This window comes from Wolbachia endosymbiont of Rhagoletis indifferens, assembly GCF_048537595.1.
Lineage (GTDB): Bacteria > Pseudomonadota > Alphaproteobacteria > Rickettsiales > Anaplasmataceae > Wolbachia.
The window spans coordinates 115,344-230,686 of sequence record NZ_CP175923.1; the positions used below are offsets into that span (position 1 = coordinate 115,344).

Below are 115,343 nucleotides of genomic sequence, written 5' to 3' on the forward strand. Positions count from 1 at the left end.
TAGAGGCGCTTTCATACAATAATCTATAGACCGCTTCACATATAGGCATTTTTATCTTTAGCTTTCCTGCTAAATTAAATATGGGCTCAGCAGTGCTAAAACCTTCAATCACTGACTTGTCTTCTGACAAAATCTGCTGAACATTAAAGCCATTGTCACTATTACCTATTTTAAACCCAAAAGATAGGTTTCTTGAATTCAAGGATGTGCATGTCATAATTAGATCACCCAGACATGCCGGCCCAAGTAGTGTATTTATATCCACATTACCGTTACCAACTTTTGCTGAGTATAAAGCCTTAATTTCGCTCATACTTTTCGTAATCAATGCTGCATGAGCATTAAACCCAAGTTTACTACCTAGAACAATCCCACACGCTATAGCAAAAACGTTCTTTAACGCTGCACAAACCTGTATCCCTATAACATCACTACTAAGGCGTAATTTAACATTTTCTTGCTGTAGTTCTGATATTAGCTTTGAACCCAATATGTTATTTTGGCACGCAAGAACCATTGAATAGGGCAATTTTTTTGCAACTTCTATAGCAAAACTAGGGCCTGAAAAAATAGCAATAGGATTGTTAGGTAAAACTTCATTTACTATTTCACTAGGTAATTTTAATGTAGACTTTTCTATTCCCTTACAAGCTAAAATTATTGCTACATCTTTTTTCAGATTACAATTATGCAATTGCTGACATACCTCCCTCAGAGACTGAGTGGGAACAGCGAGGATTGTTACTGAAGCATTAATTGTGTCTTCAATAGCCAGTTTTACTGACACATTATCAGAAATTCGACAACCGGGTAGCTTGTCACTTTCTCTTTTCCCGTTGATTGATTCAAATGTAGTTTCATTGCGAGTCCACAAAATCACATCTTTCTTACTACCTAATGAAATTGCGATTGCTGTACCCCATGCACCAGCACCTAAAATTGATATTGCCACACAATATTCCTGAAAGTATTACTTATACTTTAAAATAGTAGGATAAGTAAATTAAAAATATAACACAGGCATATAGAATAGTTAAATATTTATTAACCGAAGTATTCTTTTAATAATAGTAACTTTAATTCAATATTTACTAAAAATACTATTACTATCATGGTATGTCTATTATATTTTAGATCTATTTATATAACTTTGGAACAATATATTTACTATTAATTAATAAGTGTAATTTTGATCATTTGTTAATAAAAATTTGATTTATTACTTTCCTTAGTTATATATATTACTAAAATTATAAATTATTTATGGGGTGTAAAATATGCGTATATTATTAATTGAAGATGATCAAGTAAGTGCAAAGACTGTGGTTAACGCCTTAACTTCTGATGGACACTTCTGTGACGTTGTTACTTCTGCACAAGATTATAACAATAACATGGTTTCCTCAAACGGAGATTACTATGACCTAGTTATTTTAGATATACACTTGCCTGGTGATATTGACGGATATGATATATTGTTAAGACTAAGAAGTGCAAAAATCAAAGTTCCTGTCTTAATACTTTCATGTATATCCGCTGTCAATCACAAAGCTAAAGGACTCGGGTATGGTGCCGATGATTACTTAACCAAGCCATTTCATAAAAGCGAGTTATTAGCTCGAATTAAGGCCATAGTGCGTCGTACTAAAGGCCATCCTGAATCGGTGATAAAGATTGGTAATATAAATATCAATTTTGATCACAGGATTGTTGAGGTGAAAGGTAAAACGGTTCACCTTACTAATAAAGAGTATTCTATGATAGAATTGCTAGCACTGCGTAAAGGAACAGTACTAACAAAAGAAATGTTCTTAAATCATCTTTACAATGGCTTGGATGAACCTTCAGATAACAAGATAGTTGATGTTTTTATGTGCAAATTACGTAAGAAACTTGAAAGTGCAAATGATGGAAAAAGCCACATAGAAACCGTTTGGGGCAGAGGGTATGTTCTGAAAGAGTATATTGATGATGAAGAATATTCTAATGTTAATGTAGGCGAAAGTAGTGATGGCTATCAAGCAGAACAAGTGAAGGACAACGCATGAAATGCCTACACATTTAAATATAGCATGGCTTATATCGCACGTATCATGTGACGCCTAGGTGAAATATAAGCCGAGTTCTGTTTATGTAGCTATTTATCTGGAGTAAATGTTACCATTTACCTCATGCGATTTACCCGAGTAGATATGAGGAAAACATAAAATCTACTTCTATTTAATCTTGCTCCTAGTGTTGGTTACTCGACTACCAATGTTACCATTGCCATGGTGTGCTCTTACCACACCTTTTCACCCTTACCTAAGAATATTTTAGGCGGTAATTTTCTGTAGCCCTATAACTGGAGTTACCTCCGGCGGGCATTACCCGTCACTATTTTTCCTTGGAGCCCGGACTTTCCTCTGCTATGTTTATCACATAACAGCAGCTACTTATTTCACCCAGGAATTATACTTTAACATGAAAATCACAAAAGCAAAAGACAATTTCCTAACAGTTTACATATTAAAAACATTCAGACAAATAGCTAAAGGTGATATTCCGGCACATCATCGCTATCCCAAGATAAGCTTCTTTCACTCTTAGACTCCGCTTCAGTCAGTCAAGAGCTTGCTGAAGACGATGAGCTACTTCTTGATCGACTACTATTTTCTACTGATATACTGTCTAGCACTGTTTCAGATCGATCCATAGTTCGCATTCTGTCACCAGTGGTAAAAATTTCTTCATCGCTACTTGAAGATGATCGCCTTCTATAACCCAAATCAGTTAGTTCTAACACAGGAGCAGCATTACGACCCTTAACATATCTATATGCTATGAATCCTATAATTCCAACAATACCTATTGCTCCAACCAAAGATCCCCCTATCATTCCTGCCCTATTAGACCCTATAGCAAGTTGAGTAGGCTGTGGTGAAGAAGTAGTTTGAGAAAATAAAGTTGTAGTGAACATAGGAGTTGTCAACTCCCTTGTTCTAGTACTCGGCATAGTAGACACTGTTTGTGTAGTTCTCTCTGAGTTTGTTGTTGGCGCATTAGTTGGCATTGTAGTAATCACAGTCACTTGTGAGGTGGCAATAGTTTCAGCTACTGTTGTTGGCTCTGATGACGTAGATGCCGTGCTTATTTTAGTTGTTAACTCTGTTAAAGGCTTACTCATCGTAGTACTGCTTGCTGTAGAAGTCGACGCAACAGTCGCTGCTGTAGGTTTTACAGTACTTGTCCCAGTTTCCGAAGTTACTATCGGCGCACTAGTTGACGTTGTAGCAACCATGGTCGTTTGTGAAGTAGTAGTTGTTTTTGCTACTGTTGTTGGCTTCACTGTTACTGTACTTGTTTGAGTCGTTGACTCCGCTGAAGGTTTATTCATTGTAGAAGTAGGTGCAACGGCTTCTGTTGTTGGCTCCACTGTTACTGTACTTGTTTGAGTTGTTGACTCCGTTGAAGGTTTATTCGTTGTAGAAGTAGGTGCAACGGCTTCTGTTGTTGGCTCCACTGTTACTGTACTTGTTTGAGTTGTTGACTCTGTTGAAGGTTTACTTATTGTAGAAGTAGGTGCAACGGTAGTTGATGCTTCTGTTGTTAATTTGGTAGTCTTTACAGTGTCGGTTTCTGTTGTGCTAGTAATTGCAGCAGTCGGCGTTTTCTTAGAAGTCACAACCGTCTCTGTAACAGTTATAGGAGCCACGGTACTACTAGAAATGATATCAGGTGTTAATCGACCGTTAATGATATTAACAAAATCGCTGAGAGTTTTGATGCTACTTGCCGGTATTATTGTTACCTTAGAAGGTTTTTCAAATCTTTGATGATTGAAAATTGCGATGTTTTCTCCACTTACTGCAGTTACAATAAAACTGTCTTGACCATTGTCTTTAACGTACAATTGCTCTATAGAATCTGCAAATTCGCAAACAGTAAAGTTCGATTTTGATCCATTCTTAACAAGACTTATTAAATGTAACGTTTGTTTATCAGACAACCGGTCTTCTGCAAGAAAGGCAACTAGATCATTGCCTTTGATTCGCTTCACATACTGTAGAAAATTTATTTCACCTGCATTAGAAGTAATAGATGACACTGTATCTATTTGACATTTTTTCTTACCAAGCAAACATTCGTCGATTCCCTTTCTATTCTTCAGATCCTCAACCACTTTAGCCATATCGAACTTAAAAATATTTGTTCTTACTTCTTGATTCCCAACAATGTTTTTCCTCACTTGCGAATAAAGCATCGTGTTTCCATCTAATGCCAGTTGCCCTGGGTTACCAAATTCCAATAATTTTCTTTCTGTGATACGGTTTTTTCCAGCTAATGCTTTAAATTTTCCACTTCCATCTGATTTTAAATACCAAGAAACTAAAGTTTGATCCTTTAAGTTATGAGCGATTACAATTACATCACCATTACCAACTTTCACTGCTTTTGGTTGAAAGTAACTATTGCCTTCATTTGCAGGATTATCATTATTAATATTCTTTTGTAATTTCCTTTTATCTAAATGTTCAACTGAAGGTACGTTGATTGATTGCTTGATTCCGTAAGTGTTAAAAGACAAACCTTTAACGTATTTTTCTCCTTCTTCGCCAATTCCCTCTTCAGGAAAGATAACTCCAACTTTATCTATTTCAGCTGAATCTTCTATTAATGTGAGAGATAATTGATCTTTGAATTCATTTGCTACACTGATACCAGTATCCCATTCGTATGTTTTTGATTGATATGATGGACTAATAAGTAATTTTACTTTACTGCTCCCATTACCATTATCTTGATAGCTGAGTCCATAAGCGATTCCATCTCCTTCAATTAACCCTACGTTTGCTGGGTTAAAACCTATCGCTTCTTTAACTTCCGGTGTATTTGAGTTGATCCCGAGTAATCTTCTTAATATAGACATAATTTTATTTAAAATATTAATAAAATGCTATTATGATTACCCCTGTGTGTTAATGTCAATGAAAATTTTAACTAAAATTAAAAAATTAACGTCTTTATAATCCGCAGAGCGAAATATGAAAAATGAGTAGCAGTAAAGAATTCGCAAACTGGGTGGATAAGCAATACCACTCTATAGATAGCATGATACTGTAGAACGCTATCTCTTAAAAAACCAACAATTGCAATTATTAGCCCTTCAGATATAATCTGTTGAAATTCACATGAGTCTCACGAATGACAGAAAAAGAAAAGCAGTTTAGTTTTACATCAGAAAACCTTAAGAAAGCGGAAAAGTTTATAGAGATGTATCCCAAAGGTAGAGAAGGTAGTGCTGTTATGCCTTTACTATATCTGGTTCAAGAGCAATGTGGATGGGTTCCTGAATCTGCTATGCGTTATGTTGCTGATATGCTCCATATGCCACATATTCGTGTATATGAAGTGGCAAATTTCTACACCATGTATAATTTAAAACCAGTAGGTAAATATCTAATACAAATTTGTAGAACAACCCCTTGCTGGTTATGCAGTAGCGAAAAAGTTTTAAATACCTTTAAAGAGAAACTTGGAATCAATATCGGTGAGACTACTAAAGATAATTTGTTCACTTTAAAAGAGGTTGAATGTCTTGGTGCATGCGTTAATGCTCCTGTTATGCAGATCAATAATGACTTCTATGAAAATCTTACTCCTGAGAAAGTAGAAAACATCATAACAGAACTTTCAGGCAAATAGATGAAAGAAGAATTTGCATTTAAGATAATCAAGCAATCAGGTTCTGCAAGAGTTGGAACAATTAAAACTCCAAATGGAAGCGTAGAAACCCCCGCTTTTATATTCTGTGCAACAAAAGCTGCAATTAAAGCTGCAGATATTGAAAGAATTAGTGAAGCAGGTACTCAGATAATACTTTCCAACACCTATCACCTAATGCTTCAACCAGGAGAGAATACTGTTGCAAAACTTGGTGGTTTGCACAAGATGATGGGATGGAATGGGCCAATGCTAACTGACTCAGGTGGATATCAGATATTTAGCTTAGGCCACGGATCAGTTTCGGAAGAGATAAAAGGAATAAGAAAAAAACAAAAAACTTTGATCAAAATTAATGAGGATGGGGCAATTTTCCGTTCTTACATTAATGGTAAAACTTATTGCTTAACTCCTGAAAAATCTATACAAATTCAACAGAAATTAGGTGCAGATTTAATCCTAGTTTTAGATGAATGCACTCCATTCCACGTCAGCAAAGAATACACAGCAAAATCAATGCTCATGAGTCACAGATGGGCTGAACGTTCTTTAAATGAATTTGAAAAAAACAATAATGGCAAGCAGGCACTGTATGGAATTAGTCAAGGCGGAGTGTATCAAGATTTACGTAGAGAAAGTTGTGATTTTATCAACGATTTGCCATTTTTTGGTCAAGCAATAGGTGGATCACTTGGTCAAAGTAAAGAGCAGATGTACGATGTAGTTTCTTTCACTATGGACCACCTAAAAAAAGACAGGCCTACTCATTTGCTTGGTATTGGTGGAATTGTGGACATCTTTCATGGAGTAAGTCTTGGAATTGACACGTTTGATTGTGTGCATCCAACTCGTTTGGCAAGGCATGGTGGTGCGCTTATTAAAGTAAAAAATAGAGATTCTATTTCTTCAAAGTGCAAAGAGCATATTAATTTGCGGAATCAACAATTTGAGCTGGACAATAACCCAATTGAAAGTGACTGTTTATGTTTTACCTGCAGAAAACATTCAAGAGCTTATATACACCATTTACTGAAAGCTAAAGAGCTCCTGGCTTACACGCTCGTTACCATTCATAACGTTTTCTTCATGAATAAGTTAATGGAATCAATAAGACAGGCAATATTAGATGATAGGCTAGATCAAGAGAAAAATAATTGGATTAGTGAAATACCATTGCACTTTGATTTGGCCTCTCTTTAAGTCTTTTCTTTATGCTGTTGATTTTTACTTCTTGTTATATTTACTTTATTTATCACACTATTAATTAGAAAGGTTATAATAAATAATTAATCTATTAATGTTAACCTTTATCCATTATTTGTAAAAATTTGGAGGCAAAGGTATGGTTATAAAAAATAATACCCTATTAATATTTGATTTTGATAACACTATCACTAATGGACACATGCATGCTGTTTTCTCTGGTAGACACTCCGGAATTGAAAAAAGTGATTATAATTCTGCTGCGAAAAATGCAGTGACTGATCACAATATAAAAGATTTTCTAAAAAATACAGGTGGAATGAAAAATGAAGAGAGGTTGAAATCTACATTACAATCTGCACTTTCAGGTGGAATAGAAGTTAATATTGCATCATATACAAAATATCCGGATGCTGTAAAAAGGGTTGTAGAAAATCATTTGGGCTTATCTAAAGAACAAGCAGACAGTATTTCTGTATTTGGTAGATTTCCAGAAAATTATGATAATGAGTTAAAAGGTGATAAAGAACAACAAAGTAAAGTTGGAAAGAATTTGCATATCTGTAAGGCAATTGTGGAGTACAAGGATAAACATGGTGAGTTGCCAAAAAATGTAATGTTAGTTGATGATGATGTAAAAAATATTCAGAAGATTAATGAGTTTGTTGCATCAATGAGTAAAAGAGGGGGATGGCTTAAAGAAAATGGGCTGAGTATTGAAGAGATACAAAAAATCAAATTTGAAGGTGCGCGAGTGCCTAAAGAGGACAAAAATGTTGGTTATCTAGAAAGAGTACAAGAGTTTATCAGTCCTAGGAAAGAAGAGTCACCACAATTACCTCCTAAACTTAAGAATTTAAATGCAGTATCCCAGAATAATGAGGAGCCACCACAATTACTTCCTAAAAAAAGGAAATCAAGTGATGGTATGGTTGCTGATGGTGAGAATAAAAAACAAGATATTAAGGGCATGTTGTCATCTGAAACACAAGCAAACCCAACACGCTCAAAACGTCATGCAATGATGCTTGACCCTCAGCAAATAGAATCTATACACCAGAATGCTGAAGAGCCACCACTAGGTAAAAAATACGCACATACTGAAACCATCTCCTTATTAAAGGCATTTGAGACAATCAGAGATTTTTTTCAAGATTGTGGTCAAAAAATAATAAATACTATTCATAGATTATTAAAGAAGGAAGTAATAACAGGGGTTAAAGAGCAAGGCTATGATGTGAATAGTGAAAAAGGTAAAAGTGAAATTACGATTTATGGTAATAAATCGATAGATATTGACAAAATAAAAACGGATTTTATTGATACCTCTCTAATTCGAATAATGGAATTGGGTGAGGAGAAAATCAAAGATCTTAACAATAATTATAAAGGTGATCAGCTAGGGCGAGAGATATCGAAATTATTGAACGCTGGTTCGCAAAAGGAAAATATAAACTCAAACTATAATGATGGAGAGCCTATATTCCAGACTCGTGAAGAGGCATTGAACTATCCTCCGCAAAAGAAAGACATAAACTCAAACTCTGTGAGAGGAAACTATAATGGTGGAGAGTCTATATTTCAGACCGTTCAAGAAGCACAGAACTATCATCGGCAAAAGAAAGGTATAGACTCAAACCCTGTAAGCAAAAAACCACTTGCACCACCAGTACCTCCTAAAAATTATACGGAAAAAGTTACGCAAAATAGAAATAATAATATTATTGAAAGAGGAGGTTGAAGATTCGTATAATTTCTTGTATATCCGGTTCATGGCACATTGTTTCAACTTTACGCTTCTTTAATCACTGTGCTATAGCTAACCCAAGAAAGGTTTTCCTACGTCATACCGCCGCGGCGCTAACAAGTAGCGGAATGACGAATTTTTGTTTTTCAAATTATCGGTAAACTTAAGTCACTTTAGCTATAAATTATGAAGATCTATTGTAAAGCAGCCAAATCAATATAACAGAATACACTAAGCTTTAAGCATAGAAACCACTTTATCGTAACTTGGCAGTGACTTAATTTCTCCAATTGCAGCTAGAGTGGCTTTTTCATGCTGAGATAATAATTCTTCTGCTGCTTTTTTTACGTTAGCAGTGGTAACTGCACTAATTTTTTCTATTAATTCATTTTTACTGATGTACCTATTATAGTTACCGTAGTAGTGCCCCAATGTTTCAGCACGTGAGCTAACACCTTCGCGCGACATTAAAATTTGGGATTTTACTCGCTCTTTCACTCTATTTACTTCTTCTTCCTTCAGATCATCTGTAGACAACTTCTTCAACTCTGTCATTATAGATTTTAAAAGCTTATCTAAGTTACTACTGTCTGTACCAGCAAAAATGGAAAACATCCCTGTATCAGTGTAGCTGGAATTAAATGAATAAACAGAGTAAGCTAATCCCTGCTTTTCCCTTACTTCCTGGAACAGACGTGATGACATTCCGCTCCCTAATATAGAATCGAGCACTTGAAACGTGTGATATTTATCGTCATAACGAGAAACGCTAGGTAGACCAATTAGCAAGTGCACCTGATCTAATTTACGATGTTCTAAATACTCACCACCAGTGTAGCTCGTCGCATTTTGGCTTTTTTTCAGCTTTTTAGAATGAATCTTTGAGAGAAAATCTTTGGTTAATGCAACAACTTCTTCATGTTCAACATTTCCTGCAACGGCAAATAGCATATTCTCGCCAAAGTAATGTTCGTTTATGTAGTTATTTAGATTTTCCCTAGTAAATGACTTTACCGTATCTTGCGTACCTAAGATTGACTTACCAAATGGTTGATCTTTATAAGCTGCCTCAAAATATTTATCGAAAACAATGTCACTTGGTGAATCATTAGTTTGAAAAATCTCTTGTATTACAACACCCTTCTCACGTTCCAATTCATCTTCTGGAAACGTAGAATTCATCAATATATCTATTAATATATCAATACCAGTTTTTATGTCTTTCTTGAGGACTTTTGCATAATAGGTGGTGCTTTCCCTACCAGTGCTGGCGTTGAAAACCCCACCTATGTCGTCAAAAGCTTTTGCAATTTCAAACGCAGTTCTTGTCTTCGTTCCTTTGAAAGCCATGTGTTCTAGAAAATGGGATATTCCATTTTGATTTGCACTTTCCGCTCTACTGCCAACACCAACTCGTATACTTAAAGCTACAGAGTCAACATCACGCACCTGCTCAGTTATTATGCGCAGACCATTATCTAATTTCGTTACCTGAGGTGTATTCATCTTATGTATTCTTTTTTAAATTTTCTTCTGCAAAATCCCAATTAATCAAATGGTCAAGGAAAACTTTTATGTAGTCAATTCTACGATTTTGACAATCTAAATAGTATGCGTGCTCCCACACATCCATAGTGAGTAATGGCACTTGACCATAAGTTAATGGCAAATCTGCATTTGGAGTTTTGGTGATTTTGAGCTTTCCTTTTTCAAGCACTAACCACACCCATCCACTACCAAACTGGCTTACTCCATAATTGGAGAATTCTTCATAAAATTTATCAAAGCCACCGATATCGTCCTGAATTTTTTTTGCTAAAAGACTACTATCTTTAGGCTTACCACCACCATTTTTTTTCATTGAGTTCCAATAAAAAGTGTGGTTCCAAACTTGTGCTGCGTTATTAAATATAGGCAAGTTGTCGCTATTACCATGCACTTTTGTTATTAATTCCTCAATTTTCACATGTTGATAATCCGTATTTTCAACCAGCTCGTTGAGTTTATTTAAATATCCTTTATGGTGCTTATCATAATGAAAATCTAAGGTTTTTGCAGATATGTAAGGCTCCAAAGCTGTTTTACCGTATGGTAATTCAGGTAAAGTAAAATTCATTCAACCTCCTCAATTTCTAACCTACTGCGATGTTAGAGCAATATATGCTTTTGTGCAACATATAATTTGGTTAAAATATTCATATTATTGCAATTGTTCTAAAATAAGTTATACTAGTACAGTAATGTTAATAATAATTACATTTTTTATTATATAGTTCTTTTAGGAGGCTAATATGTCAAGTTTATGTGAAAACCTTAAGTATTCATATGAGAATTTTAAGCAATATGCTCAACACGGAACTGTTCCTGCTGTAGAAAAAAATAACAGTCAAGTTCCACAAAACTGTTTCTATAAGTCTGTTCATCATATCGATAGTGTTGTGGGACCAGTGAAGGATATGCTCGTAGGGGTAAATAAAGATGCCGATACTTCAACAACAACTTTGGGAAAAAGAGAGAAAAAAGTCTGCGGTACGAAACATAATGGACTTTATCATGGCTTTGCAAATTTATTACTTGTACTCTATACAGGGGTTGCATATTTAACGTATTTGCCAGTAAAATTAATTTCACATTTAAAGGGAACAGATGGTCCAAAATCTCTTTTAGGGTATACCAATAATTTGCAGAACAAAGCAGAACAACATGGTGAAACCTGCGCTAAGTTCTTAAGTTTAGTCTTGTCTTACATTATTTCAGCCGTCATCTGGGCTGCAGCACTCATTATTACACCACTGACTTGGGCTGTTGATAAAGTGGCAAGTAAGTTTAGTGACGCAAAGTCTGAAGCTGCTGACTCTAATGGGAAAGCTCCTCTACTAAGCTAATCTGCACAACATGGCTTTAACACTTAGCCACCGGAAAGGGTGTCATCCCAGTGCTTCGATACTGGGATCCAGCCTTCCATGCAATCCCATCAAAAACGTTTATTTGAGCATAAGATTAGCTATTTTCTATGCTCACCAACCCAGCGTACAGTAGGAATTTCTGGATTCCAGCGGGCTTTGTTGCATCGCTAGCTATGATGGATTAAAGATAAAAAAGATGGAGAATATCAGTAGCTTATTATTCTGGTATTTATAACAAGAACGGTCAGTGAATACCTAAATTTGAGTAAAAGAAATTTCACTACCACTCACTAATCCGGCTAAAATTCAAGAATTTCAATGCTTTAGCTATTTTCAATAGAATTAAGTTTATTAATATAAATAATAAATTACTATTCTTAAATTTGATCAGATTGATTGCAAAAAAACAAGATTTTCAATAGGTTGCTTATAATCCTAACTATAGTTAGCCTTTCATAAGTAGCGATGCAACAAAGCCATTCCAGCGTCACGCGCTGGAATGACACCATTCGTTTCGTTAAAAACAAATGTTCATGCAGTTATGTGATCTTCATTAGTTATATCTGCAATCAAACTTCCTAAAAACACTTTATAGCTCTTGAGTATAAAAAAAAATTCCTTTAAATAATAGAGTATGCTAATCAGGAATTTAATAAAACAAGCGACTAAAGTAGGAAGCAGTGAAAATGCAATACGGTATGTCGAATATCTCTATCAATTTGAAAAGTTTAGAAACACATTAAACCTCACTTTATCACTAATAAAGCAAAATAGGCTCTCATTTGAAATATACCAAGAGGGATTAGTGGATATGGAAGAGGGAGTGTGTAAGACAATCAGGTCTTCCAGTGTAAATAAATATGTTATTGTACTGAGGAAGTCAAACCCATACATTATAGTGCATGAACTTTCACATATGGTTGAAAATGAACTGAACTTAAGTTTGGAACAGGAATTTCTCCATAAAGTTTATCAAGATGTCGAGCAGAACCTAAAGCAAGCAAATATTCTTGTGCAGAAAATTATCGGCCAAATTATATTTAAGGAGATACAGGCTTATCAAACTGCAAAATCACGTGCATCTGAATTATTTGCACGCTATTTTGAGCTATTTGCTTGGGCGCAGGAGGTTTACCCTAAAGACAAAGAATACTTAATCCGCACTCAAGACCTAAATAAAGTGTTCCTTGCTACTGACCAATGGAAAAAGAGCTACCTGGATCCACAAATAATGGAGAGAATAGATAAGGAAATCAAGGAATACAGCAATAAAACTGCCACTAAAGACGTAACCAAAGTGCAAAGCAGTTGGACTAACAAATTTTCTCCTGGAGGCAAAAAAATTAGCTCTATATTTGGAGATGATGATTAGCTTAGTATAGCTAGTGCAGGCCAGACGTCATACCGCCGCGGCGCTAACAAGCAGCGGGATGACGAGATGCCACCACGAACCGTCATACCGTCACGGTATCTCTAGATCCCGCTAACACGTAGCGGGATGACGATTGTCAGGCTAGCTGTCATCCCAGTGCCCAGACACTGGGATGGCTTTGTTGCATAGCACCTTAAGCAGTGATGGTTTACGACAAATTTATGTAATGATTTCAAATTTAGCCATACCAATATCAGTGAATTTGTTGAGCAAATAGCACTTAATTAGTAATTCTTTTTCACGATTTACTTCAGATTTATTCCTAAAGCTAAATCCAAATACTTGCTTCAACCTTGAGAAAAATCCTTCTATGTAAGATCTCTTTCCATAAATTGCTTCCTTTTTCCACTCTTTTACACCATCTTGTCCATATAATTTTATTAACCTAATAGCAGCATTTCTGTCAGACATATAATCTATTTTTGAATGTTCTGCTGCATCCTTTTTTGGTAGAACTTTTGTCTTTATATCGTATTTCTTACACAATTTATAAAGTTTGTGCCTATCGTATGCCCTATCTGCATATAATGCTTTTATTTTGTGCTGAAAATTAACTTCTTCAAGCAAATCGCAAGCTCCATAGTGGTCAGAGTAGACGCCATTACTGTATCTTGCAGCTATAGCTTTTTTACTATTCACACTTAACATAACATGTAACTTTCTTACTTGCTCGTAGCTTCGGTACTTTCTATCTGCACTGTTTTCCTTACTGTGGCCAGGAGTGTTACTGTAAATGCTGATACTTGTGCTATCTATGATAATTTCAATATTTTCCATGTTGCTTTTATCAACCCTGCAATCATTTATCTTAATATTAAGTTTTTTAAACCTTCTTGATGCTTGTGAATAGCTGATAACTGCCAAATTTTTTCCTATTTGTTGCAGATATCCTTTTATAAACCCCACCGTTTGTCTTAAACCAATTCTAAAAAGATTGACAATTATATGCACCAAAATTACGACTTTATCACTGTAAATATAGTTGCCGCCCTGCATTTTTGGACTATTTTCATACCAATTTTCGATAGCTTCATCGATGTAACGAAAAATATTTCCCCTTTTTTCAAGGAATTTGTTATATTCGTTTTGGTTACTGACTTTCATTTTCTGTGGCATATTTTTTCTTCAACAGTTAAATGGTTATTTATAATGAATTTTGTCAGTAGCCACCAGATTTTTTCGGTTGCTATGCAACAAAGCCCACTGGGATCCAGGAAAGTTTGCTTGTTTACAAGCAAACTAGCATAGAAAGTGGTTACAACGTTTTCGATGAGATTATATGGAAAACTGGATTCCAGTGTCAAGCACTGGAATGACATCACAGGGGCACTGGAATGACACCTCTCTTGGGCTCTTTTAGCTATAAACATTAAGAAATTTACCAAATAAAAAAAAGGCAAAAGAAGCCCTAGTCATTGTCTACTTTCAGTATTGGCGTTTTTTAAGTCTTAAACACTGCAATTTAGCTGCTTTTAAGTGCAACTAACCTTAGCTAAAATGTTTAAGAAATTTACTAAGCAGAAAAAAAGGCAAAAGAAACCCCGTGGTAATTAGTGTTCACTCTCTAATCCTTCAAATTGGCGTACTATACTGTCTTAAACGACTTATAAGCGCGTTTCAGCTTATATGGGTAAAAACCCAGAAATATTGTGAAGACATAAGGTGCACATAGTGCAAAAAATTAAAAATAAGACGCCAACTACGTTGTTTTTTTACTGTTTAATCTGCACAGATGAAGATAACTGAATACCTTCAGTTTCATGATAAGGGAGCTGGCGGAGTTCGTCAAGTAAGTTTTTTGTATTTTAACCTTAGATTTGAGAAATCTTATAGGCTTTTGTTCTCATGAAAATTATGTTCTCATGGGTAAATTAATGTTATCCTTTTTTGTTGATCTAAAGTTTTTTATGTTCATACACTTACGTGTTCATAGTGTTTATTCGCTGCTTGAAAGCTCGGTTAAAATTGAGGAGCTGATCGGCCTTTGTTTGCGAAATAAAATGCCAGCGGTTGCAATTACTGATTCAGGCAACTTGTTTGGCTCGCTTGAGTTTTCAGAATATGCAGCAAGTAGGGGAATACAGCTAATAATAGGATGCAATATTATAGTTAAACATTCAGAACAAAATTTACCTATATTATTGCTTGCAAAAAATGAGCAAGGGTACACTAATTTAGTCACTTTGGTGAGTGAGTCTTTTAAAAAGCGCAAGAATAACAGCGATATTCCTTACGTTGATTTTGATGAGCTATTGAATTTAAGTACGGGTCTGATCGCTTTAACCGGTGGATGTTTGGCTCAATTATTGTTGGGGCAAGATAAAGAAACGGTTGAAAAACTGCTTTCAGCATTCAATGGTCATTTATATGTTGAATTGCAGCGTCATGGATTGAATAAAGAGCTAGAGCTTGAAGAAGCTTTGATAGACTTTGCTTATCAGCGCAATATACCACTGGTTGCAACGAACGATGTGTTTTTTCCAAATAGGTCTGACTATGAAGCTTATGACATATTAACGTGCATATCGGAGGGGAGTTATGCCCTGGAGAATAACAGAAAGAAGTTAACTACCGAGCATTACTTCAAATCTGTGGCAGAAATGGAGGAGCTGTTTAGCGACATTCCCGAAGCAATTCATAACACTTTAGTGATAGCTAAGCGGTGCTCTTACATGCCAAGAAGCAGGCAGCCTATCTTGCCTAAATTTCCTTGTCGAGAAAATAAAACTGAGAATGAAGAACTGAGGGAGCAGGCAGTTGCAGGATTGAAGCTGCGTATTGCAAAATCCTCTTCTGTCACCAGAACACCCTCCACTGTCATCCCAGTACTTGATACTGGGATCCAGAGAGATTCCAGCGTCACGCGCTGGAATGACACCAAACCAGATGATGACACACAACATGATATCGATTTCAAGCAATACTACGACAGGTTAGATTATGAACTAAGTGTAATCACTTCAATGAACTATGCTGGTTACTTTCTAATAGTTTCTGACTTTATCCGCTGGAGCAAAGCAAATGGCATTCCAGTTGGTCCAGGAAGAGGCTCTGGTGCTGGATCAATTGTTGCTTGGAGCTTACAGATTACAGACCTTGATCCAATAAAGTTTGGCCTAATATTTGAAAGATTTTTAAATCCCGATCGTGTATCAATGCCTGACTTTGATATCGATTTCTGCCAAGAGAAAAGAGACCTGGTTATTGATTATGTTCAGAAAAAATACGGTTATGTTGCTCAAATAATCACTTTTGGTAAATTGCAGGCAAGGGCAGTATTACGTGATGTTGGTAGAGTATTACAAATGCCTTACTCTCAAGTGGATAAAATATCTAAAATGGTTCCATTTAATCCAGTAAATCCTGTAACTTTATCACAAGCGATAGAGTTTGATCAAAACCTGCAGAAAGAACGGGATAGTGATGAGGTAATTGCAAAGCTTCTTGATATATCTCTTAAGCTTGAAGGAATATATCGTCACGTTTCAACTCATGCTGCTGGAATTGTAATATGCGATCAAAAATTAGAAAATTTTGTTCCCGTGTATTATGATCCAAATTCGGCTCTGCCAATCACTCAATACAGCATGAAATATGTGGAGAAAGCTGGGCTAATAAAATTTGATTTTCTTGGACTTGGTACGCTAACGCTAATAGATCATGTGTGTCGTTTAATTAATCGTGATGAAAAAAAGATCGATATTTCTTCAGTTTCTTTGAATGATCAAGAAACCTATGAGATGCTCTCTAGCGGTGATTCAATTGGAGTGTTCCAGCTTGAAAGTTCGGGAATGAGAGAAGCTTTAATCAAGTTAAAACCAGACTGCATCGAGGACATCATCGCTTTAATCTCTCTTTATCGTCCAGGACCTATGGATAACATTCCAACTTATGTTGCAAGAAAACATGGACTTGAAAAGCCAGATTATATTCATCCGTTACTTGAGGAAGTATTAAAAGAGACATTTGGGGTAATAATTTACCAAGAACAAGTGATGGAAATAGCCCGTATTCTTTCCGGGTATAGCTTAGCGGAAGCAGATTTGCTGAGACGTGCTATGGGTAAGAAAATCAAGGAAGAGATGGATAAACAACGTGAACTTTTCATCCAAGGAGCAACGAAGAATGGCGTTGATTACGACAGGGCAAGTTATATCTTTGACCTTGTTGCAAAATTTGCTGGTTATGGGTTCAATAAATCTCATGCTGCAGCATATGCGGTGATATCTTATCAAACGGCTTACCTTAAAGCTAATTATCCATTAGAATTTTTTACAGCACTAATGAATCTGAATATTGATGATAGAGATAAACTGAATTTATTTTATCATGCAGCAAAGTTTAGTGGCGTTACCGTTCTTCCACCTGATATAAACAAATCTAAAGCTGAATTCTCAATAGAGAACGAACGCATACGTTATGGTATTGCTGCCTTGAGGAATGTTGGTTTTTCTATAGCGGAGGGAATAGTGAACGTACGTTCAAGCGCTTGTAAGGACATATGGGAATTCATTCAAAATTCAGGTCATATAATAAATAAGAGAGCGCTAGAAAGCCTGATTAAATCCGGAGCATTCGATAGCGTGCATAAGAACAGAAAGCAGCTATATGAGTCAATGGACACACTGATTTACTTTGCAAATAAAAACAAACAGGATAGAGAATCAAGTCAAGCTGCTTTGTTTGGTAGTCTTGATGTCCTCAAACCGAAATTTGAGAATGTGGAAGATTTTGATGAAGAGGAAAAATTAGAGCATGAGTTATTTTCACTAGGATTTTATTTAACTAATCATCCACTTGAAAAATTTAGAACTCTTCTGGAAAAGTTAAATATTGGGTTTATCGGAGAAAATAGAACAGCAAAAACTGCTGGGGTAATATTAAATGCACGTATGAGAACCTCAGAGCGTGGAAGGTTTGTTATACTCACACTTTCTGATCCCCATAACGTTTCTGAAATAGCATTCTATAATAATGAAATAATAGAAGAAAAAAGAGATTTATTTTCACCAGGAACATTTGTGATAATTGATCTTGAAGCTTCGGAAAATACGACAAGATTAGCAGGCAAGGATATATCTGAGTTTACAAAAAGAATCACTTCTACAATAAAAGAATTAGTTCTCACCACTGAGTGCACGGATTCGCAAAAAGCCGCTATGGAATTAAACACAATATTAAAAGATGAAGGCAGAACCAAAATAATGCTAAAACTTCTTCTCGAAAAACATAAAGTGAGCATCTTATTACCAGGTGCATACTCAATTGCTCCTCAAGTTGTTTATGAAATATCTAACTTAAGCTGGATTAAAGGCGTAGAAATTAATACAAATAACTTGCTTATATAAAAAAGCTTTATATAATGAAATATTTAATCGGTATTAAAGGAAGATATAGTGAATCTTTATGAATTTATTTTTATAGCACAACAAGGATTATTACAGCAAGAAGTAGAGGAGATGGTCCAAGAGCTAGCTGTTTCATTGAAGAATATTAAAGCAGATGTTATTTTCCAGAAGATTAAGAGTCTTATGGAAAGGCAAAATAGCACGCTTACAAAACAAGAGTTAGAAACGCGTGCTGAAAACATTAAAGAAGGTCTAGTTGCTTACTCTGATTTCTTGGAAGATCTTACAAAAATTTTATGGGTTGAATTGGAAAAAGATCTTTCAAATTTGAAAGAAGTGAAGTCAAAAATCGATAAAGAGTTGAAAGATGACCTAAAAGATTTAGGAATAACGCAAGATTTTATAAAATTTCTAGGAGGCAGTGAGCAAATTACTAAAAGTGCGTTTATCCATAATGCAGTAAATGCTTTGAAGAGAAATATTTCAGAACATCTAATAAAGATTTTTCAAGATATTTTGAAAGATTTTAGAATAAACGGTCCAACTCAATCGAGCAAAGCATTGGAAATGCTTTTGGAAAACATTGAAGCATCAGGATTAATCAAGTATGAACATTGGGGTCTTTTGGATTTTGCATATCCAATAAATAAGATGAAGAGCGGTCATTATTGTATAATGTGTATAAGTTCTACTGCAAGCATTCTGGATGAATTTGTGCGTAGAATGAAACTTAATGAGAACGTTATTCGCCACTTGTCTGTGCAGGTTGATAAATTTTTTGAAGGTAAATCTTATATGATGAATAAACAAATTGAGGAGCAAAACGCATAATGATGAAAAGACGAAATAGTTTTAATAATTCTTACGTATCTGTAAATAATAGGACTGGCTTTAGGCGTTCTAAAGTTTGCCCTCTTGCTGCGTCTAAAGATGAAGACATAGATTATAAGAATACAGATTTATTATCCAAGTTTACCTCTGACTATGGTAGGATATTACCTAGAAGATTAACAGGCGTATGTGCAAAAAAACAAAGGAAGTTACGCTTAGCGGTCATAAGGGCACGTTTTTTGGCTCTTGTTCCTTACTGTACTAAAAAAGTTTAGGTAATTTATGTTGATAATTTTAAAGGAAAATATAAGGACTTTAGGTAAGCTTGGTGAAGTTGTAAAAGTTAAACCAGGTTATGCACGTAATTTTCTTTTTCCACAAAGAAAAGCGGTGAAAGCTACCAAGGAAAATTTAACAAAGCTAGAGGAGCAACGTTTATTACTGGAAGAAGAGAATATAAAAAGATTAAATGTAGCAAAAGAGCTTGTATTGTCACTACATGATAAGTTTGTGGTATTGACAAAGCAAGCTTCAGAGGATGGTAAAATTTTTGGTTCTGTAACAACACGTGAAATTGCGAAAGTTTTACTACAAGAAGGACGTGCGATAGATCATCGTAGTTTATCTTTTGGTGGAATAAGCATCAAAAACTTGGGTGAATACCAAGTAAACGTAGAATTACATAGTGAAGTAGTAGTACCAATTACTATATACGTCGTGAAATCCGAAACAGATGCAAATGAGCTAAGGCAAGTAAAATTGCAAAATCAGAAGTCTGAGCAACAAGAAGATGAAGCAGTTGAGCAAGAAGATACAAATAACGAATAGCAGTGAATAAAATATGTCAACTATCCCACTGTTTCCCTCGTGTCATCCAAGTAGCTGACACTGGACACCATTTGCTATGTAAACTGCTTTCAGAATTACAGTGATTATACAATGATTGGAAGAAATCAAAAATGATCCTACACTATAGCCGTAAAGAAATGTCTGCCATGGCTAAGCTGGTGTCACCCCAGTGCGTGACACTGGGATCTAGCATGTTCAAAGATAAGACGGGGGTCATTTAATGATCCCTCGTTATAGTCATAAAGAGATGTCTGCGATTTGGGAAGAAAATAACAAATTTAATATATGGCTCAAAATAGAAAAATTAGCGTGCGAAGCTCAAGCAAAGCTAGGAATTGTCCCTAAGGATATTGCTCAGAAGCTCTCTGATGCTATTGAATTTGATATTGAACGTATCAACGAAATTGAATCCATTGTAAAACACGATGTTATAGCTTTTCTGACGTATGTTGCTGAAAAAGCGGGAATTGATGTTCGTTATCTTCATTATGGAATGACAAGTTCTGATGTTTTGGATACATGCCTTGCGGTGCAGTTGAAAGAGTCATGTGATATTTTACTCGAGAATTTAAAAAATATACTTGCAGTATTGAAAAAAAAAGCTGAGGACTATAAAGATATTGTTTGTGTTGGGCGTAGTCATGGAATGCATGCAGAACCAACAACTCTTGGATTAAAATTTGCTAGATTTTATGCTGAATTTAAACGCAATTATCAGAGATTAATTAGCGCGCAAAAAGAGATCTCAATTTGTAAAATATCAGGTGCAGTAGGTAATTTTGCAAATGTTGATCCGTTTGTTGAAGAGTATGTAGCGAAAGAAATGGGACTCATACCTGAAACCATATCGTCTCAAGTCATTCCTCGTGATAGACATGCCATGTTCTTTTCAGTTTTGGGAGTGATTGCAAGCTCAATAGAAAATATTGCAATTGAAATTCGTCATTTGCAAAGAACTGAAATCGGCGAAATTTCTGAGCATTTTTCCATTGGGCAGAAGGGAAGCTCTGCTATGCCACACAAATGTAATCCTATTTTAAGTGAAAATCTGACTGGACTCTCACGTTTAATACGCAGTTATGTTTTTCCTGCGTTAGAAAATGTTGCATTGTGGCACGAACGTGATATATCACACTCGTCTGTGGAAAGATGCATTGCTCCTGATGCTTGTATAACAATGGATTTTGCTTTAGTGCGATTAACAGATTTGATAGATAAATTGGTGATCAATAAGGAAAACATTGAGAAGAACTTAAATTCTTCAAAAGGTTTAGTTTTCTCACAGCATGTATTGCTTGAGTTAGTAAATAGTGGTTTGGCGAGGGAAGAGGCGTATAAAATTGTTCAGAGCAATGCAATGAAAGTGAAACAAAACAACAGTGATTTTCTGGCCGAATTGAAACAAGATAAATCCTTACTTGAAGTTATTAACTCTGAAAAACTTGAATCTTTGTTTGATTTGAAATATTATACAAAGCATGTAGGTCACATATATAGCAAGGTTTTCAATTAGGCTGAGTAGCTCAGTTGGTAGAGCAGGAGGATCATAATCTCTTGGTCGGGGGTTCGAGTCCCTCCTCAGCCACTCGAACTAGACTGTGTTTAAAAAGCAGTGCACTGAGTGGAATAGTGTGACTCAGTGTCAGCTACTTGGAGTGAGTTGTGTATCCACTCAGGTGAGGAAACAATGGATAGGAGATTGTGAAAAGGTTTAGCTTTTGGCCTATGATCCCTTTAAATGACAGAATTTCACTACAAAACTTAACTTTCTTCTATGCAGTTAGCCAAGTCAAGAAAGGTGAATCTATCTCTTGTTACAAACGCAAGATCGACCACTTTACAATATTGTTCTTTATTCCAACTGAGGTGCTCTGGTAAGTGTGGAATCGATAGATCTTCAAATATTTTCTGTAGGTGTTTTGCAGGTAGTAAATTTTGCTTAATTAAGCTGGAAATATTATGCCATTCTTTGCGAATAATCTCTTGGATTTTTTGCTGCAGAATTTGCTTCTGTTCAAAAGTTCTTACAAATTCGATATTATCAAAGCACTGAGTTATATGTTTTACATCTAAAGTGGTCGGTTTGATAATCGGGTTTTGTATTGATAATATCTTTTCCTGCAAATTAGCCATGGTAATCGTCGTAACAGCAATTTTTTCGCCATGTAGTGAGGAATGATCTCTTGTTACCATTTCCATTGCGTGAGCTATCATATGCTCTCCTTGGCTTGCAGAATAGCTGCCTTTTGATATTACCATTCCAAGTCCTGAAATTAATAGAACTTCCATAAGTAATAGGACCACTTTTCTACTTCTTTTAGTAAGCGCCGTATACTCTCTTAGCAAAATTTGCTCCAAATCGCGAACAAGTGTAAAAGGTAATTCATTGTATTCTGTGCCAAGCAACAAATGAGATAGTAGCCAGTCAGCCTGAACTGTTGAACGGCAAATGAAATCTGCAAATCCGCTTAATGTGAGGCGCAGTGGTGCATTGGTAAGTATGTCTATATCTATATATATCGCTCTTGGAAGATGTGCTTTGAACGATTTTTTATATCCATTTACTAATATTGAAGCATTTGCGGATGTATATCCATTCATGGAAGCGGCTGTTGGGAACGATATATAATCTTTTTTCTCGAGGTAGCTTGCATATTTGCAGATATCGTTAACGGTGCCGCTACCAAATGCAACTATTAAGTCATTATCTTTTGCTTTGTTTCTAACTAGATTTACGGTTTCAAGAGAGGCAGCTCTGCTTGGTGTCATCCGAGTAGCTGACATTGGGATGACAGGTGGAGTGGAGTTACCCGGAATAATTAAGTTAGGAATTTTATTAAATACGTTTTTGTTTAAAAGTTTTGCTGTATTTTCATCTGCAACTAGAAAGATGTCATTTCCGTGTCGTGTGCATATTTCATAGATATCATCAGCAAGGTGGTAATCTGTTATTACTTCTCTTAGAAAAGTTTGTTCGGTTTGATGTAATATTTGTTTTAAATAGTGCATAGAGTGTTTACAATATAGCAATATAATTATTTTAAGGTTGACATGAAAATTGACCCTGTAGAGCTAACTAAGAAATTGATCTCTTTTGAGAGTATAACACCAAGGGACGGCGGGGCAATAGAGCATATAGCAACAATCTTCAAGAAAAGTGGCTTTGACTGTGAAATTTTAGAGTTTGGTGATAAAGTTAAAAATCTTTATGCGAAATATATAAATGGAGTACCAAATTTGTGCTTTGCTGGGCATGTTGATGTTGTGCCACCAGGTCAATTAAAAGATTGGGCATTTGGTCCATTTAATCCAGAAGTTAGAGATGGAATGTTATATGGAAGAGGGGCTGCTGATATGAAAAGCGGAGTAGCTGCATTTATTGCTGCTATGGTAAATTTGATTGCAGAGAAGTTTCAATTTAATGGTTCGATAAGTGCATTGATTACCAGTGCTGAAGAAAGCACGGAAGAATATGGAACAAAGGCAGTTTTGGAATGGATGAAAAGTAAGCAGAAAAAGATAGATTTTTGTGTGGTTGGCGAACCAACCAGTAGTGAGAAATTAGGTGATACCATAAAAATAGGCAGAAGAGGTTCTGTAACATTTGAATTAATTTGCCATGGAAAACAAGGGCACGTTGCCTACCCAGACCTAGCAGATAATCCAATATATAAGGTAATATCGATATTGAGTAAGGTAAAAAATACTACTTTTGATCATGGTAATAAATATTTTCAGCCTTCACATTGCGAAGTTACTACTATCGATGTTGGAAATAATACTAGCAATCTAATACCTGGTTCAGCAACTACACGTTTTAACATTCGATATAACAATACACAAACACCTGACAGCTTATATAAGCTGATTGATGAAATATGCTCCAGTGTAACTAACGATTATAAACTTTCTATGCATAGCAGCAGGGATGTTTTCCTCTCTACTCCCGATAGAAATACTGATATTATGCTTGATGCGATAAATAAAGTTACCAGTATTGATGCTGTGCTGAGCACAAGTGGTGGCACATCTGATGCTGCGTTTATCAAAGATGTTTGTCCAGTGATTGAATTTGGTATAATCAACAAAACCGCACATCAGACAAATGAATGCGTATTAGTAGACGATATACACAAGTTAACAGCTATATATAAGGAATTTATAGAAAATTATTTCAATCCCACTAATAAAATATTGAATCAGGTCAACGTAGTTAGTAATATATCTAGTGGTCCATTGTTAGCTTAGATCTCTTGCATAACTGTTGTTTGAGTAACAACTAGTATCATTCCAGCAAAAACCATGAGAGCTATAAAAACTTGCTTGACACCCTTCGCCAGCCCCCTTATCATGAAACTGAAGCTATTGTATTTGCTTTCGCCAATCTGCAGATTAAAAGGTAAGGATTACTTAATGTATCGGCGTCTTATGTTCAATTTTTTGCAGTATATAGATACTGTATGTCTTTACAAAACTTCATCTACATCTAGATTTTTATCTAAATAAGCTGAACGCGCTTATAAAGCGTTACAAGACATCAAAAAATGCCAATACTTGACAGAGATAGTGAAAGACTAGCTAACTCGGGGATTCTTTGTCTTTTTTTCTGCTTGGTAAATTTCTTAAACATTTGCAGCGTAAGTTAGTTGCAATTAAAAGCAGCTAAATCTTGCTTGTCAAGCGTTTGAAACATAAAAAACGCCAATATTTTAAAGCGGATAATAACCACGGGGCTTCTTTTGCCTTTTTTTTTGTTTGGTAAATTTCTTAAACATTTATAGCTAAACGACAACCGTCATCCCGCTGCTTGTTAGCGGCTAAGAGATACCGCGAATGAATCGAGGTATGACGTAGGACTGCTGTCATTTCAGTGCTCCTTTTTTTGTCATCCCAGTCTGGGATCTATTTTGCATGTAACTCCAATTGTGTTTTGGCATAAAACGCGACGCGTATTAGACTTGTTTGCAAGCAAAGCTTGCTAGATCCCAGTGGGCTTTGTTGCATCGCTAGCTATGATGGATTAAAGATAAAAAAGATGGAGAATATCAGTAGCTTATTATTCTGGTATTTATAACAAGAACGGTCAGTGAATACCTAAATTTGAGTAAAAGAAATTTCACTACCACTCACTAATCCGGCTAAAATTCAAGAATTTCAATGCTTTAGCTATTTTCAATAGAATTAAGTTTATTAATATAAATAATAAATTACTATTCTTAAATTTGATCAGATTGATTGCAAAAAAACAAGATTTTCAATAGGTTGCTTATAATCCTAACTATAGTTAGCCTTTCATAAGTAGCGATGCAACAAAGCCATCCCAGTGTCAAGCACTGGGATGACATCATAGGGACACTGGGATGACAGGGGAGGGAGGCTACTTGGATGACACCATTCTTTTTCCTGGATCCAAGTAGTCAGGGCACTGGGATGACAGGCTAGCCTGACAACCGTCATCCCGCTACTTGTTAGCGGCTAAGAGATACCGCGAATGAATCGAGGTATGACGTAGGACTGCTGTCATTCCAGTGCTCCTTTTTTTGTCATCCCAGTGCCCTGACACTGGGATCTAGCCTTTATTATGCAGTCACTTGGTTGAAATTAAGTCTTCTGGATCCCAGTGGGCTTTGTTGCATAGCACCTTAAGCAGTGATGGTTTACGACAAATTTATGTAATGATTTCAAATTTAGCCATACCAATATCAGTGAATTTGTTGAGCAAATAGCACTTAATTAGTAATTCTTTTTCACGATTTACTTCAGATTTATTCCTAAAGCTAAATCCAAATACTTGCTTCAACCTTGAGAAAAATCCTTCTATGTAAGATCTCTTTCCATAAATTGCTTCCTTTTTCCACTCTTTTACACCATCTTGTCCATATAATTTTATTAACCTAATAGCAGCATTTCTGTCAGACATATAATCTATTTTTGAATGTTCTGCTGCATCCTTTTTTGGTAGAACTTTTGTCTTTATATCGTATTTCTTACACAATTTATAAAGTTTGTGCCTATCGTATGCCCTATCTGCATATAATGCTTTTATTTTGTGCTGAAAATTAACTTCTTCAAGCAAATCGCAAGCTCCATAGTGGTCAGAGTAGACGCCATTACTGTATCTTGCAGCTATAGCTTTTTTACTATTCACACTTAACATAACATGTAACTTTCTTACTTGCTCGTAGCTTCGGTACTTTCTATCTGCACTGTTTTCCTTACTGTGGCCAGGAGTGTTACTGTAAATGCTGATACTTGTGCTATCTATGATAATTTCAATATTTTCCATGTTGCTTTTATCAACCCTGCAATCATTTATCTTAATATTAAGTTTTTTAAACCTTCTTGATGCTTGTGAATAGCTGATAACTGCCAAATTTTTTCCTATTTGTTGCAGATATCCTTTTATAAACCCCACCGTTTGTCTTAAACCAATTCTAAAAAGATTGACAATTATATGCACCAAAATTACGACTTTATCACTGTAAATATAGTTGCCGCCCTGCATTTTTGGACTATTTTCATACCAATTTTCGATAGCTTCATCGATGTAACGAAAAATATTTCCCCTTTTTTCAAGGAATTTGTTATATTCGTTTTGGTTACTGACTTTCATTTTCTGTGGCATATTTTTTCTTCAACAGTTAAATGGTTATTTATAATGAATTTTGTCAGTAGCCACCAGATTTTTTCGGTTGCTATGCAACAAAGCCATCCCAGTGTCAAGCACTGGGATGACAGGGGGGGAGGCTACTTGGATGACACCATTCTTTTTCCTGGATCCAAGTAGTCTGGGCACTGGGATGACAAAAAAAGGAGGGCACTTGGATGATGGGAGAAGGAGCTACTTGGATGACATCGTTTACTATTACAATGTTTGTACAGTTCTGGATAAAAAAATTAGCTAACAAATTTATAAACATCAGTATACAACTCATCAACGCTTGGTTCTTTACTATTTTTGGCAAAATCTTCCGACTTTTTTACTAAATCACGTACTTCCTTATCAATTACTTTACATTCTTCTTCTGAAGCAATTTTATTATCTATCATGTATTTCTTTAAAGTGCCTATAGGGTCATGATTTTGCTTCATATCTTCAACTTCTTCTTTTAAGCGATAAGTAGCAGGATCTGACATCGAATGGCCGCGATATCGATATGTCTTCATTTCAAGCAGGATAGGCCCTTTTCCGCTGCGTGTGTGTTCCGCTGCTTCGCTTGTAGCCGCATAAACAGAGAAAAAATCCATTCCATCAACTTGTTTTCCAGAAATACCAAAACTTTCTCCTCTTTTATATAACTCTGTTACTAAAGTTGATCTTTGCACAGAAGTTCCCATTGCGTATTCGTTATTTTCTATGATGTAAACCACAGGCAACTTCCACAAAGCTGCCATATTAAATGATTCATATACTTGTCCTTGATTTGCAGCACCGTCACCAAAATACGTGAATACCACGTTATCTTTTTTCTTATATTTATTAGCAAATGCTATTCCTGTGCCAATTGGAACTTGTGCTCCCACTATTCCATGTCCACCGAAGAATTTTTTTTCAACGTCAAATACGTGCATCGAACCACCTTTACCTTTCGAGCATCCTGTTTCTTTGCCAGTGAGTTCTGCCATTACAACATTTGGATCAGAATCACATGCGAGCATTAAGCCATGGTCTCTATAACTTGTGATAAAAGCGTCACCTAATTTTGATGCAGCTTGAGTTCCAACTGCAACTGCTTCCTGTCCTATTGATAGGTGACAGAACCCGCCTATTAATCCCATCCCATATAATTGTCCTGCTTTTTCCTCAAATCTGCGTATGAGTAGCATTTTCCTGTAGAATCCAATTATCTGTTCTTTAGTGAAATTTTCTGCTTTCATATCGATTTCTTTTTCATTAAACTAAAATAATATCAGAAATTTTTAACATTTTATAATAAATCTCAATGGATTACTACCACTGGCTTGAAGCTTTTCACATTATCTCCGTCATTATGTGGATGGCAGGTATGCTTTATTTACCCAGGCTTTATGTCTACCACGCAACTGTAAAACCGGGATCGGAAAATGATAGCTTGCTTCAAACAATGGAAAAGAGGCTACTTAGATATATCATAAACCCTGCAATGCTTTTCTCACTTGGTTTGGGAATGACATTAATGATTATAAGAGAAGCATATCGTGAAGGGTGGTTTCATGTGAAAGCACTAGCATTATTTTTTATGTTTGCTATTCATGGACTGCTTGCAAAATACAGAAAAGATTTTGCAATGGGTTCAAATGAAAAAAAACACGTTTATTTTCGTGTTTTAAATGAAGCAGTTACAGTATTGATAATAGTTATAGTTATTATGGTTGTTGTAAAACCTTTTTGACTGACCTTACCCAAAAAAAGCAGAAAGCTCGTATCTGTTCAGATGCATGGCTAATGTACAATACTGAAATAAAAATTCCAGTGCTCCCTTTCTTGTCATCCCAGTGCTTGACACTGGGATGGCTTTGTTGCATAGCAACCGAAAAAATCTGGTGGCTACTGACAAAATTCATTATAAATAACCATTTAACTGTTGAAGAAAAAATATGCCACAGAAAATGAAAGTCAGTAACCAAAACGAATATAACAAATTCCTTGAAAAAAGGGGAAATATTTTTCGTTACATCGATGAAGCTATCGAAAATTGGTATGAAAATAGTCCAAAAATGCAGGGCGGCAACTATATTTACAGTGATAAAGTCGTAATTTTGGTGCATATAATTGTCAATCTTTTTAGAATTGGTTTAAGACAAACGGTGGGGTTTATAAAAGGATATCTGCAACAAATAGGAAAAAATTTGGCAGTTATCAGCTATTCACAAGCATCAAGAAGGTTTAAAAAACTTAATATTAAGATAAATGATTGCAGGGTTGATAAAAGCAACATGGAAAATATTGAAATTATCATAGATAGCACAAGTATCAGCATTTACAGTAACACTCCTGGCCACAGTAAGGAAAACAGTGCAGATAGAAAGTACCGAAGCTACGAGCAAGTAAGAAAGTTACATGTTATGTTAAGTGTGAATAGTAAAAAAGCTATAGCTGCAAGATACAGTAATGGCGTCTACTCTGACCACTATGGAGCTTGCGATTTGCTTGAAGAAGTTAATTTTCAGCACAAAATAAAAGCATTATATGCAGATAGGGCATACGATAGGCACAAACTTTATAAATTGTGTAAGAAATACGATATAAAGACAAAAGTTCTACCAAAAAAGGATGCAGCAGAACATTCAAAAATAGATTATATGTCTGACAGAAATGCTGCTATTAGGTTAATAAAATTATATGGACAAGATGGTGTAAAAGAGTGGAAAAAGGAAGCAATTTATGGAAAGAGATCTTACATAGAAGGATTTTTCTCAAGGTTGAAGCAAGTATTTGGATTTAGCTTTAGGAATAAATCTGAAGTAAATCGTGAAAAAGAATTACTAATTAAGTGCTATTTGCTCAACAAATTCACTGATATTGGTATGGCTAAATTTGAAATCATTACATAAATTTGTCGTAAACCATCACTGCTTAAGGTGCTATGCAACAAAGCCCACTGGAATCCAGTTTTTCGTATAATTTTGTCAAAATCTATTGTGCTAGCAAGTTTACTAGCGTCACGCGCTGGGGTGTGCGTGTTTATTCTGTTAGACATTTAATGTGATTGTATGTAGGGTTTTGAAAAAGATATACCAAATATGAAAGGCCTATACATCAAAACTTACGGCTGTCAGATGAACGTTTATGACTCCGTTTTAATGGAGAATATAGTTAAGCCTCTAGGGTTCAACGTTGTTAGTGATGCAGAACAAGCTGATTTGGTGATATTGAATACTTGCCATATTAGAGAGAAGGCAGCAGAAAAGCTTTACTCAGAGCTTGGAAGGATTCATTCATCAAGAAAAGAAATGACTATAGTGGTGGCTGGATGTGTAGCGCAAGCAGAGGGAGAAGAAGTGTTCAGAAGAGCCCCATTTGTGGATATTGTTGTTGGTCCGCAAAGCATTGCCGCTTTACCAGAACTGATAGTCAAAGCAAGCAGAAGTAAAGGTCATGTAATAAATACTGATTTTCCGGAAGTTGCAAAGTTTGATAAATTGCCAGATGAATGTTACGGCAATAGCCAAGGATCTTCTGCGTTTCTTTCCATACAAGAAGGTTGTGATAAGTTTTGTACATTTTGTGTAGTGCCCTACACTCGTGGAGCTGAGTACTCACGACCAGTAAATGAAATATTTCGCGAAGTATTGAAATTAGTTGCAAATGGGGCAAATGAGATCAATTTGCTTGGTCAGAACGTCAATGCTTACCATGGGGAATGCGAAGGGGAAGTGTGGGATTTAGGAAAATTAATTAGTCATATTGCTAAAATTGAAAAGCTAGAGAGGATTCGTTATACAACTTCTCATCCAAGAGATATGCATGAATCTCTCTACTTGGCACATGCGGAAGAGTCAAAACTCATGCCGTTTGTTCACCTGCCTGTGCAGTCAGGTTCGAATAAAATATTGCGCGTGATGAACAGGAAACACACTGCAGAGGAGTATTTGGAAATAATAGACAGATTTCGCAAATTGAAACCTGAAATCGAATTTTCTTCTGATTTTATCGTTGGTTTTCCTGGAGAAACCGAAAAAGATTTTGAAGAAACTATGAAATTAGTAGAAAAAGTTAGATATGCTCAGGCTTATAGTTTTAAATACAGCCCAAGACCAGGCACACCAGGAGCAGAAAGAAAAGATCAAGTGCCAGAAGAGGTTAAAACAGAGCGCCTTCTTCGTTTACAGAAATTAATTAGTGAACAGCAACTTGAGTTTAACCAGAGTATGGTAGGCAAAACTATACCTGTTCTATTTAGCGATAAAAAAGGCAAACACCAAAACCAAATTATTGGTAAAAGCCCATATATGCAATCAGTATGCATTGATGATCCTGAAGGGAAGTATAGAGATAAAATAGTAAATGTGAAGGTATTGGAAGCTCGGCAGAATAGTTTGTTGGGGTGTGGTGCAGGATAGCTCTGTTGGACATCCATCAGAGAATTATTTTGATTGAGAGAAAGTACCCCTATAGAACAAGATAGAAGTACTTCACGTAGTTTATTTCAAGTTTATCAACTATAGCTAAAGTAATTTAGGCTTACCGACAACCGTCATCCCGCTACTTGTTAGCGGGATCTAGAGATACCGTGACGATATGACGGTTAAGCTGAGATACCGCGAATGAATCGCGGTATGACGTGGGATTGTGTTAGCTATAGGGTGTGGGGTGCAGGAATAAGTTTGTTTCTTTTTGCATTTGTAATTTTCTAGAAAGCCCTATATTCTTTGGCTTTATCCGGTCAAAATGAACATGAAGCATTATCCTGATACAGTAAGTAGTCCTGATTTTTCGTCGTTAGAAAAAGAAATCATAAAATTTTGGCAGGAAAACAAAGTTTTTGAGCGGTCAGTTGAGAAACGTTCTAAGGATAATTGTTTTGTCTTTTATGATGGCCCTCCATTTGCAAATGGCCTTCCGCATTATGGGCATTTACTCACTGGTTTCATCAAAGACGCATTTGCAAGATATCAAACTATGCTGCAAAAAAGGGTCGAACGTAGATTTGGCTGGGATTGCCATGGATTGCCGGCTGAGATGGGTGCGGAAAAGGAACTTGGAATATCTGGTAGAACTGAAATAGAAAAATTCGGCATTGAAAAATTCAATAACCATTGCCGTACTTCTGTAATGAAATTTTCATCAGAATGGGAAAAGTATGTAAATAGGCAAGCAAGGTGGGTAGACTTTCACAATGACTATAAGACTATGGATAAATCATTTATGGAGTCGGTCATGTGGGCATTTAAACAGCTTTATGATAAGGGTCTGGTGTATGAATCAGTGCGCGTTGTTCCATATAGCTGGGCGTGCGAAACTCCATTATCCAATTTTGAAACAAGGCTTGATAACGCATATAGAGAAAAGACTAGCAAAGCTGTAACTGTTGCATTTGAGCTTTTAGAAAACCCACAGCAGTTTAAAAATGTATGTAAATTACTTGCTTGGACTACAACTCCTTGGACGTTGCCGAGCAACTTGGCTTTGGCGATAGGGAAAGATATTGAGTATTGTGCAGTATTAGTCAATGGTGAAATCCACATCTTCGCTGAAAGCTACCTAGAGAAATTTATCAGCCACTCTGAACAAAACAATATTCCATATGAAAACTGCAATATAAAACTTGAAGCAAATGATCTTGTAGGTCTTTCTTATAAACCACTATTTGATTACTTTAAAGATACGAAAAATGCATTCCGCGTTTTCATCGCTGATTATGTTACAGGAGAAGATGGTACTGGCGTTGTGCATACTGCTCCTGGATTTGGTGAGGAAGATTTTTACCTTTGCCAAAGCCATGATATTCCAGTTATTTGTCCAATTGATAACAGTGGAAAATTTACTGCTGAAGTTTCAGATTTGGCAGGGGTTCATGTTTTTGATACCAATGATACAGTAATAAAAAAATTAAAAGGGCAGGGGAGTTGGTTTAAGACTGAGCAATATATTCACAATTATCCACACTGCTGGAGAACTGACACTCCTTTGATCTATCGCACTATGCCTTCTTGGTACGTTGCCGTTACAAAATTCAAAAGCAGAATGGTAGAGCTAAATAAGAGAGTTAATTGGATACCAAACCACATTAGAGATGGTCAATTTGGAAAATGGCTTGAAGGGGCACACGATTGGTCAATTTCACGCAATCGATTCTGGGGTACGCCAATCCCTGTATGGAAATCAGATGATACAAAATATCCAAGGGTAGATGTATATGGTTCAATAGAAGAACTGGAGAGAGATTTTAATGTTAAAATAGACGACTTGCACAGACCATTTATCGATACTTTAACAAGACCAAATCCTGATGACCCAACAGGAAAATCGATTATGCGTCGTGTGCCTGACGTATTTGACTGTTGGTTTGAATCTGGCTCGATGCCATTTGCGCAAGTCCACTATCCGTTTGAAAATAAGGAATGGTTTGAGAATAACTTTCCTGCGGATTTTATTACCGAGTACATAGCACAAACCAGAGGTTGGTTCTATACACTTTTTGTATTGTCTACTGCTTTGTTTGACAGTGAACCGTTTAAGAATTGCATATGCCATGGTGTTGTTTTGGATGTAAAAGGGCAAAAATTGTCCAAACGTTTGAATAACTATGCAGATCCAATGGAGGTTTTTGATAGATACGGTTCTGATGCACTGCGTTTTCTTATGCTTTCTGGATCTGTTGTTTGTGGTGGTAATTTGCTACTCGATAAAGAAGGAAACTCAATACGAGATGTTCTGAAAAACGTAATAAAACCTATTTGGAACAGTTATCACTTTTTTACTATGTATGCAAATGCAGATGGAATTAAAGCTGAAGTTTGTAAGGATTATCACAGTACTATTGATTGCTACATGATTTCCAAATGTTTTGAAGCTGTAGAAAGTATCCAAGCTTCTATGAACAGCTATAACTCCCAAGAGGCTTGCAAAATTTTGATGAACTTTTTTGAAGTGCTGAATAATTGGTATATTCGTCGCAGTCGCGAGCGTTTTTGGAAAAGTGATTTGGATCAGGATAAAACTGATGCTTATAATGTTCTATATACGGTTTTTTATTACATACTAAGAGCTGCAGCTCCTTTATTGCCACTTATAACAGAGACTATATGGCAAGGGCTTAAGTATAAAGAAACATCTGTTCATTTGGCTGATTTTCCACAATTAGAGAAGTTTGATAATGAGCTCATTGCTAAAATGGATTTGGTAAGAGAAATATGCAACTCTGCGCTCTCTATTAGAAACACTTTTAACATACGTATCAGACAACCACTTAGTAGTATGACGATTTATCATCAGTCTTCCTGCGGTTTTCTTGACGATACACAACCCTCTGTCATTCCAGAGCTCTCTCCAGTCATCCCAGAGCTCTCTCCAGTCATCCAAGTAGCTGACACTGGGATCCAGAAAGAAAAGAAATGGTTAAGTGCTGGAATGACACCAAGCATGAATGAATATCAAGAGATGATAAAAGACGAGGTAAATGTAAAAGAATTAGAAATAGTAGGTGAGTTGAAAGAAGTTGCATCACTAGAACTGAAACTAAATTTTCCTATGCTTGGAAAGAGAGTTCCAGGCAAAATTAAGAAACTAGTTCAATATGTCAAAGAGGGAAAATGGAAGCAAGTTGAAAATGAGCAAGTTTTTTTAGGTAATGAGTCAGAAAATTACATCATAGAAAAAGGCGAATATGAACTATTGTTAAAAGCAAATAGTGGATATTCTGCTGTGTTTGATAACAACAAAGGAGTTGTCATTCTAAATACTGAACTAAATGATGAATTAATTCTAGAAGGGTTAGCGAGAGATGTCGTGAGGCTCATTCAAGAAACCAGAAAACAAGCTGATTTTCATATATCAGATAGAATCAGAGTAATAATCAAAACAGAGGATGAGGAAATTAAGAAAGCAATAAATACATGGGGTGAATACATAAAAGAGCAGACTCTTTCCTTATCTTTAGAAATTAATACAGAAATTGGAACTAACTTTTATTCTAAGGAATATCAGGATTTAAGTGTTGATATTAAGTTAGATTGTCAGTAGTTGAAAATCGTCAGTGTTTGTGCTATACTTAAAGTACTTGGATAAGGTTATGGTATGAATGCTGTTGCAGATGATTATGAAGAAGTTGTTAACAATAGTGGTGATTTAGGTAAAGTAGAATCTACTTCCAATGTTACTTTGGAAGAGGAAGAAGAGTTTTTTGATGCTTTAGAGGAACAAGATTGGTCAACTAATATTAATATTCTGCGAGAATCTGCTCGCATTCCGAAAGAACAAGAAGAATTTTTTGATAGTGTAGCTGCTGGTTTTGACGTTCCACTCAGTATATTTCATTATAAAGATTATAACTCTGATTTTTTTACTTCTTGGTATAATATATCAAGTAGGATATTTAAAGAGATAAACCAAGCTTGTCCGGAAAAACAAGCGTTGAATTTAGCACTATCGGTTTTAATGTTTCCTTATATAGTTTTTACTGCGTTAGGATTAGCCGTATATAATAAATTAAAAACAAATGATAAGACACAAATCAGTTCAGGAGAGAATAAAACAAAAAAAAGTGAAGTAAGTGAAAGTACAGCAAAAAGATTGGCATATGGTGTTCTTGCTTCAATCGCGGTTCTTGTTAGTATACCTATACTTCTACTCTTGCTTATTCCTGCAACACCTGCCTTAGATACTTTTTATCTTTTAAATAGAAAATTATCTCATTCTTTGATTGCTGTTCTGAAAGTGAGTAGTGGGTTATGTCAAAATGAACACCAAAATATTGAGGTATCTTTTCGTGAAATAGATGCTGGTAAGTCAGACATTCAGTGGGATATGGAAGTTAAGTTTCCACCGCAATTTGAACAATTACTTAGAGATTTATACGAAGATAAAGATGGTAGTTGGTTTAATGTTGCACGTGATTCAGAACATAATACCATACTGAAATTGTCAGCTAATATCCACTTAAAAAATGGTCTTAAGCCTTTGCGTAATGAAATCAAGAATGTGCTTGCAACTTCGATTCAAGAGTTTGCGAAGACTATGGAAGAGCTGATGAAGCTAGAAAAGAAAGATATTACATATGATAAGCTGAAGGAATTGTTGAACGAATTCAGAGTGGAAGTAGTAAATAGTATAGGTCCTAAATTGACAAGTCACTTAATATACAACGCCTATCAAGTTGCCTTTATACAAGCAATTAAATTTGCACAAAAAAGAAAAGAAGGTTTTTCATTAGAAAACGTGCTAAGAGATATATTAGTGAAACAAGAGTTGGAGAGCCAAGGTAAGGAATTGCCAAGTGAAAAAGAAATGATAATAAAAGATCTAAAAAAAGCAGGAGCAAAAGTACCAGATGTTTTAGAAGATAAGGCGCTTCTTATATTTAGAGCGGAATGGAGGCAGCTTATACAAGAAAAGAAGATAGCTAAGAGAACAATAATTGATGTTTATAGGGATATGTACCATCAAACAACAGAGGAAGCTCTGGGTAGTGCGGAAGAAAAAATTAAACATTTAAAAGAAAAAGGTCAAGAGAGATACAACAGGATATGTGAAGAACTAAAAGAGATGCATAAAAATAGGAAAAACGGTAGCTTAACAGATGGTGCATTAAAAAGAAAATTAGAAGATCTTTTTAAATTCGAATATGATGATCAAGAGGTTGAGAAAAGGCTAATAGAATCGAGAATAAGGACTATTCAAACTCTACTGAATAAATCAGATAACAAAATAAAGCAATCTTTAGCAGAAGATCTTAGTGAATTAAATGAAACAAAGACTTCGGATAAAGTGAATGACTTTATAGAAAAGATGTATTTAGAAATAACGAAATGTGAAACGCAAAGTTTGTTTAAAGGCCAAGCAAAGGGTATAGAGGATTCATGTGAGTTATTAAAGGAAGAGGCACCAGATCTAGTGAAAGAGATTAATTCACATCGAATGAGAATTGAAAAATACTTGGAAAGACCTGAACAACCTATACTGTTAAGAAAAATAATAGAAGGAAATAAGGATTTAAATAAATACTTAAAAGATGAGCAAAATAGCAAGGGAAAAGAACATCCAAATACAAAGTTAATAGAGATGCACTTGGAAAATAACCAAGAAATTCTGGAAGCATTAGAACAATTAGAGTTAAAAAAAGAAAGATTATTGATAAATGAAAAAGCAACAAATGATTACAGAGAAGAACTAGAATCTCGTGAAAAAATAAAATTTGCAGTAATAGAAGATAAGTTGTTGGAGGTGCTTAAGCAAGAAACTTTTAATGAAAAAGAAATCAAGAAATTATTCGAGAAAGCAGAACTTGAGTACTGTTTAGCAGAAAGATGCATCAAATATCCTGTAATTAAAACAAAAGATAATATCAAACATTTTAGTCAAAATTTATTGTCTCCTTTGATAGATAGGTTGGTGGAAAATATAATAAATAATGTGCCAAAAAATGATAAGAGTTCACTTTTGCAACCTGTGAAATCTTTTTGGACATGTTGGGGGTATATTAAAACAGGCCTTGTCGTTGCAATACATGGGGATGAGAGTACAGAAGGAAAAGCGTTAGATGTAGCACACACCTCTTATAAGGAAGTGGAGACATTTCTTCAACATTTCGAGTCAAGTTATGAGAAAGCTGGGGCTTTTTTAGGTGATTTATTTTCTGATGAAGGAGAAACATTTAAAAATGATGTATGGCCTAAGATAAAAGATCATTTGTATGGAATGTGGGATAGATTTTTTAAGGATATTGAATTCAAGGTTGGAAGTAGATTAGATGAGGTAAGCTTGGCACAGCCAAAGCAGGAAACTATGATTGTGGCTCAATGATGAGTTCTCAAAGTTCCTCTGGTATTTTCATATACTAAATTAACTATAGCACTTGATTCTTTTTGGATCTCTTTTTCAGTTAAAGTGTGGATTGGAGAGCAGAAAGTAACTGACAATGCTATAGACATCTTATTCGGTTCTATATTATTTCCATGGTATACGTCAAATACTAAAACTTCTGTGATGAGCTCTGAGCTTTTTTTTACCACATTGATTATGTTACCTACTTTCACATCCTTATTTACAATAAATGCAAAATCACGTTTTACACTTTGGTATTTATAGTCGATAAATTTCTTTCTACTTACAGGTAAATTTTCAATATTTTCTAGTATTACCTCAAAACCTACAACTTTTTGCTTGATATCAAAAAAATCCAGTATACTCGGATGCAGTTCTCCAAAATAATCTGCTACTTTATTCTTAAAAGAGAGAGTGCCTGACTTTCTTGGGTGGTAATATTCTTTTTCTGCTCTTTCTATCGTTAAATTATCACAATTGACGTTAAAAAACTCCAAAGCTGCTATGCAATCAGCCTTTGCGTCAAAAACATCTACTTTCCTATCAGTATTATAATGGTTTCTCGGCAAATTATTTCCTGTTCTTATTCCACTTAAAACATGTTTAGACTGAGCTCCACCATCGTAAATCGGCCCAATTTCGAAGATTGCAAGATCAGATATTCCATGGGCAATATTATCAGCAGTGACTTGCAATAAATTTGGTATGATACTTGGTCTCATTATATTGAAGTTGTTATTAAATGGGTTATCGATGATAAATAACTTATTCGAGTAACCAAATTTTTCAGCTGTTGATTCACTCATAAACGACCAGGTTAGCACTTCATGAAACCCTCTGTTTGTCATCAAAATACGCAAATTGTCGTATGTACTATCTACTTCTTCAACATTATTTGGTAGTGGTTCTTCTTTTATTTTGTCATAGCCGTATATCCTTGTTACTTCTTCAATTAGGTCAGCAGGTATTGTCACGTCCGATCTCCAGCTTGGTACTTGTACATTCCAACTGCCTTCGGTTTTTTTATCAATACTAAACCCTAGTTTCGTTAAGATATCGAACACTTCATCAGGCGATACAGACACACTTCCAAACTTGTTCACATCCTGATAGTCAAAGCTCACCTTGGTGTCAGTCCTATCTAAGCTGCCAGCAGACACTACGCTTGAGGTTTCTCCACCACATAAGTCCAAAATCATTTTAGCTGCAAGATTGAGTCCCTCAAGGGTAAATCCAGGATCAACTGAACGTGCAAATCTGTAACTAGCGTCTGTGGAGATATTCATCTGCCTTGCAGATTTAGCGATAGATATAGGGTCAAACCAAGCAGACTCTAAAAAGATATCAGTAGTTTCAAGAGTACATTCACTGCACTTACCACCCATAATTCCAGCAATTGCATGAATATTTTTATCACCTGCAATAACGCTTGTGTCCGTGTTTAATAAGTATTCTTTACCGTTCAAACCAGCAAATTTTTCTCCGTCGTTTGCTTTGCGTACTGTGAGCTCTCCTTCTATTTTTTTTGCATCATACGCGTGCATTGGGCGGCTGAAAGATATCATAATATAGTTCGTGATATCAACTATTGCAGAAATGGAGCGCATTCCTATCGATTCCAGCCTATCTTTTAACCATTTTGGGCTTTCTTGATTTTTTACATTGGCGATGTATATTCCACTAATAAAACTTTCCCCGTCAGTAACTTCAACATCGATTGGTGAATTTATGGAGCTGGTAAGTTGTGGAATGCTTAAAGTCTTTAATGTCCCAATTCCAGTTGCAGCAAGGTCGCGAGCTATTCCATAAATGCCTAAGCAATCTCCACGGTTTGGAGTAACATTTATATCAATTACAGGGTCACAATTGAAAAATTTATCCCCTACTTTATAATCATCGGAAAGCTCGATTATTCCTTCACTTTCCTCTTGAACCAGCGCAAGTTCAGAAGCAGAGCAGAGCATCCCTTCACTTAGCACTCCTCGTATTTTTGTGGGCTTGATTGTGAAATCACTTTCTGGCAATGTGCTACCAAGAGATGCAAGCACAGTTTTCATACCTTCTCTAACATTGTTTGCTCCGCAAACTATTTGTAGAATTTTACTCCCATCATTTACTTTACATAATTTTAATTTATCAGCATTTGGATGCTGTATCACCTCTAATACTTCTGCAACAACAAACCCAGCTAATTTGGCATTATCAATAATATCTTCTACTTCTAACCCTATATGAGTTAATTTATCGATAATTTCTTCTAAACTAGCATTGGTTTCTAAATACTCCAGTAACCAAGATAACGTGAATTTCATCGATCTAACAAGAAACAAAAAAGTTATTGTAATATAAAATGCGGTGCTTTTAAAGTTTGTTGTAGTAAATGGCTCCCATATTGCAAGAAACAATAAAAAAGCCTACTTACGTAATTATATACCTTTCTTAAGAGAAAGTATCTTTTCCATATCACCTTCTAAGTTTACTTCCATGAGATACTGAAGATTAACCTTATGGTCATCATGGTGAAAATGACAAACATAGCCGCCAACGGTTAGTGGTCCTAACGTGTTATGATTTTCATCTAATACTTGACCTATCATTCCATAACCACCGGTATTCTCATCAAAATAACCGTCAGTGAATCTAATATATCTACTACCAAATTCTTGCTCTAAGTTTAAAGGATGATTAGTGTTAATAAAATCTATTTCGTTCATAATAATACCTCACTAAAAATTAAATTATAATTAAAATAAGATGTTAAGTCAAGATATTGAATAATTTAATAAGATTGGTAAATTTTAAAACACAGCGCTGGCTATAATTGGCATTCTAATTACATATTTTGTTAACATGCTAATGCTATAATGATACAGAGCCCCACATAATCTTAACCCTTGACTTTGTCCTATAAAATTCATACTTTATTTACTGTTGATAATTCAGATTAAAATGGCATTAAATCCGCTGGAGCAGTTTAAAGTATATACGGTAATAGAGTTACCTAGGTTATTTGGGTATGACGTAAGCTTTACCAATTCATCTTTTTTCACGATGATTTCGGTGATATTGGTGATACTCTTTTTGCTTTTTGGAATAAAGAAGGGGTCAGTAATACCAGGATATTTGCAAGCTGCAGTTGAATATGTATATGATTTTGTTGTTTCAATAATAGAAAATAACACTGGAAGCAAAGGCTTGCAGCACATTCCATTGATATTCACAGTATTTATTTTCATTTTATCATGTAATTTGGTTGGTATTCTTCCTTATAGTTTCACGGTCACAAGTCATGTGATAGTCACCTTCGCTTTATCGATGGTAGTTTTTACTTATATAACGATTGTTGGATTTAAAGAAAGGGGAGTAGAATTTTTACGCATATTGCTACCAAAAGGAACTCCTTTGTGGCTTGCACCCATGATGATTTTTATTGAGTTATTTGCTTACCTGGCAAGGCCTATAAGCTTATCAATAAGGCTTGCTGCAAACATGATTGCAGGTCATACAATTATCAAAGTAATAGCAGGGTTTATCGTAAACATGAACGTGGTTCTAACCCCTATACCATTTTTATTTATAATCGCATTAATAGGGTTTGAAGTGTTCGTTGCAATTCTACAAGCTTATATATTCACCTCTTTAACATGTGTATATTTATCAGATGCAGTAAAATAATTGACTTCCCTACAGGATATTTTATAATTAATACTGTAAAGAAATAGTTAAAGGTAATATATGGATTTAGAAGCTTTAAAATTTGTAGCGATTGGTTTTTCTATATTTGGAATGCTCGGAGCAGCTTTGGGTGTGGCAAATATATTTTCTACTATGTTAAATGGGCTTGCAAGAAACCCTGAATCAGAAGATAAAATGAAAAAATATGTCTATACAGGAGCAGCTTTAGTTGAAGCAATGGGATTATTTGCGTTTCTACTTGCGCTATTGTTAATATTTGTTGCTTGACATATGCCACAACTTGATGTTTCAACTTTCTTTTCTCAAGTTTTTTGGTTTTTAATTTTTTTCTCTTCACTTTTTTTCGTAGTAAGTTGTTTATTTTTGCCAAAGTTAGATGAAATAATAAGCACTAGAAGTAAAGAAGTATTGGATTCTTTTAGTAGTTCTGTTCATCTTTTAAGACTTACGGAAGATCAGATTGCCAAGTATAATGCCGCTTTAAACCAAGCTAGAATACAGGCAAAAAGGATCATAGATGATGCACTTGCTCAGGTAGAAGAAATGAGAGCTAATGTTAAGAGTATATTAGAAGAGGAAGACAAAAAAAAGAGCAAGCTTATTGAAGAAAAAGTGGCAGAATTTAAATCTGAATATACTGATCAGTTAAAACAAATGGCTACTAGTATTGCTTTAATTTATTATACTAAATTGACTAATTCTGAAATTGAAGAGAAATTTATTGCTGACTTGGTGTCCAAAGAGTTTTAGGAGTTTTTATGTCTGCATCACTGATTATCGGTCTTGCCTTCTTGGTAGGCCTTGTTCTTTCGTATAAATTGCTGAAGAAAGTGATAAAAAATGCGCTTAACAATAAGCGTAACAAAAGCAGATTTTCAAGTGAAGAAACTGAAAAATTCAGAAAAGATATGTTAGAGTATTACAAAAAATCTTCTGAAAAATACAAAAAATTAGATGCAGAAGTTAATAAAATGATGAATGAAGCACTTGATAAAGCTAATAGTATCATTAAGCACAATAGACAGCAGCTGGATCAGACGTTAGATGACAATGCCCATTCTAATTTGAAGAAAGTCACTGACCAAGTTGAAAAAGCTCTTGGAGATTTACAGGCTAACACAACAAATATAGCTGCTGATGCTGTAAAAAAAATAATGCATGAACGTAAAGATGATAAGCGTAGTAGCGAGGTCATATCTTCATTTTCACGTAACTTAAATAAAAAATTGCATTAGGTTTAATGCAACAATTGCCTATACTTCAAGCTGATAATGTAGAAAAAATTAAGTTTGATTCTAGTTTGTGCAAAGAGCCAGAGAAACTTTTTTACTATAAATTTAATATAATTCCTTGGCAAAAATTAAATGATACTACTTTTTTTATGGTTGAAGACACAAGCCGAGATGTCAACCGTTGGGTCGAAGCTCATTACGGTATTGACTATGTATTAATAAAAGTGGATAGCGAACAGATTTTAAATCTTCTTAACTCGCACTTTGGTATTTCAGAATTTGCAAGCAACTACTTATATTACAAGAATCCTAATTTTTCAGCTAAAAGCATTAAACTAAGCTCAATATTTTTTGCTTCTTTCTTTATTGTAACTTCAATTTTAACACTAACAGAGAAATATACATATTTTGCTTTGATGTTGATATTTATAATCGGCTGTTCTAGTTATTTATTCAAGTTTATAGCTACAATTTTTAACTTATGTGAAACCTCCAACCAAAAAGTGGATTATAGTAAGCTGAATGAAGAAGATTTTCCTATATATACTATTTTATTGCCTGCTTTTAAAGAAAGTGCAGTGATAGAGCAATTGATCGAAAGCATTGAAAGTTTGGATTATCCAAAATCAAAATTAGATGTGAAGCTTCAGGTAGAAAGTGATGACCAGGAAACGCTAGCAGCTATAGAAAAGTATACTTTACCGCAGTATTTTGAAGTAATAAAAGTGCCTCATTCTTTGCCTAGAACAAAAGCCAAGTCATGCAATTATGCTATGAGCTTTGCCAGAGGAAAGTATGTGGTAATATATGATGCGGACGATAAACCAGACCCATTGCAGTTAAAAAAAGCACTGATTGAATTTAATAAGGACGACAATAAGCTTGCCTGTGTACAAGCAAAATTAAATTACTATAATTGTGATTATAATTTTCTCACAAAATCCTTTTCTCTGGAGTATATGAACTGGTTTCAATACTTATTGCCTGGATTCCAAAAAATGAACATGCCAATGCCTTTGGGTGGTAGCAGTAATCATTTTTCAGTAAAAATTCTAAAAAAAGTGTTTTTCTGGGATGCTTATAGTGTTACCGAAGATGCTGACCTCGGTTTGAGACTTGCGCAAATGGGCTATAAAACCAGGATGATTGACTCAGAAACATTGGAAGAGTCACCAATTGCTGTATTTGCTTGGATTAAGCAAAGAGCGCGCTGGATCAAAGGCTATATGCAAACTTATATTGTTCATTTAAAAAATATAAAGTCACTTTATAAACACACTGGATTTAAGGGAATTTTGCTATTGAATCTTTTTGTTGGCTCTGCAGCTTTTATATTTTTTACTACTCCATTTTTACTGCTTTCATTGATATTAACTAAAGTTTTAAATGAATTATTTTTGTACTACTTTTTAGTGGTATACGTTACTAACCTGATTCTTTTGGTAATAGCTGTCAAACAGCAAAAGATGCCTTTTTATTTTTATATAGTATCGATATTTTTTCCGGTCTATAGTCTGCTACATAGTGTTGCAGCTTTTCTTGCCTTGTGGGAATTTATTCTTTACCCTGAGCGATGGAACAAAACTCAGCATGGTTTATGGAATCAAAACCTGTAGCTATTTGGCTTTTTCTCTGCTATATCATGGTAATTCTCATGGTGGGGATTGGTGGATTTACCAGACTTTCAAAAGCAGGATTGTCAATCACGGAGTGGAAACCCATTACTGGAACATTACCACCACTGAGTGAACAAGACTGGCTACAAGAAAAATTAAAATACGAAGCTACACCTGAATATAAAGCACTTAACTATGGTATGAGTATAGAGGAGTTTCGCGCTATATACTTAATAGAATATGTACACAGATTGGTTGCAAGACTAACAGGTTTAGTTTTTGTCCTGCCATTTATATATTTTACATTAAGAAGAAAAATATCTAAAAAGGTAGTAATAAGGCTATTGATAGTCTTATTATTTGGAGCGCTGCAAGCTTTTGCTGGTTGGTATATGGTAAAAAGCGGCTTGGTAGCCAAGCCTCATGTTAGCCACTATAGGCTCGCACTTCACTTATTATTAGCATTAGTTATTTTTGCACTATTATCGTATCAATTTTTTGATTATCAGCCAGCGTCACGTACGCAACTGCACGAACATTGCGATATAAGAGTAACTTTCACCAAGAAAGATGTCATCCCAGTGCGTGACACTGAGATGACAGGATTTCAATCTACTAACAGTAGTATATATTACACAATACTTATTCTGATTCTAATTGTAATACAAATAATTTTCGGTGCGTTTGTTGCGGGATTAAATGCTGGTTTAATTTACAATACCTTTCCACTAATGGACGGACAAATCGTTCCAGAAGATTTATTTTTCTTACACCCTATATGGCTGAATATCTTTGAGAACAGAGTGACAGTGCAATTTATACATCGAGCACTGGCATTGCTAATACTAGCTTTGGTAGTAATACTCACAGTAAAAAATGCTAGCGTAAAACCGGTATATATTATGCTGCTCTCCGTTATCATTCAGATCATTTTGGGTGTAATTACTCTATTATTGCACATACCAATAGCCATTGCCATAGCTCATCAAGTGTTTTCATTTATCTTGTTTGGGTCAAGTTTATACTTCTTGTGTTATTTAAGAAAGCAGAGCTAATACTACATCACCAATCTGCACATTTTTTCCTTCTTGAACGGGAATATTTTTTATCACCATTGCTGCTTCAGCACATATAATATTTTCCATTTTCATTGCCTCCACCACAAATAAAGGTTGTCCTATTTCCACCTGATCTCCTGTATTTACGTGCAACTTAACTAATAAGCCAGATATTGGGGATTTTACAGCATCTACTGAAATCCCTGCTGTTTCATTATTTAGCATTAACTTACTTAATTCAGCTACATGAGGTTTAAATATACAACACTCAGCTTTCATGCCTGCATGTCTTATGAAGTATTTGCTGCCTTGTTTTTCTACTTTAAGTGTTATATCGGTATCATCGTTAATCGTGATGTTTAGCAACCTATAACTTGATTTCCACTTGCCTACTACAGAGTATGTATTGTGGTTATATACTGTTGTTAATATATTATCTTGGTACTTTGCATTTACAGAGTACTTATTGTCATTTATTACAACTACAAGCGTTTCATTCACTGCTTTATGATGGTACTTTTCTTCGTTTTCTAAATAAACATATAACGAAACAAAAATAAATACTTTTATATATTCTTCTGTAACAAAATCGCCGTGAAACCCACTAGGGTAATGGTCTGGAATGAATCTCGTGTGGAGCTTTGCTGCAATAAAATTTGGGTGATGGGAGATGGATTCTAGAAATTCTATATTATTTGTTACTCCTTCTATATAGCATTCAGACAATGCTTTTTGCATTCTACTGATCGCTTCTACTCTATCTTTTCCATATGTTATAACTTTTGCAATCATTGAGTCATAGAACGTGCTAATTTCTGAACCTGCAGCAACTCCATCATCTATTCTTACATAATCATTTTCATCCGGGTTATCGTAATATTTTATTCTTCCGCTGGAAGGGAAAAATTTCTTTGATGGGTCTTCAGCGCAAATTCTACTTTCTATTGCAGAACCAGTAAGTTTAATATCATCCTGATTGAATCTCAATTTTTCTCCACAGGAAGTTCTAATCATTTCTTCTACTATGTCTATTCCAGTTATAAATTCTGTTACTGGATGCTCAACTTGTAATCTCGTATTTACCTCAAGAAAATAGAAGTTTTGGTCTTTATCTACAACAAACTCAACAGTACCTGCTGAAAAATAGCCAACTTGCTTTGCTAAAGAAACACATTGGGCATACATTTTTTGTCTTACTTCTTCACTAATGAATGGACTTGGAGTTTCTTCTATTATTTTCTGATTATTCCTTTGTATCGAGCATTCTCTTTCTCCAAGACACACTATATTGCCATATTTATCTGCTATGATTTGTATTTCAATATGTCTTGGTAACTCTATATATTTCTCTATAAAGATACTGCCATCCTTAAAACTTTTCTCTGCTTCATTTGTTGCTGATGTGAACGCTAGTTCAATTTCTTTTTTGGAATTTACAATTCGCATTCCTTTGCCACCACCGCCTGATGCAGCTTTGAGCATAACGGGAAAACCGACCTCTTCAGCAACTTGAGCTGCGTGGGCAGCATCGCTGATCTTACCCATATATCCTGGCACTACATTCACTCCAGCTTTTCTTGCCGCTTCTTTTGCTGTTATTTTGTTGGCTGTAACTTCTATTGTTTCTGCACTGGGACCGATGAAGTCTATATTATGTTTTTGAAGAGCACGTGGAAAATCTGGATTTTCTGCTAAAAAACCGTAGCCAGGATGAACTGCCTCAGCACCTGTTTCAACTGCTACTTCACATATTTTTTCAATGTTTAAATAACTGAGACAAGATGGCGAAGGGCCGATATATCTTGACTCATCTGCTTGTCTTACATGCACAGAATTTATATCCGCATCCGAATATACGCATACACAAGATATACCCATCCTACGAGCAGTTCTGATAATCCTGCAGGCAATTTCCCCTCTGTTTGCTATTAAAATCTTACTGTACTTCTTTTCCGTCATCTTATGAGTATACTTTCTTAAGTTAAGAAAGTAAATTTCTATATCATTGCCTGCAGGTAATCTTCTCTTTATTATAGGACAATGTGAATTAATCTTGCAAGACTTTCATTACTCATATTATCTATTGGAAAATTATATTGTCCATTGGAGTGCTCACGTCATGCAAGTCATATATCTCACTAAATACTTTGCCTGACAGATACGCAGCCCCACCAGAAATTATTCCAGCCATCGAAGCCAATGCAAGAGACTGAGAAACTAAAAATAAAAAGTATAAAGACAAACATAAAGCAGCAATACATGCTATCGCTCCTACTATATATAAGCATAGGCGAAACTTCTGATTACATATAAGACTGTCCTTTATGCCTGCAATTTCTTTTATCTCTTTCCTAACTGTTTTACTAACCCAATCAAGAGGAGTCTTTTTAGATTTATCTAACGCAGATCTATTGCCTAATGCATTTTGAACATAACTTTTAACCTCTTCTAGTTTTTTCGAATCGCTGTTTAGGTTAGTTTTTTCAGACTCCAAATGCTTGAATATTCCTTTTACTACACTTGGTAATATCCCCATCTTTGCTGCTATATGAAATGGATTTTCATGATCTTCATTGTATTCTAACAAATGAACATCTTCTTTAACACTTTTCTTGAAAATAGGTAAAAACTCGTTAGTGTTTCCTATTTTTGCAGCTAAATGCAGGAGATTATCCGCCCGCACTATTTGTTTTGTTTTGTCAGATGAACCTGCATGCCAACTGACATTACCTTTATTGTTTTCGAGAAATTTTGTTATTTCGTCAATATTAGCTTTACTTTCTTCGAGAAATTTTGCTATTTCATTTTTCTCATCTGTAGATCCAACCATAACATACCTAACTACACTCAACCGACACTAAGTATACAACACAATTTATGCAAAATCAATAAAATTTTATCTTTAAAGAATAAGTAAATTACAGTAATTACGCGTTGTTACAAACATGGATTTTAGCTATCATCATTTACATTACTGTAACAGACAAATATGCCAGACATAGTCACTAGATTCGCTCCATCACCAACAGGGTTTTTGCACATTGGAGGGGCTCGTACTGCGTTATTTAATTGGCTCTACGCGAGGCACCATGGTGGCAAATTTTTGTTAAGGGTTGAAGATACCGACAGAAAACGTTCAACACAGGAAGCAATTGATGCAATTATAGAAGGGCTAAAATGGCTCGGTGTGAGCTGTGATGGGGAAATAGTATATCAGTCAAAAAGAATAGAGCGGCATAAAGAAGTAGCAAACCTTTTAGTTGGGAAGGGTAGGGCGTATCACTGTTATTGCTCTGAGGATGAAGTTACAGAAAAGAAGACAAAAGCAAGAGAAGAAGGAAAAATATACAAGCATAAATGTACTAGTGTGACATCAAACGTAAAGCCTGTTGTCCGCTTTAAAGTGCCAGACTCGCAAGAGATCGTCATTGATGATAAAATATACGGCCAAATCAAAGTAAATAGCGAGCAGCTTGATGATATAGTGATCTTACGCTCTGACAACACTCCAACATATATTTTTGCCGTGGTAGTTGACGATCATGATGCTGGAATAACCGATATTATACGTGGTTCTGACCATCTCACTAATACCTTTAAACAGTTGCTAATATACCAGGCTCTTGATTTTGACATTCCACGTTTTGCACATGTGCCGCTTATTCATGGGGAAGATGGAAATAAGCTATCCAAAAGGCACGGTGCAACAAGTGTTTGCGACTACGAGAAAATGGGAATATTGCCAAAAGCGATGCGTAATTACCTACTGAGGCTTGGTTGGAGCCACGGTAATGATGAGATTATTAGTGATAAACAAGCAATAGAGTGGTTTAACTTAGAAAGCATTGGTCGTTCACCTGCACGGCTCGATTTCAAAAAGCTGGAGCATTTGAATAACCACTATATTAGTAATATGAGCAATGAAGATATTCTGGCTCTAATACTTGGAGAAAATACTCTAACTGACAAGAAAAAGAACTATTTATTACAGGGGCTAACGGAACTAAAAAAAAGAGCAAATTACCTGGCTGAACTGCTGGATTTAGCACAGTTTTATATAAGAGATCCGCCACTTGATTTAAGTGAAGAGGCTGAGCAAATTGTCAAATCTAACCTCGATATAATCAAGTTACTCGCGTCATTTCTGTCAAAGATCGGTGATGAAGGCTGGAACAAGGGTTTTTTATCTTCTCAGATCAAGGAATTTTCAAAATTGCACGATATGAAAATAAGCGATGTATACCACTCATTACGTGCTCCCATAACCGGAGTAATGGATGCACCTGGAATCATCGATATCATGGTGATTCTTGGTAAAGACGAGTGTATAAGAAGGTTACAAGCAATTTAAATGAAATAAGAAAATTTCTTGACAAGCTTTGCCAGCCCCTTTATCATGACAGTGAAGCTATTGTATTTGCTTTCGCCAATCTGCAGATTAAAAGGTAAGGATTACTTAATGTATCGGCGTCTTATGTTTAATTTTTTGCAGTATATAGATACTGTATGTCTTTACAAAACTTCATCTACATCTAGATTTTTATCTAAATAAGCTGAACGCGCTTACAAAGCGTTACAAGACATCAAAAAATGCCAATACTCGACAAAGATAGTAAAAGACTAGCTAACTCGGGGATTCTTTGTCTTTTTTTCTGCTTGGTAAATTTCTTAAACATTTGCAGCGTAGGTTAGTTGCAATTAAAAGCAGCTGAATTTCGCTTGTCAAGCGTTTAAAACATAAAAAACGCCAATATTTTAAAGCGGATAATAACCACGGGGCTTCTTTTGCCTTTTTTTTTGTTTGGTAAATTTCTTAATATTTACAGCTAAACGACAACCGTCATCCCGCAGCGGGATCTATGCTTTGAGATACCGCGAATGAATCCATAACTGTACGAACATTGTGATTTTGGCCCATCAGGAGGGTGTCATCCCAGTGCTTGACACTGGGATGGCTTTGTTGCATCGCTACTTATGAAAGGCTAACTATAGCTAGGATTATAAGCAACCTATTGAAAATCTTGTTTTTTTGCAATCAATCTGATCAAATTTAAGAATAGTAATTTATTATTTATATTAATAAACTTAATTCTATTGAAAATAGCTAAAGCATTGAAATTCTTGAATTTTAGCCGGATTAGTGAGTGGTAGTGAAATTTCTTTTACTCAAATTTAGGTATTCACTGACCGTTCTTGTTATAAATACCAGAATAATAAGCTACTGATATTCTCCATCTTTTTTATCTTTAATCCATCATAGCTAGCGATGCAACAAAGCCCACTGGGATCCAGAAAACCTAACTTTAAATAAGTGGCTGCATAATAAAGACTGGATCCCAGTGGGCTTTGTTGCATAGCAACCGAAAAAATCTGGTGGCTACTGACAAAATTCATTATAAATAACCATTTAACTGTTGAAGAAAAAATATGCCACAGAAAATGAAAGTCAGTAACCAAAACGAATATAACAAATTCCTTGAAAAAAGGGGAAATATTTTTCGTTACATCGATGAAGCTATCGAAAATTGGTATGAAAATAGTCCAAAAATGCAGGGCGGCAACTATATTTACAGTGATAAAGTCGTAATTTTGGTGCATATAATTGTCAATCTTTTTAGAATTGGTTTAAGACAAACGGTGGGGTTTATAAAAGGATATCTGCAACAAATAGGAAAAAATTTGGCAGTTATCAGCTATTCACAAGCATCAAGAAGGTTTAAAAAACTTAATATTAAGATAAATGATTGCAGGGTTGATAAAAGCAACATGGAAAATATTGAAATTATCATAGATAGCACAAGTATCAGCATTTACAGTAACACTCCTGGCCACAGTAAGGAAAACAGTGCAGATAGAAAGTACCGAAGCTACGAGCAAGTAAGAAAGTTACATGTTATGTTAAGTGTGAATAGTAAAAAAGCTATAGCTGCAAGATACAGTAATGGCGTCTACTCTGACCACTATGGAGCTTGCGATTTGCTTGAAGAAGTTAATTTTCAGCACAAAATAAAAGCATTATATGCAGATAGGGCATACGATAGGCACAAACTTTATAAATTGTGTAAGAAATACGATATAAAGACAAAAGTTCTACCAAAAAAGGATGCAGCAGAACATTCAAAAATAGATTATATGTCTGACAGAAATGCTGCTATTAGGTTAATAAAATTATATGGACAAGATGGTGTAAAAGAGTGGAAAAAGGAAGCAATTTATGGAAAGAGATCTTACATAGAAGGATTTTTCTCAAGGTTGAAGCAAGTATTTGGATTTAGCTTTAGGAATAAATCTGAAGTAAATCGTGAAAAAGAATTACTAATTAAGTGCTATTTGCTCAACAAATTCACTGATATTGGTATGGCTAAATTTGAAATCATTACATAAATTTGTCGTAAACCATCACTGCTTAAGGTGCTATGCAACAAAGCCATTCCAGTGTCAAGCACTGGAATGACACCATCACAGAGTGAACCAGTGTCAGCTACTTGAATTTGCCACCTGCTAATTACAATGTTCGTACAGCTTTGTGTCAAGCACTGGGATGACAGCTAGCCTGACAACCGTCATCCCGCTGCTTGTTAGCGGGATCTATGTTAAGGTATGACGGTTAAGTAAGGGATCTATGTTAAGAGATACCGCGGCGGTATGACGGTTCGTGGCGGTATGACGGTTCGCGGTGGTATAGCTATAGAAAACTTGTATAGATTTTTTCTACTTCTGTGATATCATAAGCCTGTAATGATAAAATAAGTAAATATGGATAAGTCAGCGTATGAGATCATAGAACATGAGTATGATGTGGTAGTAGTAGGTGCAGGTGGAGCAGGGCTCAGAGCAACGCTTGGGATGGCTGCAACTAATTTTTCAGTTGCCTGCATTTCTAAAATTTTCCCTACACGAAGTCATACAGTTGCAGCACAAGGCGGAATTAGTGCAGCTTTGGGTAATATCGGTGAAGACGATTGGCGCTGGCATGCATATGACACAATAAAAGGTTCAGACTGGCTTGGTGATCAAGATGCAATAGAATATATGTGTAAAAACGCTGCTAAAGCTGTTATTGAACTTGAAAATTTTGGCGTACCTTTTTCTCGTACAGAAGATGGCAAAATATACCAGCGCTCTTTTGGTGGAATGACAACTCACTTTGGTAAAGGAAAATCAGCTCAACGCACTTGTGCGGCAGCAGACAAAACTGGGCACGCAATCCTTCACACTCTATATCAGCAGTGTCTTAAATTCAACGCTGAGTTTTTTGTTGAATACTTTGTGATTGATTTAATTATGGATAGCGAAACCGGAGCATGCTGCGGAGTTCTTGCTTGGTCGCTATGCGACGGTACATTACATAGATTTCGCGCGCATAGGGTGGTGCTAGCAACAGGTGGATATGGACGTGTTTATTTCTCTGCAACAAGTGCGCATACCTGCACAGGTGATGGTAATGGCATGGTAGTAAGGGCTGGATTACCACTTGAAGATATGGAATTTGTACAATTTCATCCAACAGGAATATATGGCTCAGGGTGCTTGATGACAGAAGGGTGCCGTGGCGAAGGGGGATATCTCGTTAATTCTCAGGGCGAAAAGTTTATGGAACGTTACGCACCAAAAGCAAAAGATTTAGCTTCTCGTGATGTGGTAAGTCGCGCAATAACAATTGAAATTAGAGAGGGAAGGGGAGTTGGACCGAAAAAAGATTACATGTATTTAACTATAGCACATCTTGATCCGGAAGTAATAAAACTCAGATTGCCGGGCATTAGCGAAACCGCAAGAACTTTTGCTGGAGTTGATGTCACTAAAGATCCAATACCGGTCATTCCGACTGTTCACTATAACATGGGTGGCATTCCAACCAATTATTATGGAGAAGTGATCACGCTGAAGCAAGGTAAGGAAGAAGTGGTAGATGGACTATTTGCAATTGGAGAAGCTGCGTGTGTCTCTGTGCACGGTGCAAATCGACTTGGTTCTAACTCGCTTCTTGATCTTGTGGTTTTTGGCAGAGCTGCAGCGCTCAGAGCAAAAGAGAAACTAAAATCCTGTACACCACATAAAAAATTGAGCTCAGATTGTACAGATTGGATAATAGATAGGTTTAATAAAATGCGATTTGCTTCTGGGAAGCTCAAAGTAGCAAAAATACGCAGCGAAATGCAGCACACTATGCAAAAGTACGCATCAGTGTTCCGTGTTGCTGAAGTTTTAGAAGAAGGTAAAAAAGCTATAAAAAAGGTAGCAAAAATGATGCCTGATATTTCACTTGAGGATCGCAGTATGATGTGGAACAGTGATTTAGTTGAAGCGCTGGAGCTTGCTAACATGATCCCACAAGCGGTTATTACCATGGAATGCGCAGCCAATCGAAAGGAAAGCAGAGGTGCCCATGCTCGTGAAGACTTTCCTGAACGTGATGACAAAAACTGGATGAAGCACACTATAGCGTGGCTTGAAGAAAAGAAAGGGCAAATTAACGTAAAAATTGACTACAAAAAAGTTGCTGAAAAAACTCTGAGCGGTGAGATTGATTTCATAGCGCCAGAGAAGAGGGTTTATTAGTCAGCCCATCTAGCTTATTCATGAATTGACGTAGTATTGATATATCGCTCATTTTGGTAGCTGGATTTTCTGCACATTCTGATTGATTTGATGATTTTTGCACCTCTTGCTCTTCTAAATCGTTGGACTTATTTTCTATATCTTTAACAGAGTTATTGCATTGTGTATCATTTTTTGGTGCGTTATCTTGAAGTGTAAGTTGCTTTTCTTCAGTAAACTTTCCTTTAATTTTTCCAAATCCTTCATAAATATTTTCTAAATTCAAGTAAATAAGATAACAAACTCCAATAACTGCTATAATAGATGAGGCAGTTGCAATTGTAATAATTCCTTGAGAAGCACTGAATATTGCTGCACAGGCTAAAGCAGCAAATACAAGCGTTGTCACTGCTTTACAAGCAACATTATTGATGTACTTCACAATATCGCGTGCTTTTAACTTCCTGCCAAAATTGCACTTCAGTTCAGTTCTCATATCATCTGGAATAAGCGCTCTACCCGTTGGTTTCTCTATTCCTTTTATAGTTTTATAATACTCTTTGCTCCATAATCTTTCGGGTAGTATTAACTGCTTTGGATCAACACCATTTTGCAATAATTTTACACAGAACTTGATCGTGTTATCACGGCTCTTAGGATTGACCAAATTATGTTTATCTTTTGTCGTCTTAGTAATTAACGCTACTTGTAGTGGTGTTCGTTCTTTTTCGTTAGTGGCGTTTGCAGCTTTACTAAATTTCTCTTTTTCCACCGAATTTAAAATCAACTCTAAACATGTAACTTTTTGTTCTCCTTTGAATGAAGCAATATAGTGCAGAGCATTTTTTTCATCTTTATCTTGCACAGTAATATCTGCACCATTTTGTAGAAATAACTCTAAGGCTTTATACCTCTTTGTTTTTTCAAATTTTCTATCTGTACATGATCGATCCTCATTCTTTTCTTTTATATGCTGAAGCAGCTGATGAAGAGGTGTTTGTTCTTCCTTGTTAGTAGTATTTACAGCATTACTAAATCCATCTTTATCTGAAATCAACTTCAAACATGCAACTTTTTGTTCTCCTTTGAATGAAGCAATATAGTGCAGAGCATTTTTTTCATCTTTATCTTGCACAGTAATATCTGCACCGTTTTTTAGCAATAGTTCTAGGGTTTCATACCTTTTAGTTTTTTCAAATTTCTTAAGTGATCGGTTCTCACTCTTCTCTTGTATGCGCTGGAGTACCAGATGGAGCGGTGTTTGCCCTTCTTTTTTATCATTTACAGCTTTTATAAATTGTTCTTTTTGGCCTGCTTCTAGCAATATATTGAGAAGTTCAAGTTTTTGTTTTGTTTCAGGTTTAACAATCAAGTGTAAAGCATTGTTACCATCTGTGTCTTTAAGGCTAATATCCGCCCCTTTTTCCAATAGTTCTTTAAAAAGTTTTTTATCACTATTTTTAATTACTGGATGTAATAGATAATTATCATTACTATCTGGAGTATTTATGGTATGTGGTATAATTTCTTTAATTTTTGCTTCTGTATTGATTCTTATTTCTGGCTTTAATTTAGATTTCTTTCCTTGCTCTGCTAATTTTTCTAAGAAATTACGATAGTATGTCTTTTGCTCTTCTTTTAAGTCTTGTAATTTTTTTGTAGATAATCCTAAATTATCAGAGCTGGCTCCATGCTCTAACAATTTTGTAAGAAACTTAAGTGTGTTATCGTTATCTTGGATTGTATGAGACTCATGTTTTTCTTTTGTTATCTTGTTAATTAGTGCCACCTGAAGAGGAGTTTTTTCGTCCTGATTTTCACTATCAACAAGTTGTGCTAAATCTTCCTCGGTGACCGTTTTTATTAGGGTACCTAGAAACTTGCATTTCTGTTTCTTTTCCAACGACGCGATAAGGTGTAAAATATTGTTGTCTTTTTCACCTTTCACACTATTAATATCCGTACAATCTTTTAGATATTTTTTTAATTTCCTGTTATTTCCGTTTTTGATCGCTTTTAATAACAGAGCATTGCTATTTGTTATTTCGTTGCTTTTCTCTACTTCTTGATCTTCATTTGCTGTATTAGGGTTACTGATTGAATGTTTCTCATAATCATCACCAGCATCGCTACTGTAGTCACTTTCAATTCCACTGTCTTCACTATTCCTACGATCATTTTGGTTACAATATTTGCTATTATAAGTAATTTCTGAAATTGCTTGCTTTACTCGCTCTTTTGTTTCATTTGATATTTTTTTCGATCGTTCTATTGCTTTATCTAGCACTGGAAGGAAGCATTGGACATAATACCTATAATATTTTTCTTGTTCTCTAAGTGATTCTTCTAATTTAGTTAATACTTCAGGACTAGCATCTTTTTCAAATAACCTTTTACACTTCTTGAGGGTTCCATCTTGACCTCTTGGTTTTTCACGCTTGTGTTCTTCTTTTTTTACCTTTCTCTCTATAGTGCAGTGCAATTGCTCGTCTTTTCTATCCTGTTCTCGCTCTTGCTTTTTATTTTTATCTATGCATTCACCTAATTTATCTGCATTAGTAGTTAGTGCAGTTATATCTATACCCATACTAAAACCTCAATATTAAAAGCTATTTAAGTTGTCAGCACTAAACTAACAACCAAGAAGTTTGACTTTTAAATTGAGCTAAACGTTGTATATGTGATCAAAATATAGGTGGAAAGGCAGAAAACTAGTTTCTATTAGAAAATCTGTTATCATAGTCAAATCCTCACTTGAACAGTTGCTACTATTTTAACCATTTAATCTTAAAAAATAATAAATATAGCTAAACTGCGAAACGTGCTATTGGCTAAAATAGGATAAGAAACTATAGCTGCAAATATCCAAATTGATGTTTTTATCAGTCTTCCAGACTTGGTTTTTCTTTTAGTTTTTTAAGTCTTTCTTTATTTAGTATGGAGCTTATCTCTTCTACACTTTTATCAATATCATCATTGATTATTACATAATCATATTTATCACGTTTGCTTATCTCTTTTTGAGCTTCGGCTAATCTGCGCTCTATTTCGCTTGCATCATCACTATTACGCTTTTGCAAACGCAACCTAAGCTCTTCCATTGAAGGGGGAAGTATAAAAACACTCACAACTTTTTTTCTCATGAGCTTGAATAAGTGAAATGCTCCTTGCCAATCTATGCTTAGTAAAACGCTTATTCCACTGCTCAGGTTTTGCTCTATAAAATCTCTTGGTATACCATAAAAATTCTCAAAAACTTTGGCGTATTCAAGCATTTGGCCAGCTTTGCATAACTCGTGAAATTTTTCTTCGGTAACGAAAAAATAGTCTTTTCCATTTATTTCGCCGGGGCGAGGCTTGCGCGTAGTCGTAGAAACAGACCTAACTAAATTAGTTGATCGCTCAAGTAATTTTGCTGATATGGTAGTTTTTCCAGCTCCAGAAGGGGAGGATAGAACCAATAATACGCCCTCACTTTTTACGGTCATTTTTCTTTGCATTTTTTAACATGGCACTTTTTGGATCAGAGTTTAAAAAGCTAGAACCTTCTAAATTAGAATTTGATAAGTTGGTGCCAATAAGAGAAGAATTATCAAAGACAGTATAGCGCAAATCGGCTTTTTCAAAATTTGCCTTATTCAAATTAACGTTTACAAACTTTGCTCTACTCAATGTTGAATTAGAAAAATCGGCATTTTCTAAATTCATATTCTTAAATTCAAAGTAAGAATAATTTACATTAAATTTTTCACCCTGTGATATTTTCTCTTGCAAATCTTTAATCGAAGTTATAGCATTTTCTGAACCTGCAAGTTTTTTCTGTCCTTTATTGTCAATCAAAATTGAATTATCAAATTTGCAACCTGTTAAGTGAGCATCAACAACTGAACTTTTATATATGCTTGAAGAGAGAAAAGACATATCACTAATTGTTGAATTGCTCAAATTGCTAAGAAAAAAGCTAGTTTTCCTAAAGGCATTAGCGTGAAGCAAAGAAGATCTGAAATCGCTTTCAATAAAATTTGAATTAGTTACTTTTAAATTAGACCAGCTTGAATTATCAGCTAATAAATTAAAGAATGTTGAATTTTCTATTTCACTGGAATCAATATTATGGCGAGAAAGTGTACTGTTATAAACTTGAGAGTCTTGGATTTTTATCTTATACATTGAAGTTGTAGAAAGGTCTGAATCTTCTATCTTCACATAGGTGAATAGTGAATGGTCAAAAAATGAGCCATTCATGTTAGAATTTGCAACTTTAGTATTATGAAACTTTCCGTGACGAATGTCAGCATTAGAGACATTAACTTGATGCAGTTCACTAAAACTAAAATCAATATTGGATAAATCAGCATCATGAAGATTTGCTTCAGAAACATATGCATGTTTTATCTTGGAACCATTTAGTATAGATTGAACAAAACTTGAATTATCGTCATTCACATAGGAAATTTGTGTGTTGCTTAAATCAGTTTCGTCGAAGTTACTGTTAATTATGATAGAAGAATTAAGGCAAGCATCGGAAAGATTGCTACCTGTAAAGTCTGATTCTTTTAACTCTGCACCATATATGTTAGCATTTTTTAATGAAGAAAATTGTATCTTTAATTTATATGCATCCACTCCAAAGAAACTTGCATTATCAAGGTTGTTTTTCTGCATAACAGTATCGTTTATTTCACTATCACTAAAATTTACGTGGCTAACATTCGAGTTTGATAAGTTGGAGAAATTCATTTTCACATTCGAGAAATTAGTATGCAAACCAATTACGTTGTGCATACTCACTTTTTTGAGATCGGAACTGATAAAATCAGCATAACTAACATTAGACTGATCAAATACGATATCTGTTAAGTTTGCAGAAACAAATTTTGTAAAACTCAAATTTGTACCTTTTATTTTAATGCCATGTAAATTAGCATTGGAAAAATTAGCACCACGTAAATCAACATCAATGAAAGACACGTCGGATAAATCGGTGTTAGAAAAATCGGCACCAATCAGACTGACTCCATCAAAAACAGATTTACTTAGGTACAGTTGGCTAAAATTAGCTCCATTTAAGTTAGAACCAAAACCTTTCTTAAAATCTTCTGGCACGCCCTCTTTGTGGCACTGCACCAAAAATTCAGCAAAGTCTTTTTTACTGTAAGATACGTATTTTGCATCATGCAGAGCGTTTAAAAAATCACTAATCTGATTTTTTTCATCATTTGTTTCGTTTCCATAACATAAATGACCAACTAAAATTAATATCAAGAATCTAATCATCTTGCTTATCGCACTGTATTTCTTTCGTTTTCACAGCCCAATCGTACATTGCTGAGCTTTCTTTATTGTCTATTTTTCTATCCTCCAAAAGGTGTGGCATCATTTCGGCAATCACGTTTATTATATTGACCTGCTTTCTTTCGATTGCTATATCAATTGGGGATTGAAAATTATTATTAACTACTCTAAGATCAGCACCTTGTAATAAGAGAAAACGAACTGTGTCTATTTCACCTTGCTTCACTGCATAAATTAGAGAAGTGTCACCCAATTTATTTCTAAACCTTAGTATCTCTTGAGTTGTTAATCCAATTTTTTCTAGCTTACTTATTATTCCTCTTAAGCAAGTTAAGTTGTTCTTCTTAATGCAGTAAAAAAATTGTTTACTGTAATCGTCAATAAATATAGTCGTAGGAAGATGCTCATTAAGGCTATCATATTGTCGTTTATATATTGACTTGCTTTGTATATCTTTATGACCCCATTCTTTTATTGGTTCTCTGTTTAGCTTTGTCCATTTTTGTAAATTTTTCTTTTCACTTTGCTCTTCTTCATCTTTTTTAGTTATAGGTTTTACTCTATTGCGGTCCTTAGAATTATTACTTCTTCTTTTTACTTTTTTTTCTTCAAACTGACTCTCTACTTTTTCTTTTTTTTCCTCTAATAATTGACTCGCATCACTTTTTGAAAGTTCATTATCTTTTATATCAATCTTCTGATCAGCTTGTAGATTTTTTTGCAGATCAGCTATATTCTCATTTAAATCAGCACTTAAAGGCAAAGGCTCTGGTTTTAAATCTTTATTCACTTCTTTATTGGCCACATTTGGTAAATTTCGAGCAAATTTGTCTGTGCTTTCTTCTAGCGGGTCATTTGGCAAATCTTTATCAATCTTTTCACCCCCACTTATAGTTTTTTCGACCACGGAAGCCTTGTTCTCGTTGTGTTGCAGCTTCTCTTTATCGGTAGTGCCGTCTAATATTTTGCTCTCAGCTTCTTGTGTTTGTTTAGCATCGACGTTGCTTTTCAACTCATCTTTTTGATTTGTGCTGCTCAGTAAATCTTGCTTCCTTGCACCTACATTTTCGTTTTTATGAACTGATTCAATTTTCTTTTCTTCAAATTGCTCTACAGCAAACAGGATGGGTGATCCGAATACGACAGCTAATAATATAAAATATAAAATATTCTTCATAAATATCCCAAGCATAAGCTTAATTAAAATGATACTATAATCAAATGATTAATCTACAGTAAAAAATGCCTTAGGATTTAATTTATAAAAAAACAATAGATTTTTTGCACTTTAATTACTATAGGTTAAAAAGTTAAGACAAAAAATAAAAATGTGGGTTTTGTTTTGACTTTTTGTGTTAATTTTGCAGAATATTAAGATTATCATTTAAATAAAATACATGACGAAAGAGGATTGGGAAGCGGTAATTGGGCTTGAGGTGCACGCTCAAGTTTCTTCTAATACGAAGCTATTTTCTAGCTCATCAACGGAATTTGGTGCTGAGCATAACACTCAAGTTTCTCTAGTTGATGCAGCAATGCCAGGTACACTGCCAATACTAAATTATTACTGCATAGAGCAAGCAATACGCACCGGTCTTGCACTTTCTGCAGAAATTAATAAGTGTTCTTACTTTGATCGGAAAAATTATTTTTATCCCGATTTACCGCAAGGTTACCAGATAACCCAGTTTTTTGAGCCAATAGTTAAAAATGGTAGAGTATTTATCAACGACAATGAAAAGGAAATAAGAATCGCGAGAATTCATTTAGAGCAAGATGCAGGGAAGAGCGTTCATGAGGAAAGCAAAACTTATGTGGATTTAAATCGTGCAGGAGTTGCTTTAATGGAAATTGTTTCAGAACCAGATCTCCGTTCATCTGCGGAAGCTGCAGAATGCATGAAAAAATTGAGGCAGATTTTGCGTTACATTGGTTCATGTGATGGTGATATGGAAAAGGGATCACTTCGTTGTGATGCAAATGTTTCTGTCCGCCTAAAAGGCAGTAGCACATTTGGCACTCGTTGTGAGATAAAAAATCTGAACTCGATACGTTATATTGTGCAAGCTATAGACTATGAAATACAAAGACAAATTGAAATTTTAGAAAGTGGGGAAGAAATAAGTCAAGATACCTTATTGTTTGACGTTGCTTCGGGAAAAACAAAAGTGATGCGAAACAAAGAGGATGCAAGCGACTATAGATACTTCCCTGAGCCTGATTTATTACCTGTTGAGGTAAGCCAGGAGAAGATTGATTTAATTCAATCATCTTTGCCCGAGTTGCCAGATCAAAAAAAGCTGCGATACATTGAGGAATTGGGTATCAACGAATACGATGCAAACGTCATTACTTCCGATAAGGCAATTGCTGATTACTTTGAGGAATTGATAAAAAAACATGATTCAAAGCTCGCGGTTACTTGGTTAACTGTAGAGCTTTTCGGTCGTTTAAATAAAGCAGGTATTGATATTGTGAGCTCTCCAATCAAAGCCAATGCCTTGTCCGAACTCTTAGATTTTATCGTTGATGGAACAATCTCTGCTAAACTTGGCAAACAAGTATTCGATAGTATGTTTGAAACTGGCAAACCTGCATCTCTCATCATAGAAGAGCAGGACCTAAAGCAAATAACCGATAAAGGTCAAGTATCAGAAGTTATCGACACAATCATCAATAGCAACCAAGATAAAGTTCAAGAATACAAAAGCGGTAAAACAAGATTATACGGATTCTTTGTCGGCGAAGTCATGAAACTTACCAAGGGAAAAGCCAGCCCCGATGTCGTGAATTCAATTTTGAGTGAGAGATTAAGTAATTAGTCACATTTTTTATTTACATAACAGCACATCTCGTAGATATTCCAAGGTCTTTGTTACGATATCTGTATATCATGACATATAACTTTTTTACCATTTGTTGGTACTATTTTTAAAATTATGTGAGGTTGAGGATGCCTGTAAGATTATCCTGCTCGGCGGTTAAGCGCACCTTTCATGGTATTATGTATCAGGCGAGATGGCTAATGCTGTTTCCTAAACATGCAGTAGATAGAGAGTATTCTTTCCGCCTATTCACAGAGAAAAAATCAGCTAAGGATTTTGATGATATTGTTCTTCGGTATGAACAAGATGGGAAAATAGTACATAGATTCATACAAGTCAAGCATAAGAAAGGTAGGCACAAAAAAATCAGCATAGGTAAATTATTAACACGGGAAAAGGGTGGTGCGTTTAGCTTAATAAAATATCTAATTGCTTATTTAAAGATCAAAAGTAGTGGAGAGTTTGAGGGTGAAATAGAGGATTTTGTCATTATTACAAATGATGATTTTGATTCCGCGGATTTGACACTGCATCCAGTAAGAAAGCTGAGAATGATGTCGAGTGGGAAGAATAAAGGAAAGGAAATTTCAGTCATAAGAATAGATACACAAGATGAGTTTCTGGATGTAGGTGATGGTGTAAGATATAAATTTGATAATAGTATTATCTCATACTTGCAGGAAAATAAGGATTTTGTAAAGCGTGAGGTAGGTAGAGAAGTCAGCGATAAAGAAATAGAAGACTTTTTAAATAAATTAGTATTTGCAGTCAATTTGCCAAGCGGAACTGAACTTAGTGAAATTATTAAGAGTGAATTGGGCAAGGAATTCAGCAATACTGATGCAAGTCACTTCTACAGCCGTTACCAGGAAGAAGTGCTGATTTTGCTGGAAAAAGAAGAAGAGGAGTTTCTATCATATGAGAAAGCAAAAGCTCTTCTTGAAGAAATAAGAGAGGAAGTCTTAAAAACACCTATTTGTTATAATGTGATAGACCCAATAGATAATTTCATTGGGAGAGGTAATGAATTAAATGCTGTACATTGTGGACTTCAAAAAAGTGCGAGACAGATAATTGTTATTAGAGGTCCAAGTGGGGTAGGTAAAACTGAATTTGTAAAAAAATATGCTCACGACCATAAAGAATGTTACGGTGGCAATGTTATATTTATAAATGCTAGGGACTATAAAAGTGTAAAAGAGTCTTTCTTGGATCTAGCTGAAGATAAAAGGCTAGGGATTTCTGCTACAGATGAGCGTGGAAGCACAAAGGCGACAAAAAATATTGTTGAAGAGATATATACTTTTTTTGCGGGAAGAATGAGCCTGTTTATTTTTGATAATGCTAGAGGATATAAGGATATTAGTAAGTTTTTACCACCCTTTTTGTATTCACAGCATCCTAATTGGAGAAAGCCTTATATTTTAATCACTTCCTGCAGTGAAAAGTGGAAAGTAAGTAAAGCAGCAGGAAAGATAGAAGAAATATGGTTAGATAAATTCAAGGAAATAGAGGCTTTACAATTTGTTGAGAGAGCTTTGAATGTAGAAAGTGATTTCTGTGGTGGGAAAGAAAAAAGGTTAATAGAAGAGTCTTTTCCATTGGCTTTGGGACTAGCGGTTGCATATATTCAAAATGAAGACGAGGATTCTGAATCAAAGAAATTAAATAATTACTTAGAAGAATATCAGCAGCAAAGGAGAAAATCTTTTGAAGAAGCAAGAGAGTTATTCGCAAGGGAAAGAAGTTATAAAAGTGACACTAATCATATTCGAGAAGCTTTAGCAACATGGAATATGACACGTAACAAGATAGAGAGCAACAGGAGATATGGAAAACAATCTACAGACGTTTGGGATATCATGGCTTATTTTGCTCCTGACAAGATTCGTATAGAAGAAATTTTTTCCAAATTAGTAGCAGATGATAAAGAAAAGTTATGGGGTGCTGTTGAGCTACTCGATAAATATAAAATGGTTAATTTGGAAGCAGGGGTAGCAAATATTCACGAACTAGTACAGATAATAGCTAGATTAAAGCTACAAAAGGCAGGCAAAGAAGAAGAAATTTTAAGAAGAGCTCTAGAATTGATAAATAGTGGTGATTTAGCGAAAGATAGTAAAATTCATGTTGCATCTATTTGGGGATATGCAAGTAAACACGGTAGGTTGATTGATGACTTTTACAAAGATACTAATTTACATTTGCTTGTTGAAAATGATGATTATAAAGCGATTAAAAACTTATTAGCATATATAAAGAAAAAACATCAAGATAAGCTTAGTGAGATTGTTAATGCTAAAGATGGGTGTGATATTGCTCCATTGCATTTAGCTGCTGGAAATGGGAAATTGGACATAGTAAAATACCTGATCAATAAAGGTGCTAGTATTGATGCTAGGGACTGTTTTTACCAAACGCCATTATACTGGGCTGCTAAGAGTGGAGAGTTAGACATGGTAAAATATCTTGTAAATAAAGGCGCTAGTGTTGATATTGAAGATAGTTATGGCTGGACTGCGTTATACTGGGCTGTTGAGAATGAAAATTTTTATATAGCAGAATACCTTATAAAAGAAAAAGGTATTGATGTTAGTGCTAGGTACAGCAATGGCAAAACTATGTTACATGAGGCTATTAGGTTTGCGAAACTGGATGCGGTGAGGTACCTAATTGGTAAAGGAATTGATATTGATATCAAAGACGGATATGGCGGTACTCCATTGCATTGGGCTGCTATCAGAGAAAAGATTGATATGGTAAGATATTTTATAGAGCAAGGTGCTGACGTTAATGCTAAAGATAATGATGATCTAACGTCGTTACACTGGGCAGTTTTATACGCGAACTTGAAGGTAGTAAGATGTCTTGTTGAAGATGGTAGTGATGTTGATGCTAAAGACAAACGTGGCTGGACACCGTTGCACTTGATTGCCAAGAATAACCGTCTATTATGGGGGGATGATTTGAATGAAATGTTGGGAACAACAGAATACTTCATTCAAAAAGGTGCTGATGTTAACGCTAAGGATAAAGACGGCAACACACCACTACACCTCGCTGCTATGAAGGGAAAGATTGATGTAGTTAAGGTATTATTAAAACACAACGCAGACGTTAACACTAAAAATAATGAAGGAAGAACAGCATTACATTATGCCACTGATTTTGATCATAGAGACCTTGTGGAATTGCTTTTAGCTCATGGTGCATCCCGTGACTATTGAAATTTTGCATTTAATTTATAGCTCAGCCTCTGTCAGGCCATAGGATGACAGAAGTGGGCTTTTAATAGCTGTAGTACTATAGCTGTTATACTCCAAAAGTAAGTATTAGATATAACAAATAGAAGAAATTAGATAGAATGATTAAAGGGGCAAGGATATAAAGGTTTAACTTAAAATAACCTGATAAAATTTGAATCACACTTCCAAGTGCTGGCACCCACGAAAGTAATAAAGTCGCAAAAATTAGCAAATTTTTTGTAACTTTTGGCATTGTATATCCGTTTTCTAATTTGTGGTATGATTTTCGTATAGAGATTGTTATTCTACCTAAATACCAATTAACTATTCCACCAAGGCTTGATCCTAGTACTCCAAAAAATAACATAAGTAGTGGAGTGTAATACGACCTGAAATAAAGCATGGTATTGAACACAAAACCTTGATGTATGGGTAAGACTAATGATGATACTAGACTATCTGTGAATAACAGGAAGTAGTTTTCCATATGAGTTTACCAGGTTGTTGTACCATCTTCATTATCAGAAATTGTAACCCCTATTTGTTTCAACTGATCCCTTATTTTGTCTGCAGTATCGTAATTTTTATTTTTTTTTGCAATTTTTCTTAAGTCTATCAACCTTTCTATTTCTTGATGATTTACATCCACAGCAAACCACTCTTGATAACTTGACTCAAGAAGACCAATAAATCTGGCACTCTTAACAAAACTCTCAGTTAATTTAAGCTTTTCACTTTCATTACTCATTTTGTTGATTTTTGCAGCCATTTCATGTAATATAGCTAGAGCTTCAGGAATGTTTAAGTCGTTTTTTAAAGCGTCTATAAAATCTTTAGAAATCTCTGCATTACTTTCATCAATATTTATTGTATCTAAACCACGTGATAACCGATTAAATTTATTTAAGGTTTCCTGTGCATCAGAAATAACGTTTTCTGTCCAATCAAGTGGTTTTCTGTAGTGAGTTTTGAGCAGTGCATAGCGTATTACTTCACCCTTTATTCCACTATCTAGCAAATCCCTTACTTTGACTATATTAAATAAGGACTTGCTCATTTTTTCTTCATTTACTGTAAGAAAACCGTTATGCATCCAGTATTTTGCAAACATTGATCCAGCAAATGCAGACTTACTCTGTGCAATTTCATTTTCATGGTGAGGAAATTGTAAATCTATGCCGCCACCATGAATGTCAAAATCCTTGCCAAGGTAAGCATATGACATCGCTGAACACTCTATATGCCATCCTGGTCTTCCTTCTCCCCATGGGCTATTCCAATAACTTGAAAGTTTGTAGTCAATATCACTTGCAGGTTTCCACAGTACAAAATCTCCCGGGTGCTTTTTATTTTCATTAACTTCAACTCTGCTACCTGGAACCAATTCATCAGTTTTTTTTCCTGATAAAGCACCATATTCATGGTAAGATTCTACACTAAAATATACATGTTTATTGGATTCATAAGCATGACCAGATCGCAGCAAATGTTCAATTAATTCTATAATATAATCTACGTTTTCCGTTGCTTTTGGCTCGTGTGTTGGCTCTTTACAATTTATGCTTTCCATATCATCATGAAAAGCTTTAATGTAATATGTGGTTATACTTTCTATGTTGCTATTTTTCTCACTTGCTGCATTAATTATCTTATCATCAATGTCGGTTATGTTACGCACATAGGTAACTTTGCCATAACAAAACTTAAGTAGCTGAAATAACACATCATACACAACAACAGACCGTGCATTGCCTATATGTGCTGTGTCATATACTGTTGGTCCGCAAACATACATTTTCACATGATCTTTATCGATTGGTGTAAAAAGTTCCTTTTTTTTTGTTAAGGTATTGTAAAGCCTAACCATATACGAAGCTTTTGAGAAAAGAAAATGCCCCAATGATAAGTTGTGGCCCTTTGACTACTACAACAAGAGTAAGCAATAACCCACACAATGATATTAAAACTCCTAATATGGATAGAAACCCATCTTTACTCATAATGCCAAGTGAAATAAGAGTCGTACCAATTGCAGGAATAAAGTTGGTAAGAGGTAATGGAAGAGCTATTGATAATGCACAAAGCAACATTATAAAAGCTAAAATCTTTTCACCGGGCCCATAGAAAATAAAAGACATTCTTGGTTTCATGAACTTTTCTATTTTTCTTAATGCTGGAGAAGTTTTTTCCACCACAAGAGCTAGTGTTGAACGCTGAAAAGACCTTCTTTCCAACCAATGCGGCATCCAAGGAGAATCAAATCCAAATAGAAGCTGCAGTGAGAATAAGATTAAAGGTATAGAAAGAATAGTTGTATAACCAGGTGGAACCGGTATAGGCACCGATAGCGGCAAGGAGAAGATGATTATTAAAATACCAAAACCGCGCTCATGCAAAGCTGTTTTAATGTCAAACAAAGTTACTTTATCGCTATCATTGTTATTGGTATCTGCAACCTCTTTTAGAATATCAGAAGCTAATTTTTTATTTTCGGTCAGTTTCTTACTTTTTTGCACAGTTACTCTTTAATAAAACTATTCTTTCTAACTAACATAATTATTGCCATATTTCAATATGCATTATTCATTTTGCGCTAGTAATTCGTTCTTTTGTTAAAGTGTTGTAAAGCTTTTAAGAAGAGAAAGTGCTCCGGTTATAAGTTGTGGTCCTTTGACTATTACAACAAGAGTAAGCAACAACGCGCACAATGATACTAAAACTCCCAATATGGATAGAAACCCGTCTTTACTCATAATGCTAAGTGAAATAAGAGTTGTGCCAATTGCAGGAAGGAAGTGAGTAAAAGGTAATGGAAGAGCTATTATTATTGCACAAAGCAACATCATAAAAGCCAGAATCTTCTCACCAGGCCCATAGAAAATGAAAGACAGTCTTGGCTTCATGAATTTTTCTATTTTTTCTAATACAGGGGAAGTTTTCTCTACCACAAGAGCTAGTGTTGAACGCTGAAAAGACCTTCTTTCTAGCCAACTGGGCATCCAAGGAGAGTCAAACCCAAATAGAAGCTGCAGTGAGAATAAGATTAAAGGTATAGAAAGAATAGTTGTATAACCAGGTGGAACCGGTATAGGCACCGATAGCGGCAAGGAGAAGATGATTATTAAAATACCAAAACCGCGCTCATGCAAAGCTGTTTTAATGTCAAACAAAGTTACTTTATCGCTATCATTGTTATTGGTATCTGCAACCTCTTTTAGAATATCAGAAGCTAGTTTTTTATCTTTAGTTAGTTTCTCACTTTTTTGCACAATTATCCTTTAATAAAATATTCCTCCTAAGCTAACATAGTTGTTGCTGTATTTCAATATTTGTTATTTATTTCATACCAACACTTCATCTCTTTCATTCTTTAACCTGACTAAGTTTTTAAACAGATGACATGCACTAAGGTGCATGTCACGAAGTATGAGGACGCTAACGATCTGGTTCGTTAGGCGATAATTTTTCTGAGTCCTTGAGCTCCTGTTTAAGGTTTTTGATGCCTTTTCCTAAATCACCCATAACTTGCGGTAATTTGCCTGCACCAAACAGAACTAAAATTATTATTAAGACTAGAAACAATTGCCATGGTCCTAAACTCATTTTCACCTCCATTTAAAATATTGACCTTTAAATATTAAAACTTGACTGGAGTCAAGTAACACATAGATTATATCACCTTTATTTAATTATAAATCAAGGTTTTTTAATATTTAATTCTATAGCTAACCCAAATTAGGTTTACCGAAACAAATTTTATGGTTGTATTGAACAATTTAAGTTAGCGCGTGACGCTGGAATCTAGATTTTTTTCTATGGTCAAGCCATAGGATGACAAAAGAGTAAACTTTATCTGTGTGAGCTATATCTTATAACAATTCCAGACTAGATTATTTTCTTGCAGCGAATAAGTGGAAACTTTTCGCTTAACTGTAGAGTAGAAGAGAGCTCACTAAAAAACTTTGCTAGCGTATCATCTTTAGGCCTATGGTATATATCGCTAGAAACTCCTGATTGAATAATTTTACCATTTTTCATTACGTAGATAAAATCTGCAACTTTCAATGCTTCTTGCGGGTCATGAGTTACCATTAGCACAGGGATATTTTTACTTCTAAAAAGGGACAATATATGTTGTCTTATTCGGCACTTGAGCAGTATATCTAAATTAGAAAATGGTTCATCTAACAACACAACATCAGGGTTTTGTGCCATCACTCTTGCTATTGCAACTAATTGTTGCTGTCCTCCAGATAAGGCGTTAGGGTACATATTTTCGTATTTTTCTATATTGAGTAACTTCAAAATTTCCAATGCAATTAGGTGCTTTTCTCTCTTGGAAGAGCTGCGGATAGCAAAGGTTATATTTTCTACTACTGTTTTATGAGGAAATAATGCAGAATGCTGAAAAATCAATCCGATATTTCTATGCTCTATAGTGACTGATGCCTTATTGCTTGCAACTAACCTATCATTTATAAAAATAGTTCCAGATTTTGGATTTTCTATCCCCGCAATTAATTTCAAAATTGTTGACTTGCCACAGCCAGAATGCCCCAATAAACATGCAACATTTCCTTTCTTTACTTTAATGTTTATATTGTTTAAAGCAAAGTCGTTTTGATTGTTATAGAAATAACCAATGTTGTTAACTAGCATTAATCTTACTTAAACCATGTTATTAAATATAATAGCATTATACTCAAGAAGTACAGAAATGTTTTTTGTCGTCATAAATTGGTTATGCAAGAAATCTAGAAAAGAAAGGATTTTTTGCTATAACTTTACATGAATGGTAGGAAACACGGGACTATAGCTCAGCAGGATAGAGCGTTGGACTCCTAATCCGAAGGTCGTGCGTTCGAATCGCACTAGTCCCACCACATTGCTTCACAAATTTCATGGAGATTTTTTTTCACAAATACACACACCTTTTTTTGCGGTTTTGAGATATAAATTCCCTTTAAGTTAATATGTATAGCTGGCCCAAGCAACACGTCATACCGCCGCGGTATCTCAGCCGCTAACACGTAGCGGAATGACGAGTTACTATACCGCCGCGGTATCTCTTAGCCGCTAACAAGTAGCGGGATGACGATTGTCGGTAAACCTAAGTTACTGTAGCTATAAAAGCTTTCACAATAACCTATTTTCCTTGAAACTAAAATAGCTACTGAATGTAATAATAATGTGATCTATTAATTCTATTCCTATACTTTGGCAAGCTTCTGCTAGTTGTCTAGTGAGAGATATATCGCTATTTGAAGGTTGTGTATCTCCGCTTGGATGATTGTGAGATATTACAATGGACGTTGAACCAATCAAAAGTGCGCGCTTGATGATCTCTCTGACATAAAGAGGAGTTTGATCTACTGTACCAATGTTTTGCAGGTCTTCCGCTATTAGACGATACTTTTTATTCATATAGATGACGCGAAAATTTTCCTTGTTGAGGCTTCCTATACTTATTCTTAAATAATCAAGCAATTTTTCCCAGTTATCGATTATAGGCAGGTCTTTTATTTCTTCTCTTGCAGAACGAACAAAGGCTTGTTTTACACAAAAGATGGCAGATATCGCTGCATTGCTGACACCATCAACGTTTTGCAGTGCTTCCAGGTCAGCATTAAAAACTTTATTCAAACTGCCAAAATTTTCTATCAAACTCTTTGCTATCGGTTTTACATCAATTCTACTGTATGCTGAATATAAAATGTGCTCTAAAACTTCATAATCAAGTAATGATTGTCCATTATCTAAAATAATTTTCTCTCTTAAGCGCTTTCTATGCCCCTTTTTGTAATTTTTCATCATTAATGAATTGCCTATCTCTTGTATAATAAGAAATTAGATTTTTAAGTAAAATATTTAATAAAGCGCGTGACGCACAATTGTAAGAACATTCATTTTTGAAGACAGCAAATGGTGTCATGAAAGTAGCTAACGCGAGCTCTACGTCATACCGCCGCGAACCGTCATACCGCCGCGGTATCTCGGCATAGATCCCGCTGACAAGCAGCGGGATGACGGTTGTCAGGCTACCATGTCATCCCAGTAGCTGACGCTGATTTCCATCCAAGAGGGTGTCATTCCAGTGCTTGACACTGGAATCCAGCTTTTTCATAATCATCAAAACGTTGTACTTTAGCATAAAACGGCTACTTTTATGCTTACCAACTTAATAAAATTCCTGGATCCCAGTGGGCTTTGTTGCATCGCTACTTATGAAAGGCTAACTATAGCTAGGATTATAAGCAACCTATTGAAAATCTTGTTTTTTTGCAATCAATCTGATCAAATTTAAGAATAGTAATTTATTATTTATATTAATAAACTTAATTCTATTGAAAATAGCTAAAGCATTGAAATTCTTGAATTTTAGCCGGATTAGTGAGTGGTAGTGAAATTTCTTTTACTCAAATTTAGGTATTCACTGACCGTTCTTGTTATAAATACCAGAATAATAAGCTACTGATATTCTCCATCTTTTTTATCTTTAATCCATCATAGCTAGCGATGCAACAAAGCCATCCCAGTGTCTGGGCACTGGGATGACAAGAGAAGGTACTGGGATGACGGTTGTCGTTTAGCTATAAATATTAAGAAATTTACCAAATGAAAAAAAAGGCAAAAGAAGCCCCGTGGTTGGCTAATTACTTACATTATACTTTCAAGTATGGCGTTTTTTTATTCTAAACGCTTAATAACCGCGATTCAGCTGCTTTTAAACCGCAACTAATCTAAATTATAAACGTTAAGAAATTTACTAAACAGAAAAAAAGGCAAAAGAAACCCTAGGGTAGCTAGTTATTCACTATCCATTTTTTAAGTTGGCGTTTTTTGATGTTTTAAATGCTTTATAAGCGTATTTCAGCTTGTGTAGGTAAAAACCTAGAAATTTGATAAAGACATAAGGTGCACATAGTGCAAAAAATTAAACATGAGACGCCAAATACGTTGAGTTTTTTTGTCATTTAATCTGTACAGAGAAGATAAATAAATAGCTTCATTTTCATGATAAGGGGGCTGGCGGAGGGTGTCAAGCAAGTTTTTCGTTTCTACTGAATGACAATTGCGGCTTGGGAGGTGATGCAAGAAGTCTACTGATGGCTTTCAAAGCAGTTGAGCTTAATTATTAGAGTAGTAATTTTTATTTTTATATTGACTATTGAGGTTTATTATTTTATAACTAAAAACTTAGTTATTTTAATGAGCTTGAGTTTATAACATATGCCTACGATAAATCAATTAATACGTAAGGGTAGATTAGGATTGACCCATAAGAAAAAGGTACCAGCTTTGGGAGAAAGCAACCCTCAAAGGAGGGGTGTTTGCACTAAGGTGTATACTACAACTCCTAGGAAGCCTAACTCAGCACTCCGTAAAGTAGCCAGAGTAAAAATTAGTGGGTATGGTGAAGTGACAGCTTATATACCTGGTGAAGGTCATAATTTACAAGAGCACTCTGTTGTTTTGATACGTGGTGGGCGGGTTAAAGATTTGCCAGGTGTGCGTTATCACATAATAAGAGGTGCCCTTGATCTGCGTGGTGTGCAAAATCGAAAGAAAGCTCGTTCAAAATATGGTGTAAAGAAATCTGGTTAAAGTTTATGGCTCGTCGGAATAAAGCAAAAAAAAGAGAAATAAGTCCTGATTCGCGTTACGGCAGTGTTTTGCTGATGCGTTTCATTAATACAATCATGAAATGTGGTAAAAAATCTACTGCAGAAAAGATTATCTATGACGCTTTGTCTTTAGCTGAAAAGAAAATAGGCGAAGGTGGGTTATCAATTTTTGAAACAGCGGTAGGAAATGTTACTCCTTCTATAGAAGTGCGTTCTCGACGCATTGGTGGTGCAACTTATCAAGTGCCTGTTGAAGTTCGACAAGATAGAGCGGTTTCTTTAGCGTTAAGGTGGATTGCTAAAGCAACTTCTGCTGCTCGAAAAAAGAGTGGAAAAACCACTGTTGATTGTTTGCAATCTGAAATACTGGATGCTTATAATAAACGCGGTGGTGCGTTTAAGATGTGCGAAGAAAAATATAAAATGGCTGAGGCTAATAAGGCATTTTCTCATCTTCGTTTTTAATGTTAGCTAATTAATTGTGATATGGAAATTGGGATATCTAAATACAGAAATATAGGGATAATGGCTCACATAGATGCTGGTAAGACTACCACAACAGAGCGTATTTTATTTTATACTGGTAAGCAAAATAGAATTGGTGAAGTGCACGATGGTGCAGCTTCTATGGATTGGATGGAGCAGGAAAAAGAGCGTGGTATTACAATCACATCTGCTGCAACAACATGTTTTTGGAATGATTATAGGGTTAATATAATAGACACTCCTGGTCATGTTGATTTCACTATTGAAGTTGAGAGATCTTTAAGGGTTTTGGATGGTGCAGTTGCTGTATTTGATGGAGTTGCTGGAGTTGAACCTCAATCTGAGACAGTTTGGCGTCAAGCTGATAAATATAGCGTTCCTCGTATCTGCTTTGTTAATAAGATGGATAGAATAGGGGCAAATTTTTATCGATGTGTTGATATGATAAAGACGAAGCTTGGTGCAGCACCTTTAGTCATTCAGTTGCCAATAGGAAGTGAGAAAGATTTCAAAGGTATAATTGACCTTATTTCTATGAAAGCCATTATATGGCAAGAAGAAACGTTGGGCGCTAAATTTTCTTATGAAGATATTCCTTCTGATTTGCTTGACAAGGCTCAAGAATATCGAAATCTTTTATTAGATGCTGCAGCTGAGATGGATGATGAAGCGATGAACACTTACTTTGAGTCTAATGATCTGCCAGTGGATTTACTGAAAAAATGCGTGAGAAATGGGACCATTAAAGGAAAATTTGTTCCTGTATTATGTGGATCAGCTTTTAAAAATAAAGGCGTACAACCACTTTTAGATGGTGTGGTTGACTTTTTACCTTCTCCTATTGATGTTGATGTAATTGTTGGAACTGATCCTAAAGATTTAGAAAAGAAAATTGAGATCAAACCTTCAGAAAAAGAGAAATTCGTTGCTCTTGCGTTTAAAGTGATGACGGATAAGTTTGTAGGCAGCTTGACGTTTATTCGTATTTATTCCGGTAAGTTAAAATCTAAATCTGCTGTGTTAAATGCGGGAAAAAATGAGACTGAAGGAATTGGCAGAATGCTGCTTATGCATGCAAATAACAGAGAAGATATAAACGAAGCTAAAGTTGGCGATATAGTTGCCCTAGTTGGATTAAAGAGAACAATTACTGGCGACACTTTATGTTCACCTGATTTTCCTATATTATTAGAGCGTATGGAATTTCCTGAGCCTGTTATTGAAATTGCTGTGGAACCTAAAACTACTTCAGATCAGGAAAAATTAGGTGTTGCTTTAAATAGATTGGTTGCAGAAGATCCTTCTTTAAGAATGTCAGTAAATGCGGAAAGCGGTCAGACTATATTGAAAGGCATGGGTGAGCTCCATCTTGAGATTATTGTTGATAGAATGAAGCGCGAGTTTAACGTTGAGGCTAACGTCGGTGCTCCTCAGGTTGCATATCGTGAAACTATCACTAAATCTGTTGAAATTGATTACACTCATAAAAAACAATCTGGTGGGGCTGGTCAGTTTGCTAAGGTTAAAATAAAATTTGAACCTCTTGAGCCTGGTTCTGGGTTTCAATTTGAAAGTAAAATTGTAGGTGGTGCTATTCCAAAAGAGTATATTCCTGGGGTAGAAAATGGCTTAGAGTTGATAAAAGAAGGTGGTATAATTTCGGGATTTCCGTTGATTGATTTTAAGGCTACCCTTCTTGATGGTGCTTTTCATGAGGTTGATTCTAGTCCTTTAGCTTTTGAACTTGCTGCTAAAGGTGCTTTTAAAGAGATGGCAAATAAAGCTGGTCCAAAAATGTTAGAACCTATAATGAAAGTTGAAATCATTACGCCTGAAGAGTATATGGGTGATATCATGGGCGATGTAAATAGCAGAAGGGGGCAAGTTTCAAGTATGGAAACGCATAATAGTAGCACTATAATTCTTGCTTTCGTACCTCTTGCGAATATGTTTGGTTATATAAATGTTTTGCGTTCTATATCTCAGGGAAGAGCTCAGTATAGTATGCATTTTTCTTATTATGAACAAGTACCACAATATGTGGTTGATGAGTTAAAGTTAAAGTATAATTAAGGGTAATAATTATGACAGCAGTAGTGGAAGCATTTGGAAAGCCGCATGTAAATGTGGGAACAATAGGACATGTGGATCATGGGAAGACAACGTTAACAGCGGCGATAACAAAGCATTATGGAAATTTTGTAGCGTACGATCAGATAGATAAAGCGCCAGAAGAAAGGAAGAGGGGGATAACGATAGCAACAGCGCATGTTGAGTATCAGACGGAAAAAAGGCATTATGCACACGTTGATTGTCCTGGACATGCTGACTATGTAAAGAATATGATAGTAGGTGCAGCACAGATGGATGCAGCGATATTGGTAGTGTCGGGAGTTGATGGGCCAATGCCACAAACGAGAGAGCATATATTGCTGGCGAAGCAGGTGGGTGTTGGATATATCGTGGTGTATATAAATAAAGCTGATATTGCTGATGCTGATATGATAGATTTAGTAGAAATGGAAGTGAGGGAATTGCTGAGTAAATACGGATTTCCAGGGGATGAAGTGCCTGTGGTAGTTGGGTCAGCACTCAAGGCGCTGGAGGATGACAGCGGCGAATATGGAAAGAAATCAATAGACAAATTGATGGAAAAGTTAGATGAATATGTGGCGGTTCCACCAAGGCCTGTGGATTTACCATTTTTATTGCCAATCGAAGATGTATTTTCGATATCGGGGCGAGGGACGGTGGTAACAGGAAGAATAGAGAAGGGAGAGATAAAGACGGGAGAAGAGATAGAGATAATAGGTCTGAAGGAGACGCAAAAGACGATATGCACAGGTGTAGAAATGTTTAAGAAGTTGCTGGATAAGGGAAGTGCAGGACTCAATGTAGGAATATTGTTAAGAGGAACAAAAAGAGAAGAAGTGGAGAGAGGGCAAGTATTAGCAAAACCGGGGACGATAACGCCGCATAGAAAGTTTAAGGCGGAGGTTTATATATTAAAGAAAGAGGAAGGAGGAAGGCATACACCATTTTTTGCGAATTACCAGCCACAGTTTTATTTAAGGACAACGGATGTAACTGGGAGCATAAAATTGCTAGATGGGAAGGAGATGGTAATGCCAGGAGATAATGTGAGTGTAGAAGTAGAATTGCAAGTACCGATAGCAATGGATAAGGGATTGCGTTTTGCGATAAGAGAAGGCGGTAGAACTGTTGGTTCTGGTGTTGTTTCTGAAATTTTGGAGTGAGAGTTTGAGTTATAGGAGTGTAGCTCAATTGGTAGAGCGCTGGTCTCCAAAACCAGAGGTTGTAGGTTCAATTCCTATCGCTCCTGCATTAATGTTGTGGTGAAAATGTTAAAAAGTTTGTGTGTTTTTTTCTGTGATATAAAGCAAGAAATACGAAGAATTGCTTGGGTAAAGAAACAGGAGGTGTTGTCATCTCTATTTGTTGTAATGATTGTTATATTATGCTTTTCGATTTTCTTCTGTTTTGTGGATTTTATGTCTCTTTACGTAATTAAGGCTTTATTTGGAATTATTTATGGAATGTGAATATAAATGGTATATCATTAAAGTTGATTATGGATATGAGCAAAATATACGCGAATTGGTAAGTGATGCTGTTTATTTTAAGGAAGTGTTTATTCCTTATCAAACGGTATGTAATTCAAAGTCTGATATAAAAGAGTTATGTGAAGTGTATGTATATATGCATCTATGTGATGAAAGCAAAAATATTTTGAATCAAACGCCTGGATTCTGCAGTGGCGAATCTGGTGATTTTGAGATGATTTCAGATAATGAAATAAGTTTAAAGTGTAAAGAATTTAATAGATATAAATGGTATATCTTGAGAGTTGCTTCCAATTGTGAAGAGAAAGTGCGCCAACATATATTGGAAAATTCTATGAGATTGGGTGTTAATGATTACTTTAAGGAAGTTTTTATTCCATATGAAGAGCTAAGTGAAGTAGAGTTGAAATCTAAGAAAATTGCTACACGAAGGAAATGCTTTCCTGGTTATGTCTTTTTATACGTGAATTTATGCGATGAAGTATTGAATTTTATCAATAATATACCAAAATCTCTTAAGGTTTATGGATTTTTGAAAAATGGTAATATTCCAAAGGTGATTTTGGATGATGAGATTCACTCAATGTGTAATGCACTTTATGATGCTCAAGAGACAAAGAAGTTAGGTTATGGTTATGAAAAAGGTGAAAAAGTGAAAATTAATGATGGTCTTTTTCAAAATTTTACTGGTAAGGTAAATATGGTAAACGATGAGAAAAAAATTATTAATGTGGAAGTATCGATTTTAGGTAAGCCGACAATAATAGAGCTTGATCTGGCTCAAGTAGAGAAAATAGAGGATTAATTATGAGTGTTGTAGTTGCTAAGATTAACTTACTTATGGAAGCTGGGAAAGCAGTTCCAGGACCGAAAATTGCTTCAGTACTTGGTCCACGTGGTATACCTGTTCCTAAGTTTTGTGAAGCTTTTAATAAAGTTACTAGCACTGCTAACGCTAATTATAAAGTAGGCGATTTAGTAACAGTGCGAATTTCCATAAAGGATGATCGCTCTCATGATTTTACTGTCAGCGGTTCGCCTGTGGCTTATTTACTTAAGCAGGAGGCTAAATTAAGTAAAAGTTCTGGTAATCCTGGTAAAGAATTAGTGGCTAAATTACCTATGTCTGCTATAATTAAAGTGGCAAAGTGCAAGATGGTTGATATGAAGGTGGATAATGAAGATTCAGCAGTGAAAATGGTTGTAGGCACTGCAAAATCTATGGGTATAGAAGTTGTGGAAGGTTAGGTAAATGAATACATATAATGATAATCCTAAGCAGTGTTTGAAGAAGATTGTTGAGTCTGCTTCAGCAAAATTTAATGAATCAGTTGATATTGCAGTCAATTTAGGCGTAGATTCACGTAAATCTGAAGAGCAGGTGCGTGGTACAGTAGTTTTGCCTAAAGGTATCGGGAAAAATATTAAAGTAGCTGTTTTCGCTCAAGATAAACATTTATTAGAAGCTGAAAAAGCTGGTGCTGATATTGCAGGAGGAGAGGATTTAGTTGAAGAAATAAAAAAAGGTAGAAAATTAGATGTTGATTGGTGCATTACTACTCCTGATTTTATGGCAAAAATCACTCCTATTGCAAAAGTATTGGGTGCTAAAGGGCTGATGCCTAACCCTAAATTTGGTACTGTGACTTCTAACATTGCAGAAGCTATTAAAACCATTAAGTCTGGTCAGGTGAAATTTAGAACAGATAAAAATGGTGTTATTCATGGTAAATTAGGAAATATTAAATTTGATATTGATGACTTGCTAGAAAATTTAAAAGCCTTTCTTAAAGTAATTAAAGATAATAAACCTATTTCTGTGAAAGGAATTTACTTTAAGGGTGTTTTTTTAAATTCAACTATGGGTAAAGCTTATAAGATAAGCAAAGTGGAAGATGTAATTTAAGGGAGTGATACCGTGAAGCGTAAAAATAAGGATGAATTTATACAGAGCACAATAAACGTATTTGTAAATAATGATTTCTTAATATTAGTAAATTTTAAATCTATAAATGCTAATGATTCGTTAACTCTTAGAAATAGCCTGAAGTCTATAGCAGGTGGGGTATTAGTAGTTAAAAACACTCTAGCTCGCTTGGCTTTAGAAAGGACTGGTAAATTTTCTTATTTATCAGGCAAATTTTCTGGTCCTGTTGCTATTATATACTCTAGTGGCATAGTAGAAGCTGCAAAATTAATAGTTGATTTTACTAATGCTAACAAAGAAAAAATGTCTGTGATTTGCGCAGCTCATTTAAATGAATTGTTAACAGTGGAAGATGTTAATAAACTGGCTAAGTTGCCTTCTCTGGATGAATTGCGTGTTAAAATTATGCGTTTAATATCTTATGATATTCCTGCTCGGTTGGCGTTGTCTATTAATTCATCTTCTATGAGGCTTATGAGAGTTTTGGATTATTATAGTTCTAAAAAATAAATTTGTTGTTAAGTAAGGTGATAATTATGAGTAATGTAACAAGTGATTTGGTTGATAAAATATTATCTTTAAACCTATTAGAGGCTTCTGAACTTGTAAAAGTTCTAGAAGAGAAAATAGGGTTGCCTGCTGGTTCTTTTCTTGGTGGAGCTGTTGGTGCTGGGGCGCCTATTAGTGATAATGCTGCTGCTCCTGCTGCTCAAGAAAAAGCTGAGTATAAAGTTGTGATTAAAGAAATTGATGCGAGTAAAAAAATAGGAGTTATTAAAGCTGTGAGAGAAGTTAATTCTACATTGGGTTTAAAAGAAGCAAAAGAGTTGGTTGAATCTTTACCTAAAGATTTGACTGCTAATGTTCCTAAAGACGAAGCAGAAAAAATCAAGCAAAAACTTATTGAAGCAGGAGCAACTAAAGTGGAGCTTGAATAATATTTAATGTATTAATTTTATATTGATATAGCTCTTTTAATTAATTTGGGGTATTTTAATGGTTGATTCTTCTTATATGTACGCTTCTGGTGCTTTTGTTCCTAGAGTTTCTTATTCTAGGTCGATTGATTTAAAAGATTCTTTATTGGATTTGGTTAAGGTTCAAAAAGAATCGTATGATTCATTTGCTCCTAAGAATAAGGGTAATGAAAGACTTGAAGTTATCTTTCATACAATCTTTCCAATAAATGATCCTTTGCGTAGGGCTACTATTGAGTTTATAAGTTGTAGGGTAGATGATCCTAAGTATGACGAATCTGAGTGTATAAAGCGTGGTGTAACTTTTTCTGCTCAGGTTATTGCTTCTATACGTCTTGTTGTTATGCAGGATGGTATTTCTCTTGATGAATATAAATCGATTAAAGAGAGTGGAGATCATTCTAAACTTGCAACCGTTGTAAAATCTATAGAAGAGCAGAAAGTCCACTTTTGTGGGTTGCCTATGATGACTGATAAGGGCACTTTCATCATTAATGGTGTGGAAAAAGTTATCGTCTCACAAATGCATAGGTCTCCTGGTGTATTTTTTGATAGCGATAAGGGAAAAACTTACAATTCTGGTAAATTGATCTATTCTGCTAGAATTATTCCTTATAGGGGTTCTTGGCTTGATATTGAATTTGATGTTAAAGACCATTTGTATTTTCGTGTTGATAGAAAAAGAAAATTGCCAATCTCAGTTTTATTAAAGGCGTTGGGTCTATCAAATAATGATATACTCGATAGATTTTATCAGAAAATAAAGTATGTAAAACATAAAGATGGTTGGAAAGTGCCTTTTGTTCCTGATAAATTTAAAGGAGTGAGGCTGCCTTTCGACTTAATGGATATTGAAGGTAATGTGCTGCTTAAAGCTAACGTTCGTATTACCTCAAGACTAGCTAAAAAGCTATATGATAATGAATTAAAAGAGTATCTGGTTCCTTTTAATTCTATATGTGGTTTATTCCTCGCAGAAGATTTAATGGATAGTGCTAGCTCTACGAAAATTTTATCTGCTGGTGAATCTATAAAGCTGGAAGACATAAAGAAGCTTGAGTTATTGTCTGTGGATGAAATATTAGTATTGAACATAGATAATGTATCTGTTGGACCTTATATATTAAATACGCTTTTCTTAGACGAAAACATGTCTTATCAGGATGCGCTATATGAAATATATAGAGTTTTGCGTCCTGGTGAAGTTCCTGTTTTAGAGATAGTAGAGGAGTTTTTCCGTAATCTTTTCTTCAGTCCGGAATATTATGATTTGTCTAACATTGGTAGGTTGAAGCTTAACTCTTACCTTGGATTAAATTATGATGAGGATTTAACTGTTTTAACATATGAAGATATTATTGAAATTGTAAAAAAAATAGTATTGTTACGTGACGGTCAAGGATCTGTAGATGATATTGATCATTTAGGAAACAGAAGAGTAAGATCAGTTGGAGAGTTTATAGAAAATCAATTTAGAACTGGGTTGTTGAAATTGGAACGCGCAATAGTTGATTCTATGTCCACTTCTAGTTTAGATAAAGTTTCTCCATCTGATTTTATTAATCCAAAAGTGTTAACTAATGTCTTAAGAGATTTCTTCAATTCTTCTCAATTATCTCAATTTATGGATCAGACTAATCCGTTATCTGAAATAACACATAAAAGAAGGTTGTCCGCGTTAGGTCCTGGCGGTTTAACAAGAGAACGGGCAGGATTTGAAGTGCGTGATGTTCATCCAACTCATTATGGAAGAATTTGCCCTATTGAGACTCCTGAAGGGCAAAATATAGGGTTAATCAACAGCTTAGCTATATACGCGCGTATTAATAAATATGGTTTCATTGAAAGTCCTTATAGAAAAGTAGTTAATAGGGTTGTTACTGATCAAATTGAGTATCTGTCTGCTATAGATGAAGGTTTATATTATATAGCTGATACCAGCGTAAAGCTCGATGAAAATAATTGCTTTGTTGATGACATGCTATACTGTAGATATGCTGGTAGTTTCATTATGGTAAGTAGTGATCAGGTGAGTTACATTGACGTATCTCCTAAGCAGGTAATATCAGTTGCAGCTTCCTTGATTCCATTTTTAGAAAATGATGATGCTAATAGAGCATTAATGGGCTCAAATATGCAACGTCAGGCCGTACCTTTATTGAAGCCTACCGCTCCTCTGGTTGCTACTGGTATGGAGTCTTTTGTAGCTTCTGGCTCTGGTGCTGTAGTTTTAGCAAAACGCGATGGCATAGTTGATAGTTCTGATAGTAACTCTATAGTTATACGTGCTTTTGATAAAGAAAGGGTTAACTACTTGGATGTAGATATTTATCATCTAAGGAAATTTCAGCGTTCTAACCATAATACTTGTATTAATCAAAGACCGCTAGTGTGCGTAGGTGATTATGTTAAAAAGGGTGATGTAATAGCTGATGGTCCTGCAATTAACAGTGGTGAGTTGGCGCTTGGTAAAAATTTGCTAGTCGCTTTTATGTCTTGGCAAGGTTATAACTTTGAAGACTCTATTATTATTTCTAGTGAAGTTGTTAAAAAAGATCTCTTTACTTCTATTCATATAGAAGAATTTGACTGTGTTGTACATGATACCCCTTTAGGATCAGAAAAAATAACTCGTGCTATACCTGGTGTTAATGAAGAAAATCTATATCACTTGGATGATAGTGGTATAGTGAAAATTGGTACAAGAGTTGGTCCAGGCTATATTCTGGTAGGTAAAGTTACACCTAAACCTTCTCTTTCATTGCCTCCTGAAACGAAGTTATTAATGACAATTTTTGGTGAAAAGTCATTCGATTGTGCGGATTCCTCTTTATATACATCTCCAGATGTTGAAGGGACAGTAATTGATGTACAAGTCTTTACACGCAGGGGGGTTGAAGAAAATGAAAGGGCATTACTCATCAAACAAAAAGAGGTAAATGACTTTGAGGAAGAGCGAGATTATATAATCAATGTTACTAGTGAATATTTCTATGATGAACTGAAGAAACTTCTTATTAATTCTGGTTCTCAAGATCGAGAAAAATTTGACTCTATTGAACGTGAGCAATGGTGGGGTATAGGATTAAAAAACCAATCCATTCATGAGCAAGTTAAGAGCTTAAAAAAAGATTTTGATGAAAAAGTATCACATGCAATAGCACAGTTTAAGCGAAAAGTAGAAAAATTACATGAAGGTTATGACCTGCCTCAAGGTGTGTCGATGTCAGTAAAAGTTTTCATTGCTGTGAAACATAGTCTGCAACCAGGGGATAAAATGGCTGGTAGACATGGGAATAAAGGTGTGATTTCTCGAGTTGTGCCAGTGGAAGATATGCCTTATTTGGAAGATGGTACTCCTGTTGATATTATTCTTAACCCTCTTGGTGTTCCTTCACGAATGAATGTAGGGCAAATACTGGAAACGCATGTAGGTTGGGCTTGTAGAAAATTAGGGGAAAGGGTAAGTAATATTCTCGATGAGATCAATAAAATCAAAAGTGCTTTTTGCAAGGGAATTAGGTCCCTTAACGATGATAATTTTACACAATTTGCAGTAGCATACCTTGACAATAAAAAAATTGAAAATATTGATGATGATGAAATAATGGCTTCTGTTTTAAATACACCTAATAAGAATGCACTAAATGACGAGTTGAATGCGTTAGTAGAGAACTATTTGAACTCTTGTAAAAGTTCATACAGCAATTTACGTAATTTCCTGATTGAGGTTTATAGCTATGGTAGTAACGTATCTATCTGTAATGATATTCGTAATATTAGTGATAATAATCTCATTGAATTTGCACGTAAATTACGTGATGGCGTTCCTGTTGCTGCACCTGTATTTGAGGGTCCAAAAGATGAACAAATAGCAAAATTATTTGAACTTGCTGGTTTGGATAACTCTGGACAAGCTGTATTATATGACGGTTGCAGTGGTGAAAAATTCGACCGCAAGGTTACAGTTGGTTACATGTACATGCTTAAGTTGCACCACTTAGTTGATGGTAAAATTCATGCGCGTTCAGTAGGGCCTTATAGTTTGGTTACTCAACAACCTCTAGGAGGAAAATCTCATTTTGGTGGTCAGCGTTTTGGTGAAATGGAATGTTGGGCATTACAAGCCTATGGTGCTGCTTATACTTTGCAGGAAATGTTAACTGTGAAGTCTGATGATATTAATGGTAGAGTTAAGATTTACGAGTCGATAATAAAAGGTGACAGTAATTTTGAATGTGGAATTCCTGAATCCTTTAATGTGATGATAAAAGAACTACGTTCTTTATGTTTAAATGTAGATTTAAAGCAAAATGATGTAGTGATTGAAGATATATCTCACACTAACATTGCACAACCTTTTAATGAGGTTAGCATATCGATTGCTAGCCCTGAAAGTATTAAGCGTATATCTTGTGGTGAGATAGAAGATGTTTCAACTGCAAATTATCGTACGTTCAAAGTTGAGAAAGGTGGATTATTTTGCCCTAAGGTTTTTGGCCCTGTCAATGACGATGAGTGTTTATGTGGAAAATACAAAAAAAGAAGACACAGGGGTCGCATATGCGAAAAATGCGGAGTAGAAATTACATCTTCTAAAGTAAGAAGAGAAAGGATGGGTCATATAGAGCTTGCATCTCCTGTTGCTCATATATGGTTTTTGAAATCGCTTCCTTCAAGAATTGGAGCATTATTGGATATGTCTCTCAGAGATATTGAGAATATTTTACATAGCGATAATTATATCGTGATAGATCCTCTTGTTTCGCCTTTTGAAAAAGGTGAGATTATTAGTGAAAAAGCTTATAATGAAGCTAAAGATAGCTATGGGATCGATAGTTTTGTAGCTATGCAAGGTGTTGAAGCTATAAGAGAGTTGCTAACGCGCCTTGATTTACATGAAATTAGGAAGGATTTAAGACTAAAATTAGAGTCTGTTGCTTCTGAGATAAGAAGAAAGAAAATTATAAAGAGATTGCGTATTGTTGAAAACTTCATTAAATCTGGAAATAGGCCTGAGTGGATGATACTTACAACTATACCTATTTTACCACCTGATTTGCGTCCTTTGGTATCGCTTGAAAGTGGTCGTCCTGCAGTTTCTGATCTGAATCATCATTATAGGACTATTATTAATAGAAATAACAGGTTGAGGAAATTGTTGAGCTTAAATCCTCCTGAGATTATGATTCGTAATGAAAAAAGAATGTTACAAGAAGCAGTTGATTCTCTTTTTGATAATAGTCGTCGTAGTACTTTGGTAAATAAAGCTGGTGCTGTTGGATATAAAAAGTCCATTAGTGATATGTTAAAAGGAAAACAGGGTCGTTTTCGCCAGAACCTCTTAGGAAAAAGGGTAGACTACTCTGGACGTTCTGTAATAGTTGTTGGTCCAACTTTGAAACTAAATCAGTGTGGATTACCAAAAAGAATGGCTCTTGAACTATTCAAACCTTTTGTTTACTCAAAGCTTAAGATGTATGGTATGGCTCCAACTATTAAGTTTGCTAGTAAGTTGATAAGAGCAGAAAAACCAGAAGTTTGGGATATGCTTGAAGAGGTAATAAAAGAGCATCCTGTTTTGTTGAATAGAGCGCCTACGCTACATAGACTTGGTATTCAGGCTTTTGAGCCAATCCTTATTGAAGGCAAAGCAATACAGCTTCATCCGCTTGTCTGTACGGCGTTTAATGCTGATTTTGATGGTGATCAAATGGCAGTGCATGTGCCAATTTCATTGGAAGCTCAGCTTGAAGCTAGGGTGTTGATGATGTCTACTAATAACGTTTTAAGTCCTTCTAATGGCAGACCGATTATAGTTCCTAGTAAAGATATAGTACTTGGTATATATTATCTGACTTTACAAGAACCTAAGGAAGATAATATACCATCTTTTGGTGCTTTTTGTGAAGTTGAGCATTCTTTGAGTGATGGTACTTTGCATATTCATTCTAGTATAAAGTATAGGATGGAGTATATTAATAGCAGCGGTGAAACTCACTATAAAACTGTTTGTACAACTCCTGGCCGTTTAATATTATGGCAAATTTTTCCTAAGCATGAGAATCTAGGCTTCGATCTAATAAATCAGATATTAACAGTCAAGGAAATAACTAGTATAGTTGATTTGGTATATCGTAACTGTGGTCAAAGTGCTACAGTGGCATTTTCTGATAAATTAATGGTACTTGGCTTTGAGTATGCCACATTTTCTGGTGTTTCTTTTGGTCGTTGTGATATGGTTATACCTGAAACTAAAGCTACACATGTTGATCACGCGAGGGGTGAAATTAAGAAATTCTCTATGCAATATCAAGATGGGCTAATAACTAGAAGTGAGAGGTATAACAAGGTTATAGATGAATGGTCTAAGTGTACGGATATGATAGCTAATGATATGTTAAAAGCAATATCTATATATGATGAAAATAGTAAGTACAACTCAGTGTATATGATGGTTAACTCTGGTGCAAGGGGTTCTACTTCACAGATGAAACAGCTAGCAGGAATGCGAGGGCTCATGACCAAACCTTCTGGTGAGATTATAGAAACCCCTATAATTTCTAATTTCCGTGAAGGATTGAACGTATTTGAATATTTTAATTCTACTCACGGTGCACGTAAAGGTTTAGCTGACACTGCGCTTAAAACTGCAAACTCTGGATACTTAACTCGTCGTTTAGTTGATGTGTCTCAAAATTGCATAGTTACAAAGCATGACTGTAAAACAAAAAATGGTCTTGTTGTGAGAGCTACAGTTGAAGGAAGTACTATAGTTGCATCTCTAGAGAGTGTTGTGCTGGGTAGAACAGCTGCAAATGATATATATAACCCAGTGACAAAAGAATTATTAGTAAAAGCAGGGGAATTAATTGATGAGGATAAAGTAAAGCAAATCAGCATTGCAGGTCTTGATGCTATAAAAATTAGATCGCCTTTAACTTGTGAAATAAGTCCTGGTGTGTGTTCTTTATGTTATGGAAGAGACCTTGCAACTGGTAAAATTGTTTCAATAGGTGAAGCAGTTGGTGTTATAGCTGCTCAATCTGTTGGAGAGCCAGGTACTCAGTTAACGATGCGTACTTTCCATATAGGTGGAGTAATGACTAGAGGCGTTGAATCCTCGAATATTATAGCTTCTATTAATGCTAAAATAAAGTTAAACAATAGTAATATAATTATAGATAGAAACGGAAATAAAATTGTGATAAGCCGTTCCTGTGAAGTCGTGTTGATTGATAGCCTTGGTAGTGAAAAGTTGAAGCATAGTGTACCTTACGGTGCTAAACTTTATGTGGATGAGAGTGGGTCAGTAAAAATTGGCGATAAAGTTACGGAATGGGATCCTTATACATTGCCTATTATCACGGAGAAGACTGGTACAGTGTCTTATCAGGACTTAAAAGATGGAGTTTCGATCACTGAAGTGATGGATGAATCTACAGGAATATCGAGCAAAGTAGTAAAAGATTGGAAATTGCATTCTGGTGGAGCTAATTTACGTCCTCGTATTGTGCTGCTTGACGATAATGGTAAAGTAATGACACTTGCAAGTGGCGTTGAAGCATGTTATTTTATACCAATCGGGGCAGTGCTCAATGTACAAGATGGCCAGAAGGTTCATGCAGGTGATGTTATTACAAGAACACCAAGAGAGTCAGTTAAAACTCGTGATATTACTGGTGGTTTACCGAGGGTTATAGAGTTATTTGAAGCACGTCGTCCTAAAGAGCATGCTATTGTTAGTGAGATAGATGGCTATGTAGCGTTTTCTGAAAAAGACCGTAGAGGAAAACGCAGTATATTAATTAAACCTGTAGATGAACAAATTTCTCCAGTTGAATATTTGGTATCAAGAAGTAAGCATGTAATAGTCAATGAAGGTGATTTTGTACGTAAAGGTGATCTATTGATGGATGGTGACCCTGATCTCCATGATATTTTACGTGTGCTTGGGTTAGAAGCTTTAGCACACTATATAATTTCTGAAATACAGCAAGTTTATAGATTGCAGGGTGTTCGTATAGACAACAAGCATTTAGAGGTGATCTTAAAACAAATGCTACAAAAAGTGGAAATTACTGATCCTGGTGATACTATGTACTTGGTTGGCGAAAGCATTGACAAGCTGGAAGTTGATAGGGAAAATGATGCTATGAGTAACTCTGGCAAACGGCCTACTCATTATCTTCCTATTCTGCAGGGGATTACTAGGGCAAGTCTTGAAACTAGCTCCTTTATTTCTGCTGCCTCTTTCCAAGAGACAACAAAGGTACTTACAGAAGCAGCATTCTGCGGAAAGAGTGATCCTTTAAGTGGATTGAAAGAAAATGTTATAGTAGGAAGATTAATTCCTGCTGGTACAGGTTTGATTATGAATAAGATCAGAGCACTTTCACTTTGTGATAATATAGATGAATATGAAAAATATTTTGATATTGAAACTTATGACGAGAAATGGTTGATGGATAATGGTTGTTATTTACACTCTGGTGAGGAAGAGAGCGTAGTGGCATATGATCAGTCGAATTGAGTACAGCTAGTGTGTTTCGTATCAGTTCAGGAGAGTGACAAAATAAGGTAGACAAGGTAGCATAACAAGATAACCAATAAAGTAAAAGTGAGTTTACAACAGATGGTGTCATTCCAGTCTGGAATAACATCATTCTCTTGTCATCCAAGTAGCTGACACTGGTTTCCATCCAAAAGGGCAGTGCCCAGACACTGGGATCCAGAAAAATTTGCTTGTTCACAAGCAAACTAGCATGGAAAGTGGTTACAACGTTCTTGATGAGATTACGGCAAGGCTGGATTCCAGTGTCAAGCACTGGGATGACACCATTTGTTGTGTTTAACAAAGTTCGTACTTAGCTTCATGTTAGCTACAAACATTAAGAAATTTACCAAATGGAAAAAAAGGCAAAAGAAGCCCCGTGGTTATTATCCGCTTTAAAATATTGGCGTTTTTTATGTTTTAAACGCTTGACAAGCGAGATTCAGCTGCTTTTAATTGCAACTAACCTACGCTGCAAATATTTAAGAAATTTACTAAGCAGAAAAAAAGACAAAGAATCCCCGAGTTAGCTAGTCTTTTACTATCTCTGTCGAGTATTGGCATTTTTTGATGTCTTGTAACGCTTTATAAGCGCGTTCAGCTTATTTAGATAAAAATCTAGATGTAGATGAAGTTTTGTAAAGACATACAGTATCTATATACTGCAAAAAATTGAACATAAGACGCCGATACATTAAGTAATCCTTACCTTTTAATCTGCAGATTGGCGAAAGCAAATACAATAGCTTCAGTTTCATGATAAGGGGGCTGGCGGAGTTTGTCAAGTAGGTTTTTATGACTTAAAAAGCCAGTGTCAAGCACTGACCACTTTTGCTTCAATATTTGCACATTAGCCACGCCCCTAAACAGATACGTGTGTCTCTTGACCAAAAAAGCCAATAATATTTTCTTTCACTTCTGTGCTATCTGTCATGTTATTTACTCTCACACGAAATTCAGATGAGCATTGAAGCCCGCTACTGTACCAACCTATGTGTTTGCGGGCCATCTTTATCCCCGTGTCATTTCCATAGTACTCAAGAATATTATCGTAATGCTCAAGTATGATGCTTAATCTCTCTGAAGCTGTTAGCTCAGAAGTTTTACTTCCACTGAGAAAGTGCATTGCTTGATTAATCAGCCAAGGTTTACCGTAGGCACCACGACCTATCATCACTCCGTCTGCTCCGGATTCTTTAAGAGCACTTTGAATATCACTCAAGTTTTTAATATCGCCATTTACTATAACTGGAATTCTCACTTGCTCTTTAACATTTCTAACGAATTTCCAATCTGCTTGACCGTTATAGAGCTGCGCTCTTGTCCTTCCATGTACAGTAATCATTTTTGCTCCTAAATCCTCGGCAATTTTCGCAAGTCTCGGTGCATTGCGATTTTCATCGTTCCATCCAGTGCGCATTTTCACCGTAACTGGCACATTCACTGCTTTGACTACGGCCTCAATTATCTCAGCGGCTTTTTTCTCATCGCGCATTAGTGCTGATCCTGCATAACCGTTTACAACTTTTTTAACAGGGCAACCAAAGTTTATGTCTATAATTTTTGCACCCATATCCTCATTTAGTTTTGCAGCTTCTGCCATAACATCGGGCTCGCATCCAGCAAGCTGCACAGCAGTTAATTCATCGACTTTTGCTTTTTGCAGACTCTGGCGAGTTTGCATAATCATGGCTCTGCTTGCAATCATTTCTGAGACTAACAAACTTGCACCAAGTTTCTTTACAATACTTCTGAACGGATAATCAGTCACCCCAGACATTGGAGCTAAGATTACCGGGGAATCAATCGTCAAACTTCCTATTTGCAGGGGCATAAGGTTAATGGTAATTCTTCATTGTAAACTATATAGCAACCTGAGCTGTATTCTGCACCCTTGAGGTAAGAGAGGTGTCCGTTCCTGGTGGAAGATCGCACAAAAGCCCGTTTTTTAAATGCTCTTTCCACCCTTCATCCTCCATAAGCGCTTTTGTAAACTCTCTTCTTTTCCCATTCAAATCAAATTTATATTCTGATAACTCTTTGTCAATTTCGTCAAATGATTTGCCTTCGTTGAGCATTTGTGTAATTTTATGAGCATTTTCTAGTGCGAATATGCCACAATTGCAGCCATCGTTTTGCTGCTTAGTTTTAGAGCTTCTTATGTTATCCTTTCCTATTTTCAAAATTTCTTCCAGTGCACTCACTATATTATCGGTATTTATTGGGACGTTAACTAATTCATCTTTCTTGTTCCGACACGTTTGTGCTGTCTCTTTGACATCTTTACTCATTTCTTTTTTTCCTTGCGCATTCAACTCACTAGCTTGATCAGTAAGAGGTGTAACCAATTCTTTAATTTCATTTGCAAGTTCTATTCTCTTACGTTGACTACCAGGACTTGGTAAATCAGCACTAAAAGAATCACAATAATAAGCTCTAAATTGTTTGTTATCTAAGCTGTATGCAACAACTAGCGTTACCCAATGATTACCACCCAAATTAATAACTGAAGTAAATATCCTTTTCGAACTCTCTCGTTCTGCTTTATTTTTATATTCTCTCAACCTTTCACTCAAGGATTCAAGATTACCAGGAATACAGAAGAATACACCATCCGTAAAACCTTCTGAATACTTATATTTAATTCTTGCAATATGAGCAATATCATGTTGCTGCAACCAGTAAGCGTAATTCTTTCTATTTGTCTGATGCACAAGAGTGTCCAAATTTTCATGAAACTCTTTACCACCCAAACCACTATCCAAAGAGCTTCTACGACTACTGTTCCTTGAATCGGGTTCACTGCCTGGTACAATACCACTATCTCTATCAGGAGTTTTCGGTCTTGCTTGCTTTTCTGGAGTCTTGCCTTGCAAATCTTGTAGTTCTGTATCTTTTTCTTCACTCTTTTCCCCCTTTGAAGCTCCTTTTCCATTTCCATTAATATAGTTCTTCGCTAATTTGTATGCTGTTGTAAGAACTACTCCCATTATAATCCAAATCACAGGATGAGAAATTAGCATAGCAAGTGGAAAGGTCAATAGAGGGGATCCTATTACCGCTCCTAAACAGCCAGCAGCGAATGTGGCTGCTAGGCATACACAAGTAGCGCAGATAACAAATTTCCCACCAGCAAAGTAAGTGCTCTCTTTAAATTGATTATATTTTTCTGTGATGCCCAACATACTATATCCTATGAACGCTAAGTTAATTAAATTTTAACAAATTCTAACAAAAAAATCAACCATAATAATTTTAGTAGTATGAGAAAATATTGAATATTAAGAGCTTTTGAAGTACAGTAATAATGTTAGTAATAGCACAATATATGCACGATATAGAATATATACGCAAAAACCCTAAAGGATTTGAAAAGGCAATGAAAAGCAGGGGGATAAGAGAGTTTACTGCAAAAGAGGTATTAGAAATTGATCACGAGAAAAGGTCATTAACCACTAAATTGCAAGATTTAAATAGGCAGCGCAATGAAATCACAGAGGAAATAAAGAAGCTTAAAATGAGCAAGAGCCCTTGTGAAGAGCAAATAGAGTTGTCAAAAGACATCACGAATGAGATAGAGGCAATTAGCTTAAAAGAGCAAGCAGAAAAGGATAAGTTAGTGAATGTTTTATCTAACTTGCCAAATATTTCTGCGCAAGATGTGCCAATAGGCGCAGATGAGAACTCTAATTTAGAGGTGAGAAGATATGGAGGAAAAAGACAGTTTGATTTTACAGCAAAATCTCATTATGAACTCGGAGAAAAATTAAATTTGATGGACTTCGAACAAGCGGCAAGAATTTCCGGATCAAGATTTGCGATATTAAAAGGACAGTTAGCTAAGCTTGGACGAGCGCTAATAAATTTTATGCTTGAAATGCATGTTAATGAATTTGGCTATACTGAGGTGTACCACCCGACTTTGGTGAAAAACGAGGCGATGTATAACGTTGGTCAGCTACCAAAATTTTCTGATGACTCATATTTAACTACCGATGAATTAAGATTAATTCCCACAAGTGAAGTGGTTTTAACAAATTTAGTTGCTGACAAAATAATGGAAGAAAAAGAACTGCCTATTCGCTTTACTGCATATTCGGAGTGCTTTCGTAAAGAAGCAGGTAGTGCAGGTCGCGATACCAGGGGCATGATAAGGCAACACCAATTTGGTAAAGTGGAGTTGGTAAGCATCACAACTGAAGACCAATCAAATGATGAGCTTGAGCGTATGACGAGTGTTGCTGAAGAGATATTAAAAAAATTAGAATTGCCATACAGAGTAATGCTGCTTTGCAGTGGCGATATGGGTTTTGCTGCACAAAGGACTTATGACATAGAGGTATGGTTACCTGGGCAAAATAAATATAGAGAAATATCAAGCTGCTCAAATTGTGGTGCATTTCAAGCAAGAAGGATGAACGCTAAATACTCTTCAGAAACTGATAAAAAGATAAAAAAATATGTTCACACTTTAAACGGCTCAGCTTTAGCTATAGGAAGAACGATTATTGCCATAATGGAGAATTATCAAAATTCCGACGGATCGATTACAATACCAAACGTGTTGCAAAAATACATGAGTAATGATACTGTTATAAGCAAATAATAATTTTGACATATAGAAAAGCGAGGAAATAAAGATGAAGGTTCTGGTTATAGGTTCTGGTGGACGTGAGCACGCTCTACTTTGGGCTCTAAAAAAATCTCCTATCTTGACTGAGTTATATGTAACTCCTGGTCGCCCGGCAATGGAAAATTTGGGAGTTCTTGTGGATGTAAATATTCAAAATTCAGTGGATGTTACACAATTTTGCAAGAGAGAAAATATAGAGTTGGTTGTTATTGGTCCAGAACAACCAATAATTGATGGGCTTGCTGATGATTTAGTTGCAGAGGGAATAAATGTTTTTGCTCCGAGTCAAGCAACTGCAAAGCTTGAGGGATCAAAGTCTTTCACCAAGGGACTATGCAAGCGATATGGCATACCAACTGCCAAGTATGAGTGTTTTGTTGATGAAGGATTAGCTAAAGATTTTGTACGTAGCAATAAAATAAAGTTTCCACTTGTAGTGAAAGCAAATGGAATTGCGGCAGGGAAAGGCGTGATGATATGTTGCGCAGAAAACGAAGCTTTTTCAGCAATAGATTCAATGCTAGTGGAGAAAAATTTTGGTGAGTCAGGCGAAGAAATAATCATAGAAGAGTTTTTAATTGGAGAAGAAGTAAGTTTTTTTGCTCTTGTTGATGGGTTGAAAGTAGTAACTCTTGGGTGTGCAAAAGATTATAAGAGAGTTGATGAAAGTAATGAAAGCCAAAATACTGGAGGCATGGGATCGTACTCATCACCTTCAATTATAAGTAAGGACATGGAGCAAAAAATTATCCAAAAAATAATATACCCTACAGCTCAAGCATTGGTTAACATGGGTACGCCTTATAAGGGAGTACTCTTTGCTGGTTTAATGATTTGCAGAGATGGTCCAAAACTTCTCGAGTATAACGTTAGATTCGGTGATCCAGAAACGCAATCTATATTACCTAGATTTGATTCAAATTGCGATTTGTTAAAATTGATGTTGTCAGCTGCAGAAGGAAAGTTAAATGTCAAAATGGTGGAGCTTAATAACAAATCTACAATTTGTGTAGTTGTTGCAAGTAAAGGCTATCCGGGTGATTATCAAAAGGGAGAAGTAATTAAGGGATTAGATAAAATTGAAAGCATTCCTGGTATATTGGTGTTTCATGCTGGTACTAAATTAGATGAGAGTGGTAATTGGGTTTCAGATGGCGGAAGAGTGCTAAATATAGTAGCAGAAGGGAGCACTATAGAGGAAGCCAAAAGTAAGGTGTACTCAGCATTAAATTTTTTAGAATGGCCAGGGGGTTTCTTCAGATATGATATTGGTAGTTAATGTTAGCTGTCGGTTAGCGGGTGGCTCACAGAAACGAAAAACTTCCTTGACAAACTCCGCCAGCGCCCTTATCATGAAACTGAAGCTATTGTATTTGCTTTCGCCAATCTGCAGATTAAAAGGTAAGGATTACTTAATGTATCGGCGTCTTATGTTCAATTTTTTGCAGTATATAGATACTGTATGTCTTTACAAAACTTCATCTACATCTAGATTTTTATCTAAATAAGCTGAACGCGCTTATAAAGCGTTACAAGACATCAAAAAATGCCAATACTCGACAGAGATAGTAAAAGACTAGCTAACTCGGGGATTCTTTGTCTTTTTTTCTGCTTAGTAAATTTCTTAAACATTTGCAGCGTAGGTTAGTTGCAATTAAAAGCAGCTGAATCTCGCTTGTCAAGCGTTTAAAACATAAAAAACGCCAATATTTTAAAGCGGATAATAACCACGGGGCTTCTTTTGCCTTTTTTTTCATTTGGTAAATTTCTTAAATATTTATAGCTAAACGACAACCGTCATCCCGCTACGTGTTAGCGGATGAGATACCGTGACGGTATGACGTAGAATTGCTGTCATCCCGCTACTTGTTAGCGGCTGAGATACCGCGAATGAATCGCGGGAAACCTTTCTTGGGTTAGTTATAGACAGAAAATGCAAGAATTTCAGAATGATCTGCCTGGTTTTTTATCTAAGTAATACCACTCCCTTTAGCCTCTCTATATTTGCTGAACAACTAAAAAGGGGAGGGGAGTGGCTATAAAATAGTTACACTACATGAACTCATCAGGTGAGTGATAATGATCTGATAAGTGATCTCTAACATCGTGACCTAACTTATCCACATCAGGTTTAAGCAAAGAAAGATTGTCATCGGATTGTTCTTCTGATAAGTTAAGCAAAGAAAGATTGTCATCAGATTGTTCTTCCTCTTTAGACCCAAATAACCATGAAAAGAATGACGAGATAGAATCAATAATGGATTTAATTGCTGAAAAAATATTGGATAAGAAGTTACTGGGTTGCTGAGTATCCTCTTCGGGTTCTTTTCCTTCTGTATGATCTACTTCATCCACATCTTGTTCAGGTTTACTTCTGCTTATAAGTATCTTATCTAACCAGTCGGACATATTCTTGTCTGGATTATGAAAATACATTTGACTTATCTCCTTATTTTCATCAATAGAAATTACTACAGTTGTATTCTGACTTAATTGCCCTTCATTAATGAGCGATTCATGAGAGTTCTTAATGTCTTTGATAAATTGAAGTTTTTCTTCTTCTGCTGAAAGATAACCATTGTGTTGTATATCATAATTGGTTCCTTTATATTTAAATTGAAACATCCATCCACGGTCGTTATATTCATCTACACCCATCTGCTTGCAAATAGCTTTATAATTTTTTTCTTCTACCTCAAGCCCAATTGCATTTGCCATCAGCTGACTATTTACCTGGTCCAATTCCCTTACTTTTGTTGGGGAAAACTTGAATTGAAATACGTGACCCAATTCATGGGCTAAAACATTATCCATATAAGCATTTTTATAGCACATCAGGCTTTCTTCAGATGCCATTCCCCCAGAATTATCAATCATACTCTGATGTCCAGCAAATCTCGGAATTAGAGCACCATATTTCCTATAATCATCTTTATTATTAAAAATATAGATCTGTACAGCTCCTGGTCTATCAATACAAAACTTTGCTTTATATGCATCATAAGCACTTTGGATATCCATTTTTACTTGATCTTGCTCGCGTTGTGATAGGCTATCAAAATTTATGGTGAAATCTAGATCTTTACACCTATAGTTGAATTGATTAGGCAGCACATCTTGTAATCCTGCGTATTTTGTATTCTCATCAAAGTTTCTTGATTGTGCAGTTTTATATAAATTATTATAGTATGTAATAGAGTTTCCGTTAGGCAACTTAGGTATCTGTGCGATCGTTCTTCCATAGTTATCGTAGAAAGAAATGTCAGAATTACCAATCCTAAAATCCGTTATAGATTGCCCACAAGTACCATCGTTTGCACAATCGTGATGGTCAGTCTTCTTATAAGACCATGCGTTGATGTATTTTCCCATTTTGATACCTCACTACCAAACCTTGCTATATTATTATCTTGGTAAAAATCATAATAATTCGTTAACTTGTATTTTAAATCTGTATATCAAATGTACTTTTCTCATAAAGTGCCAATTGTGAAGCTAATGAATTTTATTTGTTTAAAATTTTGCTGAAATAGCTCTTTTTATACTATGTTTTATATAGCTAAACTGACTTAGATTTACCGACAATTTGAAAAACGACAAATTCGTCATTCCGCTACTAGTTAGCGGAATCTATACCGCGAATGAATCGCGGTATGACGTAGGAAAACCTTGCTTCTTATATTATGTGATTTTATTTTCCATAATATATATTATGTAATTTTCGATACTAATAAAACTATTTCCCAACCTTTCAAACAGCAACTTGTTGAACCTCCAGATTAGCACTTAAGAGAAAGTGTTAAAGTATCTCTTTAAGTATTATATATTAATATCTTGCCGAGTAAGAACTTGCAGTAACTCATCTCCTGATACTTCTGTTAAAATGTCAGGTATACGTATATAAGCTCTGTCATTGATTGCTTCCCTTAACTGGAAATGTACTATCTGTAATCTTTGATTTACCATATACTTACCTAACATAAAAACTTAAGCTTAATTATTCCATATTTTAACAAAAAAATCAACCGGAGTGGCATCACATATCACATACACTCAAACAAGAAAAGGCGCTCAGGTATTCATCTTTTTTTTCAACAACTAATATTCTTGTTTTTTTAAGCACTCTATCTATATTCAATCCTTTGCCTTCTTCTCAATATACCTACATATCAGAATGGACAATTCATATAGAATCAGCATAGGTATTGCAAGCCCTACTTGGCTTAATACATCAGGTGGAGTTAAGATTGCAGCAATAATAAAAATTACCACTATTGCAATTCTGCGTTTATTTGACAAACTTTGTGTAGTGAGTAACCCTACTCTCACCATCAATGTGAGTATTACTGGAATTTGAAATGCAGTGCCAAATGCAAACATAAATTGGAGAACGAGGTCTAAATATTCGCTAACTGATGGCATAAACTCTATTGGTATACCGAAAGATTTCCCACTATGTTCAAAAGTGATGAAAAACTTCCAGGCTAAAGGAAATATATAGTAATAGACTACAGTAGCTCCCGTTACAAATAAAACCGGTGTTGCAATTAAGTATGGCAACAACACTGCCCTTTCACTTTTATATAACCCAGGTGCTAAGAACATATAAAATTGCCATGCAAACACAGGAAAAGAAAACAAAAGTGCGCTCATTATTGCAACTTGGAGATACACAAAAAATGCCTCTGTTAAGTCTGTGTAAATTAAAGAAAAACCTTTGCTACCTTTTGTTGCTTCTATTAAAGGTGCAAGTAAAAAACGGTATATATTTTCCTTAAAGTAGTAACAAAAACCAAAAGCAACGCAAAAAAATAGAAAGCAAAAGATAACTCTTTTTCTGAGTTCCGCAAAGTGCTCATAAAAAGAGGCATATTTGTTCGAGTTTTCATTCATACTTTACTATGGCTCAATAATGCTATGTCTAACATTCTCAGCGAAAAAGCCCACTCATTGTCATACCACGCTGCAACTCTACAGATGTTGCCTGTAACATATGTACCAGTTGAATCCACAATTGCACTATAAGGGTTATGCACAAAGTCTATTGAAACTAAAGGTTCCGCACATACAGAAAGCACATTGCTTGCTGCATCCTTAAACATTTCATTTATTTCTTTAACGGTCGCTTTCTTATCAGTCGTAAATGTAAAATCAACCATAGAAACATTGCTAACTGGAACTCTGACGGCAGTGCCATCTAGCTTTCCCTTTAATTCAGGAATTACAGAACCGATTGTTTTTGCTGCCCCGGTTGTAGTTGGCACCATAGATAGTCCGCAAGCCCTTGCCCTGCGCAAATCTTTATGATTACCATCAAGAACATTTTGATCATTCGTGTAGGCATGTATAGTAGTCATAAAACCGCTTTTTATACCTAGATTGGAGTGTAGAACCTGCACAATTAGAGCCAGGCAATTTGTAGTGCAAGAACCTGCTGATATCACTTTATGCTCTTTTTCGAGCATATCGTTATTCACACCGTAAACTATAGTGACATCAGCATCCGGAACTGGAGCAGAGACAATTACTTTCTCTGCATTGTGCCTTATTGCTTCTTCACGCTTGTTAAATGCACCAGTACATTCAAGTATTACATCAACATTCCAAGGAATATTTTCAGGGCTCCGTTCTCTATATAAAGAAAATTTTCTGCCATTTATAGATAGCCAATTTTGAGACTCATTAAAATCAATATCACCACTGAATTTGCCATGAACAGAATCATATTTAATCAAATGTGCATGCTGCTCAGCACCGAGCGATCCGTTCACTGCTACAACTTCTATCTGCTTGCTATATTTTTCCACTTCATGGATAGCGCGCAGAACACTTCTTCCTATTCTACCCAGACCATTAATTCCTACACGAATCGTCATCTCTTCATTCAAAAAATTTAATTATAGAGGATATCGCTTGATATTTCATTCTATTCTTTTGACTGCTAATTGGCATTTTATTCCTTAATATATTAATTATTTATCTTGATTGGATAACTATAGTACTATATTATTTCACTAAAATATTTAAATATTAATGGTAATTATTATGGATTTAAAAAAATTAAAAAACTTACAACAAGATTTGCTTGGAATAATTTTTCTCATAGTTGCACAAGCTAGTGAAGAAGAAGTAAGAGATATGCAAGATCGAGCATTAAAGATTATCGATGAATTAAGAGATCATATTAATGATGATATAGAAATTAATGATAATCTGAGAATGACAATTTTAGACTGCATTGTCTCTTGTGATAGTCAAAATGGTGTAAGGTTAAATAACAGATCGTTGTTAGACTTAGAAGATGCTGTAAAAAGTATCGGAGGGAAAACTTCACAAGAGTTAGGGCGAGTACGTGAGGTTTCACAACAGGAACAAGCTACGATGTTGTTTAGAGAAATTATGGAGTCTAGGGCAGAACTTATAGCATCTATGCAAGAAGAAAGACGAAATAGAATTTTAGGACAATGGTCAGGAATAGATATATGTCGTGGAGTACTTGCAATATCCGCTGTAATGACATACCCAGAAACTCGTCTGGGAGAATCAGAAGTAGGTAACATTGTTACGGCAACACTTGGAGGATTGCTGTCCATACCATACCTTGTATTATCACGGCAACTGAGATACTCAGACTCCATGGATATTACAACATCAAGAGAAATAGCACAAAGGTTAGTACACTCAATAAGTGAACCAATGGCTGGATTATCAGCAGCTTTAGCAGGAGGCATGGTAATTTTAGGTTTCAGCATAACTAGAAGAGCAATTGGAATAAATGTGGGATTTCAAGAATCATTAAGATCTGGTCTGATAGCTGCAGCCGGAGCAGGAATTGGTGCTGCATTGTCAACGGCTTTGGTGAGAAGGGCGCTTGCTCCTGTCTCTACAAATTTGGAAGATGTTGCAACTGAACAACCAAATATGCAAGAACAGAACAGATAGCTCTCCCCTACCCTTCTGTATACAAAATAGCAAGTCATAAAACCTTGCTATTTTGTTACTTAAAAAAAATACTTCCCCTTTTTAGAGAACTGCATATAATAGATTTGACATTGCAGTGCATTATACAAACAAAATTCCCAATACTATAACCTACAGGAGGCTTTATGAATAAGAAATTTCTCTATTCACCATTGTCAATAAAAAGTATAGGAGAAAACGGTGTATTTTCTGGTTATGCTAGCGTTTTTAATATAGTTGATAAACAAAATGACCTGATCTTACCTGGGGCATTTAAGGAAAATTTAAACAGAAATAAAATAAAACTCCTTTGGCAGCACAATCCAGGTGAACCTATAGGTAGTATCATAGATATTTATGAGAATGATGTTGGTCTATATATAATTGCACATTTACTTTTGGGTATTCAGAAAGCAGAAGAAGTGTATTTGATGCTCAAAACTGGAGCAATTAACGGACTTTCCATCGGCTATATACCTATAGAGTATGATGTTGATCATAAAAGCGGAGCTAGAGTGTTAAAACAAGTGGAATTATGGGAAGTCAGTCTGGTCACTTTTCCTGCAAACTTGGCTGCTCAGGTAATCAATGTGAAAAATCAGAACAATGAACAGGAAATGTTAGCAAGAGCGATAGGAAAAGCAAATGCTGTACTTACAGACATGTGTATTTCTGCTTAAAGTGTATTAGGCGGGCAAAGACTTTACCATAATTTGACGCCTGCGTTAGTATTTATTTAACATTTATACTAATATATATAACTTTATTACTGTTAAAATTTTCTGTAAATTAAAGTTAAAAAATAAGGTAATTTTATGCTAAATATTAATAATACAGTTAATTATAAAATTAATGTTAAACGAAAGGAAAAAAAATACAGCTGGTCTACTGTATTTGCTTGGTTGTACTTAAAAACAATTGGACGAATACTACCAAAGAAATGGAACAAATGGGCAGAAAATATTCTATATTACGATAAAGCTACTGGAAGTAATGAAATTCGGACTGATGATCCTGAAATAACAGATGAAAGTGCTCAAATTGAACCTGAGATTGCAGAAAAAGGGAGTCAAAGTGAAGTAATAAGTAAGGATGAAACTACATTTCAAGATACGACAATGCAGACCGAATACATTGAAACAACGGATAAAAATATTGAAGCTGATTTAGAATCTGAAGTTGCAGAAAAAGGGAGCCAGAGTGAAGTAATAAGCGAGAATGGAGAGGTTCAAGAAGATGAAGAATATTTAGAGAATTTTACAGTGTTGTCAGAAAGTGATAGTACTGTAGAAAAAATAGATAGCATTTTATTGGAGGTAGGTAAAATTGGAAAAGAACATGAGCACCTTGGCGCTGATCTAAAGAAGCTTATGGATGAGTTCGGAGCACAGGGCATAAATAGTACACATGATCAGTTAATAAGTACCATTAAAGATGGAGATAAGGGAATTCTTAATGAACAAAATTTGGTTGCTCAGGAAAGTGAAGTTCTTAAAGAGAAGGTACAAGAATTTATTGATATTTTAACAAATTCAGAATCTGTACTGGGTAGTACTTTTAGTGTATCATTTCAGGAAAAGGAAGAAGAAATTAGCAAGCTAGCAGGTGAATTAAAGCAAGCTCAAGAAAAAAATGCAGAATTAGAAGGCAAAGTTGGGAATTTAGATCATGAAATAGGAAGGCAGAAATCAGATATAGACAGATTGAATGATCAATTAGCTGGAATGGAGGAATTGAGAATACAATTGAAAAGCACTCAGGAATCTAAGCAACAATTAGAGAAAGAAAAGATTGATTTAGAAGATAAATTGAAAGATTTAAATAGTCAATTAAGAACTGCAGTAAAAGAGAGAGAAGACTCAAAAAATGAGGTTTCTAAATTACAAAAACAGGTGCAGATCTTAGAAGGAAGTAAAGAATGGGAGTTAGCTGGAATAGATGATAGCTTAAAGAAAGTTTTTTTGGATGTGATAGGAATGTTAGAAAAAGAGCTATTAATAAATAATCAAGAGCAACGACTACAGGGAAAAAAAGTTGACTTAGAAGATAAATTAAAAATTTTAATCAGTCAGCTAAATGCTACTGAAGAAGAAAAGCAGATCTTAGAAGGGAATAAAGCTGAAGAAATAGAAAGACTAAAGGCAGAATTAAAGAAAGAGTCAGATGAAGCGTTACAAGAAAAGCTTGCAGAACAAGAGAAGTTGATTGAGCAGCTAAAAAAGGAACAGAAGCAAGTAGAAAGCCAATTGGAAGCTGATATTAAGAGACTACAGGAAGAAAAAAGGGATCAGTTAACTGAAATAGATAGCTTAAAGGGAAATTTGTCAATTGTGGAAGAACAGTTAAAGCAACAACAACTGTTAAATAATCAAGAACAACAAAAGTTGGAAGAAAAGTTAAAGGGTGTTGATAAAAGGTTAGAAGATATTGATGGAGAAACTAAAAAATCACAAGAACAAACAAAAGCTCACAAGCCAGATGCAGTGAGTTTGGTAAGCACAGTATCTACTGGAAAATCAACTACTAGCTCTAGTAGATCAACCCTTTCAAAATTGCGGAACTTGCCCAATAAGCTTTTTGGGGATAAGAATCTCAATAACTTTTTATCTAGGAAAAACGAGGAGTTAAAAAAAGGTTTTCCTGAATTTAAAGAAAAGCACTTTTGCCATAACGTGCTTGATGAAACCATAAAATCTCTATCAAATAAAAATAGTGGAAAATTTGAAAGTAAAGAATTACTTAAATTATTAGAAAGTAATTTAAAACAATCCGCAAGGGAGATCATAGAAGCCAAGGTTAAAGAAGTTGTCAACAAACATTGTAACATTGGAGAAAATGTAGGTAAAGAACCACGAGATGGCACGTTAAAAGCCAAGTTGTCACCTTCTGTTAGAAAATGCGTAAAAAAATTAGAATTTAACAAACAAGAAGAAGGGGTAAATAAGATTGTAGACTCTATCTTGCACAGCTTTAATAGCAAAAATAATAATAATAACGACTCAGGAGAATTACTTAAAGAAATTGTCGTGAAAGAATTAGCAGAGGCTAAAATGAAGTCTTTTTCAAGTGAGATTCAAAAGTTACAGCTAGTATCAAGCATAAGAGATAAATTTTTATCTCCAGATCAGAAAATGTGTAGCCGAATTCCAGGGAAAGAAAATATGTACAAACTCAGTACTGAAGTTATCAACAAGATAAGAGGACCTCATTCCTCGATGAGTTCCCCTAATATTGCAAGCATACATTCATTGAGAGCCGGAAAGCAGTTAGAGTATGCTCTTAGCATAAAGCACCAGCTCCTCTTTTGTTAAAGTGTAGGAGCTGTCTTCCCAATGTTGCCTGAGCAACTCTAAGTTTTTACCTAAACTTTTTCCTGGCTGGTGACCTATATTTATCAAATCATCGCCAGATAAAGGAAATTTTGGAATATTGAATGTATCAGCAAATGAAATGTATTTGTCAATATTTTCTCCAGACTCAACACCACAAATTTTTATTAAATTACAATATAGTTCTCTACCAAATAAAGATATGTACTTTTTTTGCTCTTTTTCTGAGAGTTCTGTTTTGATATCGTTGGATAGTAAAAATAGCAGCTTTTTCTTTTGCTTGTTTGAAAGACGTAAAAATTTGCTTACATATTCTCCAAGACTTAGCCTGTCATTTTTTTTAGTGGTCCTAAGGAGTAACGCTAATTTTACTAGTGCATCAGTGCCCAAAAGAAGTGGCGAAGACAGAATTTCGCATTTTACTTCTTTTGGGATAATCTTTTGCAAAACATCAGATTCTTGCATGCTCTTAAGTGTTGGAAAAGGATCATTGCACTCCAGCAATTTAAGTATTTCATCTCTTATTCTCTCTCCAGAGAGGTTTTGGATCATATGCGAATGCTTTTTGCATACGCTTAGTATTTCATCACTCAAATCTCCGACACATATTTTTGCATGAAAACGAAATGCTCTTAAAATACGTAGATAGTCTTCTTTAATTCTATCTTCAGCGTTGCCTATAAAGTTTAACCTTCGCGCCTTTAAATCCTCGATACCACCAAAGTAATCATATATATGGCCATGCTTATCTGCATATAGAGCGTTAAATGTAAAGTCGCGCCTTGAAGCATCCGCTTGCCAATTATTAGTAAATTCTACTTTTGCATGCCTGCCATCACATTTCACATCATGCCTTAGTGTTGTGATCTCAAAAGATCTTTGATTTAGAACCGCAGTTATAGTCCCATGTTTTAAGCCAGTTGGAATAGTTTTTATATTACGGAGTTTTAGCGCTTTAATCGTTTGATTGGGAGGCAAATTAGTAGCTAAATCGATGTCGTGGACATCACGTTGCAAAATTGAGTCTCTCACACACCCGCCGACAAGCCTAGCCTCACCACCAAATTCCTCTATGGCATCAATAATTAAACTAGTTTCATGGTCAACTTGCATTTAGGTTAGTACGTACTGCAAGTTCATATTATATGAAATGCTTGCAAAAAGCCCCATATAAAAATATATAGGGCTATAAAGATTTTACAGGTGTGGTTGTTGATGAAATGCTTTTTCTATTCTTGGTTCCTCCATACCACATCTTGGTAAATTTGAAGGGTTTTGCTTCTCAGAGCGCTCTATGCGCTGCTTTATATCACTAACGCACTGCCCTACAACATCACAAATTTTTCCATCAGCATTTTCTGCCAATAACTCATCAAATCTCTTCTCAACCTCTGCTCTCTCAGAGATATCCTTTGAAAGGTTACAATACTCTAAGATCTCGTCTACCTGAAGTTTTTTTGCTAATAGGAAATCTTCTTGTTCTTGCTCTTGTTTAAGTTTAGCTTCCTCTTGTAATTGTTTTGCTAAACTTTTATTTCTATCAAGCAACGGTTCGAAATGCAATCCGCCTTTGTTTATTACATGCACAATACTACTATCATCATAATCAACTTTATTGTATTCACCTGCATTTTTTGAACCTGAATTGTCTATTAATTGATGCAAAAACCGATCTTGTTGGATGTCAATAGCACGCAATGGGTTACTCTCTACAACATGCAATTTCACACCATACTTTTCACAAAGTATTCTGCCTTCAATGTCAGAATCACCCCATCTACTGTTGTTCATGATATTTGCTGTATAATCACTTACAGTCTCATTACGGCGCTGGCCATTGTTATCATAACTATTGGCAATTGCATCTATAAACCATTCTGGCGGATTCTTTTGCGCAAATTCCCTACAATCATTTCTTAATTTTTCGACAGTAACTTGCTCTCCTGTCTGTTGTTCTAGACTTTGTCTGAACGAGTCAAAAAAGCAGCTTCCATTACCAATTGCTTGCCCTACATAAAAATTGTCAGGGTAAGAATTACTATTTAAAGAAGTTACTTCACTTTCAACATTGTAAAAATCACTTAGTAGCTTCTGCTTCTGAGCTGTAGTCATGGTTTTACCTCAATTTAATATATATTACTATACCAACAAAATTGTAACTAATTAAGTATAGCAAAAATTCTTAAATTATGCAATAATTATGGCTTTAAATAGCAAATATGAGCTTTAACTGTGGTATAGTTGGGTTACCAAACATAGGAAAATCAACCTTATTTAATGCGCTTACAGAGTCAAGTGCAGCCGAAGCTGCAAATTATCCTTTCTGCACAATCGAGCCAAATATAGGCAAGATTTCGATAAAAGATCAGCGCTTGAAACAAATCGCAGCAATTGCCGGTTCAGAGAAGGTAATCTACAACCAATTAGAAGTTGTAGATATTGCAGGTCTGGTAAAGGGTGCGAGCAAAGGTGAAGGGCTCGGCAATAAATTTTTAAGCCATATCAGAGAAGTTGATGCCATCGTTCATCTGCTCAGGTGCTTTACGGATGACGATATTAGCCACGTACACAGTAAAATAGATCCAATATCAGATGCTGAAGTGGTAGAGATGGAATTAATCCTAGCTGATATTGATAGCATAGAAAAAAGGCTTCCTCAATTGGAAAAGAAAGCAAAGCAAGGTGATAAAGAGCTAAAGAGACAACTTGAATTAATGCAAGAGGTATTAGCTACTTTAAAATTAGGTAAACCTGCAAGAAGCTTGGAGAATATCGATGGAGATGAGATGAAGTCGCTTCAATTGCTCACAACAAAGCCCGTTATGTACGTTTGCAATGTTGAAGATACAAATGTTATAACTGGCAATGAATTATCTAAAAAGGTAGAGAGAATGGCGGAGGAAAATAAAAGCAAATTTTATTGCATTTCAGCAAAACTTGAAGCAGATATTGCAAATCTTGATAGTGAAGAGGAAAAACAGAGTTTTTTATCAGAATTTGGCTTACAAGAATCAGGCCTTGATGGAGTAGCGCGTATTATGTATGAAGTGCTGAGTATGATAACTTTCTTTACTGTGGGCCCCAAAGAAGCACGGGCATGGCCAGTAAAAATAGGATCAACAGCTGACAAAGCTGCAGGTGCAATCCACACTGATTTTGAGAAAGGCTTCATAAAAGCAGAAACTATAAGCTTTGCAGACTACATAAAGTATGGAAGTGAACCGGCTTGTAAAGACGCAGGAAAAATTCGCTTTGAAGGCAGAGATTATATCGTACAAGATGGTGATATAATGCACTTTAGGTTTAATGTGTAGCTTTCTGGGGAGAAGAAACTCTCCTTCTACAGTGTATCCGTTTAGGGGAGAGGTTTAAGAAACAATTGACCTTACCCAGAAGGTATGAATTAGGTATTGCTTGGTTGGAAGCAAGAGAAGATAATCACTTTTCAGAGTGGATAGGTGGCAGGTTGGCACTTTTTCTGAGTGTTCTTGTATAAAGTATATGAAAGAAGACCTCGTTACTCAGATTCTGCCACCGGTGAGGCTCACAAAATGTGATGACCTCGTATAGGAGTTTGGACCAACCAGTACTCTGATATATTGAAATGTGCAATTGGAGGAAAAATATGCGTCACATAGGCATTATACCAATAGTTTTACTGTTTGTTACTTGCAAGAAGGAAAATCGGAGTATATTCAAACGTTTCGCTTAAAAGACTTAAATGATTTTATCAGAAATCTTCAAGAAACAGATGAAATAGCTAACAGGCAATAGCTGTTTTTTTTATGACGCAGTGTCACCTTATGTTAAGAGCGTGGTCTCCTGGACAGTTTGAAGTTGTTCGTTGCTCTGTGAACAAAACGGACAAGCAAGATGCGCGAGCTATTGCTTTTTTTCTAAGCAAAGGTATGTTGCCTGAAGCAAAGCAAACAATGCAAGCAGTTAGCTTCTCTTCTTCAAACAAGAGACCAGTTACGGGTATCTTTAATCAATAAAATGCATGGTCTTTTTAATTACCATGGGATAAAAATTAAAAAGGAAGCACTTACAACTAAGGTGGGTGCTATTGGAAAGTATACTTGGGATCCTTTAGAAAAGGTTGAAATTGAAGTAATTAGCTATCATTTGGAAGCTATTCGGGAAATCTTAAAAAACTTGAGAGGGAAATTATAGCTTTTGCCAAACAGCTTCCTGAACCTTATCAGCATAAAAGGAATTGGCCCAATTTCTGCAGCTATTTTTATTGCAACAATTGGAGACATTAATGATTTTCATAGGCCTGAGAAACTTACTGCATATTTTGGAATTGTGCCACGAGTTTCTCAATCTAATCAACAGTGCACGATCGGAACAAACGTGATATTCTTTAGTGCAGTGTACTTGGGTTGCTATACGCTTATCTGAACAGCTTATGTAAAAAAAAAGCGTGGTTCTACTAAGGCTATTATTGCTACTGCCAGGAAATTTCTTACAACTATTTTCTATACTCTTAAAAATGACTGGGTTTTTAAAGATTTCACAAAATTTGAATTTTTTATTGGACAACAATCATAGGAGAAAAAGTGAAGAGAAAGAAAAGGCGTTTTTTTATAATAAAAATGTTTTTTCAAAAGGAGTAGTAATAACAAAAAGAAGAGAATATACAGTTGAGTTTAAATTAGAAGCTGTGTATTAAACAGCATAAGCATTCTGCTATTAATTATTGCATTCCTGAGCAATTTGATTCATTATTCTTTTTGTAAAAAATTTTCTTAACTTTCTCTCTACTTTTTCTGGGTAGGGCCACTTTAAAGGAAGTCTAATAGATGCTACATAGAAATCCAGATGAGTTCCTAAAGTCTATTCCAAAAGATAAGCGCATAATGTGCCTTGACATGGGAGAAAAGCAACTAGGCATAGCATTTAGCGATAAAACACAGCTTATAGCCACAGCTCATAGTGTATATTATAGGGAAAATATGAACAAAGATTTAGGTTATCTGCATAGAATATTCAAAGAAAATGAAGCTGGATCAATGGTAATAGGACTACCATTCAAAATGGACGAGCAAGAAACTAAATGGTGTAAAACCATAATCCAATTCGCAAATAAAATAATAAAAAAATATAAAGTAAATATATACTTACAAGACGAAAGCTTCTCAACATCTATCGCAACTCATACACTAAAAATTACTGGAATATCAATCACAAAATCGAAAAAAATAGATGATAAAATCTCCGCATGTATTATTTTGCAACGAACGTTAGACAAGATAAATACAATCAAATAGTTTTTTCAGATCTGGAAATCTTCAAACTGAATCTCATATAAAAGTTACTCAACAAAACAAGAACCTTTCGTATAAGCATGACAAATTGCTACAGCAAGAGCGTCAGCAGCATGGTGGCATTTTATACTCAAATTTTTAACTATTTGCTTCACCATAAATATAATCTGATCCTTATCAGCATGGCCATTTCCGGTAATGCTTTTTTTTACATAGTTTGCATCATATTCATTCATAGTTAGCTTTGTTATTTTTAACGCTAAAATTACAACCCCTCTTGCATATCCTAAAGTTAGTGAAGATTTAGGATTTTTATTAACAAAAATTTTTTCTACTGCAGCTTCATTCGGAGAATATTGAAATATTACTTTCTTTAATTGTTCAAAAATTATATGTAAGCGTTCACCTGTACCCAATTTACCATCAGTTGATATGGTACCGCCGCCCAAAAATTCAATATTATTTTTCTCGTTCAGGCTGATAATGGCCCAACCAGTCTTGCTTATCCCTGGATCTAGACCTATTATTTTAACCACTTAATAAACGCTTAACCAATAAATAAATAAAAATAAAAATATCCAGACTACATCTACAAAGTGCCAATACCAGGAGGCAAACTCAAAGCACAAATGGTCCTGAAGTGTAAATTGGCCTTTCCGTGCTCTAAATAAACACACTGATAAAAATATTATTCCTATTATAACGTGTGCGCAGTGAAAACCGGTAATCATATAAAAATTGGATGTATAAATAAGCTTTTCTCCTGTTTCTTGTAGAGAAAAACTCGCTTCATGATACTCTATTGCTTGCACTATTATAAAAAAAACCCCAAGCAATATAGTTATGGACAGCATTTTAATCATGCTCTTTTTATCATTTTCAAGTAAAGAGTGATTTGCCCAAGTAATTGTTGTACCAGAAAGCAATAATATTAATGTATTCATGAATGGTAGTGACCACGGATCAGGTGGCAAAATTCCCTCAGGGGGCCATTCAACTTTTTTTGCAGGAGAAAACGCCTCAAATAAAAAAACTGGATCAAGCCAGGCTTTAAAGAATGAACAAAAGAACACTATAAAAAATACGACCTCCGAGAGAATAAATAAGTACATTGCAAATTTGAGTCCATGTTTTACAATGGTAGTATGACATTTATCATAAATGGCCTCCCTTATTACATCTCTCCACCAGTAGAACAGCACCCCTGATACCGCGAAGATGCCTAAAGCTAAACCAAACATTCCGAAAATTTGTTTATGAAGCGCGCCAACTAATCCAAGTGCAAGAATAAGAATTGCTGCTGATATAGCAATTGGCCAAGGACTTGGGTCCACTAAATGAAAATCATGTTCTTTACTTTTCATAGCATTTTAAAAAATACTTACTAAGGATACAAATTAGCTTAAAATTGTCAATGTTCCTTAGGAAATTGATTGAATCTTGAAAAATTATATGCACCGTTCAAAAAATCTAACACAAATTGTGCAGTTATTCTAAACAACTCAAGCATTTTGCTCTTTTCATTTTCTCTTGCTCTGCTGCAATATCCATCAATAATATTTTCCAAAATAATGCATCCAGACTTTACTGAATCACTGTAACAAAAATTAAACCAATCCCTATATCTATTATTTTTTTTGAATCTATTTTTCATGCTATCAACGACAGTCTTGTATATAAACATGCAAGAATACAAAACCGTCATAGCCTCATAGGTATTACTATACGAGATGGATAAAAGAAAATTAGTGAAATTAAAACACTCAAGAGATTTCTTTCCACGACTTATACCGTACATAGTAAAGTAGTAGTCATATAGCACTCTATTAACAGTCACTACTCTTTGGGCTACTTCAGTAAGCGAGATAATACTACTATAATCTTCCATTCTGGATGCAGTAATTAAGGTGGTACGAATATAATCACCTAAGAACAACGCCTCTTGTTGAGTATAGAATTTGAAGTTCTCTATATTTAGGGTGTTATTCGCCAACTTAACATTAAAAGGATGCTCAATTATATCCTTTAAAAGATTTGACCCGTAACAGCTCCTAATTATGCCACTGAACACTATAGTTACCGATAAAGATCAAGTCAACGTAAATAATCCGCTGCTAATATTCTTTGCTAGATATATTAGAGTAATACACCTCATCCCAGAATATTACCTCAAGTTCTAATCCGTTACGAAAAAACTCGAGCATCTTTTTCTTTTCCTTATTACTAGATTCTCTATACAGCTTATTCACAATCTCAGTTATAGCATCAGCTGTGTTATCCACTATATTAGTATTATAGAGATTAATCCATTTTTTATACTTATTGCTTGAAGGAATGCTATCTTTTACCGTATGTTGAAAGGTGATCTGACACATACCAAAACATGGATAAGAAGCTGCTAAGCCTTCAGCTACTGAATTATGGTATGCAGCACGCATGAAGAAATCAATGAGGGCAGAACTAGATTTCGATCTTTTGTGGCTATCGGATGAGTTACATTCTGTAAACTGCTCCTCACATAGACTTCGCATACTGAATATTTTACGAGCTATAAAGGTTAATTTATCCATTGTTTCAATATCATTAGCTCTAGATGCAATAATTAAAAAAGCACGAGTGCAATCCACTAAGCATAAAAAAGTCTGTTGAACGTAGAACTTGAACTTCTTATAACTTAATTTGCCATTCATCAATTCAACATAAAAAGGATGTTCTTCTATTCTATCAATAAGATCAGATGATTCTTTTATAGCTATGCTACAAAATTCTTCTTTTATGTCATTATACATTGCATGAGCCTCACAATAAAAACTGAATATAATAATTATCACTAATATAGTATAATTATTATGAAAAAGCAATTATACTTTAACAATAAGCTAGTATATAAATGTGGGGCTGTAAATCAAAAATTTCAGCAACCTAAAGAAATTTTACTATTACCTTCTATATTGAATTCTCTACAAAGATCAGCAGACAAGTTCATGCTTTCCCAAGAAAATCCACCGTCATTTTCTGACTCTTTACCAAAATGTCCATAACAGGCTGTACGTTTATATATAGGATGATTAAGCGATAAATGCTTGATTATACCTTTTGTTGATAAATCCACACTATTCTCAATAAACTTTTTAATCTTTTTTTCATCTATCGTATTTGTACTAAATGTGTCAATATAGAATGAAGTAGGTTGTGATATACCAATTGCATAAGAAAGCTGCACAAGACAACGTTTAGCCAAACCTGCAAAGACAATATTTTTAGCAAGGTATCTTGCCATATAAGCTGCAGATCTATCAACTTTGGTTGCATCTTTTCCGGAAAACGCTCCTCCACCGTGTGGAATATAACCTCCATAAGTATCAACCATAATTTTCCGTCCGGTTAATCCACAATCACCAACCGGCCCACCAATAACAAATCTACCTGTTGGATTGACTAAGAGATTTTCCTCATGACACATCCATCCTTCAGGTAAAGATGAAACTATGTAAGGGTAAATTATTTCTTTTACTTTTGATTGATCCAAATCCTCAGGGTGCTGTATTGAGACAATAATACTTTCAGCACGTACCGGGAGGTTATTCTCATATGCCAAAGTGATTTGTGACTTTGCATCCGGACCAAGTTTTGCTTCTTTAACTGCGCTCATGATATTTTTCAGAATCGAGTGCGCATAAAAAATGGGAGCCGGCATAAGGTTTTCTGTCTCTGTTGTTGCATAGCCATACATTATGCCCTGATCTCCAGCACCTTGATCCAACCCTATTGCAATGTCATTTGATTGCTCATGTAATAATATATTTACCTTCACTTTTCTCCAGTGGAAACCATCATGCTCATAACCAATATCTTTTATTGTATTCCGTACAATACTTTCAATCCTGCTATTTTTGATGTTAGGTCCGAATACTTCCCCAGCTATAATAACGTTATCTTTGGTGACTAAAGTCTCTATTGCAGCTCGCGCAAAAGGATCAGTGAAAAGGTATTCATCAAGTATTGCATCTGAAATTTGATCTGCTACTTTATCTGGATGACCAGCCGCCACTGATTCACTGGTTACTAAATTTTTATATGAACTCATGCTTTAGGTTTCTGCTTATATAATACCAAAACCGCTATAAAAAACACAGTTAGTAATTACTAAATGGTGGGTCTGGGAAGAGTTGAACCTCCGACCTCACGCTTATCAGGCGTGCACTCTAACCACCTGAGCTACAGACCCATGATTTATTCAAGCTGAAGCTTTCATATTATCTGTAGGCAAGATATCAATAAAAGTCTTTTTATTTGCTGACCTTCTAAAGCTGACCCAGCCTTCTATTTTAGCAAAAATCGTATGATCTTTACCTATACCAACATTCTTTCCAGGATGGAATTTTGTGCCTCTTTGGCGCACAATTATGTTACCAGGAATAACCTTCCCATTCTTCTTTATTCCTAACCTACGACCTGCTGAATCTCTACCATTACAGGAACTACCACCTGATTTTTTAGTTGCCATATTTTACCTCTTACTTTTGAAGATTAATTTCATTGATACGAAGAACAGTTATATACTGCCTATGACCAGTTTTCCTACGGTAATTTTTTCTTCTTTTCTTCTTAAAGATTATAATTTTTTCTCCTCTACACTGCTCCAATACTTCAGCTTTAACAGTAGCATTAGATGAATAAGATAAGCCATTATTTGAAATACAAATCACCTTATTGATTTCCACCTCTTTTTTTTCTTCAGCTTCTAACTTCTCTACCTTTATTATACTGCCTTCTTTTACTAAATATTGCTTTCCACCAGTCTCAATTACTGCAAACATGATAAATATAAATTATTGTTATTAACTTTAATCGTAAACGATGTCATATATACTGTCAATATAAATAAAAAGCACGACTTAACGTTCTTTTTGAGCTACTAAAATACTTTTAAGTAAACTCGAGAACAGGGTTTGCATTATGATCTAAAAGTAATTCTACAAGCTCTTGCAACAGTTCTGTTATTAGGAAGATCTGCTATAATTACAGCGAATTACTTTATTTTCTTAATCACTTGTTTTTCTCTTGCTATTGCAAGGCTTTTCTCTGGCACGTTCTTAACTATAACACTGCCCGCTGCAATTATAGAGTCATCATAAACATTGAGCGGTGCAATGAGTGAGCTATTGGCGCCAACAAAGCAATTGCTCCCTATATTCGTTTCATATTTATTTTTCCCATCATAATTACAAACAATAGTGCCTGCTCCTATATTACTCCCCTGCCCTACTTTAGTATTTCCTATATAACTTAAGTGTTTTATTCTAGTGTTTTGACCAACTTCACTTGTTTTCACTTCCACAAAATTTCCTATTTTTGCCTTATTACCAATTGTTGTGTTTCCGCGTATTCTGGTAAATGGACCGACCTCAGCATTACTTTTAATTAAGCAGTTTTCTAAATGCAAAAATGGCAGTATTTTCGCACCAGACTCTATTTTCACTCCAGGACCAAAAAAAACGTATGGGTAAATCACTGAATCTCTGGCAATTTGCGTATCAAGAGAAAAGAAAACAGTCTCTGGCGCAACAAGCGTTACTCCGGCGTCGGTAAAAATTTTTCTTTTATTTTCTTGAAAGTAAAATTCAGCTTTTATAAGGTCATTTCTGTTATTTATTCCCGTTGCTTCTTCTCCACCCGTAATAACGTAACCGACATTTAAATTACTCTTCACTGCAATGGAAACTATATCGGTCAAATAATATTCATGAGTTGAGCTATTGCACTCTATTTTCTCCACCAATTCACGTAAATTCTTTGCATATGCAACCATTATTCCAGCATTGGCAAGAAACTCTTCATGATTATTTTTATCACTCTTTGCTTCTACGATTTCTCTTAAGGAACCATTCTCAATGATTAACCTACCATATTCTTTATTGCTTGCCCTAAAACCTAGGCAAACTAGAGCCTTGCCTTCTAAATAACCAATCATTTTAGTTATTGTGCTGCTTTTTATGAGCGGAGTATCTCCATACTGCACAACAACTATGTTCGAATCTGGCAATTCTTTCAGGTTTCTCATCGCAGTTTTGACTGCATCTCCCGTGCCGAGTGTTGATTCTTGTATAATTAACTGTATATCCTCAAAGCACTTTAGTCTTTCAATTAAAGGCTGATCAACTACAACAGCAATATTTTCAGGATTTAACTGTTTTGCATTGTAAATGACATGCTGAAGCATGGAAAAATTGCCTATTTCGTGCAGAACCTTAGGCAAATCTGAATTCATCCGCCTGCCATGTCCGGCAGCAAGTATGATGAAAGTATGAGCTTTATTTATCACTTATCTTAAAGATGAAAAATGAAAACCATAATGATCAAGCCAACTGATTTTGTTATCGTAAAAGCTTCTTAGGTCGCTGATTTGATATTTTAGCATTGCAAGCCTTTCTATACCAATGCCAAACGCAAAACCATTGTATTTAGTGCAGTTTATTCCAACATTTTGAAAGACATTTGGATGCACCATACCACATCCAAGCACTTCTATCCATTTACTACCTTTATAACTTATGTCCACTTCCGCAGAGGGTTCAGTAAAAGGGAAAAAACTATTACGAAAACGTATCTTCAGCCCTTTATCTCCAAAAAACTTATTAAGGAAGTGATGAATAGTAAATTTTAACTGGCCCATATTGACGTTTTCATCGACATATAACCCTTCTATCTGGTGAAACATAGGAGTATGAGTTGCATCAAAGTCATTTCTGTATACCCTACCAGGGGCTACTATTTTAATTGGGAAATTTTTTGTTTTTTCCATGGTTCTAATCTGCACAGATGAGGTGTGAGTGCGCAGTACCATTCTTTTATCGTTTATTTTATTCTTTAAGTAGAAGGTATCTTGCTCCTCTCGTGCAGGATGATGACTTGGAGTATTCAGTGCATCAAATACATGAAATTCATCTTCAATGTCAGGGCCATCAACTGCTTTAAAACCCATATGTGCAAAAATAAGCTTTACT

At 35.3% G+C, this 115,343-nt stretch carries 100 protein-coding genes, 4 tRNA genes, 1 other RNA gene and 1 pseudogene (2 of these 106 cut by a window edge); 56 read left to right on the forward strand and 50 right to left on the reverse strand.

What is annotated here, in order from left to right; translation table 11 throughout:
• Positions 1-952: the 5' portion of an NAD(P)H-dependent glycerol-3-phosphate dehydrogenase gene (locus tag ACJZL1_RS00625; protein WP_419247273.1), read on the reverse strand. Its footprint begins 32 nt before the window's first position; the window shows 952 of its 984 coding nt (coding positions 1-952); the start codon lies at positions 950-952; its stop codon lies beyond the left edge, outside the window.
• A gap of 325 nt (positions 953-1,277) precedes the next feature.
• Between ACJZL1_RS00625 and ACJZL1_RS00630 the strand changes: the two genes are divergently transcribed.
• Complete coding sequence (locus tag ACJZL1_RS00630) at positions 1,278-2,048, forward strand: response regulator transcription factor (protein WP_096616586.1); 771 nt, start codon at positions 1,278-1,280, stop codon at positions 2,046-2,048.
• Between the two features lie 50 nt (positions 2,049-2,098).
• On the opposite strand, the gene rnpB is transcribed toward ACJZL1_RS00630, so the two are convergent.
• An RNA gene (gene rnpB / locus ACJZL1_RS00635) (RNase P RNA component class A) lies at positions 2,099-2,448 on the reverse strand.
• 157 nt (positions 2,449-2,605) lie between these two features.
• A complete protein-coding gene (locus ACJZL1_RS00640) occupies positions 2,606-4,909 on the reverse strand; it encodes a hypothetical protein (protein ID WP_419247274.1) in 2,304 nt (767 codons plus the stop codon).
• Between the two features lie 275 nt (positions 4,910-5,184).
• Here ACJZL1_RS00640 and nuoE point away from each other — a divergent pair, with 275 nt between their 5' ends.
• The 3 genes from nuoE (at position 5,185) to ACJZL1_RS00655 (ending at position 8,647) form a co-directional block, all read left to right on the forward strand.
• Positions 5,185-5,685, forward strand: a complete 501-nt coding sequence (gene nuoE, locus ACJZL1_RS00645) for an NADH-quinone oxidoreductase subunit NuoE (protein ID WP_265026320.1) — start codon at positions 5,185-5,187, stop codon at positions 5,683-5,685.
• Entirely contained in the window at positions 5,686-6,903 is a 1,218-nt protein-coding gene (gene tgt / locus ACJZL1_RS00650; RefSeq protein WP_265026319.1) for a tRNA guanosine(34) transglycosylase Tgt, read from the forward strand.
• A gap of 142 nt (positions 6,904-7,045) precedes the next feature.
• A complete protein-coding gene (locus ACJZL1_RS00655; protein WP_419247275.1) occupies positions 7,046-8,647 on the forward strand; it encodes a hypothetical protein in 1,602 nt (533 codons plus the stop codon).
• Positions 8,648-8,884: 237 nt separating this feature from the next.
• On the opposite strand, the gene ACJZL1_RS00660 is transcribed toward ACJZL1_RS00655, so the two are convergent.
• Both ACJZL1_RS00660 and ACJZL1_RS00665 read right to left on the reverse strand, forming a co-directional pair.
• A complete protein-coding gene (locus tag ACJZL1_RS00660; protein ID WP_419247276.1) occupies positions 8,885-10,159 on the reverse strand; it encodes a M16 family metallopeptidase in 1,275 nt (424 codons plus the stop codon).
• A gap of 1 nt (position 10,160) precedes the next feature.
• Positions 10,161-10,769, reverse strand: coding sequence for a superoxide dismutase (locus tag ACJZL1_RS00665; protein ID WP_265026315.1), 609 nt, complete (start codon positions 10,767-10,769; stop codon positions 10,161-10,163).
• A gap of 175 nt (positions 10,770-10,944) precedes the next feature.
• On the opposite strand from ACJZL1_RS00665, the gene ACJZL1_RS00670 reads away from it, so the two are divergent.
• The gene (locus tag ACJZL1_RS00670; RefSeq protein WP_265026314.1) at positions 10,945-11,538 is read left to right on the forward strand and encodes a hypothetical protein; all 594 of its coding nucleotides are present in this window, start codon (positions 10,945-10,947) and stop codon (positions 11,536-11,538) included.
• Positions 11,539-11,577: 39 nt separating this feature from the next.
• On the forward strand, positions 11,578-11,730 hold the full coding sequence (locus tag ACJZL1_RS00675) for a hypothetical protein (RefSeq protein ID WP_419247277.1): 153 nt from the start codon (positions 11,578-11,580) through the stop codon (positions 11,728-11,730).
• A 206-nt stretch (positions 11,731-11,936) separates the two neighbouring features.
• Here the strand turns inward: ACJZL1_RS00675 and ACJZL1_RS00680 are convergent, their stop codons facing one another.
• Complete coding sequence (locus ACJZL1_RS00680) at positions 11,937-12,086, reverse strand: hypothetical protein (protein ID WP_419247278.1); 150 nt, start codon at positions 12,084-12,086, stop codon at positions 11,937-11,939.
• Positions 12,087-12,193: 107 nt separating this feature from the next.
• On the opposite strand from ACJZL1_RS00680, the gene ACJZL1_RS00685 reads away from it, so the two are divergent.
• Positions 12,194-12,931 carry a WD_0702 family putative metalloprotease gene (locus ACJZL1_RS00685; protein ID WP_419247279.1) on the forward strand — a complete coding sequence of 246 codons (738 nt, stop codon included), beginning with the start codon at positions 12,194-12,196 and terminating at the stop codon, positions 12,929-12,931.
• 101 nt (positions 12,932-13,032) lie between these two features.
• Here the strand turns inward: ACJZL1_RS00685 and ACJZL1_RS00690 are convergent, their stop codons facing one another.
• From ACJZL1_RS00690 to ACJZL1_RS00700, 3 genes are read right to left on the reverse strand one after another with little or no spacing between them, the layout of a single operon-like run.
• Positions 13,033-13,167, reverse strand: coding sequence for a hypothetical protein (locus ACJZL1_RS00690; RefSeq protein ID WP_419247280.1), 135 nt, complete (start codon positions 13,165-13,167; stop codon positions 13,033-13,035).
• Positions 13,151-14,107 carry an IS5 family transposase gene (locus ACJZL1_RS00695; RefSeq protein WP_264735368.1) on the reverse strand — a complete coding sequence of 319 codons (957 nt, stop codon included), beginning with the start codon at positions 14,105-14,107 and terminating at the stop codon, positions 13,151-13,153. The genes ACJZL1_RS00690 and ACJZL1_RS00695 overlap by 17 nt, the downstream gene beginning before the upstream one ends.
• Positions 14,092-14,361 (reverse strand): hypothetical protein, encoded by a 270-nt coding sequence (locus ACJZL1_RS00700; protein WP_353284977.1) that lies wholly within the window; start codon positions 14,359-14,361, stop codon positions 14,092-14,094. Before ACJZL1_RS00700 ends, ACJZL1_RS00695 begins: the two co-directional genes overlap by 16 nt.
• 537 nt (positions 14,362-14,898) lie before the next feature.
• Between ACJZL1_RS00700 and dnaE the strand changes: the two genes are divergently transcribed.
• The 6 genes from dnaE (at position 14,899) to ACJZL1_RS00730 (ending at position 21,604) form a co-directional block, all read left to right on the forward strand.
• Entirely contained in the window at positions 14,899-18,339 is a 3,441-nt protein-coding gene (gene dnaE / locus ACJZL1_RS00705) for a DNA polymerase III subunit alpha (RefSeq protein ID WP_419247503.1), read from the forward strand.
• Positions 18,340-18,387: 48 nt separating this feature from the next.
• On the forward strand, positions 18,388-19,170 hold the full coding sequence (gene rpsF / locus ACJZL1_RS00710; RefSeq protein ID WP_265026309.1) for a 30S ribosomal protein S6: 783 nt from the start codon (positions 18,388-18,390) through the stop codon (positions 19,168-19,170).
• Positions 19,170-19,445, forward strand: coding sequence for a 30S ribosomal protein S18 (gene rpsR / locus ACJZL1_RS00715; RefSeq protein WP_250294995.1), 276 nt, complete (start codon positions 19,170-19,172; stop codon positions 19,443-19,445). Before rpsF ends, rpsR begins: the two co-directional genes overlap by 1 nt.
• Before the next feature lie 7 nt (positions 19,446-19,452).
• A complete protein-coding gene (rplI, locus tag ACJZL1_RS00720; protein WP_265026308.1) occupies positions 19,453-19,998 on the forward strand; it encodes a 50S ribosomal protein L9 in 546 nt (181 codons plus the stop codon).
• 241 nt (positions 19,999-20,239) lie between these two features.
• Positions 20,240-21,532 carry an adenylosuccinate lyase gene (gene purB / locus ACJZL1_RS00725; protein WP_419247281.1) on the forward strand — a complete coding sequence of 431 codons (1,293 nt, stop codon included), beginning with the start codon at positions 20,240-20,242 and terminating at the stop codon, positions 21,530-21,532.
• A tRNA-Met gene (locus tag ACJZL1_RS00730) sits at positions 21,532-21,604 on the forward strand. The genes purB and ACJZL1_RS00730 overlap by 1 nt, the downstream gene beginning before the upstream one ends.
• A gap of 176 nt (positions 21,605-21,780) precedes the next feature.
• Here the strand turns inward: ACJZL1_RS00730 and ACJZL1_RS00735 are convergent.
• The gene (locus ACJZL1_RS00735; RefSeq protein WP_419247282.1) at positions 21,781-23,028 is read right to left on the reverse strand and encodes an iron-containing alcohol dehydrogenase; all 1,248 of its coding nucleotides are present in this window, start codon (positions 23,026-23,028) and stop codon (positions 21,781-21,783) included.
• Between the two features lie 42 nt (positions 23,029-23,070).
• On the opposite strand from ACJZL1_RS00735, the gene dapE reads away from it, so the two are divergent.
• Positions 23,071-24,267 carry a succinyl-diaminopimelate desuccinylase gene (gene dapE / locus ACJZL1_RS00740; RefSeq protein WP_419247283.1) on the forward strand — a complete coding sequence of 399 codons (1,197 nt, stop codon included), beginning with the start codon at positions 23,071-23,073 and terminating at the stop codon, positions 24,265-24,267.
• 968 nt (positions 24,268-25,235) lie between these two features.
• Here dapE and ACJZL1_RS00745 read toward each other — a convergent pair.
• The 3 genes from ACJZL1_RS00745 to ACJZL1_RS00755 all read right to left on the reverse strand — a co-directional run bounded on the left by ACJZL1_RS00745 (position 25,236) and on the right by ACJZL1_RS00755 (position 26,644).
• Positions 25,236-25,364, reverse strand: a complete 129-nt coding sequence (locus tag ACJZL1_RS00745; protein ID WP_265026416.1) for a hypothetical protein — start codon at positions 25,362-25,364, stop codon at positions 25,236-25,238.
• Positions 25,312-25,476 carry a hypothetical protein gene (locus tag ACJZL1_RS00750; protein WP_419247284.1) on the reverse strand — a complete coding sequence of 55 codons (165 nt, stop codon included), beginning with the start codon at positions 25,474-25,476 and terminating at the stop codon, positions 25,312-25,314. Before ACJZL1_RS00750 ends, ACJZL1_RS00745 begins: the two co-directional genes overlap by 53 nt.
• 211 nt (positions 25,477-25,687) lie before the next feature.
• Positions 25,688-26,644: an IS5 family transposase gene (locus ACJZL1_RS00755; RefSeq protein WP_264735368.1), complete on the reverse strand. Its 957-nt coding sequence runs from the start codon at positions 26,642-26,644 to the stop codon at positions 25,688-25,690.
• Positions 26,645-26,735: 91 nt separating this feature from the next.
• On the opposite strand from ACJZL1_RS00755, the gene ACJZL1_RS00760 reads away from it, so the two are divergent.
• Complete coding sequence (locus tag ACJZL1_RS00760; RefSeq protein WP_419247285.1) at positions 26,736-26,924, forward strand: hypothetical protein; 189 nt, start codon at positions 26,736-26,738, stop codon at positions 26,922-26,924.
• Here ACJZL1_RS00760 and pdhA read toward each other — a convergent pair.
• On the reverse strand, positions 26,917-27,897 hold the full coding sequence (pdhA, locus tag ACJZL1_RS00765) for a pyruvate dehydrogenase (acetyl-transferring) E1 component subunit alpha (RefSeq protein WP_341818618.1): 981 nt from the start codon (positions 27,895-27,897) through the stop codon (positions 26,917-26,919). The genes ACJZL1_RS00760 and pdhA overlap by 8 nt on opposite strands.
• 65 nt (positions 27,898-27,962) lie before the next feature.
• On the opposite strand from pdhA, the gene hemJ reads away from it, so the two are divergent.
• The 6 genes from hemJ to ACJZL1_RS00795 all read left to right on the forward strand — a co-directional run bounded on the left by hemJ (position 27,963) and on the right by ACJZL1_RS00795 (position 37,462).
• Positions 27,963-28,391 (forward strand): protoporphyrinogen oxidase HemJ, encoded by a 429-nt coding sequence (gene hemJ, locus ACJZL1_RS00770; RefSeq protein WP_265026302.1) that lies wholly within the window; start codon positions 27,963-27,965, stop codon positions 28,389-28,391.
• A gap of 53 nt (positions 28,392-28,444) precedes the next feature.
• On the forward strand, positions 28,445-28,612 hold the full coding sequence (locus tag ACJZL1_RS00775) for a hypothetical protein (protein ID WP_419247286.1): 168 nt from the start codon (positions 28,445-28,447) through the stop codon (positions 28,610-28,612).
• Positions 28,597-29,553 carry an IS5 family transposase gene (locus ACJZL1_RS00780; protein WP_264735368.1) on the forward strand — a complete coding sequence of 319 codons (957 nt, stop codon included), beginning with the start codon at positions 28,597-28,599 and terminating at the stop codon, positions 29,551-29,553. The genes ACJZL1_RS00775 and ACJZL1_RS00780 overlap by 16 nt, the downstream gene beginning before the upstream one ends.
• 189 nt (positions 29,554-29,742) lie before the next feature.
• Positions 29,743-31,062, forward strand: a complete 1,320-nt coding sequence (gene miaB, locus ACJZL1_RS00785; RefSeq protein WP_265026582.1) for a tRNA (N6-isopentenyl adenosine(37)-C2)-methylthiotransferase MiaB — start codon at positions 29,743-29,745, stop codon at positions 31,060-31,062.
• A gap of 328 nt (positions 31,063-31,390) precedes the next feature.
• Positions 31,391-34,684 carry an isoleucine--tRNA ligase gene (gene ileS, locus ACJZL1_RS00790; protein ID WP_419247287.1) on the forward strand — a complete coding sequence of 1,098 codons (3,294 nt, stop codon included), beginning with the start codon at positions 31,391-31,393 and terminating at the stop codon, positions 34,682-34,684.
• 54 nt (positions 34,685-34,738) lie between these two features.
• Positions 34,739-37,462, forward strand: coding sequence for a hypothetical protein (locus ACJZL1_RS00795; protein ID WP_419247288.1), 2,724 nt, complete (start codon positions 34,739-34,741; stop codon positions 37,460-37,462).
• Here the strand turns inward: ACJZL1_RS00795 and pheT are convergent.
• Positions 37,456-39,795, reverse strand: coding sequence for a phenylalanine--tRNA ligase subunit beta (gene pheT / locus ACJZL1_RS00800; RefSeq protein WP_265026585.1), 2,340 nt, complete (start codon positions 39,793-39,795; stop codon positions 37,456-37,458). The genes ACJZL1_RS00795 and pheT overlap by 7 nt on opposite strands.
• A 114-nt stretch (positions 39,796-39,909) precedes the next feature.
• Complete coding sequence (locus tag ACJZL1_RS00805) at positions 39,910-40,197, reverse strand: hypothetical protein (RefSeq protein WP_419247289.1); 288 nt, start codon at positions 40,195-40,197, stop codon at positions 39,910-39,912.
• 235 nt (positions 40,198-40,432) lie between these two features.
• On the opposite strand from ACJZL1_RS00805, the gene ACJZL1_RS00810 reads away from it, so the two are divergent.
• The 6 genes from ACJZL1_RS00810 to ACJZL1_RS00835 are packed head-to-tail and all read left to right on the forward strand — an operon-like array spanning position 40,433 to position 45,082.
• Positions 40,433-41,158 carry a F0F1 ATP synthase subunit A gene (locus tag ACJZL1_RS00810; protein WP_265026587.1) on the forward strand — a complete coding sequence of 242 codons (726 nt, stop codon included), beginning with the start codon at positions 40,433-40,435 and terminating at the stop codon, positions 41,156-41,158.
• Positions 41,159-41,218: 60 nt separating this feature from the next.
• Positions 41,219-41,446 carry a F0F1 ATP synthase subunit C gene (locus tag ACJZL1_RS00815; RefSeq protein ID WP_265026588.1) on the forward strand — a complete coding sequence of 76 codons (228 nt, stop codon included), beginning with the start codon at positions 41,219-41,221 and terminating at the stop codon, positions 41,444-41,446.
• 3 nt (positions 41,447-41,449) lie between these two features.
• On the forward strand, positions 41,450-41,929 hold the full coding sequence (locus tag ACJZL1_RS00820) for a hypothetical protein (protein WP_265034362.1): 480 nt from the start codon (positions 41,450-41,452) through the stop codon (positions 41,927-41,929).
• Between the two features lie 8 nt (positions 41,930-41,937).
• Positions 41,938-42,414: a hypothetical protein gene (locus ACJZL1_RS00825; protein ID WP_265034361.1), complete on the forward strand. Its 477-nt coding sequence runs from the start codon at positions 41,938-41,940 to the stop codon at positions 42,412-42,414.
• Positions 42,415-42,428: 14 nt separating this feature from the next.
• Entirely contained in the window at positions 42,429-44,027 is a 1,599-nt protein-coding gene (locus tag ACJZL1_RS00830; RefSeq protein ID WP_320109935.1) for a glycosyltransferase family 2 protein, read from the forward strand.
• Positions 44,009-45,082, forward strand: a complete 1,074-nt coding sequence (locus ACJZL1_RS00835) for a COX15/CtaA family protein (RefSeq protein ID WP_419247290.1) — start codon at positions 44,009-44,011, stop codon at positions 45,080-45,082. Before ACJZL1_RS00830 ends, ACJZL1_RS00835 begins: the two co-directional genes overlap by 19 nt.
• On the opposite strand, the gene ACJZL1_RS00840 is transcribed toward ACJZL1_RS00835, so the two are convergent.
• Entirely contained in the window at positions 45,065-47,044 is a 1,980-nt protein-coding gene (locus ACJZL1_RS00840; protein ID WP_419247291.1) for an acetyl-CoA carboxylase biotin carboxylase subunit, read from the reverse strand. The two genes, ACJZL1_RS00835 and ACJZL1_RS00840, sit on opposite strands and share 18 nt — an antisense overlap.
• A 121-nt stretch (positions 47,045-47,165) precedes the next feature.
• Entirely contained in the window at positions 47,166-47,915 is a 750-nt protein-coding gene (locus ACJZL1_RS00845; protein ID WP_419247292.1) for a hypothetical protein, read from the reverse strand.
• A 159-nt stretch (positions 47,916-48,074) separates the two neighbouring features.
• On the opposite strand from ACJZL1_RS00845, the gene gltX reads away from it, so the two are divergent.
• Together gltX and ACJZL1_RS00855 are read left to right on the forward strand one after the other, a co-directional pair.
• On the forward strand, positions 48,075-49,436 hold the full coding sequence (gene gltX / locus ACJZL1_RS00850) for a glutamate--tRNA ligase (protein ID WP_419247293.1): 1,362 nt from the start codon (positions 48,075-48,077) through the stop codon (positions 49,434-49,436).
• A 574-nt stretch (positions 49,437-50,010) separates the two neighbouring features.
• Complete coding sequence (locus tag ACJZL1_RS00855) at positions 50,011-50,139, forward strand: hypothetical protein (protein WP_264736214.1); 129 nt, start codon at positions 50,011-50,013, stop codon at positions 50,137-50,139.
• A 142-nt stretch (positions 50,140-50,281) separates the two neighbouring features.
• On the opposite strand, the gene ACJZL1_RS00860 is transcribed toward ACJZL1_RS00855, so the two are convergent.
• Positions 50,282-50,440: a hypothetical protein gene (locus tag ACJZL1_RS00860; protein WP_419247294.1), complete on the reverse strand. Its 159-nt coding sequence runs from the start codon at positions 50,438-50,440 to the stop codon at positions 50,282-50,284.
• A gap of 72 nt (positions 50,441-50,512) precedes the next feature.
• On the opposite strand from ACJZL1_RS00860, the gene ACJZL1_RS00865 reads away from it, so the two are divergent.
• Positions 50,513-51,469, forward strand: coding sequence for an IS5 family transposase (locus ACJZL1_RS00865; protein ID WP_264735368.1), 957 nt, complete (start codon positions 50,513-50,515; stop codon positions 51,467-51,469).
• Here ACJZL1_RS00865 and ACJZL1_RS00870 read toward each other — a convergent pair.
• On the reverse strand, positions 51,412-51,618 hold the full coding sequence (locus ACJZL1_RS00870; protein WP_419247295.1) for a hypothetical protein: 207 nt from the start codon (positions 51,616-51,618) through the stop codon (positions 51,412-51,414). The genes ACJZL1_RS00865 and ACJZL1_RS00870 overlap by 58 nt on opposite strands.
• Before the next feature lie 223 nt (positions 51,619-51,841).
• Between ACJZL1_RS00870 and sdhA the strand changes: the two genes are divergently transcribed.
• Complete coding sequence (gene sdhA, locus ACJZL1_RS00875; protein ID WP_419247296.1) at positions 51,842-53,647, forward strand: succinate dehydrogenase flavoprotein subunit; 1,806 nt, start codon at positions 51,842-51,844, stop codon at positions 53,645-53,647.
• On the opposite strand, the gene ACJZL1_RS00880 is transcribed toward sdhA, so the two are convergent.
• From ACJZL1_RS00880 to ACJZL1_RS00895, 4 genes are all read right to left on the reverse strand, one after another.
• Positions 53,619-56,213, reverse strand: a complete 2,595-nt coding sequence (locus ACJZL1_RS00880; protein ID WP_419247297.1) for an ankyrin repeat domain-containing protein — start codon at positions 56,211-56,213, stop codon at positions 53,619-53,621. The two genes, sdhA and ACJZL1_RS00880, sit on opposite strands and share 29 nt — an antisense overlap.
• 295 nt (positions 56,214-56,508) lie before the next feature.
• Positions 56,509-57,114 carry a guanylate kinase gene (gene gmk, locus ACJZL1_RS00885; protein WP_265026619.1) on the reverse strand — a complete coding sequence of 202 codons (606 nt, stop codon included), beginning with the start codon at positions 57,112-57,114 and terminating at the stop codon, positions 56,509-56,511.
• Positions 57,098-58,903, reverse strand: a complete 1,806-nt coding sequence (locus tag ACJZL1_RS00890; protein WP_419247298.1) for a pentapeptide repeat-containing protein — start codon at positions 58,901-58,903, stop codon at positions 57,098-57,100. Before ACJZL1_RS00890 ends, gmk begins: the two co-directional genes overlap by 17 nt.
• Complete coding sequence (locus ACJZL1_RS00895) at positions 58,896-60,098, reverse strand: ankyrin repeat domain-containing protein (RefSeq protein WP_419247299.1); 1,203 nt, start codon at positions 60,096-60,098, stop codon at positions 58,896-58,898. The genes ACJZL1_RS00890 and ACJZL1_RS00895 overlap by 8 nt, the downstream gene beginning before the upstream one ends.
• A gap of 220 nt (positions 60,099-60,318) precedes the next feature.
• Between ACJZL1_RS00895 and gatB the strand changes: the two genes are divergently transcribed.
• Positions 60,319-61,743: an Asp-tRNA(Asn)/Glu-tRNA(Gln) amidotransferase subunit GatB gene (gene gatB, locus ACJZL1_RS00900; RefSeq protein WP_419247300.1), complete on the forward strand. Its 1,425-nt coding sequence runs from the start codon at positions 60,319-60,321 to the stop codon at positions 61,741-61,743.
• 131 nt (positions 61,744-61,874) lie between these two features.
• Complete coding sequence (locus ACJZL1_RS00905; RefSeq protein WP_419247301.1) at positions 61,875-64,973, forward strand: ankyrin repeat domain-containing protein; 3,099 nt, start codon at positions 61,875-61,877, stop codon at positions 64,971-64,973.
• Between the two features lie 85 nt (positions 64,974-65,058).
• Here the strand turns inward: ACJZL1_RS00905 and ACJZL1_RS00910 are convergent, their stop codons facing one another.
• The 6 genes from ACJZL1_RS00910 to ACJZL1_RS00935 all read right to left on the reverse strand — a co-directional run bounded on the left by ACJZL1_RS00910 (position 65,059) and on the right by ACJZL1_RS00935 (position 69,650).
• Positions 65,059-65,478 (reverse strand): DedA family protein, encoded by a 420-nt coding sequence (locus ACJZL1_RS00910; protein WP_320109918.1) that lies wholly within the window; start codon positions 65,476-65,478, stop codon positions 65,059-65,061.
• A gap of 6 nt (positions 65,479-65,484) precedes the next feature.
• Positions 65,485-66,858 (reverse strand): cysteine--tRNA ligase, encoded by a 1,374-nt coding sequence (gene cysS / locus ACJZL1_RS00915; RefSeq protein WP_265025451.1) that lies wholly within the window; start codon positions 66,856-66,858, stop codon positions 65,485-65,487.
• Positions 66,851-67,507: an exopolysaccharide biosynthesis protein gene (locus ACJZL1_RS00920; protein WP_265034348.1), complete on the reverse strand. Its 657-nt coding sequence runs from the start codon at positions 67,505-67,507 to the stop codon at positions 66,851-66,853. The genes cysS and ACJZL1_RS00920 overlap by 8 nt, the downstream gene beginning before the upstream one ends.
• A gap of 96 nt (positions 67,508-67,603) precedes the next feature.
• A complete protein-coding gene (locus ACJZL1_RS00925; protein WP_264705549.1) occupies positions 67,604-68,260 on the reverse strand; it encodes an exopolysaccharide biosynthesis protein in 657 nt (218 codons plus the stop codon).
• Between the two features lie 166 nt (positions 68,261-68,426).
• Positions 68,427-68,594, reverse strand: coding sequence for a twin-arginine translocase TatA (gene tatA, locus ACJZL1_RS00930; RefSeq protein ID WP_265025453.1), 168 nt, complete (start codon positions 68,592-68,594; stop codon positions 68,427-68,429).
• 282 nt (positions 68,595-68,876) lie between these two features.
• Complete coding sequence (locus tag ACJZL1_RS00935) at positions 68,877-69,650, reverse strand: ABC transporter ATP-binding protein (RefSeq protein WP_419247302.1); 774 nt, start codon at positions 69,648-69,650, stop codon at positions 68,877-68,879.
• A gap of 147 nt (positions 69,651-69,797) precedes the next feature.
• Here ACJZL1_RS00935 and ACJZL1_RS00940 point away from each other — a divergent pair.
• Positions 69,798-69,874: transfer RNA gene (locus tag ACJZL1_RS00940), tRNA-Arg, on the forward strand.
• Here ACJZL1_RS00940 and ACJZL1_RS00945 read toward each other — a convergent pair.
• Together ACJZL1_RS00945 and radC are read right to left on the reverse strand one after the other, a co-directional pair.
• Positions 69,863-70,021, reverse strand: coding sequence for a hypothetical protein (locus ACJZL1_RS00945; RefSeq protein WP_341812857.1), 159 nt, complete (start codon positions 70,019-70,021; stop codon positions 69,863-69,865). The genes ACJZL1_RS00940 and ACJZL1_RS00945 overlap by 12 nt on opposite strands.
• A gap of 106 nt (positions 70,022-70,127) precedes the next feature.
• Positions 70,128-70,802 (reverse strand): RadC family protein, encoded by a 675-nt coding sequence (gene radC, locus ACJZL1_RS00950; RefSeq protein WP_265025457.1) that lies wholly within the window; start codon positions 70,800-70,802, stop codon positions 70,128-70,130.
• A gap of 355 nt (positions 70,803-71,157) precedes the next feature.
• On the opposite strand from radC, the gene ACJZL1_RS00955 reads away from it, so the two are divergent.
• From ACJZL1_RS00955 to ACJZL1_RS01015, 13 genes are all read left to right on the forward strand, one after another.
• A complete protein-coding gene (locus ACJZL1_RS00955; RefSeq protein WP_419247303.1) occupies positions 71,158-71,295 on the forward strand; it encodes a hypothetical protein in 138 nt (45 codons plus the stop codon).
• A gap of 926 nt (positions 71,296-72,221) precedes the next feature.
• Entirely contained in the window at positions 72,222-72,596 is a 375-nt protein-coding gene (gene rpsL, locus ACJZL1_RS00960) for a 30S ribosomal protein S12 (RefSeq protein WP_006279787.1), read from the forward strand.
• 5 nt (positions 72,597-72,601) lie between these two features.
• Positions 72,602-73,081 (forward strand): 30S ribosomal protein S7, encoded by a 480-nt coding sequence (gene rpsG / locus ACJZL1_RS00965; RefSeq protein WP_007549313.1) that lies wholly within the window; start codon positions 72,602-72,604, stop codon positions 73,079-73,081.
• Between the two features lie 21 nt (positions 73,082-73,102).
• Positions 73,103-75,175 (forward strand): elongation factor G, encoded by a 2,073-nt coding sequence (gene fusA / locus ACJZL1_RS00970; protein ID WP_419247304.1) that lies wholly within the window; start codon positions 73,103-73,105, stop codon positions 75,173-75,175.
• 11 nt (positions 75,176-75,186) lie between these two features.
• Positions 75,187-76,359 (forward strand): elongation factor Tu, encoded by a 1,173-nt coding sequence (gene tuf, locus ACJZL1_RS00975; RefSeq protein WP_419247305.1) that lies wholly within the window; start codon positions 75,187-75,189, stop codon positions 76,357-76,359.
• A gap of 13 nt (positions 76,360-76,372) precedes the next feature.
• Positions 76,373-76,445 (forward strand) — tRNA-Trp (locus tag ACJZL1_RS00980).
• Between the two features lie 19 nt (positions 76,446-76,464).
• Positions 76,465-76,665, forward strand: coding sequence for a preprotein translocase subunit SecE (gene secE, locus ACJZL1_RS00985; protein ID WP_250295527.1), 201 nt, complete (start codon positions 76,465-76,467; stop codon positions 76,663-76,665).
• The gene (nusG, locus tag ACJZL1_RS00990) at positions 76,655-77,491 is read left to right on the forward strand and encodes a transcription termination/antitermination protein NusG (protein WP_419247504.1); all 837 of its coding nucleotides are present in this window, start codon (positions 76,655-76,657) and stop codon (positions 77,489-77,491) included. Before secE ends, nusG begins: the two co-directional genes overlap by 11 nt.
• 2 nt (positions 77,492-77,493) lie before the next feature.
• Entirely contained in the window at positions 77,494-77,934 is a 441-nt protein-coding gene (locus tag ACJZL1_RS00995; RefSeq protein ID WP_419247306.1) for a 50S ribosomal protein L11, read from the forward strand.
• Between the two features lie 4 nt (positions 77,935-77,938).
• The gene (rplA, locus tag ACJZL1_RS01000; RefSeq protein WP_265025463.1) at positions 77,939-78,592 is read left to right on the forward strand and encodes a 50S ribosomal protein L1; all 654 of its coding nucleotides are present in this window, start codon (positions 77,939-77,941) and stop codon (positions 78,590-78,592) included.
• Between the two features lie 12 nt (positions 78,593-78,604).
• Complete coding sequence (gene rplJ, locus ACJZL1_RS01005) at positions 78,605-79,123, forward strand: 50S ribosomal protein L10 (RefSeq protein ID WP_265034342.1); 519 nt, start codon at positions 78,605-78,607, stop codon at positions 79,121-79,123.
• A gap of 26 nt (positions 79,124-79,149) precedes the next feature.
• Positions 79,150-79,551 carry a 50S ribosomal protein L7/L12 gene (rplL, locus tag ACJZL1_RS01010; protein WP_253307301.1) on the forward strand — a complete coding sequence of 134 codons (402 nt, stop codon included), beginning with the start codon at positions 79,150-79,152 and terminating at the stop codon, positions 79,549-79,551.
• Positions 79,552-79,609: 58 nt separating this feature from the next.
• Positions 79,610-88,123, forward strand: a complete 8,514-nt coding sequence (locus ACJZL1_RS01015) for a DNA-directed RNA polymerase subunit beta/beta' (RefSeq protein WP_419247307.1) — start codon at positions 79,610-79,612, stop codon at positions 88,121-88,123.
• An 883-nt stretch (positions 88,124-89,006) separates the two neighbouring features.
• Here the strand turns inward: ACJZL1_RS01015 and dusB are convergent.
• The gene (gene dusB, locus ACJZL1_RS01020; protein ID WP_419247308.1) at positions 89,007-89,978 is read right to left on the reverse strand and encodes a tRNA dihydrouridine synthase DusB; all 972 of its coding nucleotides are present in this window, start codon (positions 89,976-89,978) and stop codon (positions 89,007-89,009) included.
• A 28-nt stretch (positions 89,979-90,006) separates the two neighbouring features.
• Positions 90,007-91,329, reverse strand: a complete 1,323-nt coding sequence (locus ACJZL1_RS01025; RefSeq protein WP_419247309.1) for a hypothetical protein — start codon at positions 91,327-91,329, stop codon at positions 90,007-90,009.
• A gap of 143 nt (positions 91,330-91,472) precedes the next feature.
• Between ACJZL1_RS01025 and serS the strand changes: the two genes are divergently transcribed.
• Positions 91,473-92,750 carry a serine--tRNA ligase gene (serS, locus tag ACJZL1_RS01030; RefSeq protein WP_265026622.1) on the forward strand — a complete coding sequence of 426 codons (1,278 nt, stop codon included), beginning with the start codon at positions 91,473-91,475 and terminating at the stop codon, positions 92,748-92,750.
• A gap of 34 nt (positions 92,751-92,784) precedes the next feature.
• On the forward strand, positions 92,785-94,056 hold the full coding sequence (purD, locus tag ACJZL1_RS01035) for a phosphoribosylamine--glycine ligase (protein WP_419247310.1): 1,272 nt from the start codon (positions 92,785-92,787) through the stop codon (positions 94,054-94,056).
• Between the two features lie 773 nt (positions 94,057-94,829).
• Here purD and ACJZL1_RS01040 read toward each other — a convergent pair.
• From ACJZL1_RS01040 to gap, 4 genes are all read right to left on the reverse strand, one after another.
• Positions 94,830-96,149 carry a hypothetical protein gene (locus ACJZL1_RS01040; RefSeq protein ID WP_419247311.1) on the reverse strand — a complete coding sequence of 440 codons (1,320 nt, stop codon included), beginning with the start codon at positions 96,147-96,149 and terminating at the stop codon, positions 94,830-94,832.
• Between the two features lie 447 nt (positions 96,150-96,596).
• Positions 96,597-96,743, reverse strand: coding sequence for a hypothetical protein (locus tag ACJZL1_RS01045; RefSeq protein ID WP_265025472.1), 147 nt, complete (start codon positions 96,741-96,743; stop codon positions 96,597-96,599).
• Between the two features lie 168 nt (positions 96,744-96,911).
• Entirely contained in the window at positions 96,912-97,670 is a 759-nt protein-coding gene (tatC, locus tag ACJZL1_RS01050) for a twin-arginine translocase subunit TatC (RefSeq protein WP_419247312.1), read from the reverse strand.
• A complete protein-coding gene (gene gap, locus ACJZL1_RS01055; RefSeq protein ID WP_265034330.1) occupies positions 97,667-98,653 on the reverse strand; it encodes a type I glyceraldehyde-3-phosphate dehydrogenase in 987 nt (328 codons plus the stop codon). Before gap ends, tatC begins: the two co-directional genes overlap by 4 nt.
• A 157-nt stretch (positions 98,654-98,810) precedes the next feature.
• On the opposite strand from gap, the gene ACJZL1_RS01060 reads away from it, so the two are divergent.
• From ACJZL1_RS01060 to ACJZL1_RS01070, 3 genes are all read left to right on the forward strand, one after another.
• Positions 98,811-99,719: a hypothetical protein gene (locus tag ACJZL1_RS01060; RefSeq protein ID WP_419247313.1), complete on the forward strand. Its 909-nt coding sequence runs from the start codon at positions 98,811-98,813 to the stop codon at positions 99,717-99,719.
• 164 nt (positions 99,720-99,883) lie between these two features.
• Positions 99,884-100,417 (forward strand): HK97 family phage prohead protease, encoded by a 534-nt coding sequence (locus ACJZL1_RS01065; RefSeq protein ID WP_265025479.1) that lies wholly within the window; start codon positions 99,884-99,886, stop codon positions 100,415-100,417.
• A gap of 135 nt (positions 100,418-100,552) precedes the next feature.
• Positions 100,553-103,048, forward strand: coding sequence for a hypothetical protein (locus ACJZL1_RS01070; RefSeq protein WP_419247314.1), 2,496 nt, complete (start codon positions 100,553-100,555; stop codon positions 103,046-103,048).
• Here the strand turns inward: ACJZL1_RS01070 and ACJZL1_RS01075 are convergent.
• Both ACJZL1_RS01075 and ACJZL1_RS01080 read right to left on the reverse strand, forming a co-directional pair.
• A complete protein-coding gene (locus ACJZL1_RS01075; protein ID WP_419247315.1) occupies positions 103,004-104,179 on the reverse strand; it encodes a CCA tRNA nucleotidyltransferase in 1,176 nt (391 codons plus the stop codon). The two genes, ACJZL1_RS01070 and ACJZL1_RS01075, sit on opposite strands and share 45 nt — an antisense overlap.
• Positions 104,180-104,263: 84 nt before the next feature.
• The gene (locus tag ACJZL1_RS01080) at positions 104,264-105,178 is read right to left on the reverse strand and encodes a hypothetical protein (RefSeq protein ID WP_419247316.1); all 915 of its coding nucleotides are present in this window, start codon (positions 105,176-105,178) and stop codon (positions 104,264-104,266) included.
• 107 nt (positions 105,179-105,285) lie between these two features.
• Between ACJZL1_RS01080 and ychF the strand changes: the two genes are divergently transcribed.
• From ychF to ruvX, 4 genes and pseudogenes are all read left to right on the forward strand, one after another.
• Complete coding sequence (ychF, locus tag ACJZL1_RS01085) at positions 105,286-106,380, forward strand: redox-regulated ATPase YchF (protein ID WP_265034325.1); 1,095 nt, start codon at positions 105,286-105,288, stop codon at positions 106,378-106,380.
• A gap of 298 nt (positions 106,381-106,678) precedes the next feature.
• Positions 106,679-107,620 (forward strand): annotated as a pseudogene (locus ACJZL1_RS01090) (IS110 family transposase).
• The gene (locus ACJZL1_RS01095; protein ID WP_419247536.1) at positions 107,604-107,741 is read left to right on the forward strand and encodes a hypothetical protein; all 138 of its coding nucleotides are present in this window, start codon (positions 107,604-107,606) and stop codon (positions 107,739-107,741) included. Before ACJZL1_RS01090 ends, ACJZL1_RS01095 begins: the two are co-directional and overlap by 17 nt.
• 130 nt (positions 107,742-107,871) lie before the next feature.
• Positions 107,872-108,339, forward strand: a complete 468-nt coding sequence (ruvX, locus tag ACJZL1_RS01100; RefSeq protein WP_265025484.1) for a Holliday junction resolvase RuvX — start codon at positions 107,872-107,874, stop codon at positions 108,337-108,339.
• Between the two features lie 44 nt (positions 108,340-108,383).
• On the opposite strand, the gene ruvC is transcribed toward ruvX, so the two are convergent.
• The 10 genes from ruvC to pheS all read right to left on the reverse strand — a co-directional run.
• Positions 108,384-108,872 carry a crossover junction endodeoxyribonuclease RuvC gene (ruvC, locus tag ACJZL1_RS01105; protein WP_253309367.1) on the reverse strand — a complete coding sequence of 163 codons (489 nt, stop codon included), beginning with the start codon at positions 108,870-108,872 and terminating at the stop codon, positions 108,384-108,386.
• Complete coding sequence (locus ACJZL1_RS01110; RefSeq protein ID WP_265025485.1) at positions 108,873-109,700, reverse strand: cytochrome c oxidase subunit 3; 828 nt, start codon at positions 109,698-109,700, stop codon at positions 108,873-108,875.
• Between the two features lie 47 nt (positions 109,701-109,747).
• Complete coding sequence (locus ACJZL1_RS01115) at positions 109,748-110,329, reverse strand: TenA family protein (RefSeq protein ID WP_419247317.1); 582 nt, start codon at positions 110,327-110,329, stop codon at positions 109,748-109,750.
• Positions 110,330-110,450: 121 nt separating this feature from the next.
• Positions 110,451-111,125 (reverse strand): TenA family protein, encoded by a 675-nt coding sequence (locus ACJZL1_RS01120; protein ID WP_419247318.1) that lies wholly within the window; start codon positions 111,123-111,125, stop codon positions 110,451-110,453.
• Between the two features lie 125 nt (positions 111,126-111,250).
• On the reverse strand, positions 111,251-112,423 hold the full coding sequence (gene metK, locus ACJZL1_RS01125) for a methionine adenosyltransferase (protein WP_265034320.1): 1,173 nt from the start codon (positions 112,421-112,423) through the stop codon (positions 111,251-111,253).
• A gap of 64 nt (positions 112,424-112,487) precedes the next feature.
• A tRNA-Ile gene (locus tag ACJZL1_RS01130) sits at positions 112,488-112,564 on the reverse strand.
• A 9-nt stretch (positions 112,565-112,573) separates the two neighbouring features.
• On the reverse strand, positions 112,574-112,843 hold the full coding sequence (rpmA, locus tag ACJZL1_RS01135) for a 50S ribosomal protein L27 (RefSeq protein WP_010082252.1): 270 nt from the start codon (positions 112,841-112,843) through the stop codon (positions 112,574-112,576).
• Between the two features lie 10 nt (positions 112,844-112,853).
• Complete coding sequence (gene rplU, locus ACJZL1_RS01140) at positions 112,854-113,156, reverse strand: 50S ribosomal protein L21 (RefSeq protein ID WP_182366585.1); 303 nt, start codon at positions 113,154-113,156, stop codon at positions 112,854-112,856.
• 212 nt (positions 113,157-113,368) lie between these two features.
• The gene (gene glmU / locus ACJZL1_RS01145) at positions 113,369-114,661 is read right to left on the reverse strand and encodes a bifunctional UDP-N-acetylglucosamine diphosphorylase/glucosamine-1-phosphate N-acetyltransferase GlmU (RefSeq protein ID WP_419247319.1); all 1,293 of its coding nucleotides are present in this window, start codon (positions 114,659-114,661) and stop codon (positions 113,369-113,371) included.
• On the reverse strand, positions 114,662-115,343 hold the 3' portion of the coding sequence (gene pheS / locus ACJZL1_RS01150) for a phenylalanine--tRNA ligase subunit alpha (RefSeq protein ID WP_419247320.1). Its footprint extends 362 nt past the window's final position; 682 of the gene's 1,044 nt are visible here — the last part of the coding sequence; its start codon lies off the right edge, out of view; it ends in the stop codon at positions 114,662-114,664.

Excerpts from the sequence above, each read along its gene's own strand:
- ACJZL1_RS00630 (WP_096616586.1), top strand. The coding sequence starts at position 1,278 with ATGCGTATATTATTAATTGAAGATGATCAAGTAAGTGCAAAGACTGTG.
- ACJZL1_RS00640 (WP_419247274.1), bottom strand. The coding sequence starts at position 4,909 with ATGTCTATATTAAGAAGATTACTCGGGATCAACTCAAATACACCGGAA.
- nuoE (WP_265026320.1), top strand. The coding sequence starts at position 5,185 with ATGACAGAAAAAGAAAAGCAGTTTAGTTTTACATCAGAAAACCTTAAG.
- tgt (WP_265026319.1), top strand. The coding sequence starts at position 5,686 with ATGAAAGAAGAATTTGCATTTAAGATAATCAAGCAATCAGGTTCTGCA.
- ACJZL1_RS00655 (WP_419247275.1), top strand. The coding sequence starts at position 7,046 with ATGGTTATAAAAAATAATACCCTATTAATATTTGATTTTGATAACACT.
- ACJZL1_RS00660 (WP_419247276.1), bottom strand. The coding sequence starts at position 10,159 with ATGAATACACCTCAGGTAACGAAATTAGATAATGGTCTGCGCATAATA.
- ACJZL1_RS00665 (WP_265026315.1), bottom strand. The coding sequence starts at position 10,769 with ATGAATTTTACTTTACCTGAATTACCATACGGTAAAACAGCTTTGGAG.
- ACJZL1_RS00670 (WP_265026314.1), top strand. The coding sequence starts at position 10,945 with ATGTCAAGTTTATGTGAAAACCTTAAGTATTCATATGAGAATTTTAAG.
- ACJZL1_RS00685 (WP_419247279.1), top strand. The coding sequence starts at position 12,194 with ATGCTAATCAGGAATTTAATAAAACAAGCGACTAAAGTAGGAAGCAGT.
- ACJZL1_RS00695 (WP_264735368.1), bottom strand. The coding sequence starts at position 14,107 with ATGCCACAGAAAATGAAAGTCAGTAACCAAAACGAATATAACAAATTC.
- ACJZL1_RS00700 (WP_353284977.1), bottom strand. The coding sequence starts at position 14,361 with ATGTTTATAGCTAAAAGAGCCCAAGAGAGGTGTCATTCCAGTGCCCCT.
- dnaE (WP_419247503.1), top strand. The coding sequence starts at position 14,899 with ATGTTCATACACTTACGTGTTCATAGTGTTTATTCGCTGCTTGAAAGC.
- rpsR (WP_250294995.1), top strand. The coding sequence starts at position 19,170 with ATGATGAAAAGACGAAATAGTTTTAATAATTCTTACGTATCTGTAAAT.
- rplI (WP_265026308.1), top strand. The coding sequence starts at position 19,453 with ATGTTGATAATTTTAAAGGAAAATATAAGGACTTTAGGTAAGCTTGGT.
- purB (WP_419247281.1), top strand. The coding sequence starts at position 20,240 with ATGATCCCTCGTTATAGTCATAAAGAGATGTCTGCGATTTGGGAAGAA.
- ACJZL1_RS00735 (WP_419247282.1), bottom strand. The coding sequence starts at position 23,028 with ATGCACTATTTAAAACAAATATTACATCAAACCGAACAAACTTTTCTA.
- dapE (WP_419247283.1), top strand. The coding sequence starts at position 23,071 with ATGAAAATTGACCCTGTAGAGCTAACTAAGAAATTGATCTCTTTTGAG.
- ACJZL1_RS00745 (WP_265026416.1), bottom strand. The coding sequence starts at position 25,364 with ATGTCATCCCAGTGCTTGACACTGGGATGGCTTTGTTGCATCGCTACT.
- ACJZL1_RS00750 (WP_419247284.1), bottom strand. The coding sequence starts at position 25,476 with ATGACGGTTGTCAGGCTAGCCTGTCATCCCAGTGCCCTGACTACTTGG.
- ACJZL1_RS00755 (WP_264735368.1), bottom strand. The coding sequence starts at position 26,644 with ATGCCACAGAAAATGAAAGTCAGTAACCAAAACGAATATAACAAATTC.
- pdhA (WP_341818618.1), bottom strand. The coding sequence starts at position 27,897 with ATGAAAGCAGAAAATTTCACTAAAGAACAGATAATTGGATTCTACAGG.
- hemJ (WP_265026302.1), top strand. The coding sequence starts at position 27,963 with ATGGATTACTACCACTGGCTTGAAGCTTTTCACATTATCTCCGTCATT.
- ACJZL1_RS00775 (WP_419247286.1), top strand. The coding sequence starts at position 28,445 with ATGTACAATACTGAAATAAAAATTCCAGTGCTCCCTTTCTTGTCATCC.
- ACJZL1_RS00780 (WP_264735368.1), top strand. The coding sequence starts at position 28,597 with ATGCCACAGAAAATGAAAGTCAGTAACCAAAACGAATATAACAAATTC.
- miaB (WP_265026582.1), top strand. The coding sequence starts at position 29,743 with ATGAAAGGCCTATACATCAAAACTTACGGCTGTCAGATGAACGTTTAT.
- ileS (WP_419247287.1), top strand. The coding sequence starts at position 31,391 with ATGAACATGAAGCATTATCCTGATACAGTAAGTAGTCCTGATTTTTCG.
- ACJZL1_RS00795 (WP_419247288.1), top strand. The coding sequence starts at position 34,739 with ATGAATGCTGTTGCAGATGATTATGAAGAAGTTGTTAACAATAGTGGT.
- pheT (WP_265026585.1), bottom strand. The coding sequence starts at position 39,795 with ATGAAATTCACGTTATCTTGGTTACTGGAGTATTTAGAAACCAATGCT.
- ACJZL1_RS00805 (WP_419247289.1), bottom strand. The coding sequence starts at position 40,197 with ATGAACGAAATAGATTTTATTAACACTAATCATCCTTTAAACTTAGAG.
- ACJZL1_RS00810 (WP_265026587.1), top strand. The coding sequence starts at position 40,433 with ATGGCATTAAATCCGCTGGAGCAGTTTAAAGTATATACGGTAATAGAG.
- ACJZL1_RS00815 (WP_265026588.1), top strand. The coding sequence starts at position 41,219 with ATGGATTTAGAAGCTTTAAAATTTGTAGCGATTGGTTTTTCTATATTT.
- ACJZL1_RS00820 (WP_265034362.1), top strand. The coding sequence starts at position 41,450 with ATGCCACAACTTGATGTTTCAACTTTCTTTTCTCAAGTTTTTTGGTTT.
- ACJZL1_RS00825 (WP_265034361.1), top strand. The coding sequence starts at position 41,938 with ATGTCTGCATCACTGATTATCGGTCTTGCCTTCTTGGTAGGCCTTGTT.
- ACJZL1_RS00835 (WP_419247290.1), top strand. The coding sequence starts at position 44,009 with ATGGAATCAAAACCTGTAGCTATTTGGCTTTTTCTCTGCTATATCATG.
- ACJZL1_RS00840 (WP_419247291.1), bottom strand. The coding sequence starts at position 47,044 with ATGACGGAAAAGAAGTACAGTAAGATTTTAATAGCAAACAGAGGGGAA.
- ACJZL1_RS00845 (WP_419247292.1), bottom strand. The coding sequence starts at position 47,915 with ATGGTTGGATCTACAGATGAGAAAAATGAAATAGCAAAATTTCTCGAA.
- gltX (WP_419247293.1), top strand. The coding sequence starts at position 48,075 with ATGCCAGACATAGTCACTAGATTCGCTCCATCACCAACAGGGTTTTTG.
- ACJZL1_RS00860 (WP_419247294.1), bottom strand. The coding sequence starts at position 50,440 with ATGCAACAAAGCCCACTGGGATCCAGTCTTTATTATGCAGCCACTTAT.
- ACJZL1_RS00865 (WP_264735368.1), top strand. The coding sequence starts at position 50,513 with ATGCCACAGAAAATGAAAGTCAGTAACCAAAACGAATATAACAAATTC.
- sdhA (WP_419247296.1), top strand. The coding sequence starts at position 51,842 with ATGGATAAGTCAGCGTATGAGATCATAGAACATGAGTATGATGTGGTA.
- ACJZL1_RS00880 (WP_419247297.1), bottom strand. The coding sequence starts at position 56,213 with ATGGGTATAGATATAACTGCACTAACTACTAATGCAGATAAATTAGGT.
- gmk (WP_265026619.1), bottom strand. The coding sequence starts at position 57,114 with ATGACCGTAAAAAGTGAGGGCGTATTATTGGTTCTATCCTCCCCTTCT.
- ACJZL1_RS00890 (WP_419247298.1), bottom strand. The coding sequence starts at position 58,903 with ATGATTAGATTCTTGATATTAATTTTAGTTGGTCATTTATGTTATGGA.
- ACJZL1_RS00895 (WP_419247299.1), bottom strand. The coding sequence starts at position 60,098 with ATGAAGAATATTTTATATTTTATATTATTAGCTGTCGTATTCGGATCA.
- gatB (WP_419247300.1), top strand. The coding sequence starts at position 60,319 with ATGACGAAAGAGGATTGGGAAGCGGTAATTGGGCTTGAGGTGCACGCT.
- ACJZL1_RS00905 (WP_419247301.1), top strand. The coding sequence starts at position 61,875 with ATGCCTGTAAGATTATCCTGCTCGGCGGTTAAGCGCACCTTTCATGGT.
- ACJZL1_RS00910 (WP_320109918.1), bottom strand. The coding sequence starts at position 65,478 with ATGGAAAACTACTTCCTGTTATTCACAGATAGTCTAGTATCATCATTA.
- cysS (WP_265025451.1), bottom strand. The coding sequence starts at position 66,858 with ATGGTTAGGCTTTACAATACCTTAACAAAAAAAAAGGAACTTTTTACA.
- tatA (WP_265025453.1), bottom strand. The coding sequence starts at position 68,594 with ATGAGTTTAGGACCATGGCAATTGTTTCTAGTCTTAATAATAATTTTA.
- ACJZL1_RS00935 (WP_419247302.1), bottom strand. The coding sequence starts at position 69,650 with ATGCTAGTTAACAACATTGGTTATTTCTATAACAATCAAAACGACTTT.
- radC (WP_265025457.1), bottom strand. The coding sequence starts at position 70,802 with ATGAAAAATTACAAAAAGGGGCATAGAAAGCGCTTAAGAGAGAAAATT.
- ACJZL1_RS00955 (WP_419247303.1), top strand. The coding sequence starts at position 71,158 with ATGCTTACCAACTTAATAAAATTCCTGGATCCCAGTGGGCTTTGTTGC.
- rpsL (WP_006279787.1), top strand. The coding sequence starts at position 72,222 with ATGCCTACGATAAATCAATTAATACGTAAGGGTAGATTAGGATTGACC.
- rpsG (WP_007549313.1), top strand. The coding sequence starts at position 72,602 with ATGGCTCGTCGGAATAAAGCAAAAAAAAGAGAAATAAGTCCTGATTCG.
- fusA (WP_419247304.1), top strand. The coding sequence starts at position 73,103 with ATGGAAATTGGGATATCTAAATACAGAAATATAGGGATAATGGCTCAC.
- tuf (WP_419247305.1), top strand. The coding sequence starts at position 75,187 with ATGACAGCAGTAGTGGAAGCATTTGGAAAGCCGCATGTAAATGTGGGA.
- secE (WP_250295527.1), top strand. The coding sequence starts at position 76,465 with ATGTTAAAAAGTTTGTGTGTTTTTTTCTGTGATATAAAGCAAGAAATA.
- nusG (WP_419247504.1), top strand. The coding sequence starts at position 76,655 with ATGGAATGTGAATATAAATGGTATATCATTAAAGTTGATTATGGATAT.
- ACJZL1_RS00995 (WP_419247306.1), top strand. The coding sequence starts at position 77,494 with ATGAGTGTTGTAGTTGCTAAGATTAACTTACTTATGGAAGCTGGGAAA.
- rplA (WP_265025463.1), top strand. The coding sequence starts at position 77,939 with ATGAATACATATAATGATAATCCTAAGCAGTGTTTGAAGAAGATTGTT.
- rplL (WP_253307301.1), top strand. The coding sequence starts at position 79,150 with ATGAGTAATGTAACAAGTGATTTGGTTGATAAAATATTATCTTTAAAC.
- ACJZL1_RS01015 (WP_419247307.1), top strand. The coding sequence starts at position 79,610 with ATGGTTGATTCTTCTTATATGTACGCTTCTGGTGCTTTTGTTCCTAGA.
- dusB (WP_419247308.1), bottom strand. The coding sequence starts at position 89,978 with ATGCCCCTGCAAATAGGAAGTTTGACGATTGATTCCCCGGTAATCTTA.
- ACJZL1_RS01025 (WP_419247309.1), bottom strand. The coding sequence starts at position 91,329 with ATGTTGGGCATCACAGAAAAATATAATCAATTTAAAGAGAGCACTTAC.
- serS (WP_265026622.1), top strand. The coding sequence starts at position 91,473 with ATGCACGATATAGAATATATACGCAAAAACCCTAAAGGATTTGAAAAG.
- purD (WP_419247310.1), top strand. The coding sequence starts at position 92,785 with ATGAAGGTTCTGGTTATAGGTTCTGGTGGACGTGAGCACGCTCTACTT.
- ACJZL1_RS01040 (WP_419247311.1), bottom strand. The coding sequence starts at position 96,149 with ATGGGAAAATACATCAACGCATGGTCTTATAAGAAGACTGACCATCAC.
- ACJZL1_RS01045 (WP_265025472.1), bottom strand. The coding sequence starts at position 96,743 with ATGGTAAATCAAAGATTACAGATAGTACATTTCCAGTTAAGGGAAGCA.
- tatC (WP_419247312.1), bottom strand. The coding sequence starts at position 97,670 with ATGAATGAAAACTCGAACAAATATGCCTCTTTTTATGAGCACTTTGCG.
- gap (WP_265034330.1), bottom strand. The coding sequence starts at position 98,653 with ATGACGATTCGTGTAGGAATTAATGGTCTGGGTAGAATAGGAAGAAGT.
- ACJZL1_RS01060 (WP_419247313.1), top strand. The coding sequence starts at position 98,811 with ATGGTAATTATTATGGATTTAAAAAAATTAAAAAACTTACAACAAGAT.
- ACJZL1_RS01065 (WP_265025479.1), top strand. The coding sequence starts at position 99,884 with ATGAATAAGAAATTTCTCTATTCACCATTGTCAATAAAAAGTATAGGA.
- ACJZL1_RS01070 (WP_419247314.1), top strand. The coding sequence starts at position 100,553 with ATGCTAAATATTAATAATACAGTTAATTATAAAATTAATGTTAAACGA.
- ACJZL1_RS01075 (WP_419247315.1), bottom strand. The coding sequence starts at position 104,179 with ATGCAAGTTGACCATGAAACTAGTTTAATTATTGATGCCATAGAGGAA.
- ACJZL1_RS01080 (WP_419247316.1), bottom strand. The coding sequence starts at position 105,178 with ATGACTACAGCTCAGAAGCAGAAGCTACTAAGTGATTTTTACAATGTT.
- ychF (WP_265034325.1), top strand. The coding sequence starts at position 105,286 with ATGAGCTTTAACTGTGGTATAGTTGGGTTACCAAACATAGGAAAATCA.
- ruvX (WP_265025484.1), top strand. The coding sequence starts at position 107,872 with ATGCTACATAGAAATCCAGATGAGTTCCTAAAGTCTATTCCAAAAGAT.
- ACJZL1_RS01110 (WP_265025485.1), bottom strand. The coding sequence starts at position 109,700 with ATGAAAAGTAAAGAACATGATTTTCATTTAGTGGACCCAAGTCCTTGG.
- ACJZL1_RS01120 (WP_419247318.1), bottom strand. The coding sequence starts at position 111,125 with ATGTATAATGACATAAAAGAAGAATTTTGTAGCATAGCTATAAAAGAA.
- metK (WP_265034320.1), bottom strand. The coding sequence starts at position 112,423 with ATGAGTTCATATAAAAATTTAGTAACCAGTGAATCAGTGGCGGCTGGT.
- rpmA (WP_010082252.1), bottom strand. The coding sequence starts at position 112,843 with ATGGCAACTAAAAAATCAGGTGGTAGTTCCTGTAATGGTAGAGATTCA.
- rplU (WP_182366585.1), bottom strand. The coding sequence starts at position 113,156 with ATGTTTGCAGTAATTGAGACTGGTGGAAAGCAATATTTAGTAAAAGAA.